The sequence below is a fragment of the Acinetobacter sp. YH12098 genome, assembly GCF_013419235.1.
GTDB classification, from domain to species: domain Bacteria; phylum Pseudomonadota; class Gammaproteobacteria; order Pseudomonadales; family Moraxellaceae; genus Acinetobacter; species Acinetobacter amyesii.
Map to the genome: position 1 here is coordinate 1 of NZ_VPAO01000003.1, position 111,139 is coordinate 111,139.

The 111,139-nt window shown below is 41.6% G+C and carries 100 protein-coding genes, 2 tRNA genes, 4 pseudogenes and 1 riboswitch; of the genes and pseudogenes, 59 read left to right on the forward strand and 47 right to left on the reverse strand.

What is annotated here, in order from left to right:
• Positions 1-114, forward strand: a pseudogene (locus FTU38_RS01220) (transposase); the annotation flags it as partial.
• Positions 115-626: 512 nt separating this feature from the next.
• Positions 627-1,106 carry a spore coat U domain-containing protein gene (locus tag FTU38_RS01225; protein WP_180002662.1) on the forward strand — a complete coding sequence of 160 codons (480 nt, stop codon included), beginning with the start codon at positions 627-629 and terminating at the stop codon, positions 1,104-1,106.
• Between the two features lie 14 nt (positions 1,107-1,120).
• Here the strand turns inward: FTU38_RS01225 and FTU38_RS01230 are convergent, their stop codons facing one another.
• The 9 genes and pseudogenes from FTU38_RS01230 to FTU38_RS01270 all read right to left on the reverse strand — a co-directional run bounded on the left by FTU38_RS01230 (position 1,121) and on the right by FTU38_RS01270 (position 9,618).
• Positions 1,121-2,074 carry a spore coat U domain-containing protein gene (locus FTU38_RS01230; RefSeq protein WP_180002664.1) on the reverse strand — a complete coding sequence of 318 codons (954 nt, stop codon included), beginning with the start codon at positions 2,072-2,074 and terminating at the stop codon, positions 1,121-1,123.
• Between the two features lie 20 nt (positions 2,075-2,094).
• On the reverse strand, positions 2,095-4,440 hold the full coding sequence (locus FTU38_RS01235) for a fimbria/pilus outer membrane usher protein (protein ID WP_180110407.1): 2,346 nt from the start codon (positions 4,438-4,440) through the stop codon (positions 2,095-2,097).
• 28 nt (positions 4,441-4,468) lie between these two features.
• Positions 4,469-5,218, reverse strand: coding sequence for a molecular chaperone (locus FTU38_RS01240; protein ID WP_163143588.1), 750 nt, complete (start codon positions 5,216-5,218; stop codon positions 4,469-4,471).
• Between the two features lie 43 nt (positions 5,219-5,261).
• The gene (locus FTU38_RS01245; protein ID WP_180110408.1) at positions 5,262-5,741 is read right to left on the reverse strand and encodes a spore coat U domain-containing protein; all 480 of its coding nucleotides are present in this window, start codon (positions 5,739-5,741) and stop codon (positions 5,262-5,264) included.
• A 313-nt stretch (positions 5,742-6,054) separates the two neighbouring features.
• The gene (locus FTU38_RS01250; protein ID WP_100358201.1) at positions 6,055-6,345 is read right to left on the reverse strand and encodes an addiction module antidote protein; all 291 of its coding nucleotides are present in this window, start codon (positions 6,343-6,345) and stop codon (positions 6,055-6,057) included.
• Position 6,346: 1 nt separating this feature from the next.
• A complete protein-coding gene (locus FTU38_RS01255) occupies positions 6,347-6,604 on the reverse strand; it encodes a type II toxin-antitoxin system RelE/ParE family toxin (RefSeq protein ID WP_257225658.1) in 258 nt (85 codons plus the stop codon).
• A 368-nt stretch (positions 6,605-6,972) separates the two neighbouring features.
• Positions 6,973-8,296 (reverse strand): annotated as a pseudogene (locus tag FTU38_RS01260) (ISNCY family transposase).
• 102 nt (positions 8,297-8,398) lie between these two features.
• Positions 8,399-8,590: a DUF3565 domain-containing protein gene (locus FTU38_RS01265; protein WP_180002670.1), complete on the reverse strand. Its 192-nt coding sequence runs from the start codon at positions 8,588-8,590 to the stop codon at positions 8,399-8,401.
• A gap of 125 nt (positions 8,591-8,715) precedes the next feature.
• Positions 8,716-9,618 (reverse strand): GGDEF domain-containing protein, encoded by a 903-nt coding sequence (locus FTU38_RS01270; protein WP_180002672.1) that lies wholly within the window; start codon positions 9,616-9,618, stop codon positions 8,716-8,718.
• A 328-nt stretch (positions 9,619-9,946) separates the two neighbouring features.
• On the opposite strand from FTU38_RS01270, the gene gshB reads away from it, so the two are divergent.
• From gshB to lpxC, 8 genes are all read left to right on the forward strand, one after another.
• Positions 9,947-10,891: a glutathione synthase gene (gene gshB, locus FTU38_RS01275; RefSeq protein ID WP_168379397.1), complete on the forward strand. Its 945-nt coding sequence runs from the start codon at positions 9,947-9,949 to the stop codon at positions 10,889-10,891.
• A 304-nt stretch (positions 10,892-11,195) separates the two neighbouring features.
• On the forward strand, positions 11,196-12,293 hold the full coding sequence (gene murG, locus FTU38_RS01280; protein WP_180110409.1) for an undecaprenyldiphospho-muramoylpentapeptide beta-N-acetylglucosaminyltransferase: 1,098 nt from the start codon (positions 11,196-11,198) through the stop codon (positions 12,291-12,293).
• Between the two features lie 14 nt (positions 12,294-12,307).
• Positions 12,308-13,756 carry a UDP-N-acetylmuramate--L-alanine ligase gene (murC, locus tag FTU38_RS01285; protein WP_078190576.1) on the forward strand — a complete coding sequence of 483 codons (1,449 nt, stop codon included), beginning with the start codon at positions 12,308-12,310 and terminating at the stop codon, positions 13,754-13,756.
• A gap of 59 nt (positions 13,757-13,815) precedes the next feature.
• The gene (locus FTU38_RS01290; RefSeq protein WP_180008768.1) at positions 13,816-14,745 is read left to right on the forward strand and encodes a D-alanine--D-alanine ligase; all 930 of its coding nucleotides are present in this window, start codon (positions 13,816-13,818) and stop codon (positions 14,743-14,745) included.
• A gap of 3 nt (positions 14,746-14,748) precedes the next feature.
• Positions 14,749-15,603, forward strand: coding sequence for a cell division protein FtsQ/DivIB (locus tag FTU38_RS01295; protein ID WP_180008770.1), 855 nt, complete (start codon positions 14,749-14,751; stop codon positions 15,601-15,603).
• A gap of 68 nt (positions 15,604-15,671) precedes the next feature.
• Positions 15,672-16,934, forward strand: coding sequence for a cell division protein FtsA (gene ftsA / locus FTU38_RS01300; RefSeq protein ID WP_078190573.1), 1,263 nt, complete (start codon positions 15,672-15,674; stop codon positions 16,932-16,934).
• 159 nt (positions 16,935-17,093) lie between these two features.
• On the forward strand, positions 17,094-18,284 hold the full coding sequence (gene ftsZ / locus FTU38_RS01305) for a cell division protein FtsZ (protein ID WP_180002678.1): 1,191 nt from the start codon (positions 17,094-17,096) through the stop codon (positions 18,282-18,284).
• A gap of 125 nt (positions 18,285-18,409) precedes the next feature.
• On the forward strand, positions 18,410-19,312 hold the full coding sequence (lpxC, locus tag FTU38_RS01310) for a UDP-3-O-acyl-N-acetylglucosamine deacetylase (protein WP_180063028.1): 903 nt from the start codon (positions 18,410-18,412) through the stop codon (positions 19,310-19,312).
• 97 nt (positions 19,313-19,409) lie between these two features.
• Here lpxC and FTU38_RS01315 read toward each other — a convergent pair whose 3' ends face one another.
• Positions 19,410-19,850 carry a DciA family protein gene (locus tag FTU38_RS01315; protein ID WP_111884464.1) on the reverse strand — a complete coding sequence of 147 codons (441 nt, stop codon included), beginning with the start codon at positions 19,848-19,850 and terminating at the stop codon, positions 19,410-19,412.
• A gap of 106 nt (positions 19,851-19,956) precedes the next feature.
• Between FTU38_RS01315 and FTU38_RS01320 the strand changes: the two genes are divergently transcribed.
• The 3 genes from FTU38_RS01320 to FTU38_RS01330 all read left to right on the forward strand — a co-directional run bounded on the left by FTU38_RS01320 (position 19,957) and on the right by FTU38_RS01330 (position 25,621).
• On the forward strand, positions 19,957-20,652 hold the full coding sequence (locus tag FTU38_RS01320; RefSeq protein WP_078193213.1) for a M23 family metallopeptidase: 696 nt from the start codon (positions 19,957-19,959) through the stop codon (positions 20,650-20,652).
• A 281-nt stretch (positions 20,653-20,933) separates the two neighbouring features.
• Positions 20,934-23,636, forward strand: a complete 2,703-nt coding sequence (gene aceE, locus FTU38_RS01325) for a pyruvate dehydrogenase (acetyl-transferring), homodimeric type (protein ID WP_180041745.1) — start codon at positions 20,934-20,936, stop codon at positions 23,634-23,636.
• Positions 23,637-23,638: 2 nt separating this feature from the next.
• Positions 23,639-25,621 (forward strand): 2-oxo acid dehydrogenase subunit E2, encoded by a 1,983-nt coding sequence (locus FTU38_RS01330; protein ID WP_180110410.1) that lies wholly within the window; start codon positions 23,639-23,641, stop codon positions 25,619-25,621.
• 48 nt (positions 25,622-25,669) lie between these two features.
• On the opposite strand, the gene FTU38_RS01335 is transcribed toward FTU38_RS01330, so the two are convergent.
• Positions 25,670-26,380, reverse strand: a complete 711-nt coding sequence (locus FTU38_RS01335; RefSeq protein ID WP_180002687.1) for a methyltransferase type 11 — start codon at positions 26,378-26,380, stop codon at positions 25,670-25,672.
• A 58-nt stretch (positions 26,381-26,438) separates the two neighbouring features.
• Positions 26,439-26,581: riboswitch (yybP-ykoY riboswitch) on the forward strand.
• Positions 26,582-26,655: 74 nt separating this feature from the next.
• Here FTU38_RS01335 and FTU38_RS01340 point away from each other — a divergent pair.
• The 7 genes from FTU38_RS01340 to recJ all read left to right on the forward strand — a co-directional run bounded on the left by FTU38_RS01340 (position 26,656) and on the right by recJ (position 34,207).
• Positions 26,656-27,234: a TMEM165/GDT1 family protein gene (locus tag FTU38_RS01340; protein ID WP_078190565.1), complete on the forward strand. Its 579-nt coding sequence runs from the start codon at positions 26,656-26,658 to the stop codon at positions 27,232-27,234.
• Positions 27,235-27,429: 195 nt separating this feature from the next.
• Positions 27,430-28,227 carry an MBL fold metallo-hydrolase gene (locus tag FTU38_RS01345; protein ID WP_078190564.1) on the forward strand — a complete coding sequence of 266 codons (798 nt, stop codon included), beginning with the start codon at positions 27,430-27,432 and terminating at the stop codon, positions 28,225-28,227.
• Between the two features lie 98 nt (positions 28,228-28,325).
• Entirely contained in the window at positions 28,326-28,691 is a 366-nt protein-coding gene (locus FTU38_RS01350; RefSeq protein ID WP_078193208.1) for a YkgJ family cysteine cluster protein, read from the forward strand.
• A gap of 220 nt (positions 28,692-28,911) precedes the next feature.
• Positions 28,912-30,378: an IMP dehydrogenase gene (gene guaB / locus FTU38_RS01355; RefSeq protein ID WP_078190562.1), complete on the forward strand. Its 1,467-nt coding sequence runs from the start codon at positions 28,912-28,914 to the stop codon at positions 30,376-30,378.
• 118 nt (positions 30,379-30,496) lie between these two features.
• Positions 30,497-31,828, forward strand: a complete 1,332-nt coding sequence (glmM, locus tag FTU38_RS01360; RefSeq protein WP_180002689.1) for a phosphoglucosamine mutase — start codon at positions 30,497-30,499, stop codon at positions 31,826-31,828.
• 18 nt (positions 31,829-31,846) lie between these two features.
• The gene (gene pdxH, locus FTU38_RS01365) at positions 31,847-32,503 is read left to right on the forward strand and encodes a pyridoxamine 5'-phosphate oxidase (RefSeq protein ID WP_180002691.1); all 657 of its coding nucleotides are present in this window, start codon (positions 31,847-31,849) and stop codon (positions 32,501-32,503) included.
• Complete coding sequence (gene recJ, locus FTU38_RS01370) at positions 32,504-34,207, forward strand: single-stranded-DNA-specific exonuclease RecJ (protein WP_180002693.1); 1,704 nt, start codon at positions 32,504-32,506, stop codon at positions 34,205-34,207. It abuts the gene before it with no gap.
• 71 nt (positions 34,208-34,278) lie between these two features.
• Here the strand turns inward: recJ and FTU38_RS01375 are convergent, their stop codons facing one another.
• Both FTU38_RS01375 and FTU38_RS01380 read right to left on the reverse strand, forming a co-directional pair.
• On the reverse strand, positions 34,279-35,064 hold the full coding sequence (locus FTU38_RS01375; RefSeq protein WP_168379409.1) for a putative porin: 786 nt from the start codon (positions 35,062-35,064) through the stop codon (positions 34,279-34,281).
• Between the two features lie 326 nt (positions 35,065-35,390).
• On the reverse strand, positions 35,391-36,242 hold the full coding sequence (locus tag FTU38_RS01380; RefSeq protein ID WP_180002695.1) for a porin: 852 nt from the start codon (positions 36,240-36,242) through the stop codon (positions 35,391-35,393).
• A 181-nt stretch (positions 36,243-36,423) separates the two neighbouring features.
• On the opposite strand from FTU38_RS01380, the gene prfB reads away from it, so the two are divergent.
• The 5 genes from prfB to FTU38_RS01405 all read left to right on the forward strand — a co-directional run bounded on the left by prfB (position 36,424) and on the right by FTU38_RS01405 (position 41,503).
• A protein-coding gene (prfB, locus tag FTU38_RS01385) for a peptide chain release factor 2 (RefSeq protein WP_111884474.1) occupies positions 36,424-37,519 on the forward strand; the annotation gives its coding sequence in 2 pieces (ribosomal slippage) (positions 36,424-36,495 and positions 36,497-37,519; 1,095 coding nt in all).
• 154 nt (positions 37,520-37,673) lie between these two features.
• On the forward strand, positions 37,674-37,973 hold the full coding sequence (locus FTU38_RS01390) for a helix-turn-helix transcriptional regulator (RefSeq protein WP_078190555.1): 300 nt from the start codon (positions 37,674-37,676) through the stop codon (positions 37,971-37,973).
• A 37-nt stretch (positions 37,974-38,010) separates the two neighbouring features.
• Positions 38,011-39,099 (forward strand): alkene reductase, encoded by a 1,089-nt coding sequence (locus FTU38_RS01395; protein WP_180002697.1) that lies wholly within the window; start codon positions 38,011-38,013, stop codon positions 39,097-39,099.
• 87 nt (positions 39,100-39,186) lie between these two features.
• Complete coding sequence (locus FTU38_RS01400) at positions 39,187-40,467, forward strand: 3-deoxy-D-manno-octulosonic acid transferase (protein ID WP_180002699.1); 1,281 nt, start codon at positions 39,187-39,189, stop codon at positions 40,465-40,467.
• Positions 40,468-40,792: 325 nt separating this feature from the next.
• The gene (locus FTU38_RS01405; RefSeq protein ID WP_180002701.1) at positions 40,793-41,503 is read left to right on the forward strand and encodes a 16S rRNA (uracil(1498)-N(3))-methyltransferase; all 711 of its coding nucleotides are present in this window, start codon (positions 40,793-40,795) and stop codon (positions 41,501-41,503) included.
• Here FTU38_RS01405 and FTU38_RS01410 read toward each other — a convergent pair.
• Both FTU38_RS01410 and FTU38_RS01415 read right to left on the reverse strand, forming a co-directional pair.
• Positions 41,489-42,460: a mechanosensitive ion channel family protein gene (locus FTU38_RS01410; RefSeq protein ID WP_078193200.1), complete on the reverse strand. Its 972-nt coding sequence runs from the start codon at positions 42,458-42,460 to the stop codon at positions 41,489-41,491. The two genes, FTU38_RS01405 and FTU38_RS01410, sit on opposite strands and share 15 nt — an antisense overlap.
• A 123-nt stretch (positions 42,461-42,583) precedes the next feature.
• Positions 42,584-43,162: a DUF805 domain-containing protein gene (locus FTU38_RS01415; RefSeq protein WP_180002703.1), complete on the reverse strand. Its 579-nt coding sequence runs from the start codon at positions 43,160-43,162 to the stop codon at positions 42,584-42,586.
• Between the two features lie 284 nt (positions 43,163-43,446).
• On the opposite strand from FTU38_RS01415, the gene acs reads away from it, so the two are divergent.
• Positions 43,447-45,390, forward strand: a complete 1,944-nt coding sequence (acs, locus tag FTU38_RS01420) for an acetate--CoA ligase (RefSeq protein WP_180002705.1) — start codon at positions 43,447-43,449, stop codon at positions 45,388-45,390.
• 305 nt (positions 45,391-45,695) lie between these two features.
• The gene (locus FTU38_RS01425; RefSeq protein WP_180110411.1) at positions 45,696-46,874 is read left to right on the forward strand and encodes an acyl-CoA dehydrogenase family protein; all 1,179 of its coding nucleotides are present in this window, start codon (positions 45,696-45,698) and stop codon (positions 46,872-46,874) included.
• A 71-nt stretch (positions 46,875-46,945) separates the two neighbouring features.
• Here the strand turns inward: FTU38_RS01425 and FTU38_RS01430 are convergent, their stop codons facing one another.
• The 4 genes from FTU38_RS01430 to msuE form a co-directional block, all read right to left on the reverse strand.
• Entirely contained in the window at positions 46,946-47,560 is a 615-nt protein-coding gene (locus FTU38_RS01430; protein ID WP_180110412.1) for a riboflavin synthase subunit alpha, read from the reverse strand.
• Between the two features lie 124 nt (positions 47,561-47,684).
• Entirely contained in the window at positions 47,685-49,103 is a 1,419-nt protein-coding gene (locus tag FTU38_RS01435) for a deoxyribodipyrimidine photo-lyase (protein ID WP_180002711.1), read from the reverse strand.
• Positions 49,104-49,599: 496 nt separating this feature from the next.
• A complete protein-coding gene (gene sfnG, locus FTU38_RS01440) occupies positions 49,600-50,706 on the reverse strand; it encodes a dimethylsulfone monooxygenase SfnG (protein WP_180002713.1) in 1,107 nt (368 codons plus the stop codon).
• Between the two features lie 39 nt (positions 50,707-50,745).
• Positions 50,746-51,477, reverse strand: a complete 732-nt coding sequence (gene msuE / locus FTU38_RS01445) for an FMN reductase (RefSeq protein WP_180110413.1) — start codon at positions 51,475-51,477, stop codon at positions 50,746-50,748.
• A 374-nt stretch (positions 51,478-51,851) separates the two neighbouring features.
• Between msuE and FTU38_RS01450 the strand changes: the two genes are divergently transcribed.
• On the forward strand, positions 51,852-52,502 hold the full coding sequence (locus FTU38_RS01450) for a response regulator transcription factor (protein WP_078190543.1): 651 nt from the start codon (positions 51,852-51,854) through the stop codon (positions 52,500-52,502).
• A 170-nt stretch (positions 52,503-52,672) separates the two neighbouring features.
• On the opposite strand, the gene FTU38_RS01455 is transcribed toward FTU38_RS01450, so the two are convergent.
• Both FTU38_RS01455 and FTU38_RS01460 read right to left on the reverse strand, forming a co-directional pair.
• Positions 52,673-53,422, reverse strand: coding sequence for a hypothetical protein (locus FTU38_RS01455; protein WP_171525947.1), 750 nt, complete (start codon positions 53,420-53,422; stop codon positions 52,673-52,675).
• Positions 53,423-53,869: 447 nt separating this feature from the next.
• Positions 53,870-57,358 carry a PAS domain-containing hybrid sensor histidine kinase/response regulator gene (locus tag FTU38_RS01460; RefSeq protein WP_078190541.1) on the reverse strand — a complete coding sequence of 1,163 codons (3,489 nt, stop codon included), beginning with the start codon at positions 57,356-57,358 and terminating at the stop codon, positions 53,870-53,872.
• A gap of 180 nt (positions 57,359-57,538) precedes the next feature.
• Here FTU38_RS01460 and FTU38_RS01465 point away from each other — a divergent pair, with 180 nt between their 5' ends.
• Both FTU38_RS01465 and FTU38_RS01470 read left to right on the forward strand, forming a co-directional pair.
• Entirely contained in the window at positions 57,539-57,871 is a 333-nt protein-coding gene (locus tag FTU38_RS01465) for a DUF485 domain-containing protein (RefSeq protein WP_078190540.1), read from the forward strand.
• Position 57,872: 1 nt separating this feature from the next.
• Positions 57,873-59,588 carry a cation acetate symporter gene (locus FTU38_RS01470; protein ID WP_180108842.1) on the forward strand — a complete coding sequence of 572 codons (1,716 nt, stop codon included), beginning with the start codon at positions 57,873-57,875 and terminating at the stop codon, positions 59,586-59,588.
• Between the two features lie 88 nt (positions 59,589-59,676).
• On the opposite strand, the gene FTU38_RS01475 is transcribed toward FTU38_RS01470, so the two are convergent.
• On the reverse strand, positions 59,677-60,051 hold the full coding sequence (locus tag FTU38_RS01475; RefSeq protein ID WP_180008801.1) for a hypothetical protein: 375 nt from the start codon (positions 60,049-60,051) through the stop codon (positions 59,677-59,679).
• A 254-nt stretch (positions 60,052-60,305) separates the two neighbouring features.
• Here FTU38_RS01475 and FTU38_RS01480 point away from each other — a divergent pair, with 254 nt between their 5' ends.
• The gene (locus FTU38_RS01480) at positions 60,306-61,001 is read left to right on the forward strand and encodes an ion channel (protein ID WP_180049774.1); all 696 of its coding nucleotides are present in this window, start codon (positions 60,306-60,308) and stop codon (positions 60,999-61,001) included.
• A gap of 58 nt (positions 61,002-61,059) precedes the next feature.
• On the opposite strand, the gene omp33-36 is transcribed toward FTU38_RS01480, so the two are convergent.
• A complete protein-coding gene (omp33-36, locus tag FTU38_RS01485; RefSeq protein ID WP_180110414.1) occupies positions 61,060-61,962 on the reverse strand; it encodes a porin Omp33-36 in 903 nt (300 codons plus the stop codon).
• A 1,098-nt stretch (positions 61,963-63,060) separates the two neighbouring features.
• Between omp33-36 and FTU38_RS01490 the strand changes: the two genes are divergently transcribed.
• Complete coding sequence (locus tag FTU38_RS01490; RefSeq protein ID WP_180110415.1) at positions 63,061-64,767, forward strand: GGDEF domain-containing protein; 1,707 nt, start codon at positions 63,061-63,063, stop codon at positions 64,765-64,767.
• A 41-nt stretch (positions 64,768-64,808) separates the two neighbouring features.
• On the opposite strand, the gene FTU38_RS01495 is transcribed toward FTU38_RS01490, so the two are convergent.
• Positions 64,809-65,618 (reverse strand): toxin-antitoxin system YwqK family antitoxin, encoded by an 810-nt coding sequence (locus FTU38_RS01495; protein WP_180110416.1) that lies wholly within the window; start codon positions 65,616-65,618, stop codon positions 64,809-64,811.
• A 201-nt stretch (positions 65,619-65,819) separates the two neighbouring features.
• Between FTU38_RS01495 and blaOXA the strand changes: the two genes are divergently transcribed.
• Positions 65,820-66,671, forward strand: coding sequence for a class D beta-lactamase (blaOXA, locus tag FTU38_RS01500; protein ID WP_180110417.1), 852 nt, complete (start codon positions 65,820-65,822; stop codon positions 66,669-66,671).
• A gap of 445 nt (positions 66,672-67,116) precedes the next feature.
• Here blaOXA and FTU38_RS01505 read toward each other — a convergent pair whose 3' ends face one another.
• Positions 67,117-67,629, reverse strand: coding sequence for a hypothetical protein (locus FTU38_RS01505; RefSeq protein ID WP_180078616.1), 513 nt, complete (start codon positions 67,627-67,629; stop codon positions 67,117-67,119).
• 59 nt (positions 67,630-67,688) lie between these two features.
• Positions 67,689-70,520 (reverse strand): excinuclease ABC subunit UvrA, encoded by a 2,832-nt coding sequence (gene uvrA / locus FTU38_RS01510; protein ID WP_180110418.1) that lies wholly within the window; start codon positions 70,518-70,520, stop codon positions 67,689-67,691.
• 179 nt (positions 70,521-70,699) lie between these two features.
• Here uvrA and FTU38_RS01515 point away from each other — a divergent pair, with 179 nt between their 5' ends.
• The 3 genes from FTU38_RS01515 (at position 70,700) to FTU38_RS01525 (ending at position 72,468) form a co-directional block, all read left to right on the forward strand.
• A complete protein-coding gene (locus FTU38_RS01515; protein WP_180002741.1) occupies positions 70,700-71,083 on the forward strand; it encodes a hypothetical protein in 384 nt (127 codons plus the stop codon).
• A 134-nt stretch (positions 71,084-71,217) separates the two neighbouring features.
• Positions 71,218-71,556 carry a GlpM family protein gene (locus tag FTU38_RS01520; protein ID WP_180002743.1) on the forward strand — a complete coding sequence of 113 codons (339 nt, stop codon included), beginning with the start codon at positions 71,218-71,220 and terminating at the stop codon, positions 71,554-71,556.
• A gap of 189 nt (positions 71,557-71,745) precedes the next feature.
• Positions 71,746-72,468 carry a hypothetical protein gene (locus FTU38_RS01525; RefSeq protein WP_180002745.1) on the forward strand — a complete coding sequence of 241 codons (723 nt, stop codon included), beginning with the start codon at positions 71,746-71,748 and terminating at the stop codon, positions 72,466-72,468.
• 111 nt (positions 72,469-72,579) lie between these two features.
• On the opposite strand, the gene tenA is transcribed toward FTU38_RS01525, so the two are convergent.
• Positions 72,580-73,245, reverse strand: coding sequence for a thiaminase II (tenA, locus tag FTU38_RS01530; RefSeq protein ID WP_078193179.1), 666 nt, complete (start codon positions 73,243-73,245; stop codon positions 72,580-72,582).
• Between the two features lie 207 nt (positions 73,246-73,452).
• On the opposite strand from tenA, the gene FTU38_RS01535 reads away from it, so the two are divergent.
• From FTU38_RS01535 to ssb, 3 genes are all read left to right on the forward strand, one after another.
• The gene (locus FTU38_RS01535) at positions 73,453-74,538 is read left to right on the forward strand and encodes a DUF475 domain-containing protein (protein ID WP_180110419.1); all 1,086 of its coding nucleotides are present in this window, start codon (positions 73,453-73,455) and stop codon (positions 74,536-74,538) included.
• A gap of 155 nt (positions 74,539-74,693) precedes the next feature.
• Positions 74,694-76,058 carry an MFS transporter gene (locus FTU38_RS01540; RefSeq protein ID WP_180110420.1) on the forward strand — a complete coding sequence of 455 codons (1,365 nt, stop codon included), beginning with the start codon at positions 74,694-74,696 and terminating at the stop codon, positions 76,056-76,058.
• 51 nt (positions 76,059-76,109) lie between these two features.
• Entirely contained in the window at positions 76,110-76,697 is a 588-nt protein-coding gene (gene ssb / locus FTU38_RS01545; RefSeq protein WP_078193176.1) for a single-stranded DNA-binding protein, read from the forward strand.
• Between the two features lie 123 nt (positions 76,698-76,820).
• On the opposite strand, the gene FTU38_RS01550 is transcribed toward ssb, so the two are convergent.
• Positions 76,821-77,285 carry a hotdog fold domain-containing protein gene (locus tag FTU38_RS01550; protein ID WP_180054205.1) on the reverse strand — a complete coding sequence of 155 codons (465 nt, stop codon included), beginning with the start codon at positions 77,283-77,285 and terminating at the stop codon, positions 76,821-76,823.
• A 133-nt stretch (positions 77,286-77,418) separates the two neighbouring features.
• Between FTU38_RS01550 and FTU38_RS01555 the strand changes: the two genes are divergently transcribed.
• On the forward strand, positions 77,419-78,057 hold the full coding sequence (locus FTU38_RS01555) for a TetR/AcrR family transcriptional regulator (protein ID WP_180108837.1): 639 nt from the start codon (positions 77,419-77,421) through the stop codon (positions 78,055-78,057).
• A 162-nt stretch (positions 78,058-78,219) separates the two neighbouring features.
• A complete protein-coding gene (ahpC, locus tag FTU38_RS01560) occupies positions 78,220-78,783 on the forward strand; it encodes an alkyl hydroperoxide reductase subunit C (protein WP_078190520.1) in 564 nt (187 codons plus the stop codon).
• A gap of 69 nt (positions 78,784-78,852) precedes the next feature.
• Here ahpC and FTU38_RS01565 read toward each other — a convergent pair whose 3' ends face one another.
• Both FTU38_RS01565 and ycaC read right to left on the reverse strand, forming a co-directional pair.
• Positions 78,853-79,776, reverse strand: coding sequence for a LysR substrate-binding domain-containing protein (locus tag FTU38_RS01565; protein ID WP_168378962.1), 924 nt, complete (start codon positions 79,774-79,776; stop codon positions 78,853-78,855).
• A gap of 106 nt (positions 79,777-79,882) precedes the next feature.
• Entirely contained in the window at positions 79,883-80,509 is a 627-nt protein-coding gene (gene ycaC / locus FTU38_RS01570) for an isochorismate family cysteine hydrolase YcaC (protein ID WP_180022376.1), read from the reverse strand.
• A gap of 327 nt (positions 80,510-80,836) precedes the next feature.
• On the opposite strand from ycaC, the gene FTU38_RS01575 reads away from it, so the two are divergent.
• From FTU38_RS01575 to FTU38_RS01585, 3 genes are all read left to right on the forward strand, one after another.
• Complete coding sequence (locus tag FTU38_RS01575; RefSeq protein WP_180110421.1) at positions 80,837-81,715, forward strand: pirin family protein; 879 nt, start codon at positions 80,837-80,839, stop codon at positions 81,713-81,715.
• A gap of 430 nt (positions 81,716-82,145) precedes the next feature.
• Positions 82,146-83,444, forward strand: a complete 1,299-nt coding sequence (locus FTU38_RS01580) for an FAD-dependent oxidoreductase (protein ID WP_180010613.1) — start codon at positions 82,146-82,148, stop codon at positions 83,442-83,444.
• 1 nt (position 83,445) lies between these two features.
• Positions 83,446-84,273 (forward strand): cyclopropane-fatty-acyl-phospholipid synthase family protein, encoded by an 828-nt coding sequence (locus FTU38_RS01585; RefSeq protein ID WP_180002761.1) that lies wholly within the window; start codon positions 83,446-83,448, stop codon positions 84,271-84,273.
• Between the two features lie 51 nt (positions 84,274-84,324).
• On the opposite strand, the gene FTU38_RS01590 is transcribed toward FTU38_RS01585, so the two are convergent.
• Both FTU38_RS01590 and FTU38_RS01595 read right to left on the reverse strand, forming a co-directional pair.
• A tRNA-Thr gene (locus FTU38_RS01590) sits at positions 84,325-84,400 on the reverse strand.
• 189 nt (positions 84,401-84,589) lie between these two features.
• The gene (locus FTU38_RS01595; RefSeq protein ID WP_078190515.1) at positions 84,590-84,817 is read right to left on the reverse strand and encodes a hypothetical protein; all 228 of its coding nucleotides are present in this window, start codon (positions 84,815-84,817) and stop codon (positions 84,590-84,592) included.
• A gap of 696 nt (positions 84,818-85,513) precedes the next feature.
• On the opposite strand from FTU38_RS01595, the pseudogene FTU38_RS01600 reads away from it, so the two are divergent.
• From FTU38_RS01600 to FTU38_RS01630, 7 genes and pseudogenes are all read left to right on the forward strand, one after another.
• Positions 85,514-86,302: pseudogene (locus tag FTU38_RS01600) on the forward strand (DUF927 domain-containing protein); the annotation flags it as partial.
• A gap of 743 nt (positions 86,303-87,045) precedes the next feature.
• Positions 87,046-87,234, forward strand: coding sequence for a hypothetical protein (locus FTU38_RS01605; protein WP_180110422.1), 189 nt, complete (start codon positions 87,046-87,048; stop codon positions 87,232-87,234).
• Between the two features lie 145 nt (positions 87,235-87,379).
• Positions 87,380-87,682, forward strand: coding sequence for a hypothetical protein (locus FTU38_RS01610; protein ID WP_180110423.1), 303 nt, complete (start codon positions 87,380-87,382; stop codon positions 87,680-87,682).
• 3 nt (positions 87,683-87,685) lie between these two features.
• Entirely contained in the window at positions 87,686-88,153 is a 468-nt protein-coding gene (locus tag FTU38_RS01615) for a hypothetical protein (RefSeq protein WP_180066430.1), read from the forward strand.
• Between the two features lie 142 nt (positions 88,154-88,295).
• The gene (locus tag FTU38_RS01620) at positions 88,296-90,830 is read left to right on the forward strand and encodes a hypothetical protein (RefSeq protein WP_180110424.1); all 2,535 of its coding nucleotides are present in this window, start codon (positions 88,296-88,298) and stop codon (positions 90,828-90,830) included.
• Between the two features lie 79 nt (positions 90,831-90,909).
• The gene (locus tag FTU38_RS01625; protein WP_180110425.1) at positions 90,910-91,485 is read left to right on the forward strand and encodes a hypothetical protein; all 576 of its coding nucleotides are present in this window, start codon (positions 90,910-90,912) and stop codon (positions 91,483-91,485) included.
• Between the two features lie 80 nt (positions 91,486-91,565).
• The gene (locus tag FTU38_RS01630) at positions 91,566-91,946 is read left to right on the forward strand and encodes a hypothetical protein (protein ID WP_180110439.1); all 381 of its coding nucleotides are present in this window, start codon (positions 91,566-91,568) and stop codon (positions 91,944-91,946) included.
• A gap of 278 nt (positions 91,947-92,224) precedes the next feature.
• Here FTU38_RS01630 and FTU38_RS01635 read toward each other — a convergent pair whose 3' ends face one another.
• The 10 genes from FTU38_RS01635 to FTU38_RS01680 all read right to left on the reverse strand — a co-directional run bounded on the left by FTU38_RS01635 (position 92,225) and on the right by FTU38_RS01680 (position 99,623).
• On the reverse strand, positions 92,225-92,599 hold the full coding sequence (locus FTU38_RS01635; protein WP_180110426.1) for a hypothetical protein: 375 nt from the start codon (positions 92,597-92,599) through the stop codon (positions 92,225-92,227).
• On the reverse strand, positions 92,596-93,972 hold the full coding sequence (gene dnaB, locus FTU38_RS01640) for a replicative DNA helicase (RefSeq protein ID WP_180110427.1): 1,377 nt from the start codon (positions 93,970-93,972) through the stop codon (positions 92,596-92,598). The genes FTU38_RS01635 and dnaB overlap by 4 nt, the downstream gene beginning before the upstream one ends.
• Positions 93,969-94,763 carry a helix-turn-helix domain-containing protein gene (locus FTU38_RS01645; RefSeq protein ID WP_180110428.1) on the reverse strand — a complete coding sequence of 265 codons (795 nt, stop codon included), beginning with the start codon at positions 94,761-94,763 and terminating at the stop codon, positions 93,969-93,971. Before FTU38_RS01645 ends, dnaB begins: the two co-directional genes overlap by 4 nt.
• A 149-nt stretch (positions 94,764-94,912) precedes the next feature.
• Positions 94,913-95,458: a hypothetical protein gene (locus tag FTU38_RS01650; RefSeq protein ID WP_180110429.1), complete on the reverse strand. Its 546-nt coding sequence runs from the start codon at positions 95,456-95,458 to the stop codon at positions 94,913-94,915.
• Positions 95,455-95,763, reverse strand: a complete 309-nt coding sequence (locus FTU38_RS01655) for a hypothetical protein (RefSeq protein WP_180110430.1) — start codon at positions 95,761-95,763, stop codon at positions 95,455-95,457. Before FTU38_RS01655 ends, FTU38_RS01650 begins: the two co-directional genes overlap by 4 nt.
• Positions 95,760-96,314, reverse strand: a complete 555-nt coding sequence (locus tag FTU38_RS01660) for a Rha family transcriptional regulator (protein ID WP_180110431.1) — start codon at positions 96,312-96,314, stop codon at positions 95,760-95,762. The genes FTU38_RS01655 and FTU38_RS01660 overlap by 4 nt, the downstream gene beginning before the upstream one ends.
• Entirely contained in the window at positions 96,311-96,604 is a 294-nt protein-coding gene (locus FTU38_RS01665; protein ID WP_180110432.1) for an AlpA family transcriptional regulator, read from the reverse strand. Before FTU38_RS01665 ends, FTU38_RS01660 begins: the two co-directional genes overlap by 4 nt.
• 185 nt (positions 96,605-96,789) lie before the next feature.
• Complete coding sequence (locus FTU38_RS01670; protein ID WP_180110433.1) at positions 96,790-97,929, reverse strand: hypothetical protein; 1,140 nt, start codon at positions 97,927-97,929, stop codon at positions 96,790-96,792.
• Positions 97,930-98,075: 146 nt separating this feature from the next.
• Complete coding sequence (locus FTU38_RS01675; RefSeq protein ID WP_180110434.1) at positions 98,076-99,272, reverse strand: integrase arm-type DNA-binding domain-containing protein; 1,197 nt, start codon at positions 99,270-99,272, stop codon at positions 98,076-98,078.
• A gap of 260 nt (positions 99,273-99,532) precedes the next feature.
• Positions 99,533-99,623: transfer RNA gene (locus FTU38_RS01680), tRNA-Ser, on the reverse strand.
• 122 nt (positions 99,624-99,745) lie between these two features.
• On the opposite strand from FTU38_RS01680, the gene FTU38_RS01685 reads away from it, so the two are divergent.
• Positions 99,746-101,626: a potassium transporter Kup gene (locus FTU38_RS01685; RefSeq protein ID WP_078193161.1), complete on the forward strand. Its 1,881-nt coding sequence runs from the start codon at positions 99,746-99,748 to the stop codon at positions 101,624-101,626.
• A gap of 201 nt (positions 101,627-101,827) precedes the next feature.
• On the opposite strand, the gene FTU38_RS01690 is transcribed toward FTU38_RS01685, so the two are convergent.
• Complete coding sequence (locus FTU38_RS01690) at positions 101,828-102,544, reverse strand: hypothetical protein (RefSeq protein ID WP_180002776.1); 717 nt, start codon at positions 102,542-102,544, stop codon at positions 101,828-101,830.
• A 264-nt stretch (positions 102,545-102,808) separates the two neighbouring features.
• Here FTU38_RS01690 and FTU38_RS01695 point away from each other — a divergent pair, with 264 nt between their 5' ends.
• Positions 102,809-103,897: a DNA/RNA non-specific endonuclease gene (locus FTU38_RS01695; RefSeq protein ID WP_180110435.1), complete on the forward strand. Its 1,089-nt coding sequence runs from the start codon at positions 102,809-102,811 to the stop codon at positions 103,895-103,897.
• A 117-nt stretch (positions 103,898-104,014) separates the two neighbouring features.
• Positions 104,015-104,263 carry a hypothetical protein gene (locus FTU38_RS01700; RefSeq protein WP_180110436.1) on the forward strand — a complete coding sequence of 83 codons (249 nt, stop codon included), beginning with the start codon at positions 104,015-104,017 and terminating at the stop codon, positions 104,261-104,263.
• A 97-nt stretch (positions 104,264-104,360) separates the two neighbouring features.
• On the opposite strand, the gene aqpZ is transcribed toward FTU38_RS01700, so the two are convergent.
• Both aqpZ and FTU38_RS01710 read right to left on the reverse strand, forming a co-directional pair.
• Complete coding sequence (gene aqpZ / locus FTU38_RS01705; protein WP_180110437.1) at positions 104,361-105,047, reverse strand: aquaporin Z; 687 nt, start codon at positions 105,045-105,047, stop codon at positions 104,361-104,363.
• A gap of 165 nt (positions 105,048-105,212) precedes the next feature.
• Positions 105,213-106,223 (reverse strand): AraC family transcriptional regulator, encoded by a 1,011-nt coding sequence (locus FTU38_RS01710; RefSeq protein WP_180054213.1) that lies wholly within the window; start codon positions 106,221-106,223, stop codon positions 105,213-105,215.
• A 111-nt stretch (positions 106,224-106,334) separates the two neighbouring features.
• Between FTU38_RS01710 and FTU38_RS01715 the strand changes: the two genes are divergently transcribed.
• The gene (locus FTU38_RS01715; RefSeq protein ID WP_180108830.1) at positions 106,335-106,955 is read left to right on the forward strand and encodes a hypothetical protein; all 621 of its coding nucleotides are present in this window, start codon (positions 106,335-106,337) and stop codon (positions 106,953-106,955) included.
• A gap of 374 nt (positions 106,956-107,329) precedes the next feature.
• Here the strand turns inward: FTU38_RS01715 and hisF are convergent, their stop codons facing one another.
• A complete protein-coding gene (gene hisF, locus FTU38_RS01720) occupies positions 107,330-108,091 on the reverse strand; it encodes an imidazole glycerol phosphate synthase subunit HisF (RefSeq protein WP_306674445.1) in 762 nt (253 codons plus the stop codon).
• Between the two features lie 110 nt (positions 108,092-108,201).
• Here hisF and FTU38_RS01725 point away from each other — a divergent pair, with 110 nt between their 5' ends.
• From FTU38_RS01725 to FTU38_RS01735, 3 genes are read left to right on the forward strand one after another with little or no spacing between them, the layout of a single operon-like run.
• Positions 108,202-109,152: a homoserine kinase gene (locus FTU38_RS01725; protein WP_111884520.1), complete on the forward strand. Its 951-nt coding sequence runs from the start codon at positions 108,202-108,204 to the stop codon at positions 109,150-109,152.
• A gap of 27 nt (positions 109,153-109,179) precedes the next feature.
• A complete protein-coding gene (locus FTU38_RS01730; protein ID WP_180065226.1) occupies positions 109,180-109,806 on the forward strand; it encodes a DUF1294 domain-containing protein in 627 nt (208 codons plus the stop codon).
• A 39-nt stretch (positions 109,807-109,845) separates the two neighbouring features.
• On the forward strand, positions 109,846-110,238 hold the full coding sequence (locus FTU38_RS01735; RefSeq protein WP_168378990.1) for a hypothetical protein: 393 nt from the start codon (positions 109,846-109,848) through the stop codon (positions 110,236-110,238).
• A gap of 347 nt (positions 110,239-110,585) precedes the next feature.
• Here FTU38_RS01735 and FTU38_RS01740 read toward each other — a convergent pair whose 3' ends face one another.
• Entirely contained in the window at positions 110,586-110,903 is a 318-nt protein-coding gene (locus FTU38_RS01740; RefSeq protein WP_180110438.1) for a helix-turn-helix domain-containing protein, read from the reverse strand.
• An 82-nt stretch (positions 110,904-110,985) separates the two neighbouring features.
• Here FTU38_RS01740 and FTU38_RS01745 point away from each other — a divergent pair.
• Positions 110,986-111,139, forward strand: a pseudogene (locus FTU38_RS01745) (IS5/IS1182 family transposase); the annotation flags it as partial.

The following is a 111,139-nucleotide window of genomic DNA, read 5'->3' on the forward strand; positions in this document are numbered from 1 at the left end:
AAGCAGATGAAATATTATTGGCGAGATTTTCAAGTCATGACAGCTGATAAAATAGAGCAATGGGTGGAGAAAGTATCAAACCAATTCGGAAAAGAATACATGTTTACTTTTTAATGACAACTTATAAGATTTTAATGGACTATATTGAAAGTAAATAAAATACTTTTCAACTTGAATTTTATTATTAAGTTTTTTTTAAATATAAGTTTATTTAATTGAGATAATAAGAAAGGTAGCTGAAGCTGCTTTCCTTATTGATGAAACAGTTCTGTTGCGATGATAACCAAAATATAGACCATATTTATGGTGAGTTCAGTCAGTTTTCACATGGGAATAAAAAGGCCCGATATTCTGTCGAGCTTTTACATCTGGATGTACGTGATACAGCTAGAGTTTGGCCTATTTCTTGTGCAATTTTATTATCATTTTTTGTAAACATCCAGCGCCCTAATGTATCAGCATAGGGCTAGCGACTTGATTTACCAATCTGAAAATGAGCTAAATCCATGTAAGTTTTGGCTTACATAGATTTAGCTCCTATTTTAGGAATTATTATATTAACTATATGTTATTTCTTAAAAAACTATGTAATATTTAATGGAGTTAATAAGTTGAAATTATGGTAAATGAGTCAAGTGAAAATTTTTAAATATTCTTTTGTAATTTTAGCTGTAGTCTCTGTTTCCGCATATACCATGAGTGATCGTCAATCCACACAGTTTCAAGTCAAAATGCAAGTTGCAGAAATTTGTGAGATTGGAGCAGGAGGCTCTTCGGATATTGATTTTGGGACTGTGACTCGTAATGCACAGAATGTTCAAGCGACAGGGAGCTTAAATGTTCATTGTACTAATGGTACTCCCTATAATATTGCTTTAAATAGTGATGGTCGTTTGAAGCATGCCAATGATATTTCCATACAAATTCCTTATCAGCTTTATCAAGATGTTGCCATGAGCAAAGAATGGGGCAATATTGCAGACAATCGTTTGTCACAACAGGGGACAGGGGAAACACAAAATATTAAGATTTGGGGTAAGGTTCCCAATGCTAATGTTCCTGCTGGGAAATATAGTGACACAGTAACTGCGACGGTTACCTATTAATTTTAAAATAAAAATCAATAAGTTAGAGTTACTGTAATCGTGTCAGAGTATTGCCCAGTACTACTGATGGGTTGAGCTGGAACCGTTGCATATACAGGTATATTATGATTATCTACAGAGTAAAAAGTATTACCTTGCCAAGGTTGATCATCGTGTGCGTTCCTAGAAAGGTTGTATCGGATATAGTTTCCTAAAGCATTTCTCATTCTTCTTTGTGTGCCCTGCGCATTGATGCCATTATTTAAACTGACTTGCATAATAGTGCCAACGGGACAGGCTAACTGTATATTTCCTGAGCTTATTAACGGTGTCTTCAGTTGGTCAACCGCACCAAAGTTAATATCTGTTGCCGACTGAATTAAGCAACTATTTTCATAATATGAGTTAACAATTAAATTATTATTACCAGTATTCGAATTTGCAAGGGCTTCTGTATCCGTTGGTACTTCTGATCCAACCTTGTATGCAGAATAAAGTTTCAATCCAATACTATTCGTTTGATAGTATGCTGCTGGTACGTTCTGTCCAGGCAACACCTGACCATATAGTTTAAGCCGAGTACTGACATTTCCAGTTCCTGCTTCAAACTGGAAAGTTTGGCATTGTGCTTGGTTTTTACGTTCTGAATCAGGAATCTTAAATGTTCTTGCTGCATCAGAATATAATTCATAATTGAGTAATGCTCTTACAGGATTATAAATAATCATACTTCGAGGAGTACTACCTGCGGGATCAAAACTATCAGCCACTAAACATAGCTTATACGTTACAGGCTGGTTTGAATTAAAGTAACAGTCAGCAATAACATCTGTTGAAACAAGTGCTGAGCCTTGAGCATTTGATGTTCCTAAACTTAACGTTGCAGACTGCCCTAACCAACAGCTACTAGCATAAGCAGGTAAACAAAAAAGAATAGATACTAGTAAGAATAAACTTGCATAAATAAAATATTTCGTTGAATCACTCATTTTAAACAAGTCATTGCAGTTTATTGACATACCATTCGCCCCAAATCACTAAAACCTTTTAATGTTGTAAGTTCAGGCAGTATCACTCGGCACTGCTTAAGTTGATTGCCTATGTAAAGTGTATTATTTTTTAGGTTATCGATATACACAACTCCATCGTGAGCCACAATAGTTGTGGGTTGTTGTTGCTGAATCGGTTCTTCTTGCCATACAGAAGTTCCCACGTTCACATTTTGTCCCTGTAAATCTACTACTTGAAGTTGCACAGATTTCACTTGATACATCGGGAATTGTACAAAAACGCCACTCGATTGGCGTGGTACAGCATTTTGTTGCGTTTTTTCAATTTTTAGATTAATTGGCAAATCAAGCGTATCTATAGCGATACTATTATTCTGATAAGGGTTCAAATAATCGAGTAGTAGATAACCTTTTTTATTAGTTTTACCAATTAAACGATTCTCTAGTCGTACAGGCACATCAGGTATTTGATCTGTTGAAACGATAGCAAATGAACCACTGCTTAGGCGTTTAGGTAAGATAGCATCTTTCAATAGTACAACCCCGCCATTCACTGAAGCATAAATACTGGTATTACTTTGGTCTGAGGTCGTATGTTGAACGTTAAGTTGGGCCAAGCCATAACGACTTAAATAATCCAGTTGCCCCTGAAATTGTGAGTATAACTCAGTATGATTGGCCCTTGCTTGCCAACCGAAACCACCTTGGTCTTGATCCACAGAATGTAAGACGTTCAGGCTAAGTTGATTTTGATCATTACTACGTTGAGCTGTGATAGTTGCTGAATTCCGTTTCGCCCATGGAATATTAAAGGACAGGTAGTAACTATTTTCTTTATTTAGTAAGTCCCTGCTATAACTTAAATTCAGATTCATTCGTCGAGGGAAAATATAAGACCAGTTCAATAGAACATATTCGTTGCTGGACTGATCCTTATACTCTTGTTGAATATAGCTCCCTCCTAACTGACCAAACTTCGTATTTAAGCCCATGTAAAATTGATTGGATTGGGTTGCATATGAAGCATCATTTAAACTAGCGATATCACTGAACTGCCCATATTGACGTAATCCACTATAATTTAAGCTAAACAATGCTGAGTTCCAACTATAACCGAATCCAAGCAACTGTCCCGTGTTTTCAGGTGTATAACTATGGGCATAAGAGACATTGAATTGACCAGCTTGTCTCCCTAATTGGTAAACACCACCTAGCCCCACTTGCTGTAACTTTTCAGTCAACTCAGTATGGGTCTCAACAGTCAATGTATTGCTTAATCCATAACGATAACTACCACTTAATGCTAAATCATCAGCATAATCAAATGAAGATATGCCATAATTTAATTTAGGATAACCAAGGTTAAATGACCAATCATTTAGACCCCGTGCCAGTAAGTGATTTGCGCGATAGAGTGAAAAATTTTGGACTTGTTGTTGGCCATTGATGTCAGTAATGACCATTTGTGCATTGCCAGCACCTGTAATACTCGGTGTAGTTTGAATATCAAACTGCCCTGGCACTACATTCTGTGATGATTGCTTGATTCCATTAATGATAAGGTCAATCTGTGAAGGGAGTGCAACCTGCCCTTTAAAACTCATTAATGGGGTTGTAACCGTATAAGGCTGTAATGCGAAATTTTTAGCCAAACTTAGACCACTAATCCGAGTAGAGCGTGTCCACGTTAAAGCATCACTTTGCGCATCGCCCAAACGTAAACGAAGCATTTGCTCTGGGAAGTCTTTCTCCCAATACGTATCTAGAATTTGACGATCAGTAAACTGATTATCTTGATATTGATAATTACCTGAAATACTCAGTACACCATTGAATAGACCAAAATAACGAAGTTCATTCCATCCATTAAATGAAAAATGATCATCAGTTTGTTGTGCAAAAGCCGTATAGTTTAAAAGTAAGCCTTGTCTTTCTTGCTGGGGATTAACCGTTGCTACAGATTTAGCTTGATAACTATATTGGTTTTTTGCACTTAATAATTCAATAGGGACTTGTATGGTGATTTTCTGGTTTAGATTGTCATATTGATAACTTAGCCCGTTAATAGCATCTAAAGAAATATAGTTTGTTTGGTCAACCAAGATTTGAGGAGCACTACTTTGAATTGAGAGTTTGTCTAATGATGTCACATCTATATAAAGCTGTTTATCTTGTTGTAAAAAATGTCCTATTTCTGGTTGTGCTGATTGATTTAGTTCGACATCTAAATATAAATCTTGCTGCATATTTTGAATCAGTTTTGGATCGTTGACTTGTGCAAGTGTATTAGGTGCCACTGCAATGATTGCTCCTGCAAATAGCAAATCACTAATCTGTACACTCACAAAAACCACTCCAAAATTGATGAATACATCAATGTGCTAATTGAAGTATTTGTTCACGTACATCCATGTTCACAACAGCAACAAATTTTCCAGTCGGTTGAATATTCAGTTGTTTAGGGATAGGCCATTGCATACTCTGACCATTTAGAACATAGCCCATCAGTCCCATTTGAATTGGTGTCTTTTTACCTTGAGAATCTACATAAGCAAACTGGCTAAAACGCTTATAACTTGTAGTTTGATTGATGACTAGTAATTGATGATCCGTATATTTAAATGTCATGCCTTTTAAAGAAGTTAAGCCTTGATCTACAGCATTTATATGTGATGTTTTAAAGAAAACTGGGATCGAATATTTCAGCAAAAGCTGCAACCCGCTTTTCTCTTCAGTTTTTGGATTAGGTAATTCATCGACGATGAGTCGATAGGCTTGTTCAGATGAAAGATTGCTATTTGCGCTACGAATCAAGCGAACTAATTGTCTTTGCCCAGCAGGTATAGTCAATACCATGGGGCTTGCTATCAGATCTTTTGTAGGTGTAATAACATCTTGATTATTATTTTGTGTCCAATAATTTACTCGGACTTGGCCTCGAATTTCGTCACTTCCTGTATTGGTTAACCAAAGCTCTTTAACTTTTTCCTGAGGGGAAAACTCTAATAAAATAGGCGCAACCTGCAAGCTTGCAGCATGCGCCTGTATCATAAAAATACTCGTTACTAAACAAACTAAACTGTACTTACGTAGTAGATTAGAGCAACGTATCGTATTTCTCATATTGATATCCTTTAAATGAAGAATATCTTTACGATAACAAATATTAATATGTTACCGTGGCTGTAACTGTATCTTTATAGTTGCCTGCACGAACATTTGTTGAGCCAACAACTTTAGCAATTACAGGGATTGCTTCTACGTTACCTGAACCACTGTTTGAATATTTATTTTCATCGTTATCCCATGGCGTATTGCCATCTTGGAATAACTCATAAGCAATACTTGATGATTCATCTGTTTCATTTTTCATCTTACCACTACCTGAAAGACCTACACGGTAGGGTGTCTGATTTGTACAAGTTACATTTAGGGTTCCTGTTTTATCACTTGCAACACTACCGCTATTTACTTTACCAAAATCAATCTCTGTTGCATTGATAGAACATGTAGAAAGAACTTCAATTTTTACATCAAAAGTTGTTTGTGCCTGCTGTGTGCCTGCTGCTGGTGTTTCAGCACTTGCTTGTCCAGCTAAAAGTAAGTTAGTAGATACTAATAATGCAGTAGTGATAAATTTTTTCATTTAAGAATTCCAAGTATTAAATCCGATAGCCCAAAAGCAATCGTCATAAATAGCATTGCTTTCACCTTTTATTTTTTATAGGTACTAAAATCACGTCTATAAAAATAAGTGTGAAATTTATCACTTTTTATATTTTTTTCAAGTTTTTTTTTTAACCAGCCATTCAGCATTATTAAATGTATTCGTCATTACTCTACTTTTTATAAAATAATGAGGCATATTGAAATTAAGTTTTTTGATTCAATGGAATGGGCGTTATATAATAAAAAATGGGAGCCTTAAAATCCCATTTTTCTATTATATTTTTTAAATTTTAAGCATGTTGAACTGTCAATTTTAAACCTAAAGCATTCACAACACGGTTGATCGTATCAAAACGAGGCGTTGAATCTTGACGAAGTGCTTTGTAAAGGGCTTCTCGTCCAATACCTGCTTCTTTCGCAATTTGGGTCATACCTCTTACTTTAGCAATTACACCAAGTGCGTGCGCTAATTCAGCAGGATCATTTTCTTCAAGAACCATATTGAGGTATATTACAATATCTTCTTCAGTTTTGAGTGACTCAGCCATATCAAAACTTGGTAAATCAGCTACTTTAACCATTTTAATCCTCCAACGTTTTTGATAATTTGACTGCACGATTGATGTCTTGTTGTTGAGTTAATTTATCTCTGCCACCAAGCATTACAATAACTACGTCATCATGTTGGATGTAATACATCCTCCATCCTGAATCGAAGAACTCTCTCATTTCCCAAACACCATCTTGGAGAGGTTTAATGTCTCCCCAGTTCCCACGTTGAACCTTATCTAATCGGCGATTCAAGCGAATGCGGGTCATATTGTCTTTAATGCCATCCAACCATTAATCAAATTCTGGTAGACGTTTAATTTCAATCATGAGGATTCCTTTTCTTCTCACTATATTGTATTCGATCGAATACATAATGCAAGATTTTTATCCCAATAGTTGTCCGCAGAAATTGGGGGATTATTTCTGAACTGTGACCCTTGAGAAATCAGGAAAAAATGCAAAAACGAATGTTTTTTAATCAATTTTATTGGCTAAAAGTTACAGTTTTGCTTAAAAAGAAACCGACTTGTTTCCAAGTCGGTTGAACGAGAACCTTCCAGAGGGTATGAATAACGATAAGATACTGATCTTAAAGTAATATTAAAACTGTTATTCCCAAGTAGAAATGTCCTACCTAATAACCAAATAGAAATGTCCTATATGGACATTTCCAAGTCAAGCACAGGATTGAATTTCGTTGTTCAATCGCTGTTTTCTGTGCTTGTCTACGTGGCATCTTTTGAGAACGATTGCGTTTGTTTTGGTGTTCCAGTTGTTCATGCTGTTGTTGAATATGTGCCAGCACAGAACCCAAACGTTTATTCTCAACGATCTCTCTCTGGTTGAGCTGACTTAATTTATCAAAGATGCTGTAATTGATTTTTCTTCCCTGATATTCAATGGCTACAGTACCATCCGGATATTCCAGGAACTCAAGATACTTGCCGCCCAATCTTTGATTTTCTTCGCTGTTTTCCAAGATATATACGCATTTATCATAAGTAATCGTCAAGCTGTTCGTGACCCTGCGGGGTTCACGCCAGGTAAAAACATCATCTAATTCTTCGGCTGTTTCAGCGATAGGCCGATGTAGATCCTTGGGATTAAAAGCCATCTTGGCGAATTTACGATTAAATTGCTCAATAAAGCACGGCAGCCACTTATTGGCATCTGCAATTGAACTATGCCTTCTAGACGCATCTCCTTAATCAGACGATCCTGAAGTGTTCTATTCGCTCGTTCTACACGACCTTTGGCTTGAGGGGAGTTAGCGAAAATGATATCGATATTGAGAGTGCTCAGAACACGTCCAAACTGGGTAATCTTGGTGTCTTTCTTGCTACTTTGATTCACCCTAAAAACTGAATGTTTGTCACTGTAAAATGCCAATGGCTTACCATGCTGTTCGATATATAAACGTGTCGAAATCATATAGTCAAAGGCTGACTCTGACGCACAGAAGCGTAAATGCTGCAATTTTCCTGTGGCATCATCGATGAATACTAGCAGACAGCATTTAGGTGCTCGACCTTCAAACCAATCATGGTGTGAGCCATCAATTTGGATCAATTCACCATAACAATCTCGGTTATAACGAGGCTGATATGGTCGTTTCAGGCGCTTGCAGCGAGGGATCCATAAATCGGCTGCAATCATCCAGGAACGCAGGGTTTCTACTGAAAGATCGAATCCATGCACGGTGGTGAGCTTTTCATGCGCTAAAGTGGGTCCGAAACCATAAAGTTGATCTGAAACAATATTGAGACACTTAAGTCTGAGTTCTTCAGGAAGTTTAGAATTGCTGATTTGGCCACGACCGGCATGGGCTAATGCAGCGGGACCTTGAGCTTTGTATTTCTGCAGTAAGCGTCTGATGTGACGTTCTGAGATATGAAGTAGCTGAGCAGCCTGGGATTGAGTTATACGTTGATCACAGATTTCTTGCAAGACCGACAATCGTTTAAGTTCTTTATCCGACATAGACACCAACATATCAAACCGTCCGCTAAGGAAATTGCAAAAGCGCATATTCTAAAAGCGGACATTTTTACTTTGGAGAAACCGGACATTTCTATTTTGGGCTTACATCTCTTCATCACACTTCTTACACTCCAGCATCACCCCTAGTTTTTCTTTCCGCCCTTGCTCAGTGATAACCCAAGAACGGTTTTGCCAAGGCGGATCATGCCGGACATGCTGTGTATGGCCACAAGCTAAAATGGCATACCACTGATTTTCATCATCCAAGGCAAAATCAACAATGGCTTGCTGCATATCGGACACCTATCTAAATTGAACTTATGCTGAAAAGGGAATAGAGTTCATCTTGAACAATTACAACGGTTTGAATATCAAATTGCTAAATAAACTGTTAAATTTGGTTTATTTCTGCCGCATGCTTAGGCCGCGACAATTCTATTTTTCCCGCCATGTTTGGCTTTATACAGCGCTAGATCAGCACGCTTAATTGTATCTTCGTAGGTACAATCTTCAGGCATGATGGTTGTCACTCCTATGCTCACGGTGACATGCGCGTTATCTATTGAAAACCGACTTAATTCTTTTCTGGAATGTTCATGAATCCGTTTGGCAAATTGAATGGCTTGTTCACAGCCCGTGTTGGGTAATGCGACCACAAACTCATCTCCACCTAAGCGGCAGGCGCAATCGGTTTTACGCAGCGTTAAACGAAGAATATCTGCGACTGCTCGGATTGCCTCATCACCGACATGATGGCCTTTGCTGTCGTTGATTTTTTTGAGGTTATCAAGATCGAACATCAAGATCGAGGTCTGTATGGAATGCCGTAGGTATGACTCATAATGTAATGCTAAGTCATGCTCTAATTTTCTTCGGTTGAAAAGACCAGTTAACTGATCGGTATGGCTGAGTTCCTTCAGCTTGATTTCCAAGTTGTGACGCGCTGAAATATTACTTGCGACCCAAAGCACAACGTCTTCTTCATCTACTGAAAAACTAAGGGCTTGGATGCGCACTTCAAACCAAATGGGCTCTTCAGGACCATAATCGGGCAGACCTTTTACATCCCTATTGCTCAATTCGTACTCTTCGATGAGTAGATTTCCTGACGCTAGAGCTTGGTCGATCAGTTGCATAAAAAAGTTGGCTTTATCTGGCTTGATCACATCTGAAATATAGGTACCAACAAGACCGGAACCATCGTGGTAATAGCGATTATCGCGCCCACCAAAAACCGCAACGTATTTTCCACTACGCGATATGACAAAAGCAGGGTCTGGCAAAGCATTAAGAATGATAGCCATCTGCTCAATGTTGATCATTAATTAATTCTATTTCTTTATTTACAATAATTAACACAATAGCTAAAAAAAAATAAAAAGCACGTGTTTTTTCACCCAAAATAGTGATGGGCGAGATGTAGATGTGATGAATATCTGTATCGATTGTTTGGCGTCGATTTACACAGGCCTAACGCCATAATGCTTTCACGGCTTATTTCCTTTATTGAGATAAGGCCGATGATAGAAATATATCGAATTATCGCCTGCATCACACGAATCCATACATACACATGCAAAATCAGAATAAACAAAAGAAAAATCTCGGCTATACTCATTCATAAATTGATAATGAACAGAGCACTGAATAATGCGTGTACTTGTTGTGATGGATCCCATCGAAAATGTAAACCTAAAAAAAGATACCTCAATGGCGATGCTATGGGCAGCAGCACGTCGTGGACATGAGCTAGGCTATGCATTACAGCAAGATTTATATATCGATCAAGGCAAAGCCTTTGGTTTGATTTCACCGCTAAAAGTTTTTGAAGACTACAACCACTATTACGAACTCGGCGAAAAACAAAAAGAACCAATTGCTGCTTATGACGTGGTTTTGATGCGTAAAGATCCGCCGTTTGACATGAACTTTGTCTACACCACCTATATTTTGGAACAGGCTGAACGCGAAGGTGCATGGATTATTAACAAGCCACAAAGCCTACGTGACTGCAATGAAAAATTGTTTGCGACACAATTCCCTGAACTTCAAGTACCAACCTTGGTGACTTCGCAGCAAAGTCTGATTCGTGAATTTTTACAAGAACATGGTGATGTGATTGTGAAGCCATTAGACGGCATGGGCGGCATGGGCATTTTCCGTTTATACCAAGATGGCGTTAATATTGGTTCAACCATTGAAATCCTGACCAATAACGGCACACAGCCGATTATGGCGCAGCGATACATCCCTGAAATTGTGGATGGTGACAAACGTATTTTGATGATCAATGGCGAACCCGTACCGTATTGTTTGGCGCGTATTCCGCAAAATGGTGAAGTGCGTGGCAACTTGGCGGCAGGTGGTTTGGGCGAGGCGCGTCCATTGACTGAAAATGATAAAGCCATCGCAGCCAAAGTCGGGCCATTCCTTCGTGAAAAAGGGTTAGTGTTTGTTGGTCTGGATGTGATTGGTAATTACGTGACTGAAATCAATGTCACCAGTCCAACCTGTGTACGTGAAATTGATGCGCAATTTGGTACCTCGATTGCCGATGATTTATTTGATGTCCTTGAGGCAGGTTTAAAAGCTTAATTTTGCACTAGATTTAAAAGAGTCCTTCACGGGCTCTTTTTTTTGTCCTGCGCTAAGGGGAGGGGAGCTTAAAAAGCAAAAAAACTGTAAGTGAATGCAATTAAAGTGAAAAATTGTCTGATTTTTTTTCAATTCTCATAGATTAATAATAAAACTAGTTTAAACTTTTAAAATAGTAGAAAAAAACAATCATACGCCTGTTGAAAAAAAGTAAATTACCTTTCACGGTCATGCGTTTGTGATTACAATTGTTTGCTTAAAATCGAATATCATTAGCCTCTTTTTAGAATTGAAGAATTAGACAGTGACCGAAGTAACGCAAGTAAAGCCGAAACATGTCATGATGATGGCTGCCGGAACCGGTGGTCACGTCTTTCCAGCGCTCGCTGTTGCCAAAGAGTTGCAACAACAAGGCTGTGAAGTTTCTTGGCTCGCAACGCCAACAGGCATGGAAAATCGCCTGCTTAAAAATCATAATATTCCAATTTATCAAATTGATATCCAAGGCGTACGCGGCAATGGAGTCGTGCGTAAGCTGATGGCACCGTTTAAAATTCTCAAAGCTACTTTGAGTGCCATGCGTTATATGAAACAACTCAAAGTCGATGCAGTTGCAGGCTTTGGGGGGTATGTGGCTGGGCCTGGTGGTCTTGCTGCACGCGCACTCGGTATTCCTGTGATTATTCATGAACAAAATGCTGTGGCTGGTTTTACCAATACGCAATTATCGCGTGTGGCGAAAACGGTGTGTCAGGCATTTCCAAATACTTTTCCAGCTCAAGATAAAATCGTGACCACAGGCAATCCTGTACGGAAGGAAATTACAGAAATTTTAAATCCGTCATGGCGTTACCAAGAGCGTGAAAAAGCTGGGTTGCCATTACGGGTTTTAATTGTGGGTGGCTCACTGGGCGCACGTGCCTTAAATGAATGTGTGCCGGCAGCCTTGCAGCAATTAGAACAGCCACTCAGTGTATATCACCAGTGTGGTCAAAATAACGCTGAAAGCACATTGGCTCGTTATGCAAATGCACCTGAACATATGCAAGTTGAAGTTCAGCCGTTTATTGAAGATATGGCAGCAGCCTATTCTGCAGCGGATTTGATTATCTGCCGTGCTGGTGCGCTAACCGTCACTGAAATTGCGACAGCAGGTGTAGCAGCCGTGTTTGTTCCTCTGCCAAGTGCAGTGGATGACCATCAAACTGCAAATGCAGGGTTCTTGGCCAATATCAATGCCGCAAAAATTTGCCCACAAGCGGACATGACCGCAGAAAGTTTAACAGCGTTGTTGAAGCCGCTGATGAATCGCCAACGACTTATGGAAATGGCGGTTAAGGCTCGACAACAGGCACAACCCGATGCGACACAGCACGTGGTTGGTTTAATTCAAGATTTGTAAAATTCGAGTAATCTATGTCTCCATCAACGCCTGCCGATCAAGCGAAAAAGCTCATTAAAGTGCCAGAAATGCGCCGTATTAAACACATCCATTTTATTGGGATTGGTGGTGCGGGCATGTGCGGTATTGCCGAAGTATTGAAAAACCAAGGCTATAAAGTTTCAGGTTCAGATATTAAAGCGTCGAAAACCACGGCTCAGCTTGAAGAAAACGGCATTCAAGTTTTCATCGGTCATGCTGCTGAAAATATTCAAGGCGCCAATGTAATCGTTGTATCAACAGCTATTGATTCTGAAAACCCAGAAGTGAAAGCGGCGATTGAAACCCGTACACCTGTCGTGCGTCGTGCAGAAATGTTGGGTGAATTAATGCGTTACCGTCATGGTATTGCCGTTGCGGGGACGCATGGTAAAACCACGACAACCAGTCTGGTGACCTGCATGTTGGCAGAAGAAAATCTGGACCCAACTTATGTCATTGGTGGTTTATTAAATCGTACTGGTGTGAATGCTGCATTGGGTGCAAGCCGTTATATCGTGGCTGAAGCAGACGAATCAGATGCGTCATTCCTGCATTTACAGCCGATGGCAACGATTGTCACCAATATCGATGCTGACCATATGGATACCTATGGTGGTAGTTTCGATGTATTGAAAGATACCTTCGTACAATTCTTACAGCGCCTTCCATTTTACGGTTTAGCTGTGATGTGTGGTGATGATGCCAACATCCGTGAAATTATGCCGCGTATTGGTCGTCCTGTCGTGACTTATGGTTTCAATGAAGACAATGACATTCGTGCCGTTGATGTGGCTCAAGAAGGCATGCAATCACACTTTACAGTTTTGCGTAAAGACCGTGAGCCGTTACGTTTAACCATTAACTTGCCGGGTCTTCATAATATCTTAAATGCCTTGGCAGCGATTGGTATTGCAACGGATGAAGGCGTTTCTGATGCTGCGATTGCGCGTGCCTTAGAAAGCTTCAGTGGTGTAGGTCGTCGTTTCCAAGTACAAGGCGAATTTGAAGTTGAAGATGGCTTGGTGAAATTGGTCGATGACTATGGTCACCATCCAAAAGAAGTGGAAGCGACCATTAAAGCGGCACGTGCAAGTCATCCAGATCGTCGTTTGGTGATGATGTTCCAACCGCACCGTTTTAGCCGTACGCGTGACTGTTTTGATGACTTCGTCGATGTCTTGTCACAAGTCGATCAACTGTTGTTATTAGAAGTTTATCCTGCAGGTGAAAAACCAATTGTGGGTGCGGATAGTCGTGCGTTGGCTCGAAGCATTCGTCTCCGTGGTGAGGTTGAGCCGATTCTCATCGATCCAGTAGAAGGCAACTTACAAGCAGTAATGAAAAAAGTGTTACAAGCAAATGACTTGTTATTAACACAGGGCGCAGGTAATGTTGGAGCAATCTCAATCGAACTTGCTCAAAACAATCTCTATGTAAAATGATTACCGCTTGGTGATCCAAAGTTTGTTTAGACCGTAGATAAAAGTTTAAGGATATAAACGTGTCAAATGCTTCAAAATTCGGCAAAGTTGCCGTGTTATTAGGTGGGAAATCTGCCGAACGTGAGGTTTCTCTCGATAGTGGTAAAGCTGTACTTGAAGCATTGGTGCGTTCGGGTGTAAATGCCGAAGCATTTGATCCGCAGCAACGCAGTGTGACTGAGTTGGTGGCTTATGACCGTGCATTTATCGTACTTCATGGTCGTGGTGGTGAAGATGGTCAAATTCAGGGTACTTTGGAATGGTTAAACATTCCGTACACTGGAACAGGCGTTCAAGGCTCGGCGATTGGTATGGATAAAGTCAAAACTAAACAAGTTTGGCAAGGTTCAGAACTACCGACAGCACCTTATCGTATTGTCAGCAAAGATTCAGATTTGCAAGAAATTGTAGATTCAATTGGTTTGCCATTTATCATCAAGCCTGTGCATGAAGGTTCAAGCATTGGTATGAGCAAAGTTGAAAAAATTGAAGACTTTGCAACCGCAATTGCAAAAGCGACCCAGCATGATGCAGTCGTGATGGCTGAAAAATGGATTACCGGACGTGAATTTACCATTGTGATTTTAAATGGTCAGGCATTACCGGTGATCCGTTTGGAACCGCCTGCAGATGTGGCTTTTTACGATTACGAAGCGAAATATAACCGTAACGATGTGCAATATGGTATTCCATGTGGCTTGACTGAAGATGAAGAAAAGCGTCTACAAGCTTTATCTTTACGCGCTTTCCAAGCGGTAGGTGCGAGTGGTTGGGGCCGTATTGACGCGATGCAAGATGCAGAAGGAAACTTTTGGTTACTTGAGGTAAATACTGTTCCGGGTATGACCAGTCATTCTCTAGTACCAAAAGCTGCTAATGCTGTAGGTTATAGTTTTGAAGATCTTTGTGTTGCAATTTTGGAACAAACCCTAACAGGTGCGGCACACTAAATTATGGCTCAACTTCCTGCGTCAATGCGCCGTAAACGTGCAGCAACGACATCGATACATGACAAACCACCGACACGTAAGGAAAAGCTTACCAATGTGGGTGGATGGCTGTTGTTGTTTATTGCATGTGTGGTCTTGATTGCTGGGATTTGGGGGCTATATAAAGTCATGACGGATGCACGTGTGGCTGAACTTGATGTGGTGGGTGTGCGGAGCGCCCAAGAAAAACAACAAGTCATGTCATACGTTTCACCGATGATGACTGAAAACTATTTTACCTCTGATTTACGTGTCATTCGTGACCGTACTTTAGAAATCTCTTGGGTCGATCGCGTGGTGGTATCGCGTGCATGGCCGAATGCAATTCGTGTACGGGTGATGCCGCGTCAAGCGATTGCACGTTGGGGAACTGGGCGACTGTTAAGCGACAGTGGTGATGTATTTGCTGAATTAACTCCGACCAATCATCAGAATTTACCGTTATTGCATGGGCCGACGAGTCAGTCCAAAATGATGATGCGTCGCTATAATGAAATTAATCAACTATTTATACCTGTTGGCATTCGTTTAAAAGAATTATATTTAACCGAACGAATGACTTGGTTTATGCAGTTTGATTCAGGCTTACGCGTGATTGTCGATCAAGATCAGACCATGAGTAAGTTGCAGCGTTTAAGTTATCTCGCACACAGTGACTTAAAACCTGTTTGGCCACGAATTTCTGCCATCGATTTGCGCTACCGAAATGGTTTAGCGATTCAATGGAAAAACTCTGTGCCAGCAAAGTCGGTAAATGGTCAGTTTGTTGTAACCAGTGATGACATAGGCATTGCGAATGCAGCGCCTGTAAAGCCATAATGATCGGCTTTATAAGTAGAGGCTTTAAGCCATAAATTAAACAAACATGTGAATGGTAGTAGTAAATAATGAATGAAGCTGTTCCCTCGGTTGTTGCGATTGACATTGGGACACACAAAGTTTCAGTTTTGATTGGTAAGGTACACGCGCCAGACAATATCCAAGTGGTAGGGATGGCGACCGCTCGTAACCGCGGCATGAATAAAGGGAAAATTGTCAGTCTCGATAAAGTTGTTACCGCAATTAAAAATGCAGTGCAGGAAGCGGAAGATATGGCGGAATGTCGTGTACATTCTGCGTGGATTTCCATTCCAAGTGCTGAACTAAAAAGTTTTTATGCCTCTGGTCGCACTCCAATTGAAAATAATGACCATGCGATTACCACCAATGAAGTGGTGCGTGCATTAGAACTGGCCAAAGCCAGTCATTTAACGTCTGACCACTATTTGGTGAGTGCTGTACCTTTAGGTTTTGAACTAGATGATGAACCTGAGTGGGTATTAAACCCGATTCGCATGTCAGCACGGAGTATGACAGGGCATTATCATTTGATGATGTTGCCCATCAGCACCATGCAGAATTTGGATCGTGCATTAAAAGGCGCCAATATTGGTGTTGAACGCATGGTCATTTCATCATTAGCAACAGCTGAAGCCAGTTTGCTTAAAGATGAAAAAGAATATGGTGTGTGCTTGGTCGATATTGGTGCAGGTACGACCAATATCGCGGTGTATTTAGATGGTCGCTTGGCGATGACACATACCTTGCAACGTGGCGGTGAGCATGTAACACGTGATATTGCTGCTGTATTGCAAACCACAACAGAAGAAGCGGAACGCATTAAGCTGTTGTATGGTTGTGTCGACCTGAAAGTGGTTAAACCTGAAAGTATGATTCAGTTCCAAGGGATTGATGGTCCACAAACCATTAGCCGTATTGAACTGACCGAAATCATTATTGCGCGCTATGAAGAAATCTTTAATCAAGTGCGTAATGAATTGGTCGATCATGGTGCAATTCATGGTTTATACCATGGTGTTGTACTCACAGGTGATGCCTGCCAAATTGAAGGAATGGTGACATTTGCACGCCGGATTTTAGGTGTCTCTGCACATTTAGGTAATCCACCTATGCAAGTGTATGCCGATGATCAACAGCAAGCAGCTTTACGTCGTTCACAATACGCGACTGCCGCAGGTCTGTTAATTTTCAGTCAAAGCGAAACACAAGATACGATAGTTGAGCCAGAAGATACGGAAAAACTTTCAGTATTGAATCGGGTAAAACGGGCATGGTCGGGCTTCAATGACACCTTGAAGTCGATCTTTTAAGTTGAAATATTTGGGAATATTGTTGGGAAGTTGTACGGATTATTGCTTGTACTTGACAAGCTGGAACTTGGACAGCATTCTAAAAAACAATTTTTATTAAGATCAAGGCAGTATACGGGCTGAAGTGTCTGCCAATTATGGATTAGGAATTTTTTAGGCATGGCCTCATTTGAATTTTTAGAAGATGATCAAAGCGACAGCAACGGTCAAGCCCGTTTCACAGTATTCGGTGTAGGTGGTGCTGGCGGTAACGCTGTGCAACACATGTTGGAATCAGATATCGAGGGTGTGAAATTTGTTTGTGCCAATACAGACAAACAAGCACTCGATCGCATGAATGCACAATTTAAAATCCAACTGGGTGAGCAAAGTACCCGTGGTTTGGGTGCAGGTGCAAATCCACAAGTGGGTCAAACTGCTGCTGAAGAAAGCCGTGAGTTGATTCGCCAACACCTTGAAGGAACGGACATGGTGTTCGTGACTGCAGGTATGGGTGGTGGTACAGGTACAGGTGCTGCGCCAGTTGTTGCTGAAATTGCCAAAGAAATGGGTATCTTAACTGTAGGTGTGGTGACGACTCCGTTTAACTTTGAAGGTAAACGTCGTCAGCAATCTGCTGAGAAAGGTATCGAAGCACTTGAGCAACATGTTGATTCTTTGATTATTATTCCGAACCAACGCCTGCTTAAAGTGTTCCGCGATATCTCGATGAAAGATGCTTACAAAAAAGCAGACGACGTACTGTTAAATGCTGTACGTAGTATCTTTGATCTTGTGGTGCGTCCTGGTCATATCAACCTTGACTTCGCCGATTTGAAAACTGCGATGAGTACACGTGGTTATGCCATGATGGGTGCAGGTTCTGGTCGTGGTGAAAACCGTGCACGTCAAGCTGCTGAACAAGCGATCCGTAGCCCATTGTTAGATAACGTGACCATCATGAATGCAAAAGGCATTTTGATTAACGTAACAGGTGGCGATGACGTAACCTTCGGTGAAATTGAAGAAATCACAGATGTAGTGAACCAAATTGTGGATCTTGATGAAGGTCAAGTGTTCTACGGTACGGTATTTGATCCAGATGCACGTGATGAAATTAGTGTAACTGTGATCGCAACGGGTTTAACTCGTAATTCTGCCGATTCTGCTGAGCCAGTGAAACGCCCTGTCGCACAAGCAACGCGTACAGTCGCTTCTGCACAAGTACCTGTAGATGAAGATGATGTGCCAGCGATTCAACGTCAGCACAATGAAGCAGAAGCTCCAGCTGCGGCAGCGGCGTCAGCATCCAATTCACGCCCTACGCCAATGAGTATTCAAGACTATTTGAAAAATCAGCAACGTAAATAACATAAATTCAATGACTTAAGTGTCTATTGATTACAAAAGGTAGCTGATCAGCTACCTTTTTGTTTTTTATCAATGGCTAAATATGCTAACGTATAGCGGTTTTGTGAACTGATGATAGAAGACACATGTTGAAACAACGTACCCTGAAACGCATCGTGAAAGCGAGTGGCATCGGACTGCATAGTGGGCAAAAAGTGATGATTAACTTTGTGCCACATCATGCCGATGGGGGCATTGTGTTTCGTCGTATCGACTTAAATCCACCGATTGATATTCCAGCTGATGCTATGCTGATTCAAGAAGCATTCATGTGTTCTAACTTGGTGCAAGAAAACGCCAAGGTGGGCACAATTGAGCACATTATGAGTGCGATTGCTGGTTTAGGGATTGATAACCTGATTGTGGAAGTGTCGGCATCTGAAGTGCCAATTATGGATGGGAGTGCCGGCCCGTTCATTTATTTGCTTATGCAAGGTGAACTACAAGAACAAAATGCACCTAAAAAATTCATAAAAATACGCAAACCTGTCGAAGCACTGATCGATGATAAACGTGCTGCCTTCCAACCCCATGACGGTTTCCAATTAAATTTTACGATTGATTTTGACCATCCTGCATTTAAGAAAGAATTTCAGTCGGCAACAATCGACTTTTCAACCGAAACATTTGTCTATGAAGTTAGTGAAGCGCGGACTTTTGGCTTTATGAAAGATTTGGACTACCTAAAAGCTAATAATTTGGCTTTAGGGGCGAGTCTCGAAAATGCCATTGGTGTAGATGACAATGGTGTGGTCAATGAAGAGGGCTTACGCTTCTCGGATGAGTTTGTTCGTCACAAAATATTAGATGCTGTGGGTGATTTATACTTGCTCGGTCATCAAATTATTGCGAAATATGATGCCTATAAGTCAGGTCATGCATTAAATAATCAGTTATTACGCAATGTCAAAAGTGATCCAGATAGCTATGAAATTGTAACATTTGATGACATTAATGATTGCCCAATTAGTTATGTGAATGTGACATAAGTCATTGTCTTATAATGGTGATGTTATATTGTATCATTTGTAAGTGTTAAGTCCGTCACATTCTGAGCATTCAAATTTGTCTGTTACAACTGGGTGGTTACTTTTTATTGCTTGCCAAACGCAGCATTGCTTGGCTAAGCTTAGGGTCGCTCACAAAGTCAGCAGCATTACGGAGTAAATCCTGAGTTTCTGTACTGAGGGTTCTTGAAATTTTTTCAGGGGAATGGGGCGTTGGAGACGGAGTTCTCAGACGGACTTGAATCTTGTGCAAATCCTTGAATTCGTATATTTGTGATAACTGTGCAATATATTGCTTTTGTAAATAGGCCAACTGACTTATCAGTGCCTGATTTTCTCCAGTTAATATAAGTACACCATTTATATAACAAACAACTTGCCATTGATCCGGTTGGGGCAATAGCGGTTGGACAATTTTCGTAAGCTTCTGCCATGCAGCAACTTGCGTTGAGAGAAACGAAAAGTTTCCTGTTTTTATGTGTTTTCTTGTTGGTTGAAAGACGTTGACAGGTTCTGACATACATATTTCCTACATGTTTATGTCTTAATCTTATGCGCTCCTTTTGGCTGATATCAAGGACGAAATCACACAAGGAACAAAAGAGAACAGTTTATAGAGGTTTTTTATGCATTTACGACGTATTTTATTGGCGTTTTCATTGGCTGCTTCGGCCGCTTCAGTCGCTTTTGCAGATTTAGTTGAATTAAATCAAGCAGATTCATCATCAGATCGTATTGAACAGTTAACTCGCACTTTGTCTCAAGGTGCTTACTCTGAAAGCAATGATATTGATATTCCAGCAGAAACTAAGTTGAATGTTAAAATTCGTGAAAAATCAATTGAGCTCAACAATGCGACAATCGCAAAAAAATACGGTTCAAGCAATTCCTCTAAAAACTATTCAGCAAGTTCAAATAATCCATATTCATGGTTAATTGCCCACCCACTTCCAGACATGAAGCGTGTAAGTTCAAACTATGGTGGTCGTACCATGGGTGGCCGTGCAGAAAATCATTCAGGTTTAGATCTTTCTGCGGCTAGTGGCACACCTATTTATGCAACGGGTCCAGGCATTGTAACAAAGTCAGGTTGGGGCACAGGTTATGGTCAATATGTTGAAATTAACCATGGTAATGGTTACCTGACACGTTATGCACATGCATCACGCTTAATTGCACGTGTAGGCGACCGTGTTGCTGCGGGTGAGCATATTGCTAACGTTGGTTGTACTGGTCGTTGTACTGGCCCACATTTACATTACGAAGTAGTGAAAGATGGTCAACGTAAAAATCCATCAACGTATTTAGCGATGTTACCATAAGCACATATAACATCTATATACGAAGCCATTGTCTGAACCTCTACAGACAATGGCTTTTTTATTTATCGCTAATAACTATAAAATTATCATTTTAAAAAATATTGTCTGTATGAAAAATGGCGAAAATTGACCCAAAAATGTAAATTTGTGTAATTGTTAATCAATGAGTATTTAGTAAATAAATAACAGAGCTATTTCGTATTCATTTGTGGCGATAACTGAGCCTAGCCAAAATATGGTACTAATAGAGCCATATATTTAGCACATAGGATAGGTGAAGTATGGCGTTTTATGGCGATACAGATGCGCAAGAAACCCAAGAATGGCAGGACGCATTTGATTCAGTTTTACAGCACATGGGAACTGACCGCGCTGCATTTTTGCTTGAAAAACTCTATCAACAAGCGATTGCTAAGCACGTTCCCATTCAGCGACTAAATACTCCTTACTTAAATACCATTTCAGTTGAAGAACAGCCACCTATGCCAGGTGATTCGGATATGGAGCGCCGTATTCGTGCGTTGATCCGCTGGAATGCCTTAGCGATGGTACTGCGTGCCAATAAAACAGGTGATGACTTAGGTGGTCACTTGGCAAGTTTTGCATCATCTGCAACTTTATATGACGTGGGCTTTAACCACTTCTTCCGTGCCAATAGCGACAGCTTTGGCGGTGACATGATCTATTATCAAGGTCACTGTGCGCCGGGTATCTATGCACGTTCGTTCTTAGAAGGTCGTTTGACTGAAGAACACTTAAATAATTTCCGTCGTGAAGTCGGCGGTAAAGGTTTGCCGTCATACCCACATCCATATTTGATGCCAGATTATTGGCAGTTCCCAACCGTATCGATGGGTCTAGGTCCAATCATGTCGATCTATCAAGCACACATCCAAAAGTACTTGATGAATCGTGGCCTGATCAAAGAAGAAAACCGTAAAGTTTGGGCTTACCTCGGTGATGGTGAAATGGATGAACCTGAAAGTACAGGTGCCATTTCACTTGCAGGTCGTGAAAAGCTCGACAATCTGATTTGGGTCGTGAACTGTAACTTACAGCGTTTAGATGGCCCAGTTCGTGGTAATGGTAAAATTATTCAAGAACTTGAATCATTGTTCCGTGGTGCAGGCTGGCGCGTAATTAAGGTGGTTTGGGGTCGTCATTGGGATCCGTTACTGGCAAAAGATGATTCAGGTGCCTTAAAAGCGGTGATGGAAGAAGCGGTCGATGGTGATTTCCAGCGTTATCAAGTGAAAGGTGGTGCGTATACGCGTGCACATTTCTTTGGTAAGTATCCTGAAGCTGAAGAGTTGGTGCGCAACTTAAGCGATGAAGATATTGATAACCTGAACCGTGGTGGTCATGACCCATTCAAAGTGTATGCGGCTTATGCCGAAGCGATGAAGGAAACGGGTCAGCCAACAGTTATCTTGGCAAAAACAGTCAAAGGTTATGGTTTGTCGGAAGAGATTGAAGCAGTCAATAAGACGCATCAAATCAAGAAAATGCAGCTTGAGTCGTTGAAATACGTGCGTAACCGATTCAACTTGCCATTTACCGATGAACAGCTTGAAGAAGTGCCATTCTATCGTCCGAGTGAAAACTCGCCTGAATTGAAATACATGAAGGCACGTCGTGAGGCATTGGGTGGTTATTTACCTGCACGTCGTAAAGAAAGTGAGCAGCTGGCGATTCCTGAGTTGTCTGTGTTTGATGCGGTACTGAAAGGCAGTGGCGGTAAAGAACAATCGACGACTATGTTGATGGTGCGTTTGATTTCTTCGTTATTGAAAGAAAAAGCCATTAAAGACCGTGTCGTGCCAATCGTACCAGATGAAGCCCGTACTTTCGGTTTGGAAGGTATGTTCCGTCAGTTGGGGATCTATGCTGCGCATGGTCAAAAATATACCCCTGAAGACCAAGAACAGTTGATGCACTATCGTGAAGCCAAAGATGGTCACATGTTACAAGAAGGGATTAACGAAGCGGGTGCGATGAGTGCTTGGGCTGCGTTAGGGACCAGTTATTCGACCAATAACTTGCCAATGATTCCGATGTATATGTACTACTCGATGTTCGGTTTCCAACGGATTGGTGATATTGCATGGGCTGCAGGTGATGCGCAGGCTCAAGGTTTCTTGTTGGGTGCAACTGCGGGTCGTACAACACTGAATGGTGAAGGTTTACAGCATCAAGATGGTCATTCACATATCTTGGCAAATACGATTCCAAACTGTATCTCTTATGACCCATGTTTTGGTTATGAGTTGGCAGTGATCGTACATGATGGTTTAAAACGCATGTACGTGAACCAAGAGCGCGTGTTCTATTACTTAACAGTAATGAATGAAAACTACGAACATCCAGCTATTCCTGAAGGTGCTGAAGAAGGCATTAAACGTGGTATGTATCTCTTCGAAGAAGATGAGAAAGCAACGGTTCAGTTGATGGGTTCAGGTGTGATTCTGCGTGAAGTGATTAAAGCAGCGAAAATCCTTCGTGATGAATATCAAATTCATTCAAACGTGTGGAGCGTCACTAGCTTTAACGAATTAGCTCGTGATGGTATGGCGTGTGAAGAATACAACCGCTTACATCCGTTGGCTGAAGATACGAAAGAAGCTTGGGTCTCTCAATTACTTCGTGAAAAAGACGGTATTGTGGTATCGGCAACCGATCACATGCGTGCTTATAGCGAACAAATCCGTGCTTATCTTCCAGACAATCGTCCGTTCGTTGCATTAGGTACAGATGGTTATGGTCGTTCAGATACACGTGGCAACTTACGTAGCTACTTTGGTGTCGATGCCGCACATATTGTGGTAGCAACATTGAAAAAACTCGCGGATGAAGGCGAAGTTGATGCGCGTTTAGTCAAAGATGCTATCTCAAGCTTTGAACTAGATACTGACCGTCCAGTGGCATGGGCTCCGCAGGAAACGCCGGAACTGCATGCTGTGGCTGACTACAAAGAGGAGAACTAATCATGCGAATTACGACTCCTGATATTGGTGTAGATAAAGCAACGGTCGCTGAGATTTTAGTGAAAGTCGGCGACACCATTAGCGTTGATGACAGCATTGTGTTGTTAGAGTCTGACAAAGCCTCTGTTGAAGTGCCAAGCACTTCGGCAGGCGTGGTGAAAAGCATTGCAGTTAATCTGGGTGACAGTGTTGCTGAAGGTGCTGTGCTGATCGAGTTGGAAGAAGAAGGTCAAAGTACTGCTACCGTTGAGCCAGTACAAAATGCAACTGAAGACCAAGCAGCAGAACCAACTCCGGTTGTGGAAGCAGAACAAGCTGCAGCAGCACCTGTTGCAGCCAATGCTCCTCAGTCGCAAAGTGTTGATGTGCAAGTCCCTGATATTGGTGTAGAAAAAGCTACGGTAAGTGAAATTTTGGTCTCTGTTGGTGATGAGATTGATGTTGATCAAAGTATTATCGTGGTGGAATCAGATAAAGCGACAGTCGAAGTCCCAAGTACTGTATCAGGCCGTATCGAATCGATCACAATCAGTGCTGGCGATGTAGTGAAAGAAGGTGTAGTGATTTTAACGGTGAAAACGGCGGCTTCATCTGCTGCGGTTGCATCGGCTGCTGTGCAAGAAACTGCACAGCCTGTTGCTGCACCTGTTGTTGCAGAAGCAACACCAGCGCCGTCTACGGCTGCGGCGTCTGGACCTATTGAAATTGCAGTGCCTGACTTAGGTGTTGATAAAGCAGCAGTGGCTGAAATTTTAGTCGCTGTGGGTGATGTGGTTGAAAAAGACCAAAGCATCATCGTGGTGGAATCAGACAAAGCAACGGTAGAAGTGCCAAGCTCTACAGCTGGTAAAATCACCGCGATTCATGTTCAGTTAGGGCAAAGTGTCTCTGAAGGCGTCGCTTTAGTGACGATTGAAGCCGAAGGTCAAGCTGTTGCAGCACCCGCGCCAGTAGCGAAACCTGCACCAGCTGTAGCACAGCCTGCGACAGTTGCTCCAAAAGCTGAAAGCAAAGTTGAAGCAGCACCGCAACCACAAGGCGCAGATAAGCTCACCAAAGAGCAAAATGCTGCCAATGCCAAAGTGTATGCAGGTCCGGCCGTTCGTAAGCTTGCACGTGAATTAGGTGTGGTTTTGGCAGAAGTCAAAGCATCTGGCCCGCATGAGCGTTTAATGAAAGAAGATTTATTCGCTTATGTAAAAACCCGTTTGACCACTCCGCAAGTTGCACCTGCAGCTCAAGCTGTGGCACAGGTTTCAGGCTTACCGAAATTGCCAAGCTTTGATGCTTTTGGTGGTGTCGAAGAGAAAGTTTTGACACGTTTACAACAAGTGTCGATTCCGCAATTGTCTTTAAACAATTTTATCCCGCAAGTGACGCAGTTCGATGCTGCGGATATTACCGATCTTGAAGCTTGGCGTAATGATTTAAAAGCCAACTTTAAGAAAGAAGGTATTGGCTTAACCATTATGGCCTTCATCATCAAAGCAGTGGCTTACTTGTTGAAAGAAGAGCGTGAATTTGCAGGTCATTTGTCTGATGATGGCAAGTCAGTATTGTTACGCAATGAAATCCACATGGGGATTGCCGTGGCAACGCCTGATGGTTTGACCGTGCCTGTACTGCGTAATCCAGATCAAAAATCGATTAAGCAGATTGCAATTGAGCTGGGTGAACTGAGTCAAAAAGCACGTGACAAAAAACTGTCGCCGAAAGATCTACAAGGTGCGAACTTTACCATTACCAGTCTGGGTTCAATTGGTGGTACGGCATTTACACCGCTGGTTAATTGGCCACAGGTGGCGATTTTAGGTATTTCACCTGCAACTATGCAGCCGGTGTGGAATGGTGAAGGCTTTGATCCACGTTTGATGCTGCCGCTGTCATTGTCATACGATCACCGTGTAATTAATGGTGCGGATGCTGCACGTTTTGCCAATAAGCTGACGAAGCTGCTCAAAGATATCCGAACTTTATTGATCTAATCTGACCTGTTTAAGTTTCAAAATGAACCCTGCTTTGGCAGGGTTTTTTTATGGCGTCGTGGTGGTGGACTGACAAAGCCAATCAGGAAGTTCAATGGGTGAAGGGTAGAGCTTTAATGCTGAGTTTGCATTGAGGTTATAAGTGAGTGGAAGTGTACGATGTGGGTGCGCCGTCGACCAAAGCTTTTGTCGTAAATGTTCAAAGCGTTGGAAGTCTTTTAAAAATAAGCCCCAAAACTTTTCATAATGCTCCAGTTCTTGCACATGTTGATGCTGATACGCATGTGTTTGGCCCTGTTGGTGCTGGAAGTCATAGCCCATCAGCCAAATACGCTGCGGTTGAAAGAGATGTGCGAGTGAATAGGCTTGAAGGCCGCAATTATTACCATACACAAAGTACGGTGAATGAAATAACTCCGCTTGCGTATCGATGCGCACGGTTTTGAAGTTAATCACTTCATGTTCAGGATATGGACGGTTGTGACCTAAACCACATCCGCTAATGATGTCACCTTGAAAGGATGCATTAAGCATGGGTTGATAGTGTAACCACCATGCATAGTCTGAATGATGAGCAATCTGAGCCTGAGGAAGTTGAAGAAAACTTTGATTACAGCAAATGATCAGCAGCGTTTTTGAAGGGTGAATGGTGGTTAAGTCGAAATTGAGCTGAGACGGGCCGCCTGCAATGATTAATACATCTTGCACATGCATATAGTGTTGAATAAATTCTTGAAATTTTTGATTATTGTTTTGCATATCAAATTGAGTCATCGAAAATTAAAATTGCGAAAACATGCATTCCTCGCTAGAATAGCATTACTTCATTGGGGAGTAGCCGCTTTTTACGCAAAGTAAAAAGGTGATGGTCAACATATTTGCTCTAAAACGAGCATGGTCATCATAGCAAAGAACTAAATGAGCTCTTCGTAGCTTTCTTTTGTTGGCAAGACCTTTGATTTATCACTCTGCACATTGGCTAGCAGGAGGGATAAGTCATCGGTATATGTTATTGCTAGCCAGAGAAATGCACCATGTTAACCGCTTTCTTCATTTCCCTTGCTGTTGTTGCCCTGTCAGAAATGGGCGATAAAACACAATTACTTGCCTTACTGCTTGCTGCACGTTTTCGTAAACCCGTTCCGATCTTAATTGCAATTTTCCTAGCGACTGTGGTGAACCACGGGGTTTCTGCTGTGTTGGGTCAATGGATTACCACTGTTTTAAGTCCAACCGTTTTATTGTGGATCGTTTCTCTGGGCTTTATTGCCATGGCGGTGTGGATGTTGATCCCCGATCAATTGGATGATGAATCTGAAAGTATCAATAAATGGCAAAAATATGGGGTTTTTGGTGCCACTTTCGTTTTGTTCTTCTTGGCTGAAATTGGAGATAAAACCCAAATTGCCACAGTCGCACTGGCTGCACGCTTTGACAGTATTGGCTGGGTGACTTTGGGGACGACGCTAGGCATCATGTTGGTTAATGCGCCTGCGGTATTTATTGGCAACAAACTAGCAGAAAAACTACCGATTTCACTGATTCATAAAATTGGCGCCTTGGTATTCTTGGTGATTGGTTTGGCTGCCTTGGCACAACACTATTTATTTTAAATGCTAACCTCACCATATTAAAAAATACATGAAATCCTGAGTTAAAAACTCAGGATTATTTGCCAAAAAATGAGACTCAATTCACTGATATTTCAGATAATATTGACTGAATATTTATTGTAAGTTTCCCTAAATAAATATATGTTATTCACCTATAGAATATATATTTTTTGATAAAAAATTTGGGGAATGGGAATGGCTTTCGAACGCACAACATCACAGGTACTTTATGATGATGGAAAGCATAAATGTATTAGCTTTACCAGTTTGGTAAAAGGCGAGGGCGTACAGGCGAACCAGTTCCTGATTTTGGATAATGAGCGCGCAGCAGTGCTTGATCCAGGTGGTGACTTGACCTATGTCCCACTGACTATGGAACTGAATAAATATACCCGTTTGACCAATCTTGACTATGTGATGGCCTCGCATCAGGACCCAGACATTATTACCTCGATGCCACGTTGGTTGGTTTATACCGACGCCAAAGTGGTGGCATCTAAACTGTGGGCGCGTTTCTTACCGCATTTAAACTCTGCATTTATGAGTGACCGCATGAAAGGCAACTGGTTGGATCGTCTGATTGAACTGCCAGATCATGGTCAGGTGATTCCATTAGGCAACAGCCATTTGGTGGCTGTTCCTGCACACTTCCTACATTCTGTTGGTAACTTCCAATTTTATGACCCGATTGCCAAAATTTTATTCTCAGGGGATATGGGCGCATCTATGGTGGACGACGCCTCTAAACCTTTAGAAAATTTTGCCGCTCATATTCCTAAAATGAAAGGCTTCCATCAGCGCTATATGTGTTCGAACAAAGTGATCCGTCTGTGGGTCAACATGGTACGGACGATGGATGTGGAAATGATCGTACCGCAGCACGGGACGCCATTTATTGGTAAAGAACAGATCAACCAATTCTTAGATTGGATCGAAACCTTACAATGTGGTGTCGATTTAATGGATGAGACAGTTTTTACTTGCCCAGTATAATGACTTGAAAATTTCAAAAAATAATTGAGTTTCCAGATAACATTTTTTAATATTTTTCGTCCATAAAATAAGCTTTTAGATGACGAGAATAGGTAAAAATGTTGTCTCAAATACCGACTCAGGATGCATGTTTAACCTGTGGAGCATGTTGTGCTCACTATCGCGTTTCTTTTTATTGGGCAGAAGGGCTAAATATGCCTGAACATTATACGGAACCTGTGACATCGGTGTATTCATGTATGGTGGGTACGAATCAGGCAAATCCACGTTGTATTGCTTTGGGTGGAGAAGTAGGCAAACAGGTGAGTTGTAACATGTATGAGGCACGTAGTTCATCTTGTAAAGAAGTTCAAATCGCCGATGAGCAATGTAATAAAGCACGCATCGCGCATCAAATGATTCCATTGATCAGTATTCCACTGCATGACGCTGAAAATGACGAAGATTTCGATCAAGTCAGTTAAGGCTTTATTTCCAGAATAAATTTATTGAAATCTAAGAGGTAGAATCTTCGGATTCTGCCTGTATTGCACTGGATGCTGACCAACCCCCAGAGTATTCTTGCTGAAAACAGCATATTCGATGGTTAATATTGAAAACTCCGTAAAGAATTGCCGCAATTAAAATGAAAATTGAACGGAAATTTGTATATAATGGCTCACGGAAATTACCAGCGAGACTGTTATGTTGACCATCGTTCAAGAAGCCCTAACCTTTGATGATGTCTTATTACTCCCTGCCTATTCTACTGTTCTCCCAAAAGATGTCTCTCTTAAGACACGTTTCACACGTGGCATCAATTTGAATATTCCACTTGTTTCTGCTGCAATGGATACTGTGACTGAATCACGTATGGCGATTGCAATGGCGCAAAACGGTGGTATCGGTATCCTGCATAAAAACATGGATATTGCTGCACAAGCTGCAGAAGTTCGCCGCGTGAAAAAATTTGAAGCAGGTATGGTGAAAGACCCAATTACCGTTACACCAGAAACGACTGTACGTGAGCTGATTGCTTTAACTCAAGCAAATAACATCAGCGGTGTACCAGTGGTGAAAGACGGTCAAGTGGTGGGTATTGTTACTGGTCGTGACACTCGTTTTGAAACCAATCTTGAGCAACCTGTTAGTAACATCATGACAGGCCATGATCGTTTGGTGACTGTTCGTGAAAACGAATCAAAAGAAAACATCCAAGCATTACTTCAAAAACACCGTATTGAAAAAGTCCTTGTTGTAAATGACAACAACGAACTGAAAGGTTTAATCACGGTTACTGATTTCCGTAAAGCTGAAAACTATCCAAACAGTTGCAAAGATGACTTAGGTCGTTTACGCGTTGGTGCTGCAGTTGGTACAGGTGCAGAAACACCAAGCCGTGTAGAAGCATTGGTGGAAGCGGGTGTTGATGCGATTGTTGTTGATACAGCACATGGTCACTCTGCAGGTGTAATTGAACGTGTACGTTGGGTAAAAGCCAACTATCCACAAGTTCAAGTGATTGGCGGTAACATCGCGACTGGTGATGCAGCACTTGCATTATTAGATGCTGGCGCAGATGCAGTGAAAGTGGGTATTGGCCCAGGTTCAATCTGTACTACACGTATTGTGGCTGGTATTGGTATGCCGCAAATCTCTGCGATTGACAGCGTTGCCAATGCACTAAAAGATCAAATTCCATTGATTGCAGACGGTGGTATCCGTTTCTCTGGTGATATGGCAAAAGCGATTGGTGCAGGCGCGAGTACCATCATGGTAGGTTCATTAATGGCTGGTACAGAAGAAGCACCGGGCGAAGTTGAATTCTTCCAAGGTCGTTACTACAAAGCTTATCGTGGTATGGGTTCATTGGGTGCGATGGCAGGTGCAACAGGTTCTGCTGACCGTTATTTCCAAGACTCAAAAGCCGGCGCTGAAAAACTTGTACCAGAAGGTATTGAAGGTCGCGTACCGTACAAAGGTCCAATGGGTAACATCGTTCATCAAATGATGGGTGGTTTACGTTCATCTATGGGGTATACCGGTTCTGCGGTGATCGATGACTTACGTAAAAATGCACAGTTTGTCAAAATTACTGCGGCAGGTATGTCTGAATCTCACGTACATGATGTGACTATTACTAAAGAAGCACCAAACTACCGTGTTGGTTGATATTTAGTAGCTTTTAGCCGAAAAGGCCGTCATTAATATGACGGCCTTTTTGTTTTTGGTGTAAAGTATTTGCAGTAAAAAGTGATGATTAAGATCACCATTAAGAAGTGAGTACAACATGAGTTATTTTGGTACAGATGGCATTCGTGGCAAATTCGGTGAATTGCCTATTACCCCTGAATTTGCATTAAAACTAGGATTTGCCGCAGGTAAAGTATTAAAACAATACAGTAAAAAAGCAAAGCCCATCGTTGTACTAGGTAAAGATACCCGATTATCGGGCTATATTTTAGAGTCAGCATTACAAGCCGGTTTAAACGCAGCAGGTGTTTATGTTCATTTGTTGGGTCCATTACCTACACCCGCAATTGCCCATTTAACCCGTGCATTACATGCCAGCTTAGGCATCGTGATCTCGGCGTCGCATAATCCGTATTTTGACAATGGCATTAAGTTCTTCTCGAGCGAAGGTAAAAAATTGCCGGATGAAATTCAAGAAGCCATAAACAAAGAACTTGAAAATGACTTGGTGATCGAAGACCCTGCAAACTTAGGTAAAAGTGTGCGTGTAAAAGATGCCAATGGTCGTTATATCGAGTTTTGTAAATCAACCTTCCCGTACCATTTTGACCTGACAGGCTTAAAAATTGTGGTGGACTGTGCCAATGGTGCAGCCTATAGCGTCGGCCCTTCGGTGTATCGCGAACTGGGTGCAAAAGTGATTGCGCTGTTTAACGAACCAGATGGTTTAAACATCAATAAAGACTGTGGTTCGACGCATCCTGAGTTTTTACAAAAAGCAGTGGTTGAACATCAGGCGGATTTAGGGATTGCTTTTGACGGTGATGCCGACCGCGTGATTATGGTGGATAAAAACGGTCAGCAAATTACTGGTGACCATATTCTCTATATTTTAGCCACTCAAGCGAGTCAAAAGCCTGCGGGTATCGTGGGTACTGTGATGAGTAATATGGCACTTGAAATTGCTTTAGATCAAGCCAAAGTGCCGTTGCTTCGTGCCAAAGTTGGTGACCGCTATGTTCTACAAGGCCTAGAAGAAAAGGGCTGGGTAACGGGCGGTGAACCATCAGGTCATATCTTGACTTTGGACAAGAGCACCACAGGTGATGCGATCATTGCTTCACTTCAGGTGTTAACGGTGATGGTTGAGCAAGGTAAAGCTTTGCATGAATTGGTGGACGGTTTTGAGTTATTACCTAACGTCTTGGTGAATGTTCGCTTGGCTGCGATGTTTGATCCCTACGCCGTACCTGCACTGGTGAGCGAGTTTGAAAAAGCTGAAGCTCAGCTTAAAGGACGTGGTCGCATCTTGATTCGTAAATCAGGCACAGAGCCGGTCATTCGAGTCATGGTTGAAGGTAATGACCTTGAAGAAGTCACAGCGTTAGCAAATCATTTGGCTGAGGCTGTTCGTGCCAATGCAGCTTAAATCAAGAGGGGAAATTGCATGAATGATGTGATTAAGGACTTAAGTGAACTGCGTTTAACTTATCAAAAAGGTGAGTTGCATGAAGATCAGGTGAACCGTGATCCACATGAGCAGTTTTTATTATGGTTTAACCATGCCTTAGAAGCACAATTGCATGAACCCTATGCCATGTCATTGGCGACGGCAAATGCCCAAGGTCGTCCGCACGTGCGGACGGTCTTGTTGCGCGGTGCGACCCATGCAGGTTATGACTTCTACACCAACTATGACAGTCAAAAAGGCAATGATCTGCTCGATAATCCTTATGCAGAATTATTGTTTTATTGGCAAGAGCAGGAACGTCAAATTCGGGTCAGTGGTCGTGTGGAAAAGATATCTCTCGAAGAATCGACGGATTATTACCATAAACGACCGCGTGACAGCCAAATCGCAGCACACATTAGCACTCCACAAAGTGGTGTTATCGCCAGTCGTGAAGAATTACAACAGCGTTTCCAAAATTTGCATGATCAAGTGGAAAGCAAAGACGTATTGGCGAAACCTGAGTTTTGGGGTGGCTATCGTTTAGTTCCGGATTATTATGAATTTTGGCAAGGCCGTCCGAATCGTTTACATGACCGCTTGAGTTATAAACTACAGGATGGTCAATGGGTTTTACAGCGACTGATGCCATAAATGTCTAAACTTTTAATTCAACAAAGACCCTATTTGACGCGCCCTGAAGATATTCAGGGCGTTGCCCCGTTTATTGCTGACTTATTGGCACGTCGCGGGGTTTCTTCCGCACAAGAGCTGGAATTGAAGCTTAAGCACTTACATGCGCCAAACTTAAAGGGTTTAGAGCAAGCGATTGAAATAATCGATCAAGCAATTGATACTCAAAAGAAAATCGTCATTGTTGGTGATTATGATGCCGACGGTGCGACCAGTACTGCATTGATGGTCTTGGCACTACGTGATATGGGCGCGGATGTTGAATATCTGGTTCCAGATCGTTTCAAATATGGTTATGGTCTGACACCTGCCATTGCTGATTTGGCCTTCGTGAGCTTTACTCCAGATGTGTTGATTACAGTCGATAATGGAATTTCGAGTCATGCCGGTGTAGCACAGGCGCAGGCGCATGGTATGCAGGTGATCATTACCGACCATCACCTGACCACAAAGGAAACACCACAAGCAGAAGCGGTGGTAAATCCGAATCAGTTCGGATGTGAATTTCCAAGTAAAGCCTTGGCTGGCGTAGGTGTTGCATTTTATGTGTTGGCAAATTTGGCCAGTATGCGTAAAAAAAATGCTAAATCCACAGCCAACCTCAGCCAATATTTGGACTTGGTGGCCTTAGGCACTTATGCCGATGTTGCAAGTCTAGATCTGAATAATCGGATTTTGATCGATGCTGGTTTGAAGCGGATACAGCAAGGATTATGTCGTCCAGGGATCAGTGCATTATTGGATATTGCCGGTCGTGATCCTGCACAGTTAAAAGCACAGGACTTGGGCTTTGTGGTCGGCCCACGACTCAATGCAGCTGGGCGTATGGAGACTATGGATATTGGGATTGAGTGTCTGATTGCGGCAGATTTAAGTACGGCTTATCCGATTGCGCAGCAGTTGAATCAACTCAATATTGAAAGACGCCAAGTCGAAGGGCAGATTAAACAGGAAGCTCTGGCTGAGTTAGAACATATTCAGCTTGATCAGGATAACTTACCTGCAGCCTTGATCATGTTTGAACAGCATTGGCATCAAGGGGTGATTGGGATTGTTGCAGGGCGTTTGAAAGAACAATTTCATAGACCTGCAATTGTCTTTGCCGCAGATGAGGATGGCGTACATATTAAAGGCTCTGCGCGTTCTATCGAAGGTATTCATATTCGAGACAGTATTGAGCGTATTGCTGAATTACATCCGCATTTGGTGAGTCATTTTGGTGGACATGCTGCCGCAGCAGGACTAACCATTCAAAAGCAGCATTTTTCTGAATTTAAAACCGCTTTTGAAGCACTCATCGCTGTGCAAGATGAAAGTTTATTTCAGGCGACTATTTGGACAGATGGTGAATTGCCTGATTCGGCCATTAATGTCGAAACCGTCGATCTGCTGCAAAATTTAAGTCCATGGGGACAAAAATTTCCTGCACCAGTCTATGAAGGTCTATTTAAAGTCTTAGATTATCGTTGGTTGAAAGATGTGCATCTGAAATTAAAACTTGCTTTAGAGAATGGCTTAATGGTGGACGCAATTGCATTTAATGCGGTAGAAAAGTATGAATTTAATCCTATGCAAGATCAAATTCGCTTGGTCTATGAACTCGATAAAAATGAATTTAGAGGAAATGTCAGTGTTCAATTGAGAGTTTTACACTTGGCTCAATAAATTCTATTTTTACAGGCAAATAAAAAACCGCTCAGAAGAGCGGTTTTTTTTATGATTTTGACTTCAATGGATTAGAAGCGGTATTTCGCTGCTACACCAAATGAATTGTAGTCATTGTTGCCAACTTCACCGAAACCAACACGACCTTCAAGGCTCACTTGTTGGTTGAAGAATTTACGTGCATTGATCCCTACTTCGTTACGATCAGTGACATCGTTGTTGTAGTAGTCAGCACCAACACTGAATGTTTTGTCGATGAAGTAATCCGCTGCTAGATTGAATTCATCTAGATCACCGAATGCTGCACCCGCTTCAAGGTTAATGTCTTTACCATTGCTTAAAGTTGTTACGTATTTAGCACGTAAAGTTGGATCTACACCATCATCATCATCGTTATCCCAACCTTTCACACCAACTGCAACTAAGAAGCCTGGTGCAGGAAGATAACCGACTTCAGCACCGTAGTAAGTTGTATCGTTGTCTACTGTGCCAAATGGAGTGTCAACTTCGACATTATTACGGCTTACATCACCAGATACATAGAAATCTGAGTTTGGTACGAAATATTCGATACCAACGCCATAAGTATTGTCGTCAACATTGCCACGGTCAGCGAAAGTTGCATGTGCATTTACGTTACTTGCACGGTTTAAGAATGCAGCTTCTGCAAGAGGAGCGTTACGAGTTTGAACAGGGTTGAAGTAATAAGTACCGTTTACACCAAATTCACTGCCAGAGCTTCCATTATCTGGGTCGATGTAACCAGCTGAAGCGCCCACTTCTGCTTGATAAGCATGAGCTGTACCTGTAATAGCAAGTGCAGAAAGAAGTGCTGAAGCAATTGCGAGTTTTTTCATGGAAACTACCCCTCTAAATTGTTTGGCTAAATTTAATACATTTTTTGTTACAAGTTTTAGTCTAGAGAATTTTTAAAGATGGTCAATCGCTGCAAAGTTGCAGAACTGTGTATTCGGTAATTTTATGTAATTTTAATTATTTAAGATATTGAAAAATATATAATTATTATTAATGTTTTGTTTTATTAAAACTGTGTAGATATTATGAATTTGTAGATTATTTGGTCAACAATTGGACTTTTTTTAAAGTAAATATTACATCGAAAAGAAAAAAGCACCTCAAATTTGAGGTGCTTTTTTAATGCACATTCCTAATTCAAACGAAATTAGAAACGTAAAGTTGCATTGATGTTGAACGCTTGAACGTCATCACCAAAACCAACTTGACCACCGATTGCTAGGTTCGGGTTTAGGAAGTATTTTGAACGAATAGCGAAGTAATCCGTGTCTTCATCACCATCATCAACGATGTTATAAGCTGCACCTACGCTAAAAGCTTGGTCGAAATAGTAGTCTGCACCAATCGTAACAGCATCTACATCACCAAAAGCGCCATCGGCTTCAAGGTTGATGTATTGGCCATTGTTCAAAGGTGCAACATATTTTGCTTTTACAGCAAAACGGTTGTCTTCGTCATCACCATCGCCAGTATAGCCATCAATACCTGCAGCAAGTAATAGGTTAGAAACAGGTAGGTAACCTACTAAAGCTTTATATGTTGTGCGGTCAGCATCATCATCTGCACGAAGTGAAATTCCAGGGGCTTTAAATTCAGATTCGCCTTCCCATTTTTGATATCCGATCGAACCATTTAAGTAAAATTGTTCAACAAAATATTCTACGCCCACATTAAGCGTATGGTATTGGTCTTCGTCTTTTGCAGTGCCTAATATTGTATTATCAAGTAAAGCTGCATATTCATTGCTTTTCACAATATTGTAGCCATAACTAGCATAAACATTGCTATTGTGACCAAGAAAAGCAGCTTCATTTAATGGGCCTTTACCAGTTTGTACTGAATCAAAGTACAAAGTGCCTTTTACATCAAATGCATGATCTGAATCTGTAAAGTCATCATCCCAATCCGTATAAGTATAGCCAGCGTCAATTTGGCCGTCATAAGCAAAAGTTGATGAAGTGATAACAGCTAATCCTAGTGCAAGTAATGTCTTTTTCATAAAACCCTCGAAACATTATTGTTGTAAAAAAAATGTAATAAATAGTAATGCGAGCGTATTGTTCATATTATGTACATTAAAGTCAATGATTTGGATGATCAATCTGGCTGAAACTGTGCAAATGCTCTGTGATATAATAGGCGGCTATTTAAGCCAAATTTTTTGATTGAGAGTAATTCACGTGGAAATTAATCCGTATCTATTACAGCTAAAAGACTTAAACGACCGTGGTCAAACATTACGGGGGTATCTTTGACTACGATCTGAAAAAAGAGCGTTTAGAAGAGGTTCTACGTGAGCTGGAAGACCCAGCAATTTGGAATGATCAAAGCCGTGCACAAGCAATGGCAAAAGAAAAAGGTGAACTCGAAAACGTCATTAACGTGCTCGAAGGGCTTTCAACTCAATTAGAAGATGCCCAAGCGATGTTGGATCTTGCGGTTGAAGCAGAAGAAGAAAGCTTACTTGCAGATGTGCAAGCAGAGTTAACTTCAGCGGAAGCAGAACTTGCGAAATTAGAATTCCGTCGTATGTTCAGTAATCCGATGGACCCGAACCCATGCTATGTCGAAATTCAAGCAGGTTCAGGTGGTACTGAAGCACAGGACTGGGCATCGATGTTACTACGTATGTATCTACGTTGGATTGAACGTCATGGCTTTAAAGCAGAAGTGATGGAAGAGTCTGATGGTGATGTGGCAGGGATCAAGTCTGCAACGATCCGTGTAGAAGGTGAGTATGCATATGGTTGGTTACGTACAGAATCTGGCGTACACCGTTTAGTCCGTAAGTCACCTTTTGACTCGGGTAACCGTCGCCATACTTCATTCTCAGCGGTTTTTGTATCGCCTGAAATTGATGACAATATTGAAATTGAAATCAATCCAGCTGATGTACGTACTGATACCTATCGTGCATCTGGTGCGGGTGGTCAGCACATTAACAAAACAGACTCTGCGGTACGTTTAACTCACGCTCCAACAGGGATTGTGGTGGCATGTCAGAACCAACGTTCACAGCACGCCAACCGTGACCATGCATGGAAACAGTTACGTGCAAAATTGTACGAACTTGAAATGCAAAAACGTAATGATGCGGCACAAGCGTTGGAAGACACCAAGTCAGATATCGGTTGGGGCAGTCAAATTCGTTCATACGTTTTAGATGACTCGCGTATTAAAGACTTACGTACCAGTGTGGAAAGTTCAAACACTGGTGCAGTGCTTGATGGCGATTTAGATAAGTTTATTGAAGCCAGCCTCAAACAAGGTTTGTAATTTAAATTTATATAGAAAACAAAGTTCTATCTGTTTTTGATCATCATATCTAAAAAAATCGATATAAAAATCGAAAAAATACGATATAGTGTATTCAAGATGCTGAATAGAACTTTGTTGTCCAAATTTTTATTTAATTAAACCCGTTTAAATTATGGATATTGATTTAATTTTTAAAGCACTTGCCAATCCGACTCGACGTCAAATCTTGGAATGGTTGAAAACACCAGAACAGTTTTTGTCAGAAGAACAATGTGGCGGCTTTAATCGTGGTGTATGCGCTGGCAATATCGAAAAACTCGGTAATGTTTCGCAGTCTACGATGTCTAATCATTTGTCTGTGTTACAACAGGCGGGCTTAATTCAAGCCGAGAAATATGGTCAATGGTCGTATTTCTCACGCAATGAAGAACTCATTCAGCAATATATCGATTATTTGCAAAACTCACTTTAAATCGTATTTTACATTTGAAGTGTGGGGCGAGACATATATGGCTGAACTCAATACTCCTCTCATTTTGGGTGATTTACACCTCAAAAATCGCGTTGTAATGGCGCCACTAACCCGTAGTCGTGCAACCATTGACCGTGTTCCAACGCCGATGATGGCTGAATATTATGCACAGCGTGCAAGTGCTGGATTAATCATTTCAGAAGCAACAGTCATTTCAGAAGCAGCTAATGGCTATTTGCAGACGCCGGGTTTATTTACCGATGCTCAAGTTCAGGGCTGGAAATTGGTGACCCAAGCCGTACATGAACAGCAAGGTTTAATTGTGGCGCAATTGTGGCATGTCGGACGTGTCTCACATCCCGATCTTTTGGCTGGTGATACACCGGTGTCTGCCAGTGCGGTACAACAGGCAGGTTATGTCAGTCTGCTTCGCCCAAAACGCGAATATGTCGTGCCACGTCCATTAGAGATTGCAGAAATCAAAAGCATTGTTGAGCAATACAAACAGTCTGCAATCAAAGCCAAAGAAGCCGGTTTTGATGGTGTGGAATTGCATGCGGCCAATGGTTATTTGATCGATCAATTCCTACAAAGCAAAACCAATTTACGTGAAGATGAGTATGGTGGTTCTGTCGAAAACCGCGCACGTTTATTGCTTGAAGTGGTGGATGCGCTGATTGAAGTGTGGGGGGCAGGTCGTGTAGGTGTGCATCTTGCGCCGCGTGGTGATGAACACGACATGGGCGATCATGATCCACGTGAAACCTTTGGCTATGCCTTAGAGCAGTTGGGGCAGAGGAAGATTGCATTTTTCTTTACCCGTGAATATCTGGCGGATGACAGTATTAGTAATTATCTGAAACAGCGCTCAAATGGTGTGCCGTACATTGCCAATATGCGTTTAAGCCGTGAAGATGCTGTTGATTTATTGGCCTCAGGTAAAGCCGATGCGGTGTCTTTTGGTAAAGCTTATATTGCCAATCCAGATTTGTTTGAACGTTTGCTAGCGAATGCTGCACTGAATGAATTGCAGTTGGAAAATATGATTGGAACAGATGTTGCCGAAGGCTATATTGATTATCCAAGCATGAAAAATAAATTTGGTTCAGGTCGTTCAACCTATTAATCGACACTTGAATACGCATTATCCATTAACATGTGGATAATGCTCTGATATATTCTGCCGATTCAAACCGTTTTTGAGCGTAATAATTTGACTACTCCTTTTTGGTATAACGCAGCTTTGGCGCTGATTAAGCCGCTATATCAATGGCGCATCAAAAAACGTGCTGAAGATTTCCAACTATATCAGCAAGAGTGTCTTGAGCGCTTTGGGCCATTTCAGCCAGTTAAAAACCGTAATGCAATTTGGTTTCATGTGGTTTCCGTCGGAGAAACTAACGCTGCGCAGCCGCTGATTGAACATTATCTCAAAGCAGGTCATCCGGTCTTAGTTACCAATACCACCAAAACCGGACAAGCGCGTGCGAAACAATTATTTTTAAAAGCACCGTATGAATCGCTATTTCAGGCCGTATATCTGCCAGCAGATCAAAAAAAATTAGTCCGTCGTTTTATCGAAAAATATCAACCAAAAATGTTGGCTCTAGTTGAAACTGAACTCTGGCCAAATTTGATGATTGAAGCCGATCAGGCCAACGTTCCGTGTTTATTAATTAATGCCAGATTATCTGAAAAATCGGCGAAAGGTTATGGCAAAGTCCCGAGTTTGACGCAGCCGATGCTAAAGAGTTTGAAACAATTATTGGCGCAAGATCAGGCAACTTTAGCGCGATTTATTGAATTGGGTGCAAACCCGCATACCAGTCAGGTCGTGGGAAGTATCAAATTTGATATTCATGCGCCCGATAGCTTTGTGCAACAAGCAGCGCAGTTACGAAAAGATTGGGATTTGCAAGGCCGTAAAATCATCACCATTGCCAGTACGCATGCACCCGAAGAACAAAAACTGCTCGCGGCACTGCAGCCGATTTTGCAACAACAGCCTGAGCTGTTATGTATCGTCGTACCACGTCATCCTGAACGCTTTGATGAAGTTTTTGTAGAAGCGCAGAAACTGAATTTACGTACACAGCGCCGCAGTTTAAAGCAAACGATTCAGCCTGAAACGCAAGTGTATTTGGCAGATAGTATGGGTGAGTTATGGCTTTGGCTGGCAATGAGTCAGGCCTGCTTTGTCGGCGGGTCTTTAAATGAACCGGGCGGTGGACATAATATTTTAGAGCCCATCGCGTTACATGTCCCGACAGTATTAGGTCAGCATTATTTTAACTTCCAAACCATTGTGGATGAGTTTGTAGCGGCCCATGCGGTTGTGGTTGTGCAGGATTTTGAGCAGGCGGCCAGTGCATTGGTTGACATCATTCAAAATACTGCGAAAGCGCAGGCTTTAAATGATGCAGCTCAGCTGATTATGCAAAAGAATACCGGGTCGCTGCAAAAGCATATTCAGGTGATTAATCAGTACCTTTGATTTTTCACAATGAATTAAATTGTTGGATATTTTAAATAGATTTATGAATAGACTCGACGGAGTCTTACGTCTAAGTTTTGAAGAAAGGTGTTAGCCTTCGGCTGAAGGTACTCTTACGAAACGTTGTTTCTCATTTGGCAAAATGGGATGCGAAGCTTCGCAAGGAAATCATCTGGTGGTGCAATGCACCTCACCGACAAAACGCGTCGAATTTTTATGTCTAACAAATAATCGCTGAAATTTGAGTGATTCTATTGAGTGTTGCCTTGAACCGTTGTGGATGACGTTTTCGTGTATCCAATTGAGTTGGGTAAGAGAATTTTTTATGAACATCGTCTTGCTTGATCCTCGTCAAACTGAATCTGAACTTTGGAGTATTAGCGCCAAACGTCAAATTGAGCATTTAAAAACCCATGTTGATGTACAGGTGGGCGATACACTCAAAGTCGGGATTCGGGAAGGAAAACGCTATTTAACCCAAATCGTCAGTATCAGTGATGAGCGCATTCAACTTAAACCCTTACAAGAAGAAGAAGTACCCGCAAAGCATCCGGTGACTTTAATTGTGGCAATGCCTCGTCCGAAAGTGTTGCGCCGTCTGATCATGGATGCCGTCACCTTAGGTGTAGAAAAAATCATTTTGCTGCACAGTTATCGCGTGGATAAAAGCTATTGGCAGACACCCTTTTTACAGCAGCTCGATCACTATGTGACGTTGGGTTTGGAGCAGGCAGGTGACACCATTGCGCCCAAAATTGAATTATATAAACGCTTTAAACCCTTTGTGGAGGATGTTTTACCGAGCATGATCTCCTCGGACTCTCCGGCTTATGTGGCGCATCCTTATGTCGAAGATGTGATGCCTACAGGGATTCAACATGGATGTACGATCATCATTGGACCTGAAGGTGGATTTATTCCTTATGAGGTAGATTTACTCATAAAAAACGGTTGCCAAGCAGTCAGCTTAGGCAACCGAATTATCCGGACAGAAACTGTGATTCCATACGTTTTAGGGCGATTATTTAGCTGTTGACGCTTCTGTCTCAGCTTGATCACCACGGTAAACTTTAACTTCCTGTACAGGGTAAGGAATTGAAATACCATTTTGATTGAATGCTTGGATAACGTGTTCTTGCACTTCACTGATTGAGTTCGCAGTGGTGGTTTCAGTGGTATCTACCCACCAACGGACATTCAGATTGACTGAGAAATCAGCCAAAGCATTTACGTTTACGGTAAACGCAGGTTGGCTCAAAATGGTTGGGTCTTTGTCCAAAATAGCCAAAACAATATTTTTAGCTTTCTGAATGTCATCTTCATAACCAATACCAACAACAAATTCACAACGACGACGTTGATAAGCGGTATTCACCGTTACCGCACTGGTGTAAACAGTCGCGTTTGGAATCACGATACGACGACCATCTGGAGAACGTAGGAAGGTTGCACGGATCTGAATATCTTCAACCGTACCTTCCATGCCTGACACAATAATGTCGTCACCGATTTTAAACGGTTCACCGAGGAGAATCAAAATACCCGACAGTAAGTTCTGGAAAATATCTTTAAACGCGAAACCGATTGCGACCGAACCAATCCCCAATGCACTCATGAGCTGACCCGGTGTGAACCCAGGAATCGCAATGACCATTGCAATTAGGAAACCGAAGAACATAATGGCTGAGCTACCCACACGGTTCAGTACTAAAACTAGATTTTGTTTTGAATAAGAACGGTCAGTGAGCGCTTTACGAACAAAGAATCTAAAGAGTTTAGACAGTAGATAGAAGATCGTAAAAACAATTAATGCGATACAAATATATGGCAGGCGTTCCCAAAATCCATCGACAAATTTATCGATCGTTGAGTATGCGTCATTATATTTAGAGGTATGTTCCAGCACGGTTTGTGCGGTTTTTTCTGTTGCCTCTTGCAAAAGTTGAGTCGTGCCTTGAGTGACATCACTCAAGGCATTTTCTTTTTCAGCCACGAGTTTTCCAAATGTTCCGGTTTTTCGCTATTTTGCCTGAAATTAGTGGCGAAAATAACCCTCATTTACAGGCTTGCGAACAGATGTATCAAAATTCAGACAGGCTCAGATTCGGTCAGTGGCTTAGAAATATTCAGTACCTTGTTGAATGATTTCTGTCGGCGATTCAATTTCACCGCTACCCATCATATACGAGGTGATGCTACCTGTAGCCAAGAGCGACAAGACACTGATTAAAATCATCAACCATGCCAGAATTTTTTCCCAAACTGCAGCAGGGCGTGGCGCGCCGTATTGATTTACGGTCGGTGTGCCTGAGGCCAATAATAAATACAGGATAAAGAATAGATTGATCACGGGGATAAATAAAAGCAGTAGCAACCAACCGGCTTTATTGAGGTCATGCAGTCGACGGACGACAAAGACACAATAAAAATAAATGTAAAGAATCATAATCGCCAAATAGGCGAGGCCAGATATCCCAGTGAATATACCAACAAATTGCTCATTTAACGCCATGGTATTGATGTTGAAAATACCCACGGCAAGGCTTAAAGCGATTATGGCAAAAAAGCTGATGATATTGAGAAAGCCATACCAACCAATCATGCTCAGTCGACCAAAACGTCCATCAGGTTTCAGGGGATTGTCCGATGTAGTGTTCGTCTGACGGGAAAAGAAAGAAGAGTCTTGGGTATTCATGCTTGGGTCAACTCAACGTGTATGGAAGAATAAAAATGCGGAATGCTGAGTAAAATTACCTTTGCATTATAGGTTCAAATGAACTGATCAGATACTGAATTGAAACATGTTTTTGTTGAAATTTTGCTCAAAAATATGCTTTAAATGGGAAAGAATAATACGACCAAAGCATGATTGCTGCGATTAAAAATTAATCGTCATACTGCTGTGATGCAGAAATTATAAAAGTAGAAATGTGGCATGGCATCTCGTGATGAGATGAATCAGATCAAGGAAAATACAATATGAAAGAGATCTATCCAGTACCTGAAAGTTTTAAAAAAACCGCGCGCATCAATGAGTCGGAGTACTTTGAGCGTTATCAAAAATCAATTGAACAACCAGATGAGTTTTGGGCGGAGCAAGCGCAAAAGATCGATTGGATCAAACCGTTTACCCAAGTTAAAAATACCAATTTTAAGCAAGATGATTTTAAGATCGAGTGGTTTGCTGACGGTGAACTGAATGTCAGTGCCAACTGCCTCGATCGACATTTAAAAGAACATCCACATAAACCGGCCATTATTTGGGAAGGTGATCATCCTTCACGGCATAAAATCATTTCTTTTGAAGAACTGCATGATGAAACTTGCCGTTTTGCCAATGTGCTGAAAAAACATGGCGTGGGTAAAGGCGACCGTGTGGTGCTGTATATGCCAATGGTACCCGAAGCGGCAATTGCGATGTTGGCCTGTACCCGAATTGGTGCGGTACACTGCGTGGTTTTTGGCGGGTTCTCACCAGACTCATTGGCAAGTCGTATCGATGATAGTCAGGCGAAAGTCGTGATTACTGCGGATTGTGGGATGCGTGGTGGTAAGCCGATTCCACTCAAAGAAAATGTCGATCTTGCACTCGACATCGAAGGGACATCTTCGGTTCAAAATGTCATTGTGGTGCACCGTACAGGTAACCCGATCGAAATGAAAGCGGACCGTGATTTGTGGTATCACATGGAAATCATGTCGGTCAATGATATTTGTCCACCTGAATCCATGAATGCCGAAGATCCCCTATTTATTTTATATACATCAGGTTCAACTGGAAAACCGAAAGGCGTATTGCACACCACGGGTGGCTATTTGACCTATGTGAATTGTACTTTCCGTGAAGTTTTTGACCTTAAACAAGATGATGTGTTTTGGTGTACCGCAGATGTCGGATGGATCACTGGGCATTCATATGTATTGTATGGCCCATTGTCGAATGGTACTACGACCGTGATGTTTGAAGGAGTGCCGCAATATCCAAGTTGGGCACGCACGGGACATATTGTCGATAAACATAACGTCACCATTTTATATACGGCACCGACTGCAATTCGCGCCATGATGCGAGAAGGTGATGCCTTTGTCCGAGAAAGTGACCGTAGTAGTTTGCGTTTACTGGGTTCGGTGGGTGAACCGATTAACCCAGAGGCATGGAATTGGTACTACACCGTGGTAGGTGAAAGCCGCTGTCCAGTGGTGGATACATGGTGGCAAACAGAAACGGGTGGTTTCATGATTACGCCATTGCCGGGAGCAACTGATTTAAAACCGGGTTCGGCGACGCGTCCATTCTTTGGTGTACAACCTTCGATTGTCGATGCTGAAGGCAATGAACTTGAAGGCGCCGTAGAAGGTAATTTGGTGATCAAGGATTCTTGGCCGGGACAAATGCGAACCATTTGGGGTGATCCTGAGCGTTTTATTAAAGCCTATTTCTCCACTTATCCGGGGACGTATTTTACAGGTGATGGCGCACGTCGTGACGAGTCTGGCTACTATTGGATTACGGGCCGTGTGGATGACGTCTTGAACGTTTCAGGGCATCGATTAGGAACGGCTGAAATTGAAAGTGCGCTGGTTGCACATGATGCTGTGGCAGAGTCTGCAGTGGTGGGTATGCCGCATGATATTAAGGGACAGGGGATTTGCGCCTTTGTGACCTTACAAGCCGGGACAGCCGAGACGGATGAGTTGCGTCAGGAACTGGTGGCTTGGGTACGAAAAGTCCTTGGACCAGTGGCAACGCCAGATGCACTGCATTGGGCGCCAGCCTTACCAAAAACCCGTTCTGGTAAAATCATGCGCCGTATTTTAAGAAAAATTGCGGCCAATGAGCTGGACTCTTTAGGCGACACTTCGACCTTGGCAGAACCTCAAGTGGTTGAACATTTGATTGCGACGGTTTATCCGAAGTCATAAGAGCAATTTGAGCATGAGTGATAGCGTTCTGATGAAAGTTCACTATCGCTCATACGACGGGTTATTAAGGCAATATTGAACGTCCTTTCCCTTAGGAAAGTTGATTAGGAAGAAGAGATGTTCATGATGCATTTCATCCACCGAACATACGACGTATAAAAAGGCTTAGCTATAAGTCGCCTGAATTTAGGTGGCTTAGATTTCATGAGATATAGATTTTACAGATATAGACTGCAGGCATTGAGATAAGCTGAATGCCTCTACTTTGTTAAGCTAAAACGGTAACAGAATAATCAGACAGATATATGAACGCTTCAATTCCATTGACTCAAGATCCAATCGATATTGCCCAAAAACTGGCGGCAGAATTTGCCACGACGGCTGCTCAGCGTGATAAGCAGGGGGGAAATCCCAAAGCTGAACGTGATTTGATTCGTCAAAGTGGTTTGCTTGCACTTTCCATTGGAAAACAATACGGTGGACAGGGGGCAGATTGGCTGACGATTTTTAAAACCATTCAAACCATTGCTCAAGTGGATAGCTCATTGGCGCATGTTTATGGTTTCCATCATTTATTGATTGCAACGGTACAGTTGTTCGCGCAGCCAGAGCAATATGGCCCGTGGTTTGAACAGACTGCACGTGAGCATTTATTTTGGGGCAACACCTTAAACCCTTTGGACCGTCGTACGACAGTGACGCAACTGTCTGAACATGAATATGTGTTTCATGGCGATAAAAGTTTTTGTTCGGGTTCCATGGATTCCGACATTTTGCTGTGTTCTGGCTTCAATGAAGATGGAAAATTATTGATCGGGGTGATTCCTACAGCACGTGAAGGCGTCAGTTTTGTCGGCGATTGGGACAATATGGGACAACGTCAAACCGACAGTGGAAGTAGCCATTTTGAACAAGTTAAAATTTCCAAAGATGAATTACTACTGAACCCGGGGCCTTTGAGTACACCGTATTCAAGCTTACGTCCTTTGATTGCACAGTTGATCTTTGTGCATTTGTTTTTAGGGGTGGCAGAAGGGGCTTTTGAAACAGCAAAACAGACGGTTCAAAACCAAAAGGCGTGGTCAAAATCATTGGTTGAAAATGCAGTGAATGACCCATTTATTCAAAAGCATTTTGCTGAGTTTTATGTGCAATTAGAAAGTGTACGTTTATTGGCAGATAAAGCGGTTCAGCGTTTGCAATGGGCTTGGGAGATTGGTGAAGCTTTGACGGCGGAACAACGTGGAGAAGTCTCTATTGCGATTGCAACAGCCAAAATCGCAGCCACCAATAGCTCGCTATACATTACGCAAAATATTTTCCAAGTGATGGGCGCACGTGCCACGACGGCCAAACTAAATTTAGATCGCTTCTGGCGCAATGTGCGTACCCAAACCTTACACGATCCGATTGATTATAAATATCAGGAGGTCGGTGAATGGGTGCTCACAGCGAAAGTGCCAGATCCAAGTTTTTATTCTTAAACATATATTGCACATGAGCCAATAAAAAGCCTCCGAAAGGGAGGCTTTTTTGCAATGTGCTGTCAGTCGATTTAACGCTGATAAATATTTTCTAAGGTATCGACTAAGGTTCGCGTTGTTTGATCAATTTCATAATTCACGGCATCACCGACTTGGACATTTTTCCATGTAGTGAGGCGCAGTGTTTCAGGAATGAGATCGATTGAAATTTCACTATTGGCACGATCAACACGGTTCACAGTCAAACTGCAACCATTGAGTCCAATAAAACCTTTGAGAAAGAAATATTTAATATTGCCTGCCGGAATGTGAATATCGAGATGAAAGGTTTTCCCACGATGTTCTAAGTTTTTGATCGTGGCTGTGCCTTCGATATGACCATACAGATTATGACCACCATTTTCTGCGCCAACTTTGGCTGAGCGTTCGACATTGACCTCATCACCGGCCTTGAGAGCTTTTAGCGTGGTGAGTTGATTGGTCAAATCTGAGACATCAAAATGTACTTGGTTGGCTGCCAAATCAATATGTGTGGCCGTTAAACACACGCCATTAATCGCTACACTTGCCCCGATAAAGACATCATGAAAAAAATTCTGATGATTTGAAATCACCAAGGTTGTGAAGCCATTGCCTTGACGAATGTCTAAGACTTTTTCTAAACCTTGCACGATGCCTGTATACATGTGAGCGTCTCTAAAATGATTTGCGTTTTCTGTATTGTAGGGACAAAACGACCGATCGGCTATGCCTTAGAGTGACCATTTCAGTACAGCGTTTTGATCCCTAGCAGTTCGATCTTGGCAATATCTACAATGCTCGGAATGTTTCAATTGCAGTTAAGCGAGACTGCTTTATATCGACGATCGGTTGAGGGTAATTCAATTCCAGTTGAGGATTTTTGGCAAAGGGTTGGTGAATTTGTTTGGCATCCAAATCTGCCAGTTCAGGTAGCCATTGACGTAAATAATCCCCATTCGGATCAAATTTCTGAGATTGGCTGATCGGGTTAAAAATTCGAAAATAAGGTACAGCATCTGTACCCGTCGAGGCGCACCATTGCCAACCGCCATTATTGGCCGCTAAGTCGCCATCGACAAGGTGCTGCATAAACCATTGCTCCCCCAACCGCCAATCGATCAGTAGATTCTTACTAAGGAACATGGCACAAATCATCCGCACCCGATTATGCATCCAACCCGTAGCCAGTAGTTGACGCATCCCTGCATCGACGATCGGAATGCCCGTCTGGCCGTATTGCCACGCAGCAAAGTCTTGTGGTGCATGGCGCCATTTTATTTTTAAGGTTTTGGTTTGAAACGGCTGGTGCTGAGAAACTTGCGGGTAGTCAAATAAAATGTGCTGGTAAAATTCACGCCAAAGCAGCTCATCGAGCCACGTTTGTTGTCCTCTGTGGTTGATCTGGAAATAGCCGCCTTGTTCACGAAACAGGGCTTGCAGACATTGGCGAATAGACAAGATGCCCAAGTTTAAATACATGCCAATTCGACTGGTTCCATTGAGCGCAGGAAAGTCCCGATCATCAGCATAACGATGCAGATGTTGTTCAATAAATTCATCTAAGCACTGTATTGCGTGATCTTCTCCAATCGGCCAAAGCTCGATTTGAGCAGCTAACAGCGATGTGGGATAAAAAGGACGTAAATCAAATTGATTTTGCCACAGCGGATGCGGTTCGAGAGCCGCTTGGGCTTCAATAGTGGGATAACAAGTAGGCAGACTGATGCTCAATTTTTCGTAGCAATTTTTCTTAAATGCACCGAAAACTTGATAAGGATGTCCAGATTGATTGCGAATACCGCCAACAGGAAACAGGGTGCGGTCATGGTACAGCTCAACAGAGATGTGCTGCTGTTCTAATAACTGTTGTACTTCGCGGTCTCGTTTAAGTTCATTCACACCATGTTCAATATGTGCATGAACAGTGTGTATATTGAGCTGAGTACATAGGGTTAATAGCTCAGTGGCGATGTCTGACCAATGGGGAATATGCTGAATAATCAGTGGAATATTTAGCTCAGCCAATTGCTGTCGCAAAAGTTCCAGTTGGGCAAGATAGCGATGGATTTTAATGGGGGCATCGTCATGCCTTGCCCATTGTTCAGGAGAAAGCGCAATAAAGGCAATCGTTGGACCAGACTGTGTCGCCTGCCACAGTGCGCTATGGTCACGTCGTCTTAAATCTTGTCGAAACCAAACCAGTTGCATATTTATTGCCTCGTGTTTTGTTGGAAATATCATAGGAATTACGGGGTGTCTATTGGTGATAAAACCATTTAAAAAAATATCGATTTTTATAAAAAACCATATAATATCTATGGTTTAAGTTAACCGATTGCGCACAATTTTGTCAGCTTAAGCGTACAAGTAACGAAGTTTTTGACGCTAGGCGTACTTTTAAATTTTACCTAAGATGAACTCATACAGGAACAGGACGTTCCGGAACATAAAACAATAACAAAGTGTTCACCATCAGGACTGTGAAGCAAGACAGGAGTCATGCTTAAGTATCCATATAGAAAAAGCCCGACAGGATGTCGGGCTTTTTCTTTGTTTACAATTCCGCTCGTTTTGTAGAAACAGAGCATGTCTTTAAATTGGACTGGCGATAAAAAATCCCCTAAGCCGAGCCTTAGGGGAGGAAAGTGAAGTGAGCCGGTTGTGATTATTATGCTGATTACATGAGCTGTGACTGCATCAACAATTATGCTGATTTAGCCTGCACAACTTGCTGCTGTTGAGCTTCCAGTTCACGAACCAGTGGCAACACTTTTTCGCCAAAGTATTCCACTTCTTCAATGAAGTGGAGAAAACCTGAGAGAACCAAATCGACGCCTACACTTTTGAGTTCCACAATGCGTTCTGCAATTTGTTGTGGCGTGCCAATCAGATTGGTTTTAAAGCCGTCGTTATATTGAACCAAATCTTCAAAAGTAGATTTTGCCCAGTTTCCTTCGCCTTCTTTGGTGGATGCACCTGCTTCACGAGTTGCATCGCCAAAGGCATTGACCGCTTCGGTATTGGCATTGTCGATAATCGCTTGAAGCACCGCTTGGGCTTCTTCCCCCGTATCTCGGGCAATAATGAAGGCATTCACCCCGATTTTGACCTGATGGTTGTTGGCTTTGGCTTTTTCACGAATATCATCGATTTGCTTTTTCAACTCAGCAGGGCTATTGCCGTTGGTGAAGTACCAATCGGAAACACGGGATGCCATGTCACGTGCTGCACGTGAACTGCCACCTTGAAAGATCTCGATATGCGGTTTTTGCACCGGTTTTGGAGATAGGGTGTAGTCTTTAAATTGATAGTATTTACCATCAAAACTAAAGTTATCCTGCGTCCAAACGCCTTTTAGGCTACGAATGAATTCTTCAGAACGCGCATAGCGTTGATCATGCTCGGGCCATTCTTCTCCAATCGCATCAAACTCACCACGGAACCAACCACTCACGACATTAATCGCAATACGGCCATTGGTGAGATGATCGATGGTCGCCAATTGTTTCGCAGCCAGAGCTGGTTTCCAAGGGCCGGGTAAAATCGCTGCAATGACTTTGAGTTTTTCAGTTTTGGCCAAAATTCCATGGCTGAAACTAACCGATTCGTGTTGATTTTCCGCGTTATAGCCTGCGGTAAAACGAATTTGAGTCAGCGCATAATCAAAGCCACTTTTTTCTGCAGCTTGTGCCAAACGCACGTTATAGTCGTAGCTCCAATCGGTACGCTGTTCAATATTACTGACCACCAAACCACCACTGACGTTTGGTACCCAGTACGCAAATGTAATGTTTTTTTCTTGTACTGACATTTTGCAAACCCTCGGGATCGAATTGTTATGCTGTGGTGTTTAGGCCACTTGCGTTTTTGGCTTTTTACTATGCAGTCGAGCTTCAGCGGCATCCAAACTTGGAACGGCTGCAGAAGGAAGGACTTCTTCTTGCTCGATTTGTTTATTAATGCCCAAGTTTTGGTTGGCTTGTTGAGACTTGGCTTTCACCACTTCAGCACGCTGACCTTTGGCTGGAGCCCATTCCAAAATCGGCAGTGCACGTGCTACTGCAAGGGTAATACGGTCACGTAATAATTCACTGTGAATGGTGTATTTAGGCGTGAAGTCTTTATCAGTTGCATACACACCAATTGGTAATGTTTGCGCTTGGAAGAAGCTGAATAGTGGACGCAGTTGATGTTCAAGCACTAAGGCATGGCGTTCAGAACCACCCGAAGCTGCAAGCAAGACAGGTACATCGACCAATGCAGTTTGTTCGACAAAGTCAAAGAAGTGTTTAAACAGGCCTGTAAATGAAGCACGGTAAACTGGTGTTCCAACAATCAGTGCATCAGCAGCTTCAACAGCAGCAAGGTCATCTTGTACACGTTGTGGCAATTGGTTACGGTAAATCGCGCCACCTAATAAATTGCCAATTTCACTAAACTTAATAAAATGCACATTGATTGGAGTTGCATCACCGAGTTCATCAACAATAGCTTGTACCAAAGCTTCAGTTTTAGATGGATTGTTTAGACCACCTGACACAGCAACAATATTCAGGGGTTTTTGTAGATTAACTTGAGACATTTTTTAAACCTAAAAGTGTGGTTTCTCGGAATGCCTTTTATTAATCCCGATGGGTGGATCACTGTAAAATAACGAAAATCAGAAAAGTTATCTGATTTTTAGATATGTTGGAAAAACCACAAGATTCGTGAAATATCAAATTTTAAACTGTTGATATTTCAACATATAATGCTTAGATATAAGCATTTTTACTGTGTTGATAAAATTTATATGAAAATATGATTAGATTTAAAGATTTATAGAAAATGTGAAAAAAGACGCATTTTAGGTGAAAATCTACATTTTAAATGCAAAAAAATAAGTTCTTGCATATCCTTCACATAGCATGTGTGGTTAGAATAGGGTCATTGTGCACAAGATCTCTCACGTTGCTTATGAATATTTTAATCGTTGATGATCACCCGCTGTTTCGTCATGCTTTAATTCAGGCGGTTCGTTATAGTTTGCCTCAGGCGCAAATTCATGAGACTGCAGCAGTCAATGAATGCTATGAACGTCTTGAAAATGGCCCTGAGCCTGATCTTGTGTTATTGGATTTAAACTTGCCAGGTGCTTCAGGCTTTTCTGCCTTGGTGCATATTCGCGCACAATATCCATCGATTCCAATCATTGTGGTCTCTGCGCATGAAGAAGCGTCGATTATCCAACGTGCGATTGCACATGGCGCGATGGGTTATATTCCAAAATCTGCGCATCCGAGCCACATTGGTGAAGCGATTCGTCAAGTCTTAGAAGGCGAGATTTGGTTGCCACCAAATTTACCTGCCAATATGAACTTTGATCCACGTGCTGCAGATGAAACGGCATTGGCAGAACGTATTCAGTCTTTAACACCGCAACAATTCCGCGTGTTGATGATGGTGGCGGAAGGTTTGTTGAATAAACAAATTGCCTATGAGTTAGATGTATCTGAAGCAACCATCAAAGCACATGTGACGGCGATTTTCCGTAAGTTGGGCGTACAAAACCGAACTCAAGCCGTATTGGCAATTAATGCATTGAATATTGAAGAAAAGAAAATTTAAGGATTTTTTCCATAAAAAAAGACCTCCACGATGGAGGTCTTTTTTTATGCTGTTTAAGCGCTAATGCTGGCGCTCGATCATTTCGGTGTAAATGCTGTTAGGTCTTTATATGCGGTTTAAAAGCAATAGAGCAATGCAACTTAACAATGACTTAAACAAACTACTTCAACTTAAGCAATATAGTCTTGCTTAGGCGTCAGATCGGTACAGTACAAAGGGTTGAGCGCACATTGTAATTCATCAATTTGTTCATCGGACACATAGCCGCGCGCTTTGAGATAATCCGCGACACGGTCATCACGTAAACTCAGGAAAGCCGCATCATAAACACCCAAATCCACAAATAGGGCTGCAGTTTCTAAGCTGTTAAAACGATCCAGATAAACATCATTGTCATACATCAGGAAGATATGGTCTTGCTTGGAGTTGGCATCGACATTCAAACGTTGTGCCAATTCAAATGGCGCTGTTTTAATAAACAGTAAATCAGATAATTCATCAAACTGTGTTTTATCCAGCTGGTTTTTGTCGGTTTTGACTTTACCGAGCCACGCTTTAAACACCAAAACCGCACCACCACGCAGTAGCATGCTCCAAATCTGATGACGGGTGTCCAAACCCAAGCCATTGGATTCTGCTTCTAAATTTTGCAGCAGTAGGTCTTCTTGCTCTGCCAGTCGATCGAATAAGCCAAGGCCTTGAGGTTTGTAGGCATTCGGCGCAAAGACATCAAAATTCAGTTCATCAAACACTTGTAACGCGAGAGGAACGGCACTGCGATAGAGTGTTTCCAACGCTTCGACTTGCACATCACTTAATTTGCTGAACTTAAATAGCTGACGCCAATCGATCTCTGGCAAAATGGCATTGGCACCATACTGACGATGAAACTGTAGATTTTGATCAAAACCATGCGGCATTGTTTCTGAAATATTCACAAGATCACTCCTAATATGCGGGGGAGATCAGCTTCTCAAGTGTTGAGTTATGACGCTTCTTGAATTGGCTTGAAACTGATCAACTTCTTATGAATATTTTTAAAACGAACGGCCGCAGCTAAATATACGACTAAAGTTTTAGTTTTTATTTTTGGTTATAAAAATATGATTTAAATCAAATAGATTTTTAATTGTAACTAAGTGTACAAGTGTTCACTCACGCATTCGATATCTTTTGCCATAGGCAATCTTAATTTGATATTTATGGCTAATAAATAGACGAAATATCGGGGCTATTTTGAATGGTCTTGCCGTTGAGACAAATTTTTTTGCCAGTTAGGTAAGTTTAAGTAAAAGCAAGGTAAACAAAAGCCCATTTCATGTGAATGAAATGGGCTACTTTTCACAGAGCGATGTCCTGTAACAACGCTACTGATTTGAAATTTTTAAACCAGATAACCATGAACGCAGTGAAGCCGGTTTCAATGGTTTTTTCAGTAAGACGATGTTTAACTCTTTTAGACGTTGCGGTAGTTCAGGATCAGAATCTGCGGTAATCAGCGCCACAGGGACATTTTCCTGACGGTTATCTAAAATAAAGTCGAGACCGATCTTGTTGTTATTCAAGTGTTGGTCAACCAACCAAACTTGAATATTTTCTTGTTGAATCAACTCCATGGCCTGTTCAGGTTCAGTGGCTTTAAAGACTTGATAGCCCCATTTGGTCAGTAAGGTCGACATCCCTTCCAAAATGGTTTCATCATTGTCTAAGCACAGAATCTTATAGGCTTTGGTCTTCAGCGGAACCGCTTGAGTCGGTGCAGCGACCACTTTTGGCGCAGCGACCACAGGCACTTCAATCATAAAACACGAACCATGACCAAGTTCTGAGAACACATGCACCGGATAGTCGAGTAGGCTGGTCATGCGTTGCACGATGGCTAAACCTAAGCCCAGACCTTGTTCGCCCCATGGAGAGGTATGTCCACAGCGTTCGAACTCTTGGAACAACTTAATGCGTTGTTCTTCCGCGATCCCAGGACCTGTATCCCAAACGCCAATACGAATATGTCCTGGACGTGCTGAACGTAGCACACCGACAACCACACGACCACGTGCCGTATAGCGTAGGGCGTTGCTGACGAAGTTTTGAATAATACGACGAATCCACTGTGGGTCGGTGTCAATCCAGAACTGAGCATCGTGTACGGTCAGTTTGATATTACGCTGTGCCGCAATCGATTTAAATTGAAGTTCAAGATCACTGAGTAAGTCATGCAGCGGATAAGGCTGACGTTTTGGTTGAATGGTTCCACCTTCGAGTCGTGCAATGTCCAATAGGGCAGAGAGCATACTTTCCGCACCATGCAGCGCACGATCTAGTTGCTGAAGCGTTTTACGATCATCGTCATTTTGTACGCTTTGCTCGAGGGCGGTACTAAACAGACGCGCAGCATGCATCGGTTGCAATAAGTCATGGCTTGCGGCAGCGATAAAGCGGCTTTTCGACATATTGGCTTTATCGGCTTGTTCACGTGCCAATTGTTGTTCGGACAGGGCATCTGCCAACTGTTGGGTACGATCTTGCACACGCCCTTCAAGCAATGCTTCATTTTCACGGAATGCGGTAATATCGGCAAAGGTCGTCACGAAACCGCCGCCTTCGATCGGATTACCACGCATCTGAATTACACGGCCATCTTTACGAATCCGTTCAAATTCGTGTGCGCTGCCGACTTGCATCCAATGCATGCGTTTACGCACATGTTCCTCGACTGAACCGGGACCACATTCGCCGCGTTCAGCGTTATAACGAATCAAGTCTGAAATTGGGCAACCGACATAGACAATGTCTTTTGGATAATCAAACAGTTTGAGGTATTGATTATTCCATGCCACCAAACACATATTTTCATCAACCACGGACACACCTTGAGTCATATGGTCGATCATGGTCATGATCAGGTTTTGGTTAAAGCGCTGCCACTGTGAGGCTTGGTCAAGAATATTTGCGACCTGACCGAGTGCTAAACCATTATTGACCATGGCTGTGGTGAGTAGGGTACGGGCAGATGCCGCACCGATGGTGCCGGCAAGATACTGTTCGGTAAAACGCCACCACATGCCGTTGGCGCTGCTATTTTCATTCAAAACGACATTGTTTTGTGCGCAGAACTGGTTGAAGGCGCGCATAGTTGGACCTTCACCGGTAATGCGTTTTGCCAAAGTAATCAGATCACCTACTTTTAAGCGTGCCACATCATGGTGAATATAGCTGATGTCGTTTGATGTACTTTGAGCCGGGAGGGGCTTGGTTTCATAATAAAAGAAACTTTCGGCCTGAATTTGCTCGGCAACACTTGGACGGAAGACGCGGGAAATCCAAATATAGAGGGTGATATTTAAACCGAGTGCCCAAACTACGCCATGGGTAAGTGGATCGAAAGATTCAAACCCTAACAGTGCTTCAGGACGTAACCAACTCAAGCCTAGCGGACCCTGACTTAAAAGATTTTCGGTAAATGTTTTAAATTGTTCAGGCAGGCTACGCAATACGGTTGGTAATAACAGGGTATAAGCCCACATGCCAAAGCCGACCAACAGACCTGCATATACGCCTTGCTTACTTCCGCCGCGCCAATATAAACCACCAATTAACGCCGGTGCAAACTGTGCCACAGCACTGAAGGCCAATAGGCCAAATACCGATAATTGGTCAATGTCATTGAAGAAATGGAAGAACAAGAAGCCCAATAACATGACCGCTAAAATACATACACGACGTGTGAATTTCAGTACGAGTGGTAGGCGTTTGTCATGACGTGACAATAAGCGTGTACGCCACAGTGCAGGCATGATCAAGTCATTACTGAGCATAATCGACAAGGCCACTGACGACACCAACAGCATACCTGTCGAAGCTGAAAAACCACCGAGAAATGCAAGTAAGGTCAACCAGTCTTGGTTATAACTCAAAGGCAGTGAGAGCACAGCAACATCGGGGATTGCCAAGTAGGCAGGTGCTGCATGCAGCGCCCAACTGGCAATCGGGATGATCGCGATAATAGTTAAAATCAGATAAATGGCAAACCAACGACGAGCACCACGGATATGCTTTTCATCTCGCAGTTCAACCACCGCGACATGGAACTGACGTGGTAGACAAATAATCGCTAATGCAGCCAATAAAGTTTGAATCCAAAAGCTTTCTGGCACACCTTTGAGCTGAACATCTTTAAAGGTGGTGTTGATGTCATGGCTGATTTGAGCCATGTTTTCAGGTGATTCAAAAACAAAGAAAAATGCGACTGCAAGTAGTGCAAACAGCTTGACGAAAGACTCAAATGCCACAGCCAACATTAAGCCGCCGTGCTGTTCAGTATTGGCAATCTGTCGTGTCCCAAACATCATCGCCAAAATCGCCAATACACCAGTCAAAAACAGCACACTATTGGTGGTGCCGGTCAGACCAGCGGTCGGTTCTAAAATGACCGTTGCACTTAGGGCAATTGCACGTAGTTGCAAGGCTAAATAGGGAATAATGGCAATCACGGCAAGGATCGTGACTAATGACGCTAAGGGGCCACTTTTACCATATCGTGCTGCTACAAAGTCGGCAATCGATGAAATGGCATGATGCTGACGGACACGGCCTAAACGTCGCCAAATATCATAGCCGAGCGCAACAAATAGCAGCGGTCCTAGATAGATCGGCAGGAAAATAATGCCCTCACGAACCGCGGCACCTGTTGCGCCATAAAACGTCCAAGATGAACAGTAAACCCCTAAAGTTAGACTAAAGAGAAGCATTCTGCCGCGAGTACTGAGCCTACTGGCATGCTTTTCACCAAAGAATGCACATACAAAGAGTAATGCGATGTAAAGGGCCAATACCCCGACGATAAGCCAACTATTCATAGAGCCTGCAGCATATTAATTCTCGCTTAATGATAACGCATCCATAGGCTTAGGGAGGTTATTGCTAAAATTTAACGACCAAAGTCTAAATTACAAGAGATAAGGAACATTGGTAAGTTTAGCTTCGAAATAATTCGAATTAGAAAATTGCGCGCCAAGGTTCGGCGTAAGGAGAACATTATGGATGAGAGACAGGTAGAACAAATTCTACAGAATCCAAAATTTAAGGAAATGGTTAGCCGTAAAAGTAAGTTGAGCTGGACTTTGACGATCATCATGTTGGTGGTCTATGTCGGCTTCATGCTACTTGTGGGCTATAACAAAGAGTTCTTGATGCAATCCGTGAGTGGTGGTGTAACCACGATTGGTATGCCATTAGGTTTGAGCATTATTGTATTGTCATTCCTGCTCTGTGGTGTGTATTCGTACATTGCAAATAATAAATTAGATGCATTAAACGAAGAAGCAATGCGTGAAGTAGAAGCAATTACTCAAGAAAAAGGACTTCACTAAGATGAAATGGAATTCATTGAAAGCAACAGCACTGGCGGCTCCCGCTCTGCTCATGTCAAGCATGGCAATGGCAGGACCAGATTTAGGTGAAGCACAGCAGCAAGCGACCAACTGGCACGCAATTATCATGTTTGCCATCTTTGTAGGTTTTACGCTGCTAATTACTAAATGGGCTGCAAAACAAACTACCAACACTGCAGATTTCTATACTGCTGGTGGTGGTATTTCAGGTTTCCAAAATGGTCTAGCGATTGCCGGTGACTATATGTCAGCAGCATCGTTCCTCGGTATTTCCGCAATGGTATTCAGTTCAGGCTTTGATGGCTTGCTGTATTCATTGGGCTTTATGGTGGGTTGGCCAATTGTATTGTTCTTAGTAGCAGAGCGTCTGCGTAACTTAGGTAAATTCAACTTATCTGACGTTGTATCGTTCCGTTTGGCTGAAAAACCAGTACGTACATTGGCAGCAATGAGCTCGCTGGTGGTTGTAGCGTTCTACCTAATCGCACAGATGGTGGGTGCAGGCCAGTTAATCAAACTACTATTCGGTTTGAACTACAACATTGCGGTTGTGATCGTTGGTCTACTGATGATGGCGTATGTAATCTTCGGTGGTATGTTGGCAACGACTTGGGTACAGATCATTAAAGCAGTGATGCTACTTTCTGGCGCAACGTTCATGGCATTCATGGTCATGAAGGGCGTGGGCTTCAGCTTCTCTGAAATGTTCTCACAATCTATTCAAGTTTTCTCTAAAGTTCACGAAGTGACTTTGGCAGAAGCGGGCAATATTATGGGGCCTGGTAAATTGGCTGCAAACCCAATTGATGCGATCTCTCTAGGTCTGGCATTAATGTTCGGTACAGCAGGTTTACCACACATCTTAATGCGTTTCTTCACGGTTAAAGATGCCAAAGAAGCGCGTAAATCAGTGGTTGTAGCAACAGGTTTCATTGGTTACTTCTACCTACTGACTTTCATCATTGGTTTTGGTGCGATCCTTTACGTTTCAAACAACCCACAATTCCTTGATGTTGCAAAAATGGCGGTAACTGGCAAGCTAGAGCTTGTTGGTGGTAACAACATGGCTGCGGTGCATTTATCTGATGCATTAGGCGGTGATTTGTTCATGGGCTTCATTTCAGCGGTGGCATTCGCAACGATTCTTGCAGTTGTTGCAGGTCTAACATTGTCTGGTGCTTCAGCTATTTCACATGACTTGTATGCAAACGTATTCAAGAAAGGTCAAACAACGCCAGAATCTGAACTTCGTATGTCTAAAATCGCGACTTTAGGTCTTGCGATCTTCGCGATGATTTTAGGTATCTTGTTCGAGAAACAAAACGTTGCATTCATGGTTGGCTTGGCATTCTCTGTAGCAGCATGTGCAAACTTCCCAGTACTTGTATTGTCTATGTTCTGGAGAGGCTTGACCACTCGCGGCGCAGTGATTGGCGGTTTAGTAGGTCTGCTTACAGCAGTGACCCTAATTATCTTATCTAAAGCAGTTTGGGTAGATACATTTGGTATTTCTGAAACACCAATTAACCCGTTCAATGGTCCTGCAATCTTTGCAATGCCATTAGCATTCATCTGCTGCTGGTTGTTCTCTGTGACTGATAATTCAGCACAAGCACAAGCTGAGCGTAAAGCATTCGATGCACAGTATGTACGTTCACAAACTGGTATTGGTATCTCTGGTGCTTCAGATCACTAATCTGAATCGCCTAAAAAGCCCCTAATAAGGGGCTTTTTTTATATTTAGTGAATGATATGACGCAGAGGTTTGTAGACAAATCTCTGTCCTATTTGCGTGTATAATTTTCTCCATTGATCGACATTTTCCAATGGCCTTGATCATCTTGATAAGGCGAGCGCTGAATGGTGAATTGTTGAGAGAAATTATCCTGACCGATGCTAAAGCTCTGATCACCAAAACTGCTCAAATGGGCTTTTATTCGCGACTGTTCAGCACCACTGAAGGTTTGGTTGGCAATACTTTTTTCAGTATGTTCTTGATGGTAATACGTCACTTCGCCCGACGATTTGATCACTAATTCACTGTGGTTGTTTTGCCAAGTCCCCACATAATTTTCATGGCCTTTGAGGAGCGGACTGTTTTGTGTACAGGCAGAGAGCATGAGCAGACAGAGGGGAGCAAATACGAGATGTTTTTTCATAATTAAATCTACCACGTAGGAGATTTCTTTAAATGTGCGCCTGAATGCTGAAACTTACAATAGGCTTTTTGAGGCTCATAGGTGATAAAAAAACTGAGGCAGAACAGTAGGCATATGTGATGTTTTTCAGGACACGCTCAACAAATCTTTGCAGTAGAAGAAACTTGCTTCATGCTAATTTAAAATCAATCAGTTGATGATGCTTCAGATTGATCATTTCAGCGCATGATAAAAAAATATAGAGATTGAACATAATGCAAGGATTCGTGGATTTTTGGAGAAGCTTTAGACTTTTACCCTCAGCATGGCTGTTACTGGTGCAGTTTCTGATCTTGGTTTTAACCGCGATTACCCGAGAAAGTCTGTCTTTTCGTGCGCTAATTTGGGTACTTGGGGTGTCGGTACTATTGATCATTGCCAAAGTGATTCGCCAAACTCCAATGTTTACGATTCTAGGACTGAGTTTTGTTGGCTGCGCCGTATTGTTTTCTACTTTGATTATGCTCGGTGTAAATCATCCGAATATTCAAATTATTGCGCATGGTTTTGAAGCCTGTGCGTATTTTAGTGCAGCCTATGGCTTATTACGCTATATGTTTGCCGATCGCTATTTAACCAAAGATGAACTTTTTGCAGCAGGGGCAGTATTTACCCTCATCGCATGGGGTTTTGCTTTTCTCTATAGTATTTGTCAGCTGATTTATCCGGATAGTTTTGTAAATCCTGCAGAGCCGGGCATGCAGTCGTGGTTAGATTTATTATTTTTAAGTTTTAGTTTGCAGTCTGCCACGGGCTTGTCGGATCTCATGCCTGTGAGTGCGCCTGCACGGGTCTTGGCTATGCTTCAAATGTTCTGTGGGGTGATGTATTTGGCTCTCATCGTTTCACGCTTAATTGCATTGCAATATATTGCCCATTTACCGGAACGCCATGAGCCCAAAGACAAATAATGGCAGGAAAAAAAAGGACGCAAATGCGTCCTTTTTGGTATTCAGTATCTAATATGAATTAGAAACGGAATTTAGCGTTTACGCCAACAGTTTGAGTGTCGCCGATAAAGCTTGTTTCAGTCGCTTTAGCTGCTTCATAGTTAGCATTTACATAGCTAGCACCAACTGCAACAGCAGGAGTGATGAAGTAGTTTACGTTCGCGCCCCAAGCTGAGTCTGGAGTACCAGCAAAGCTAGATTCAGCGTAAGAAGCACCAACGCTTAATTTAGGAGTTACGAAAAGATCAGTTTTGAATTGGTAAGCAGTGTCATCACCGTAGATGATGCCTGATTCGAAACCAATTGCCATGTTAGTGTCGTCGATTGCGCCAACATATTTAGCACGTGCAGTGATAGCGTCTTGGTCTTGACCAATAGTCGCAGCTTCTGCAGCAGCTTTAGCAACACCGTTGCCCATAACGTTGAACGCGTCAACAGCAGCTTGGTCAGCAACGCTAGTGTAACCAACAGCAACTAAGAAGTTTTGAGTTGGAAGCGCACCAACTTCTAATGCATAACGGTCGCCGTTGTCTTCTAATACTTTAGATGCTTGGTTTTTAGAATCTAAAATAGTGTGGCTGTAAGACGCGCTTGCATATACAGGAACAACTTTAGTTGGAACATAAGCTTCAGCTTTAGCACCAAAGTTATGAGCAACTACGTCAACACCTTGTGAACCAACTTCGCCGTAGTTGTAAGCAACAGCTACGTTAGAAGCTTGGTTTAAGAATGCAGCTTCTGCTAAAGGACCTTTTGTAGAGTCAACATTTTTGAAGTAGTAAGTACCTTGAACACCACCAATGAAATCTTTGTCATTTGTAGTTGTGTCGATGTATTCTGCTTGGCCTTGAACTTCAAATTGGTAAGCTTGAGCACCGGTCATGGCTAATAATAAAGCAGTGGCTAAACCGAGTTTTTTCATGATTTTCTACCAGTTGTTACAAATGGATTAAACATTGAGCATTGTATTGTAACAATATATTAAGTCAATGATCCTAAAGGTTATTATTCAGTCTCTGACTCAGATCTTTATTTCATAATAAGAAATTCAGTTTTTACTCTAACTAATAAGTCACTGAAAAAAAATCATTGAGAACAATTAAGTAAGTTTGATTAAATTCTTAATTAAAAAAATACACTTGAAAAAATACACAACTTTTCAATCTGAAATAACAATTATTATTGTTATTTTAATTCAAAATAACATTTATTGTAGTGGGTAAATTCTAACGCTTTTCACGCATTTGAAGAGATAAATTGCGGCTTTGACTGCCGAATTGTTGGGCAAAAACTGTTTATTTGCATAGTAAATGGACGTTTTTGTTTTAAATCTGAGGTCTACTTCACTTAAATGAATATCTTAGTGATAAATTTAATATCCTTGTGAAATACTTGGCTTTACATCAGGTTTTATTTGATTCATAATTTGCCAATCGAGTCGTCACACAGTTTAAAAGTGTGACTTTGACCCTGATTCTCCATCATTTGTTTTTTATTCGCCCAGCTTTCCCCAAGGTTGGGCTTTTTTTTTGTCTAAAAATGGAACTTTACCGCAAAGATTATAGATAAAACGGAGATGGAATAAAAATAAATGCCCTTTTATGGTGCATATATTATTGAATTTATCATCGAGTTCAGTAGGTCCAGACAAAAAAATCCTGATTTTCATGGAAAATCAGGATTTTTTAGCCAAAATTTTCGGGAAACTAAAATATTCTGCTGAGGAAGAAATTTAGTGTGCCCTAATACGGTGCATTCTGCACCAATTTATTGCAATTGTAAATATTTATTTAAGCAAGTTCATAAAAAAATTTATTCCTTTCAAATATGTTGCTGTTTTTTAGCAAATTATCTCGTTTTAAAATGATAAAAATGTGACAGATTCAACACATTTGTATAGAATTTAGCTGTATAAATGTTCATTTTATAAATTAATAAATTATTGATCATTAATTTAAATATTCCCGCGTTTAGTTGATAAGTGGGTTGGGGTATGCAACAAGTGTGGGGCATAAAATAGATGGAAACATTACGAACAGAGCATATTAGTAAGCGCTTGCAACTTGCGATGCTAGTAATCGTCTTGTCTATCGTATTTATTAGTGTTCCACTGATTGTGAGCAGTTATCAAAACTACCTCAAAAATGCTCAAGCGCTGAAAGAAATTCAGATGCTAAAAATGGTGGCAGATTTAACCAACCAAATTTCTCGTGAACGTGCGCCAGCTAACAGTGCAATGTCGAGTCAAGGTCTTCAGCGTGAGCAAAAAATTATTGAGTTGGCTGAATATCGTCAAGGCGTTGATCGGCAATATCAAGATACACTGAAAGTTTTAAAAGAAACGGGCTTTGCACCGATCGCCCAGCAGTTAGAGTCCAATTTATATCCATATTTGTTGCAGGGTCGCAAAACGGTCGATCAATATATTGCGCTGCCGACACAACAGCGTGACGCTAAAAAATTGGATCATGCCATTTTGGCGATGTTCCAAGCTTGGGATCAAAGCTATATTGCCATGCAGAAATTGGTCAATCATTCACATGGTAAAGATACCCGTGTATCGAATTATTACACGCTGATTTTATTACTGGCAGAATTACGTGATCAGGCGGGACGAGTCGCATCAAATATTATGGCTGCGGTATCATTTCAACAGGAAATTCCAGAGCAAAATTTAGCGCGGAGTTTACAAACCCAGCGTCAAACACGCTATCTATGGGAATTGATCAATGTCGTGCAGTCCGAACATGACAAAACACCCGAGTTTAAACAGTTACATCATGCGGTACGAACGGAATTTTTAGATAAAGGTTTGCCAATTATTGATGGTTTGGCTCAAAAAATTCTTCAACATCAGCGTTATCACATGGATGGCACCCAGCTCACTGATGCAATGGTCAATAAATTTGTCACAGTGGTGGAATTGCAAAGTTATATTTTAGATTACAGTCTCAAAGTAGCTGCGGATGAACAACGTGAAGCGCGAAATAAATTGATTTTCACGCTTTTTGTCTCGCTCGTGTCATTACTGACTGCATTATTAACGATGTTCTATGCCAAGAAATGGGTGTTTGAACCTTTAATTCGTGCTCGTAATCAGTTATTTAAACTGGCTCGGCACCGACAAATGGATCAAGGCGTGATTGAACCTGCCAAAGTAGGTTATCTCAGTTTATTTGATGCCATTCAGCATATTGAAAATATGCTAGAACAACGTGATGCCTTTGAATTTCAGCTTAAACATATTGCCAATACTGACTCACTCACCAATGTCGCCAATCGTTTTGCCTTAGATGAATATATTAAATTTCGCGACAGCCAAAATTCAGGCTTTTTACATACAGCACTGATCGTGATTGATATTGATCACTTTAAACAGGTGAATGATCGCTATGGGCATATTGTCGGCGATTTGGTGATTCAACATGTTGCCAATCAATTACGACAACATATTCGTTCATCCGACTTGGTGGTGCGATATGGTGGAGATGAGTTTTTAGTCCTGATCGAGGGGATTGATATGCTCAAAGCCCAGCACATTGCCGAAACCATACGGCATGATATTCAGCATGTGAATTTCAATTTGGCAGAAGACGAAGCAGATCTCATGGTGACGGTGAGTATTGGTGTTGCAGTGGGTGCCAAAAGCTGGATCGATTTATTAGAGCGCGCAGACCAAGCATTATTTAAAGCCAAAGCTGCGGGGCGTGACCGTGTTTCAGTCTAAACGCAGCTTAGCAGATTCATAAAGTTAGCCAGACAAATGAATTAATCTTCATCTTTATATAATTTATTGCAGGCTTGTTGGTTCATTTGACTACCATCTACATTCCAACACTGGGCTTGGGTAATTTTGCCTAAATCGTACTGAAGCACCGCTTCAGGTTGCCCATCGTCATACCAAATTTTATAACTGTTATGACGAACGCCATTACGATAATAACCTTGGCGTTCTAGTTTGCCGTTTTCAAACCACATTTTCAGCTCGCCAATCAATTTATTGTTTTGAAAATTGGCATAGGTCCACGGTTTACCATTACTGTACCAGCGTTGGCGCAGGCCATTTTCGATCCCATTTTTATAATTTTGAGAAAAAGCCAGTTGCCCATTCGGATGCCAAATTTTGTAATCCCCCTGCGACTCGCCATTGATGATGCTACTTTCTTGCTCTTTTATCCCATTGGCAAACCAAAACTCAAGTTTGCCCTCGTACTCCCCATTTTTATAAGCAATGCGGCTACGGGGTTTGCCGTTGGGGAAGAAACTTTCAAATACGCCTGAGCCTTGAATACCATCTGGAAAGTGAATTAGATGTTCACACTCACCATTTTTAATTTTGCTGTTGCTCAGAAAGATGGTGGTTAGGGCATTGCCATTGGCATAGACATATTGATTTTCATAGATCCCTTTGTGTGAAGTCGGGGTACTGAGGGCTTTACACTGCGGCTTATCTTTCCATGGGCTAAGATCAGGGTCTTCTTGTGAGACAAACAGCACCATGTATTCGTTTAGATAGCCATCGGCAAAGCTATATATTGGACATAATAAGAGGCTGAAACTTAAGATAAATTTATTCATTGTTAGTATGCTTTTATATTTAAAAAATTAAAAATTATTCGTTGTTGAGTCCACGATAGGCGTCATCATAAGGATGTTTTGTTTAAAAATAAATAGTGGATGCGCTAAGTTTGCAACAGATACAAGACTGTTGAAAAGTAAACAATTCAGATTTGAACTTCATCTTATACTATGGGCTTTAAATACCATAAAAATAGTGCAATGAAAAAAATATATCTATCGTTGATGACTGTCCTGAGTTTGTCCGCATGTACAGCAAATGAAGGCATGTTGGATTCATCTCAACACTTAAAACAAACCGCTCAAGCCAATTTAGCAAATTCACGGGTGAGTGAAATTCCGTCTTTATTTAATCAAGCACAGACACAGGCGGTAATTGTCACATTTGATGGTCAGCGCATGAGCCATTATGGCAATGATTTACAGCGCGCCCACACTGAATACATTCCTGCATCTACCTTTAAAATGTTAAATGCTTTAATTGGTTTGCAGCATCAGAAGGCGACAGCCAATGAAGTTTTTAAATGGAAAGGTGAAAAACGTGCTTTCCCGTCATGGGAAAAAGACCTGACTTTGGGTGAAGCCATGCAAGCGTCTGCGGTTCCTGTATATCAGGAACTGGCAAGGCGAATTGGCTTGGCGTTAATGCAACAGGAAGTTAAACGGTTAGGTTTTGGAAATCGTAATATTGGCCAGCAAGTTGATAACTTCTGGTTGGTCGGGCCGCTGAAAATCACGCCCGAGCAAGAAGTCCAATTTGCTTATCAACTTGCCACACAAACCTTGCCTTTTGATGTTGTTGTACAGAAGCAAGTCAAAGACATGCTTTATATTGAAAGCCGTGGGGATGCGAAGTTATATGCCAAAAGTGGTTGGGGTATGGATGTAGAGCTGCAAGTTGGGTGGTATACCGGTTGGGTAGATGATGGTCATGGCAAGATTACAGCGTTTAGTTTGAATATGCAGATGGCTGCAGGGGATGATGTGGCGGAGCGTAAGCAGTTGACGTTGGATGTGTTGGATAAGTTAGGTGTGTTTCATTATTTACGTTAATTTTTTGAGTTTTGAATTTTGAATTTTGAATTTTGAATTTTGAGTTTTGAGTTTTGAGTTTTGAGTTTTGAGTTTGTATGTCCTCGCTTTGCATTGGGTTTGAGTTTCCATTACGTAGGAGATTCCTATTTTTGAAAGCACAGAAGTAAGCAAAATGCTTTTGTTTGACTGAAGGTACGTCCGAACGGTTCGAGTAGAATGTATAAAAGGATGGCGCAAATTTTGTGGATGAATTTAGTTCAGGTTATTTTCAAAAAATATATTTTCTAAACGTCCTTACTTTGCATTGGGTTTGAGTTTCCATTGCGTAGGAGATTCCTACTTTTGAAAGCACAAAAGTAGGCAAAATGCTTTTGTTTGACTAAGGGCACATCCGTGCTGCCCCACTCAAACAGGCGACATCCATGTCGCCGTCATGTGATTGAATGTTGTGAAGAACAAGAATTTATTTAGAAATGGCTTTGTTTAAGCTCGTATAAAGTGATTTTCTAGCTTCTAAAATTTCAAATCTATATTGAGCAGTTGTTTCAACATTGATAGCTCCATTTTTACAAAGTGTATAAGCGTTAAATTTTCCGAGTAATTCGCCATAAATTCTTAGCTTTTCTTGTTGTTCAATATATCCATGTAAAAGAAGTAAACCTTCATTTTTGCTAAGTAAATTAAAGTCATTAAAAAGTGCGTGTCTTAGAGGTTTAAGTCTGTCTGAAATCTCATTAAGAGCTGGTTGAGATTGTTTTGTTTCAAATTCAAAAATTGCCCAAATTTTTAAAACGAGATGATTTATTTCCTCGAGATCTTTGGAAATATTGGTCAATAAATTACGATTATATAGAAGGTTATCTTTTGCTACTGATGCTGAAATATTTGCCTTTTGATTTAAGTAGGTAATTACGCCAGTTATCAGTGCTCCCAAACCAATTTTTACGGCTGTATCAATTATCTCTAATAAAGTCATATAAATATAAAACGGTGAATGAATCACCGTTTTATCATGCACTTAAAGGAAAGTGAATCTTATTTCAACATCGGCTTTAAGAACTTCGCTGTATGCGACACTTTATTCTTAGCCACTTGCTCTGGCGTACCTTCGGCAATAATCATACCGCCGCCAGCACCACCTTCAGGACCTAAATCCACAATCCAATCGGCAGTTTTAATCACATCCAAGTTATGCTCAATCACCACGATGGTATTACCCTTATTACGTAGCTCATGCAGGATGTCGAGCAATTTAGCAATATCATGGAAGTGTAGACCTGTTGTCGGTTCATCAAGCACGTACAAGGTTTTACCTGTATCACGTTTTGCCAACTCACGAGCCAATTTCACACGCTGCGCTTCACCACCTGAAAGTGTGGTTGCAGACTGACCCAAACGGATATAGCCCAAGCCCACTTGGTTCAAGGTTTCCAAACGACGGTGAATCACAGGAATAGCGTCGAAGAAATGCATCGCATCTTCAACCGTCATTTCTAAGACATCTGAAATATTACGACCTTTATAACCAACTTCTAACGTTTCGCGGTTATAGCGCTTACCATGGCAGGCATCACAAGGCACATACATATCAGGTAAGAAATGCATTGCGACTTTAATCATGCCGTCACCTTCGCAGGCTTCACAGCGACCACCTTTCACATTAAATGAGAAACGACCTGCCGCATAACCACGTGCTTTGGCTTCAGGTGTTTGCGCAAACAGTTCACGAATTGGGGTGAACAAACCGGTGTAAGTTGCTGGGTTTGAACGTGGTGTACGACCAATTGGGCTTTGATCAATATCGACGACTTTATCGAGGAACTGTAAGCCATCAATCGAGTCAAATTTTTCCGCAGTCAGTGTGGTTGCACCGTTCAATTGAGTTGCTGCAAGCGGCAATAATGTCCGGTTAATCAGCGTCGATTTGCCTGAACCTGATACACCTGTCACACATGTCATCACACCTAAAGGAATAGTCAAATCGACATTTTTCAGGTTATGACCCGCAGCGCCCATTAACTTAATTTGCTCTTCAGGTTTTGGCGGTTGTGTGCGTGTTTTCGGCACATCAATACTGAGCTTTCTTGATAGATATTGACCAGTTAATGAATCTGGATTTGCCAAAATTTCGTCATACGTCCCTTCGGCAATCACATGACCGCCATGCACACCTGCACCGGGGCCGATATCAATAATATGGTCGGCAGCACGAATGGCATCTTCATCATGCTCTACGACGAGCACGGTATTACCTAAGTCACGCAAACGTACTAGGGTTTCCAATAGGCGGTCATTATCACGCTGATGCAAACCAATAGATGGTTCATCCAGCACGTACATTACGCCCATCAGGCCCGCGCCAATTTGCGAAGCCAAACGAATACGCTGAGCTTCACCACCCGACAGTGTTTCTGCCGAACGCGATAAACTTAAATAGTTCAAACCGACAGAGACTAGGAAGTGCAAACGTTCACGAATCTCTTTGAAAATCTTGTCAGCAATTTCGCCTTTGGCACCGCTTAAGTTGAGGTCTTGATAATAGCTTTCAGCATCGCCGATCGACATCTTGGTGATTTGCGCGATGGTTTTATCTTTAACTCGGACATGGCGTGAAATTTCATTGAGACGTGAGCCACCGCAAGCATCACATGCAGCATTGGATAAATACTGTGCTAAATCTTCACGCACGTAGTTTGATTCGGTTTCACGGTAACGACGCTCTAGGTGCGGTAAAATCCCTTCAAAGGCTTGCACACGTTTGTGCGAGCGACCACGTTCATCAATATAACTGAGGTCAACTTTTTCCTTGCCTGTACCATAAAGGAATTTCTTTTTGGTCTCGGCATCCAGTTCATTCCATGGGGTTTCCAAAGAATAGCCAAAATGATCAGCGACTTTCTGAATCATACTATAGTAATACGGACGTTGACGGTCCCAACCACGGATTGCCCCTTGGCTAATCGAAACTTCATTATTGGGAATCAATTTGTCAGCACTAAAATGGCTGCGTGTGCCTAAACCATCACAAACAGGGCAGGCACCGAATGGATTGTTGAAGGAAAATAGACGCGGTTCGAGTTCACCTACGGCACGCTCACATTCAGGGCAGGAGTGTTTGGCTGAAAATACGCGGTCTTCTTGTTCGCCTTTCATCCACGACAAAATGGCAATGTCGCCGCCCATGCGTAAAGCCGTTTCAAAACTTTCTGCAATCCGGTTACCAAGATCATCACGTACTTTAAAACGGTCAACGACCACTTCAATGGTGTGCTTTTTCTTTTTGTCTAATTCGGGTGGTGTGTCGATATCAATAACTTCACCATCGACACGGGCACGGACAAAACCCTGACCTTGTAATTGTTCAAATAAGTTGGTGTATTCACCCTTACGGTCACGGACCACAGGGGCAAGCAACATAAGCGCCGTGCCTTCTTCTAGACCTTTGACGGTATCGACCATTTCAGACACAGTCTGAGCCACCATCGGGAGGTCATGTTCAGGACAATACGGCGTGCCGACACGGGCATAGAGTAGACGTAAATAGTCGTAAATTTCGGTGATTGTTCCCACTGTTGAGCGTGGGTTGTGGCTCGTTGATTTTTGTTCGATGGCAATCGCAGGACTCAAGCCTTCAATCGAGTCAACTTCGGGCTTTTCCATTTGCGAAAGGAATTGGCGTGCATAGGCAGATAAGGACTCAACATAGCGACGTTGACCTTCAGCATACAAGGTATCAAAAGCCAAAGAGGACTTCCCTGAACCAGAAAGACCCGTAATGACCACAAACTTGTCGCGTGGAATATCGAGTGACACATTTTTTAAGTTATGGGTACGTGCGCCTCGAATACGGATATGGCTTTGGCTCATGCAAGGGGTCCTAAAATATTCATCGAAAAACCTATATATGATAGCGCATGAAAAATGTTCAAGTGTAATTTAAACCTAGATTTATGCGTGACTTTGTGAGAAAAATGGCCGAATCAAAATATAGCTGTCTGTGCCGATGCCCTAAAACATCCGCAAATCAGCAATCTAGGACTTTTAACATGAAATGGCAACTTCATCTCAATCCAACATTAGGTGTGATGGGTTTATTGATGTGTAGTGTGTTTTTGAGTGCATGTACCCCGAACCAAACACCGAAAGCGCAAAATTATGACAGCTTAGAACAAGCAACTTTGGCGCTGAATACCGAAAGTGAAAAAATTGATCTGTATATTGCAAAATTAGGTCAAGCCAAAACAGAAGCTGAAAAAAAGCATCTGGCTTGCGAAAAAATTCCTCAACAGTTTGATTTGGTTTTGGCAATTGTTGAAAACAATCAACATTTGATGAGTGCTGAAGATTTAAAAGTTCAAGCGCAGTTTAAGCAAATGGCTGAGCAACAAAAAGCGCGCTTTACATCTAGCCTATGGTGTAAAGGTGCATAAAGATCACGGCACTATGACTGTTTTAAGTTCATCGTTTAAATCTCCTGTGCTATGCGCATAAAAATGCATTAGAAAATCTCAGGACTATCGCAGAAAAGGCGTAAAATGCAGTTTTATCGAAACCATAGAATGCCATGTTGTCCTTATTTCTCAAAAGCTTAATGGGTGCCTTTGTTGTGGTATTAATTGCTTTGCTGTCTAAAAGTAAGGTGTTTTATATTGCAGGTTTGGTTCCATTGTTTCCGACTTTTGCGTTGATTGCTCATGTAATTGTGGCAAATGATCAGGGTGCAGCCGCATTACAAAAAACTGCGCTGTTTGGACTCTGGTCTCTCATCCCATATTTCATTTATTTATTGATGGTGTACCTGCTCGCAACACGTTTGAGCTTAACGGCATGTTTGAGTGTAGCAACTTTGAGTTGGGTGCTTGCTGCGGCTGTTTTGATTTATGCATGGCAGAGTTTTCAGTAAGCATCAAAAGCCTATATCGATGCTGTTTCAGATTAACTTTTTATCGGTTCTAGATCATTTATAAAACAATAGATTTGTATTAAATTATGATGAATTTCCAATCACTAAATGTGTGATTTAAAATGTAAGTATTTGAATAATTAATTATAATTCTGCCAGAACAGAAAATAATCATGATAAGAGCAAATAATGTTAAAACAATTTTGGGTGATCATCTGCCTCATGTTTTCAAGTCAAATCCTGTGGGCTGAAGACAGTCAAATCCTCGCGTTTGAACAGTTTATTGACCCGGTAGCCGAGCAGCGTTATAGCGTGAGCGTGCCTGCGGTCGGGCAAAATGAACAGCTATGGTCTGTGGTCTATATGGTACTGCAAACCAACCAAGTCCCTGACAATACTGTTCTGGACTTTAAAGTCGTTCCGCAAGGTTTATTGTTGAAAAATAATCCTGCACAAAAAATACAAGAGTATGCTTTTGATGGTGTACAGTTGGCACAGAAAAAAGACTATGTACTGTCCCAATTCTCAGATTTGAGTGAACAACTGGAAGATCAAACTGGCAAGAAAGTGCAGGATGCATCAATCTTTGATATTAGTCGTGCCCATGTATATGCCCGCGTAGAAGATTGGGTGCCTGACTATAATGCACAAGCTACTCAACTGAATATTGAACTGGGAAAACTCAATGAAATGCAAGTCAAAGGGCTTTATTTCATTTTAGGCAAAGGTGAAAAGCCCAAAGATTTATTGGCTATTGCTCAACTAGATCCGATGGTCAAATCACAATTTCATTCAGAAGAGATGCAGGAACGCAAAGCAGCACGCAGTGAGTTGCGTGAAGCACGTTTTGCGATTTTTTTGGTGATTATCGCGATGGGGATTTTTCTCGGATGGTATCGTTTTAAACGCTAATGCCTGAAATGATCGTGCATGGTCATTCTAAAAACCGAATCTAACCATATTAAAAAAGGATCTAAAAGCAATTTTAGATCCTTAATTTTTTATACAGTTTAAATCAAAGGTTTATTCTACAGGCCATGTCCGCTGTTGATACGCGCTGTCCCAGAACATCCATTCTAATTTTGCGCCGTTCGTATAAGCCGCATGCATTTTTTCACGTGTATCTGCATCGCAGCGAGCCGCCACTCGATCAATAGTTTGAATCACGTTTTGCACAGCAGTATTGAAGTCTTCACCTGAGTAGGTATCGATCCATGCTTGGTAAGGGTTATTCGGTACAGATTGGCTGACAATGGCTTTGCCGACTTCCGCATAGATCCAAAAGCAAGGCAGGAGTGAGGCAAGGACCACAGGGTAACTTTCTGACCATGCTGTTGCCGTTAGAAACGAAGTGTAATGATGACAGGCAAGGGTCAGTGGAGTATTTTCAAACTGTTCTTTGCTAATGTTGAAACCTTGCATAAAGTCATTGTGCAGACTACGTTCCACCACGATGGCAATTTTTGCCGCTTCAGAAAACTGAATCACATCGTCGGCATCAAACGCCTTGGCTGCACACACTGCAAGCGCACGACCATAGGCCAATAAATAATGGGCATCCTGAATGACATAGTGGCAAAAGGCATCGCGGCTTAAGCTGCCCTGAGCCAATTCCTGATTAAACGGTAGATGGAGAATCTGCTGATATAACGCGGTATTACGTTGCCAAACTTCTTCAGAAAAACGCATTGAACATTCCTGTCGTTAAAAATGAAAGACGGGTCTACACCATGATGCGATGTAATTGAGAGCCTCCATCTTAGAGTGTTTATTCAAAATGTAACGAATAATTTTTGGTTTCAATCCTGAAAAGCGGCATAATTGCGCCATAAACTTAGCTTCAAACTGGGTATTCCCTCATTTTGAAATCTTATTGAATGAATAGGTCGATCTATCATGATGAAACATTTTGGTTTCTCAATCGTCTTTACGATCGTGTGTCTTGCCATTTCTGCATATTGGGGTCTGAATCATGGCCCAAATGCAGGCGTGCAAGCCATGCTGACAGCACTGACCATTACTGCAATTTTGGCAGTGATGGAAGTATCATTGTCATTTGATAACGCTGTAGTGAATGCATCGGTACTCCGTGGTTGGGATCATTTCTGGAAAATGATTTTCTTAACCGTCGGGATCGTGATTGCTGTATTCGGTATGCGTTTGATTTTCCCAATCGTCATTGTTGCTGTAACGGCTGACATGGGCGCAATGGAAGTGGTTCAAATGGCGTTGAATAATCCAATTGAATACTCTGCAAAATTGATGGCACATCATGCAGAAATTGCGGCCTTTGGTGGTGCTTTCTTATTGTTGGTGTTCCTGAACTTCTTCTTAGATGAAGGGAAAGATACCCATTGGTTCCGTTGGCTAGAGCGCCGTTTGGCCAATCTTGCAAACGTTCCTGCGATGTCCGTGTTTATTGCCCTAATTGCGTTATTGGTAATGGCAGCAAACGTGGCCGAAGTCTCTCGTCTAGCGGTAGTGATGGCGGGTATCTGGGGGATCGTGGTGTATATCGGTGTCCAAGTACTGAGTCATTTATTGGGTGGTGAACCTGAAGTTGATGAAAACGGTAATGCGGTTGGACATGACGCAAATGGCGTACCGACGGGCGTGATCAAAGCAGGTTTTGGTGGTTTCCTTTACCTTGAAGTACTCGATGCCTCATTCAGTTTTGATGGTGTGATTGGTGCATTTGCGATTACCTCTGATGTGGTAATCATTATGCTCGGTCTTGCTATTGGTGCTATGTTCGTGCGTTCGATGACCATATACTTGGTGGATAAAGGCACCTTAGATGCTTATATCTTCCTTGAACATGGTGCGCATTATGCGATTGGTGCTTTGGCCTTCATTATGTTGGCGAGTGGCACAGGTCTGCATGTCCCTGAAGTGGTAACAGGTCTAATTGGTGTGGCATTTATTGTTTGGGCTGTGATTGCCTCAATTCAATATAAAAAGCGTCAAGAAAGTCTAGGCTAATTTAAATTTGCCTAAAATCTCCCAAAAAGCGCAGCGTCAGCTGCGCTTTTTATTTGTCCAATCATCAGGATATTTAAAATCAATAAAAATCTTGCTTCGCTTTAAGCTGAATGTCCTATAATCCCATTCCAAGATTAATGAATTTTTAACCAGCTATGATGAATGCTCTTGAACGACGCTCAACTTTTGCTTTGAGTAGTATTTTCGCCTTACGTATGCTGGGGCTGTTCATGATTATTCCTGTTTTCTCTGTGGCAGGTCAGCAATATGCAGGGGCAACACCAGCACTTATTGGTTTAGCGGTGGGTGTTTATGGTTTAACTCAAGCGATTTTACAGATCCCGTTTAGTTTGATTGCAGACCGTTATAGCCGGAAACCGTTGGTGGTGATCGGGCTGCTGTTGTTCGCTTTAGGCGGTGCAATTGCGGCGATGTCCGATAGTATCTATGGCGTAATTATCGGGCGTGCGATTGCTGGTGGTGGTGCTGTATCTGCGGTGGTGATGGCTTTGTTAGCCGATGTCACACGTGAAGAACAGCGTACTAAAGCCATGGCGATGATGGGGATGAGTATCGGTTTGTCCTTTGTGGTCGCGTTCAGCCTTGGGCCTTGGCTCACAGGTTTAGTCGGCATCTCGGGTTTATTTTGGGTGACCACCATCATGGGACTTGCCGCGATTGCGATGTTGCTATTGGTACCGAAAGTAACGCGTCATCATAAAAATTTTCAACAAGGTTATCTGACGCAGTTAAAGCAAGTACTGAAAATGCCTGATCTAAATCGTTTACATGTTTCAGTCTTTTCATTGCATTTACTGCTCACAGCGATGTTTATTTATGTGCCATCTCAGTTGATTGACTTCGCCAATATTCCCTTGCATTCGCATGGTCTGGTATATTTGCCGCTTTTGGTCGTGAGCCTGTTTTTTGCCTTTCCGAGCATTATTCTGGCGGAAAAATATCGCAAAATGCGCGGCATTTTCTTGACCGCCATTGGTGGCATTATTCTAGGATTGGGCATCTTAATTTTTGGTTTCGAATCTAAATATATTCTGCTTACTGGCTTAGGATTATTCTTTATTGCATTTAATGTGATGGAAGCATTATTACCGTCATGGTTATCGAAAGCGGCTCCAATTCAGTCTAAAGCGACAGCCATGGGCGTGAACGCCAGCAGTCAGTTTCTGGGGGCATTTTTTGGTGGTATAATTGGCGGGCAACTTTTGTTGCTAAATGATACGGCAATGGGATGGGGCATCCTGACAGGTCTAGCTATTTTATGGTTGATCATTAGTTTTGGATTGGCTCAGCCGCGTTATTTATCGTCTATGGTGTTTAGTTTGCCTGAAGATAAAGAAACGGATGAATGGACTTCTCAGCTTTTAGCAATTCGTGGTATTGAAGAAGTTGTGGTGATGTCTGACCAGCAAGTGGCTTATGTAAAAGTGGATAAGCAGCAGATGGATGAATCTGCGCGACAACATTTAACGCACTTGTTAGGGAAAGAGGTAGCCATTTAAGCATAACTCTTATAAAGTAAATAATAGAAACAAATAGGAAGAATACGTCTGATGCGTGGTGTAAATAAGGTCATTTTAGTTGGTACTTTAGGTCGTGACCCTGAAACAAAAACTTTCCCAAATGGTGGTTCTCTCACTCAGTTCTCAATTGCAACGAGTGATTCATGGACAGATAAAAATACAGGTGAACGTAAAGAGCAAACAGAATGGCACCGTATTGTGTTACATAACCGCTTAGGTGAAATTGCACAGCAATATTTGCGCAAAGGTTCTAAAGTTTATATTGAAGGTTCATTACGTACTCGTCAGTGGACAGATCAAGGCGGTCAAGAGCGTTACACGACTGAAATTCGTGGTGAACAAATGCAAATGCTTGACAATAATCGCCAACAAGGCGAACAAGGTCAAGGCGGTGATTTTGGTCAGCCTCGTTTTAATAATCAACAAGGTGGTTATAACAATAACCAAAACCAAGGTGGCTACGGTAATAGCTCAAACCAAGGCGGTTATGGCAATAACCAACCGGCTCAAGGCAATAGCTATGGCAATAACAACCCAGGTGGTTTTGCGCCAAAACAACAGCCTGCACCGACACCGGCTCCTGCAGCAGCAGATTTAGATGATGACTTACCGTTCTAATGAACCTTAAACACAGCGTTTAAAACGGTAGATCATCATCAAAAAAAGCCCTCAATCTTGAGGGTTTTTTTTCGCAGGTCTCATCTTGAAAGATCAGTTTTATTTTACAATTGAGTCGACGACTTATTTTTTTGCAGAAACCCACATGGTAATTACGGCTTTAAAAACGGCTTCATTACGCGTGTTGTTCACCACTACATTCACCAAATAATCACTCCCTGCATTCCACGTAAAATTAGCATCGACAGGCGTGGCAATGGCCGTTAAATCTGTATCGGCTTTTTTCAAATATTCCACAGTCATGCCTTTGGGAATCCAACGATGGCTGCTCGGAACGGTTACATCCGTCATGGTACCGCCAGCCAATTCGGCCATATTACACATGGCAATCGCGTGGACAGTGCCAATATGATTCAGCACGCTGCGCTGTTTTTTTATATGTAGTTCACAGTATTGGGGCTTTAATTCATCAAAAACAGGCGAAATACTGCTGAAATACGGTGCTTTCAAACACAGCAATTTTGAAAAAGTCCATTTCCCTGCGGGTTTGTTTTGGAAGGTCTTCCATAATTTTAATGCTTGGCTCATGCTTAATTATCCTTCATTATTCAGAATATAATTCTAATACAGAATATTGTTCTGTTAATGGCGTAAATGACGTCACAGCTATTAAAAAAAGCCAACATTGTTTTAAAATGCCCCGATCAAAGGGAAGGTATCGATGTCGTCAAATCAAGCATTATTGCAACGAATTTACAGTGGTCGCCGAGCGGAACTTAAACGGCAGATCTTAGGAGAAGCCCTTGCATGTTTTTTAGAGCAAGGGATTGAAACGACGACGATTGAACATGTGAGAGACCGTGCAGAGACCAGTGTTGGTGCGATTTACCATCATTTTAAAAATAAAGATGGTTTAGTGGCGGCATTGTATTTTGCGGCGTTGCAAGATCAATTTGTGAAAAGGGCAGATGCATTGACACAGGCCCAATCGCTGCAGGAAGGCATTCAAGCCATTTTGTGCTCGTATATCGACTGGGTCGAAGCGTATCCAGATTTTGCAGGATTCTTGTATGCGGCAGGGTTTAGTATGCGTAAGGAAACGCTACAAGCCGAGTTAAAAAAACATAATTTGCAACGCAATAGCGCACTACTGGATTGGTTGACCGCACAACCCGATTGGCATTTGATTGAGCATTTACCCAAAGAATTAATGATGTCATTGGTCTTAGGGGCAACGGAAAATTATTGTCGGGCATGGTTATCACATAAAGTCAAAACGCCACCATCACACTATAAACAACAGTTTACACAGGCTGCTTGGCAGACCCTCTTTATGGATATAAAGGCTTGCACCCATTGAACTTGATTGGTTTGCACGATGGAAAGGCAAAGATTGATTTAAATAACAAATCTAAAAATCCGATAGTTTTTATAAAAAAGTTCGGTTTTACCTATGGTTTGATATTTCGTATTCTAGCTTCAACAGATAAGCAATCCCTGAAATGAGTTAGAGGAATATCAAATGAGTTTAATTAATACTGAAGTAAAACCATTTAACGCTACCGCTTACCAAGACGGTCAATTTATTGAAGTTTCAGAAAAAGACTTCTACGGTAAATGGTCTGTGGTGTTCTTCTATCCTGCTGACTTTACTTTTGTATGTCCAACAGAATTAGGCGATCTTGCTGATCACTATGCTGAATTCAAAAAAATGGGTGTAGAAATTTATTCAGTATCTACTGATACACACTTCACGCATAAAGCTTGGCACGATTCTTCTGAAGAAATTAAGAAAATCGAATACCCAATGGTTGGCGATCCAACTTGGACACTTGCGAAAAACTTTGATGTTTTAATTGAAGCGGATGGTCTTGCTGACCGTGGTACTTTCGTGATCGACCCTGAAGGTAAAATCCAAATCGTTGAAATCAACGCAGGTGGTATCGGCCGTGATGCTTCTGAATTGATGCGTAAAGTAAAAGCTGCTCAATATGTACATGCACACCCAGGTGAAGTATGTCCTGCAAAATGGAAAGAAGGTGAAGCGACGCTTGCACCATCGATCGACCTAGTGGGTAAAATCTAATTTAGTGATCCAACCGTAGATTTAAAAAAGCCAGAACTCAGTTCTGGCTTTTTTTTGTGGTCTAGAACATTAAACTAAATAGCCATCATGCTCCGGAGCATAGTCACGAATTCCAGCGACTAAATAGTCAATTAATCTTTCCATGACTAGGCGCTGACCTTTTCGCGAAGCATATACCAATTGTACCGTACCGACATTTGAGCACCATTCGGGGAAGAGGTGAATTAAACGACCTGCCTCAATATCTGCTTGTACCGTTAAATACGGTAAGTCTGCGATGCCTAAACCATCGAGTACCGCATAATAAGCACCGGCTAAGTCATTGCTTTTAATCCGAGGTTGTAAGGCAATTTCAATCTGCTCTTGCTGTCCCGTATGATGCAAATGCCATTGATAGCGGTTTTTCTGTGTACCCAAAACGATACTCGGAAATTCTGTCAATTCGAAAATATGCTTTAACTCGCGTCCTTGTAAAAGTTCAGGACTAATCACTAAGCAATGCACGGTTTTAATCACGTCACGTACAATAATGCTCGAGTCTTCATTTTTACTAAAATTGGTACGAATCGCTAAATCAATGTCGTCATGCAAGACATCTACACGGCGGCTAGACAGCTCAAGTTCGACCTGAACTTTGGGATGATCTTTTAAAAATTGATTTAACAAGGGGCGAATTTGATGTTCCATCATGACCGGTGGACAACTAATTTTAACCAAGCCTTCAAGTTCACTTTTTTGCTTCAGGAGCACCTGATGCGCACATTCAACTTGTTCGATTACTTTTATGCATTCTTCATACAATTCTTGGCCTAATGTCGTGACCTTAAAGTGTCGGGTAGAACGCTGAATAAGGGTGACATTATATTTGGCTTCAAGATCTAAAATGCGTCGGCTTAATTTTGATTTTGTAATATTCGATGCTTCACTTGCAGCGCTAAAACCGCCATGTTTCACCACCAAGTAAAAGTAGTAATAATCATCAAATGAATGCATGGATCACCTTATGCAGTGAAAATTATTTCAATTCAAATCATCATACGTCAATTTATACATCAGGTATAAAAAAAGCGGCTCGAAGCCGCTTTTTACTACTGAAGGATTATTTCTTTTCAGTATTTTGCGTATAGCTGTTGATTAGGTTGCGGTAGTCCGGTATATGGTTGCCGAAAAGCGCACCTAAACCTTCAATATCATTACGCCAGTCGCGGTGTAATTCACACGCGGTACCAAACCACGTCATAAGCTGCGCACCCGCTTGCGTCATACGTTGCCAAGCTGAGTCACGGGTTAAATGGTTGAATGTACCTGAAGCATCGGTCACCACAAAGACGTCAAAGTCTTCTTCTAAAGCAGACAAGGTTGGAAATGCAACACAAACCTCAGTCACTACACCGGCAATAATCAATTGCTTTTTGCCTGTTGCTTTGACGGCTTTCACAAAGTCTTCATTGTCCCAAGCATTAATTTGACCTGGGCGTGCAATATAAGGTGCGTCAGGGAACATCTCTTTTAGTTCTGGAACCAATGGACCGTTTGGACCTTGTTCAAAACTGGTGGTGAGAATCGTTGGAAGATTAAAATATTTTGCGGCTGCAGCCAGTGCGAGCACATTATTTTTAAATTTATCTGGATCAATGTCGCGAACCAATGAAAGTAGACCTGTTTGATGGTCAACTAAAAGTACCGCGGCATTATCTTTGTCTAAACGAACGTAAGGTTTGCCCATTTTATTGTCCTCTTTCCTGTTTGCAAGTACGCAGGATCAGATGAAATCTGCGTGTTAACTAGATTTAGAATAGTTGTAAAAATGAGACAATGAAATGGGTTTAAATGAGAAGCTCAATCATAAAATTGGGATAATTCATCGTTATATATGACTTAAAGCTTAGAATTTCTGAATTAATGCTTGGTTTTGAGTGAGGTGCAGATTGTATGTCTGAGTATTGTTCTAAATTTGAGATATAGAATGCTATCTGGATGATGGCCATCAAGTATTTCAAAGCTTAAAATAAGCGCTATGTTCATCCTATCGTATGAATATAGGAGCTAAGAAATGAAAAAAGTAATTGGTGTTTATCGTAATCAGCAAATGCACTGGGTGGGCGATGGTTTTCCAGTCAAAAGCTTATTTTCCTATGATCGTCTAGGTCAGGCGATTAGCCCATTTTTGCTTTTGGATTATGCGGTACCTTATCAGTTCGATCCCACCACTGCACGGCATGGTGTAGGTTCACATCCACATCGTGGTTTTGAAACGGTGACTATCGCCTACAGCGGTGAAGTGACTCATAAGGACTCAAGTGGTGGTGGCGGCACAATTCAAACAGGCGATGTGCAATGGATGACCGCAGGGTCGGGTCTGGTGCATGAAGAATTTCATTCGCCTGAATTTGCTCAAGCAGGTGGTCTTTTTGAGATGGTTCAATTGTGGGTGAATTTACCGGCAAAAGACAAAATGACCCAGCCTCGTTATCAAGCGATCACACGCCAAGATATTCCTCGCATAGACATGGATGAAGGTGCAGGGCATATTCGGGTGATTGCTGGTGAAATGGGTGGTCACCTTGGGCCTGCACAAACCTTTAGTCCAGTGAATGTCTGGGATGGTGAATTGAAAGCTCAATATGAAACCACCTTACATGTACCTGAAGGACATAACACCATTTTGGTGGTCTTGAAGGGTGAGGTTGTGGTGAATGAAAGCCATAAAGTGCAAGACAGTTCGATGGTCATGTTTGCCAAAGATGATATCGCCATTCAGCTACAAGCGTTGCAGGACACACAATTTCTGTTACTTAGCGGTGAGCCACTAAATGAGCCGATTCAAGGTTATGGCCCATTTGTGATGAATAGCAAAGCTGAAATTATTCAAGCCTTTGATGATTTCAATAACGGAAAATTTGGTGAAATTGCGCTAGCGCATGAGGCTTAAGTGAAATTCATGCCGTTGAAATAGCCGAAAAAAAAGCCTCTGAACAGTCAGAGGCTTTTTTATTGAGCGCTGTAGTATTTATAGTTGTCATGATTTAAATATCATTTTACTTTTGATAAATTGTGATGAATTTATCACTTTCTTATGTGGCGCATCTTAGCGGGACTTGGCTTTAAAGTAAACCGAAAGTTATAAAAATGGTTAATTTAATTGTTTGGTTTTATAGGGTAATTAAAATTTTAAAGAAAAATATGTTTAAAAAACAAAGCTTAAATTGTGTGCTTTTTGACTGTAAATATTTGTAAATTTAACTTAAAAACGGCTGTACTGAAATCCATACAAAAAGTGCGAATCTGGTATTTTTTAATAGCTATTTTTAACTTCTGATCAGTCATACTTTTAAACTGTGTTTTATAGATGGAAAAGAAAATTGGAAATTGCAGTCATCGGTAGTGGCATGGCTGGGCTGGCTACCGCAAGAATTCTTAAAGACGCAGGGCATAACATTACAATTTTCGAAGCTCTGCCTGGTCGTGGTATGGATAGCCACAGCACTGAGTTTGAAGGCGGCTTGATCGATGCCCCTTTGCGTGTGATGAATCCACACCTCTGGAAAAATACCTTAAGTTTGGCGACCCATTTAGGGATTAAAACCTTCCCAGTCCGTACCTATATGGCATGCAGTTGGCTATTTGAAGATCGTACAGAAACGTGGTTGACCACCAGTCGTAGCCGTATTGGTAATTTCCCAATTATTAATAATCGTAAAGGCTTACAACAATATGGCTGGCGTTTAGTCAAAGGAATGTTGCAACTCAAAGCCGCGATCACTCGATTTTTTAAATCAAAAAATCAGGACATTACGCTTGCTGAATTCATTAATAAAAATGAAATTGAAGAAGTATTTTGGCATGGTGCGGTCATGCCTGTGTTGTATACCATTTGCACTTGTAACCCGAAAACGATTGGCGAATGGCCTGCGAAACCGCTGTTGATTTTCTTGCGTCAATTGACCAATGGTGATGCCTTGTTGCGTATCCAAGGTGGTACACCTGCGTTGGTTGATAAACTGATTGAAGGTTTAAATATTCAAAGTGGTACGGCAATTACCAAAGTGCACGAGCAAGACAATAAAGTCTTGGTGGAAACTGAGGCCGGTGCACATCATCTATTCGATCGCGTGGTTGTTGCGACACCAACCACCAAAACGGAAGAATTTTTAGATTCTACTCAGTTTGCTGACGATATTGAGCTCTTAAAGAAATTTAAATTTGAGCAAGGTCAGTTGGTGATCCACACTGATCAAACGGTGATGCCGCCGAAGCGTAAAGATTGGTCTGTACTAAGTTATATGATGGATCGTAAATTTACTCGTCAGCAATTTACCGTGTGGCTTAACTCAATCGAGCCGAGCTTGGTGGGTAAAACTCCAGTGTTCCAAACTTGGCAGCCAGTGACACCGATTGATCCTAAAAAAGTGATCTCTTCGGTCAGTTTGACACGCGCAGTGGTGGATTCACATACGGTGGCGCTGAATAAAGAGTTACAGCAACGACATTTATCCCCTGAGCGTAAAGTCTTCTTTTGTGGCTCATGGTCTTGCGATGGTCTGCCGATTTTAGAGTCTGCGGTAACGTCTGCTATGCATATTGCAGAAATTTTTGGTGCGCCATTGCCGTTTGTGGGTTTAAAACCTAAAGTGGAGGTTGCCCCTCAACTCGGTTACTAACATGAAATGGCTTCAAGCAATTCGTCAGTACGTCCCTAGCCATAAATATGCGATTAACAGTCGACTACTCGGAGATGATGCGGAGCTTGCTTGGAGCAATTTGGGCTATTGGAATGATGCAAAATCATCCTATCCTGCAGCCTGTCAAAAACTCGCTTTCCATCTTGCCGAATCCATTCAATTAAAATCTACAGATCGTGTTTTAGACCTTGGTTGTGGGCAGGGCGCGAGCTTGGTTTTTTGGATGGAACATTTTCAAATTCAAAACTTATCCGCAGTCGAATTGCAAACCGAATGTGTGGAAAAAATCCAAAAAAATTTAAATTCAAAAATCAAAATACAACAAGATTCATTTTTGAATTTAAAAAATATTTATCCACAAAACTGTATGGATGCCGTACTGTGTATTGATGCTGCGTATCATAGTGATTTGAATTTATTGCTTTTATCAGTTGTTAATGTTTTGAATTCAAAGGGACGCTTTGCTTTTCACTATTTGATGTTGTCCGATGCGTTTTTGAATTTAAATTCAGTGCAACGATTGAAATATCAAAGTCTGTTGAAAGCAGCAGATGTGAATTTGAAAAATTTAAATTCAAAGCAAAATTTACAACACCAAGTGCAACAGGCAGGTTTCGAAAATATCCAGATTGAAGATATCAGCGAATTCGTATTTCAGGGTTTTGCCGATTATATTCAAGAACAAAAAAGTCAGATGAGCCTGAGTCATGTGGATCAATTCAAAATCAAGATGACGGCAAAATTGTGTGAGAAGTTGTATCGAGACGGGCTGATTCGTTATGTGCAGATTAGCGCGAGGAAGCCATAAAAGAGCGGCTCTAAAAACATCAAAGCCTCACTAAAAAGCGAGGCTAAGAAATGGTGCCGGCACACGGATTCGAACTGTGGACCTACTGATTACAAGTCAGTTGCTCTACCAACTGAGCTATGCCGGCGTTGTGGAATGCATTCTACAGATTTTTTGAAGTGGTGCAAGTTAAAAAAACAGCAAATCGAATGTAATTTATACGTTTGATTTATTCAGCATTCAACCGATGTTTGGCTCTAAAACCAGAGAAATAAAATTAGGCAATGTTTCGCCCACAAGATGTGGGCGAAAAAATAGGATGGATGAACGTTGAGTGCTATTTCATTCTTAAAATTTGGTCTAGATCCTGTGCGCATTCTTCAAGTGTATATGCCATCTCCAGTTGCATTTGGGGGCGGAGTTCATTGGCGAGCTTTCGCCATTCGTCAATCAGACGCTGTGCTTTTTGAATTTTATGTTTATTGATGTCTTTGGCAAGGGTTGGGGTATAGCCACCACGTTTGGCGTTCTTGATCTGCTTAACATAATTCTGGCTGTTATTCATGTTCTCTCCCGAATAGCAGTGATATATGAAAGGTGTTTTTTAAGTTTTTCGTTGATCAAGTTAAAAGTACCGCAATCGCGTTTCAGTTCTATGATGTTTAAATTAATGAATAATTTTTTGAATAGCACCTATATTGAGAGGATGATTTATTTTTAGCATAGGCTTAAGTAATTGTCTTTAGAATATAAAATTTGTATTTGTAAATAAACGTGTCTTTCTTACTGCCAATAAAAAATCCATAAGTCGTGCATTAGGAAAAAAACGTGTGATTTAAATCCATCAATCAGGACTTAAATACTGTGAAGTTATTGAGCTAAACAAATAGAAGATCAATTAGGGGGGATATTTAATATTGAGAACAATAAAATTAAAAAAGGCCTAAATTTTATCAATTTAGACCTTCATTCTGCTTGGCATTGCAGTTTGTTCTGGCGGTTTGAAAGAGGGAGTCATATTTTTAATTTAAGTTGTTGTTATATATTGATTATTTTTGTTTTAATTTCCACATATACCCCCATTTATACCCCCAACACGCAAAAGTACCCTCTATTTTCCTGTTTTAGGTCTGATTTGGCGGTTCAGATTCGATGTGCTAAATGAGTATATCTAAAGGATGGCATTTGAAATGTGACCCTGCTCCCTCAATTGAGGGACAAGGTGCGCCGTGGGGGATGCTCACATATTCCAGTCTGATAGATGGATGACAATTCATTTTTGCATATCATGGACAGTGGCCTATATCTAATCAAAGAAAAAAGAGATGAGGACGGCGAACTCAAGCAGACACGCACTTTTATCTGCCATTCAGCCATTATATTAGGCGAAGCTCGCAGTTTGAATAATGACAACTGGAAGCGTGTCATTCAGTTTCATGACAAGGATAATACACTACACCGGTTATTAATCCCTTATGAACACTTCATGGGTGAAGCGCAGGAAGCCTTAAAGATTATTGCCAACCATGGCCTGATGCCACCACGCCAGGCCTACAAGAAAAATGTATTCATTAACTACATTCAAGACTACCCGATAGAACAGCGCTTTCGTTGCGTAGATCGTGCTGGATGGCATGGCCATTGTTTTGCTACACCAAATAAAACTTATGGCAACAGTGAAGATGAAGAACTACTTTTTCACAGTGACAGTAAAAGCCCATATACCGTATCTGGGACCTTTGATGAATGGCAGGATCTTAGCAGGCTGATTGAACCTCATGCTTTAGCAGTACTGGCATTTTCATGTGCCTTTTCAGGGCAATTGGTTTTGCCCCTAGGTGCTGAAAGTGGTGGCTTTCACATCTATGGCTCATCGACCGATGGCAAAAGCACAATTACTAAAGCAGCCTGTAGTGTATGGGGTAATCCAAAGCATATATCCAAATCATGGCGGACCACGGATAACGCTTTAGAGAATGAAGCAGAACTCAGAAATGATAGTTTTTTAAATTTGGATGAACTTCGCCAGGCCAATGCTGCAGCTATAGCATCCCATAATGCATTCATGGATAAAATAGAAAAGTTTATTGAAAAATAGCTGATTGGAATTAACGTTCTGTGAACGTCCATTGAAATCCTATTTATACCTCACCCAATACAATTTTATAGGCTAACCTTAGTATCTTTATAGAGGTCTTCCATTAGCATACAATCACAATATTCAATAGTTTTTATGGATAACTTTATATAACCAACTCATATCGATCTTGTCCGCACTTTTGATTATTTTATATACACGGACTATGTTACTACATCAAAAAAATGCTGTTACCACATCAAAACCTGCATATGTCTTTTCCCGTTACCACATCAAAATTTGTATTTCGGTTATAGGTCGTTTGTCTTAATGAAAAACATAAGAATGACAGTGATTTAATCACAATATCTGTCCACGTTATTTGCTCAATTTAAAATGCTTTTTTAACTGCTGAAACATGGCATAGGTCAAGATAATTTGAAGTGGATAATTCGAGTTATTTTGTAGATGATCTTGGCCTGGCTATTCAGCATGGGTAATGTACCCAATAATGGGATGATTCCGAAAACGGTAATATTCCCAAAATTGGGGTTTTGAATGTACCCGTTTTTGGGATTTTGAATGTACCCGTTTTTGGGATGCAGAACCTATCAATGAATCAACCATAGAATCTATCACTCTCTGAGAGCTATCTGGATCTATTTCTTGCCGGCGAATTATCTTGATGATAGGTACAGTTAAAACACAATTTATGAATGGATTTGATTTCTAGCCTAAAGATTGATTATGGATATAGTCAAATTTCTTACTGGTTTAAGCACAGTGAGCTTTTCTTTAGAAAAACAACTAAAGGTACATTAAAAATTATTTCACGCTTAGAACGCAAATCTGAGCGATATGTGGAAGCTCAAAATTATGCAAATGATATACAAGCTGCCAGCTAAAAAAAGATTCAGTTTTAGTGAAATTAGTGGAGTAAAAGAGGTGTTTTGCACTCTCCCTCGCGCGCGCGCGCGTTTTGTTGGAAATACACCCATTTTTTAAGTGCTCAAATTGCTTATTAATGGGATCAAACGCATAGGGGGGAATATGGGTATTTTTGTTGAACTTAATAATTTTGAAGCATCAAAAAGATTAATTTTTCTAAAAACAGAAATCCGGTACGGCGCACCAAATTATTTGGAGATGATCAGGGAGTTGAAAGAGCATTATGAAATGACGAATGAAAAAATTGCTTATTTGCTCCCAATCACAGGACCATCAACGGTAAATGATTGGGAGTTCGGCAGTAGGCCAAATTATGAAGCAGGTGAAGCATTTGTTGATTTGTGGAAAGCCTTTACTGAAAAAACCGATCAGGACATCCCTCGAATTAATCACTGGAGAATATGATTGATGACTAAGCAGCCAGCGTATAGACCTTTAGATTGTGATGATATGGAGCGATCGATTCAGCTCTGCAATGGAATTGAATATTTAATTGACGAATTCCAAAGAGCAATTAATGGTAAAGAGCCCAACCAGTTATATGAATCTAGCTATCAAATGCAATTACTGAAGATTGCTGATAATTTGGAGGAGTTGATTTATCGGCTAACATATTTGGCGGATAAAAATAATAAGGAATTCTATTTTCAACATTTGTTTTCAATCCTTAAAAGTTTAACTACTGCACCAAATGTATTAATTATCACGGCGTATTACTTAGATCCTAAGAATGAGTATAAGCGCATAGTCAATCGGAATACCTTCAACTTTGAAATAGAGCAAATTGTTAAAAAAATTCAGTTTATAAAACCTGTGCTGCAATCACTTTCTGTTGGGCGAAAGTCTGGCATTAAATACATTGCACGCTATGTTTAGCAATCTTTGATCGCACGGGAAAGGAGTAATTTGTGCTCCTTTTTTCATTCTAAATATACCCATTTTTTGAGGACTAACGCCGTTTTAATTTACAGGTATGAAATAGCATTCGATACAGTGCTTGATTACTTAGGAATTAAAAATGAAAGAACAATGTAAGCAGGCCGTAGCCAAGGCTTTAGGAAAAGCATCATTAAATGCTCAAGAAGTTCAGAATATTGAGGCTAGAATCAATCAGGCTATGGTTAATCTAGCGCGTAAGGATATCCAAAAATGGAGAGGGCTCACAGATTTAGAGAAGCTATCTGCAGCCAGCAAGCAAGTAGCGGAAGACATACAAGCTGACTTTGCTCGTAAGAAGCGAATAGCCGTACAAGACATTCTTATCCAAAATAAAAACCTAGCCATTCTTCAAGATCCAGCACTCAAGATAAGCGCATCAGAGCGTATAGACCGGATGGTTGCAGCGTATGGCGATATGTCAGGCATTCAGTCTGCAGACTCTAAGACCAGAGTGATAGCAGACCTTTACCGGGGGCAATTGGTAGACACCTATCTAAATATCAAAGGTGGCCTGGGCATATTCACCGATAAGGTTATGGTCCAAAACATCATCAAGGAACTACATGGGGAAAGCACTGGGGACGCTACGGCGCTTAAAGCAGCTCAAGGCATTAGCAAGACCTTTGATGACATCCTAGAGCGTTTCAATCGTGCAGGTGGCGACATTAAAAAACGCCGTGATTATGCATTACCACAACATCACAGCCCACAAAAGGTAGCTGAGGCAGGCCATGAACAGTGGACTAATGACATTATCAACCTGATCAAACGTGAGGACTTTGTAGACGCTCAAGGCAATCTAATGCCTGATGATGAATTAAGAGGTGTATTAGGGAATATCTACACGTCTATTGTGACGGACGGTGCCAATAAAATCGAAGTAGGTAAGGGCTATGTCGGCGGCGGTGCAAAGGTCACTAGCAAGCACCAGGAGAGCCGTGTACTTAACTTCAAGAATGCAGACGCATGGATGGACTATCAATCCCAATATGGTGGTATGCAGTTTGTAGACATCCTAGAAAGTCACATTACAAGCATGTCGAAAGATATTGCCTTAGTGGAAACCTTCGGAAGTAATCCACGCCCAGCCATGCAGATTCTTATGCAGAGTGCTAGGCATATCGACACTGTACAGAATGGTATTAAGCCGGACAAAGTAAACAAGTCCCTTGTACGTGCTGAGACTATGTTTGATGAGTTCACCGGGCAGAATCCACCAGAGAGTAAGGTGCTTGCCAATGCTGGAGTTACATATCGCTCCATGAATGTGGCCTCAATGCTAGGCGGTACTGTCCTGTCCTCTGCCACTGACCAAGCTATGATGCTGAAAACAGCCCATGTGAATGGCATTGCATACCGGAAAGTATTTGGTGAGATGCTTCGGATGTTGAATCCAGCAAATGCAGAAGATAGACGTTTCGCTCATAGTCTAGGGCTTGCCACTGAGGAGATGCTAGGCTCTCTTAATCGCTGGTCGGACGATGGCCTAACGTCTGTGCATGGCCGTGCTGAGAAGATTGCTAAGGCTTCAAGTTCTCTAGCTACTCAGGTGCTACGTGTATCAGGCTTAAATGCCCTTACTGCAGCATCTAAGATGGGCTACTCCACTATGATGATGAACAAGTTTGCAGACTTAACACGCTCTAAAAACTGGAACGATCTTAGCGCCATAGACCGTGAGTTAATCCAAGGGGGTGGCCTCTCAGAAATGGATTGGAAGGTGATGCAATTAGCTGAGCCAATAATAGATCCAAAGGGCAACCCATTAATGCATGCCCAAGCTATCCAACGTATTCCAGATGAGAAGCTCGCTGAGTTTGGCGACCCAAAACGAATTAAGGATGAAGTATCGACCAGACTGCATACTCATATTCTTGATGAGCAAGGTATGGCAATTATTGAGGCAGGCATTCGAGAGCGTACCAAGTTCCAAGTAGGCAGAGCCGGTACAGAAATGGGGGAGTTTTGGCGCTGTGTAACTCAGTTTAAATCGTTCCCTCTAGCCTTCCTTATGCGGCATGGCAGCCGTACTCTATCTAAAAACGGTTGGGCTAGTAGGGCTTGGTATGCTGGTTCATTACTTGGCATGACTACATTACTTGGTGGACTAGTTGTTCAACTTAAAGAGCTTGCATTAGGTAATGATCCGGCTGCTATGTTTGATGATGACGACAACCTAGAGACAGAAGCAAAGTTTTTCACTCGTGCTTTTGTTGCTGGCGGCGGTATGCCAATCGTAGGTGACATTATGGTGGCAGGTATGGACCCAAGTGGGCGTGATACTACTGACTTTTTAGTTGGTCCAGTAGGTAGTGATGCAAAAGCTATCCTATCTCTAACCTTTGGTAACCTGAATCAATGGTATGAGGGCAAGGATACTAATGCTGGGAATGAAGCTTACCGATTGCTTAAAAGCAAAATCCCTGCTCAAAATCTTTGGTATACTAAGGCTGCTACTAACAAACTAATCTTTGATGGCCTTCAAGATGCCATTGCACCAGGTTATCGCGAAAAGCTTATTAGAAAGGCTGAGCGTGAGCAGGACCGGACACAGTGGTGGGGAGAATGGGATGAGATCGAATCCCCGGATTTTGGCAAAGCAATAGGACAATAACAAAAAAAGGGGCTTCGGCTCCTTTTATCATTTTAAATATATGATAAAAGATTAAAAATATAAAGTTGAAGCACTCATTATGAAAAGAATAGTCGCCCTATCATTAGTTCTTTTTGCTGCCAGTATCCATGCTGAAATGGTTGTTCCAGCAAAATACTTGGACCCTGCCAATGGATATGATATCAAGCAGATAGCCCAACGCTTATCACAAGAAAATCCCTTTATTGTAGAGATGGCATACAATCCGGGTGGCAACGAAAAGAGCGAAAACTGGCATACAAAATGCGGTTACGAGACTAGCCATACTACTGGCTTTGATGAAATTATCTGTGATACCAGACAAAACAATCTAATGATCCTGACGCATGGAGATTTCAAAAAGTCAGTTGTATTTATGGACGTATTCCAAGGTGCTGACCGATTTAAAACCAAAGTTAATCTTAAGATAGACGGCGGCAATGTCATTAGGGATATACCTGCGGATCTATTAGCAAATAAGCAGGCAGATATAATTTTAGAGAAGCTCAAGGGTGGTAGAGAATTAATCTACACTTGGAAGACAACTAAGGGGCAATTCGAGAAGGTTAAGATTGATCTGTATGGTCTTAAAGAATCTCTAGAGTTCGTAGATGCTTTGAAGATAGAAAATAAATGATTATTAAAAATAGATATAGGAATTAAAAATTGAAAAAATTACTTTTAATTTTAGCCACCCATTTATTCAGTTCAGCAGTAATGGCCACCCCAATCACCTTGCAGCATTCCAGAACAAGCTATGTAAATTCTGGAATATGTTCCGCCGTAGTGGATGTGACAATCCATGATTTTCTTGGAACCTATGACAAACTGTATTTAGACCTGGTAGCAAAGGACAGAGTTGGTAGAGTGCAGGGGGCTTCTGAGAATGAGATTACTTACAATGATGTAGAAAATACTTCTGGCCAATCGTTTGGACGGGTATTTATTGAATCCGAATCTATGTGTGAAGCAGATCGCACATGGATAGTTCAGGTTAAGCGCGCTGTATTGGTCGTGGATGGTAAAAAAGAAGATCTACTTAAAGCTAAAAAAGTTCATATTGATGATTTTCAGCCTATGAAGATTAAAGCTCAGTAATGATAAATAAAATAGCATCTGAATTTGTAGGTTGTTTTTTATTCATATCTACCGTTACTGAGCAAAAAACCGTACGTTTCTGCAAAAAAAGCCAAAATTTGGTATGTGTTACTGAGAAAAAAACTGTGCGTTAATGAGCAAATAACAGTATGTTACTGAGCAAAATTAGCATGTGTTACTGAGCAAAATTAGCATGTGTTACTGAGCAAAATTAGCATGTGTTACTGAGCAAAATTAGCATGTGTTACTGAGCAATTATAAAATTCACTCTATGAGTATCAAAGTAATTTAAGTTGACCAATTTCATATTTATAAGTTTGCCATTCGCCCTCGCGTGGAAAGCGCTCAATACCGGTTTCACTTTTCCAAAGTTCAATGAATGCTTCGCCATGTTCAAAATTTGGAATACCACCACGCGCCCACTCAGACACGGTAGAGGCGCCAGATACAGGTAAGACGAATGCAATCTTTTCATGTGTCCATTTTAAGCGGCCTAAGTCTAAGATCATTCGATTGAAGTCTGGACGTTTATAACCGCGGCGTTTAACCAAAAAATCTTTAACCTTTTTCTTTGTTTTTAAGTTAATAAAACGAGCATCTTTTGGTTTTTTAAATACGGTAGAGTCCACGTGATTGCCATCTGTAAACATCATAATTTTACTTCCTGAATTTGATTAAGTGCATCATTGTCTAGATTAGTAAATTGACAGTATTTTAACTGAGCATGCATATAAGCGGTGCCGGCTTCGCCGTGTCGGTTCTTTCCGATAATGGCCTCGGCAATACCCCTGTATTGAGACTCCTTGTTATAAATTTCATCTCGGTACAAGAAAACAATTTGGTCAGCATCTTGCTCAATTGCACCTGATTCACGTAGATCCGACATCATTGGTCTTTTGTTTGGCCGTTTCTCTAATTCACGATTGAGCTGAGATAAAAGAACAATGACGCACTCAAACTCTTTGGCCATAGCCTTAAGTTCACCTGTGAAATAGGCAATCTTTAAGTCTTCCCGGGCGAACTGCTTTGTTGTTTTCATGATCTGAAGGTAATCGACAAGTACGACACCAATAGAACCATATTGATGTTTTACTTTACGGATAGATTCCCTGATATTTGCAATAGATGGTCGGGAAGTATCATTGATCTGCATTGGCACTTCTTTCAGCATCACCACAGCATCTGTATACGCCGTAAATTCATTTTTAGGTAACAGATGAGGGGAATTGCGTACTACCCCAATATCTGCCGGTGCAATCGCGCAACAGAGACGCATGGCGATCTGCTCTTTAGGCATTTCGCCAGACATGATCAGGGCAGGCTTTTTCTGTATGACTGCTACATTGTTTGCAATGAGCTGGAGCATCGTAGTTTTACCCATCGCGGGCCGTGCAGCCACTACCATTAGACATCCAGGTTCGACATCACCTAACTTTTTGTCTAAGTCATATATACCGGTCTGGATTCCTTTAATCATCGAATTGCCAGCAAGTGCGGCTTCAATCTTGCGGTGCATCTCAAGAAATGTATTGGATGCAGCATCATGAATATGAACCAGTGACTCACCCCCTGACTCTGTGTTTAGATCTGCGAAAGCAGCTTGAGCATTTTGGACTAGCTCACCACGGCTAATTGTTAAATGTTTGGCCTGGTGAATTACCTTCATAGCTTCATCTATGACTTGTCGGCAAGTTGTTAAATCCTTCAATTTTTCTGCATACGATTGCAGATTGTAAAAACTGGAAGGGGCGTCACTCATTAACTGCATAAGATATTTTTCACCGCCCGAAGCCTCGCCATGATTATGCGTTTCAAGCCATTGTTTGACGAGTACTGCGTCATACGGTGAGTTCTTTGCATCAAGGTCTACAATTGCGTTAAAAATCAGTTTATGGCGTGTTGCGTGAAAATCTTGTTCAGTCAGTAGGTTTTCAATTTGAGCATAAGAGCCAGAAACCGTCATCAAAGCTGCAAGGACAGCTTGTTCAATTTGTAGGTTATGAATTGGGGTAGTATTGGTATTCACTGCATGCTCCCTAGTAAACTTTTAGGCTTACTATCGGCCAAATTAATAGCTGGTTGCTCAGCTGCTTCAGTAAAGAGTTCAGCTTGATTCACATAATGTGGATTCACTTTTTTATAACGTTCAAATTTATCTATGATCCATGCTGTGAATTTATGCAATTTCTTGGCATCAGACATGACCTGTCCATCGAAATGAGAATTGAATGCACTCAGTTCAAATTCAAAGCTTGGTAACCCCAAAATCAAAGCAGTATTTTTTTCGTGACCTGCAATTTTGAGTTTAATTTCCAGTGATTGTAGATCAGGCATCCAATCGTGCTCGCAAGAGAGATTTATTGATAGATTCCCTGATAGATTCTGTACCCCGTTTTTGGGATCGTTCAACATCCCGTTTTTGGGGTTATTCAAAGCACCATTTTCGGGATCATTCACATTTTTGGAATCATTCCGTTTTTGGGATTGTTTAATGTTCCCGTTTTTGGGTGTATTGGCATCATCTAAATTTTGGGTATGGTCCTCGCGACCCTTCACGCCGTTGAGCTTAAGAACGCGAACACGTCTGGTAGGTCCCGTGCGTTCGCCTGTATCTTCAACTAGACCCAAGTTGATTAACTCTAAAATAACTTTTTGAACTGTTTTTTTGTCCAGCACGGTATCTTTGGCCAGGCGATCTATGCTTGGCCATGCCGTATGATCTTCGCCGGCTCGGTCTGCTAATGAAAGCAGAACGAGGCGCTGTGAGGAGTTATTTACTGAAACTGCCCAGGCCCACCGAGTTGCATCAATACTCACTTGAGCCCCCTTGCCGGTAATTTTTTTTCACGGCTTTAAAGAGGCGTTCAGATGTCATTCGAACTGACTCAGCATATGCTGATGACAAAGAGGGAGGATTAGGCTCTTTATTGAGTTGAATTGTACTTTTCTCAGTAGCAATAGGAGGCTTATGCATTTTTAGTAGCCTCCCATTCAGCTTCATATTTTTCAAATTCAATTTTGAAAGTGTTTCTATGACTGTCAGATAAATAATCTGCAATATTAATAAGGCTTTCTAGGCTTGCAAAAACTGCATCACAGAGGTCTGTGGATGATTTTTTTATAGCTTTTAGCTCATCTTTCATCTGGTAAATTAAGGTTGAAAACCATGTAAATACTTCGTACGCGAGCCCATATGGCTCTAGCAAATCTCCAGCATCACATTCAGTTTCAGTAACTGAGTTTTTGTATTCTTCGAGTCCAATATCAAATGAATTACTGAAATCGTCAGAAAGGTGACGTGCAATTGAGAGAAGACTTTCTAATTCTGTAAATGCACTCGCGTGGAGTTCATTTACATGTGCAGATTTTAGAAAAACTATACTTTTACCGATTCGGTCGATAAGTGTTTGAACTTGAGATGTTGTTTCAAGAGCTATAACGTAAGCATCTAAGAGTTTTTTAGAGCTATAAAATGGGACTAATTGTTCTGAAATTTTAACTTTAGCGTTCATGATGAATGCGCTCCTTTTACAAGTTTAGGAGCTTCACGAATCTCTGCTAAAAGATTGGTGTGAAGCTCGAAAGGGTTAGCAGACCGGTGTAAAAGGTACCCGGCACACCCGAAGGTGTCCCTCCCGAGCTCCACATAACGATGCGGATGCATAGAGATTTTACGCATAAAAAAAGCCCGAAGCGGACTGTATGCGCCTTTTACTTTGTAGCCTGCTAAAGCTAATTCAATGATTTTGCATTGAACAAAATCAATATAGCCGAATCGTTGCAGTTTGAGAAGAGCTATTAAAAAAATAATTTTCATTGGTCTTCCTCCTCAAATAATAGAGGCTGAAGTTGTCGTTCAAGCTCTGCAACTTTTTCAGCAGCATGTGGCTTAATCTTGCGACCGAATAAAACCAGATTGCGACCTGCCTCACTGGCAGCATCTGAAGCACGTTCATATTGCAGAACAGCTTTGTTGAATTCAGAAATAAGAGTTAAATTCTGAGATTTGATGAAGTCAGACATCTCATCAAAAGCTGCGATATAGCTTTCTTTAAAAAGAGCTGCTTGCTTACCAGTGAAGCCCATGACTAGAAAAACAAAACCATTTTTTGTCATTTCATACATTGGCCGAGGTTTGCCCTGATTATCAATGTACTTCGTGAGCGCAAAATTGCGCACGCTAAACTCATCTGAACACTCTAACTCTCTAAGCGCACGAAGAACATCACGATGATTACGTTGGAAGTGTTTCGCCACCTTTAATGATGTTGTAGTTGCTTCCCCACGATTATCACTATCATGAAAGCGATTACTGATTTCAATTAATTGGTTTTGGGCTTCAGTTGAAAAGTTGAGAGGCTTATTCATTGAATCACCTCCATTCCCTTTTTTCCCATCCATGCTTGAACATCAGATAGGCGCCACACTGTAACGCTTGGACTTAACTTCACTGGTGCAGGAAATTCACCACGCTTTACCCAGGACCAAATAGTTTTATCAGATACGCCAATTAAGCCTTTCGATGCCGGTCGAGCATTTAAGTTCTTAACTTGACCTTTGTTTATGCCGCTTTTATAAATATGTTGAGTAGCGGCTTTAGCTGGATAATTGGCAAGATCTTTGATACGTAAAAAACGCTCTTGGTTAAGAGATGTCATAACACTCATCCTATTCAGTTGAGATAGCTGCTACCGCTATCTCCTTGCAATTCATTGCAATAGTTTGCGGTAGCTTGATGAGTGCATAAGAGCAAATTGATAATGGGGTGGTGAAGAAGGAAAGGGGTAGTAGTAACGCGGAAAAACTGCTATTACCCCAAAATAAGAATATGATTTTTATTGTTTTATTGGGGTGATGCCTTTGGTGGTATTTTGTTGTTTATTACTTTGATATTTCCACCTCTTTTGGCTTTGGGGTGACGGCAAATTTTATCAATGTATTTACAGATGTCCTCAGCTTGAACTGCAGGAAAATGTTCTTTTATCCAATTAGTCACAGTACTCTGTTTTGGTGGTGGTTGATTGCTTTCAGGATCATAGTTAGACCAGTATTCTTTAATGACGCCATATACAGCTTCCAGAGCTGGTGTTGTATAAACCTTTTCGTTGATGTTTATAAATTCACACCCCCCATTTTTCTGAAGATGGATAAGCTCATCAACAGTGATGCTCTGCCTATCCTCAAGTTTTTTGACTATTGCAGATAGTAGGCCATTATTGACACTAGCTTTTATGATGTCGTCATTCTTAATTTCTACTTCAAGCTCAAGTCGTTCAATTTTTTTCAAGTATTCCAGCTTTTCTTTTTCCAGTTTTTGTAGCTGTTGATTCATTATCTCTAATTGATCTGAGAGACTGGTTGGGTTCGATTCCTTGAAGAAGATCTCAGGATCATTCTCTTGGGCAGAGATAGGGATTTCATTCGTGTGAGATAAAATGGGATTATCTAAATTTACTGCGACTGTATTATTTTTTACTGAAAATAAATCATTTATCTCAGAACTTGGAAATATGATTTCGCTCGAGTGGAACTCATTTCCTTTAAAGTCTGTTGCTTCAACTAGCCATCTAATTTTTTTGATATCGTCATCAATCATTCTTGGAAAAGCTTTTAGATATTGTCCATTTGAAGGAGGAATTAAAGGAGCATATGTAGTTGGTTGAGTTATGAACTCAATGATTTTATCTACATTGAAAAAAATACCTGAATCTGAAGAATATTTGGGATCGAGATGATCTATTAATTTTGAGAAATGAATATAGCCTTTAAAAATCATTGACCATTTTACTTCTTCTATATGAACTACTGGAGCATTTGAATAGATATCATCTTGATGTCTTTCTTCACCAATACATACCAAGTTGCCTTCAAAATAAATACAAGGATGTAATTGTCCTATTCGACAGTAGTGTTTTATATCATTAACAGAAAGGGTATTTTTTGAAGCCGCAATGACTTCTTCGAGCGAATAAAATGATTTCATATGCCTCCCACAGCATCCCCAAAATGTAGCTAAGCCAATCGGATTGGGTATCCGACTTTCACCCCGTCGGGCTAGACTTAGCAAACTGAATATAGCAAATAACTAAGTTATTACCAGTATTAAATCGCTTAACTCATTGCTTAGATTTAGGCACGTTTCCCTTTAGGAAATGGAACAACATTATTTCTAAGGCTATCTATAAAATTTGCCCATTCTTGCATCATCTTAGTTCTGTACTGTAAGTGTTGGGCATGGTTATAAGCCTGTGATACGGCATTACCTGTTTTATGTGCAAGTTGCACTTCGATAGCATCATGCATATAACCTCGCTCGTGTAAGGTCGTAGATGCCAGGCCCCTAAATCCATGACCTGTCATTTTCCCCATATAACCCATTGTTCTAATCGCACTGAGTAAAGCATTATTACTAATCGTTTTCGCCGTACTATGGTTATAAAAAACGTACTGTTTATGACCTGTTAAAGGTTCGAGTTCCTTTAATAGTGCAATGGCCTGGGTTGATAAAGGCACAATATGAGGCAATGCCATTTTCATTTTATGGGCAGGGATACGCCATTCTTTTGCATCAAAATCTATTTCACTCCATTCCATGTTGATCAACTCGCCTGTCCTTACAAAAGTTAAGGTCATAAACTGCAAAGCGGTTTTAACTAAAAAACTGCCGTGATATTTATCCATACGGAGCAAGAAAGGTGGAAACTCGGAAATATCAAGCCTTGCCATATTTTTGACTTTTCTTGGTTTTAAGGCTTCGCCCAAGTGTGGAGTAGGGTCATTCTCAATAAGTCCCTTACGAATAGCAAAACGGAATACACGACCAACCAAAGGGATTGAGCGCTTAGCCATTTCCTGTGCGCCTCGATCTTCAATTCGTTTAGCGCAATCTAGGACATCCTTACCTTTGATTTGATCAATAGGCAGTTTCCCCAAGAAAGGAAAAATATCTTTTTCAAAAACGGTAAGGTCACGTTGATAAGTTCCTTCTTTGATCATGTCCTTGCGGTTTTCCATCCATTCAAGGGCAAGTGTTTTAAAAAGGTTATCTTGGTCTATTTCTTGTTGTTGCCTTTTCTTGGCTTCATTTGGGTTAATGCCTTGCTGAATAAGTAGCTTGGCCTTATCCCTTTCAATTCGGGCATTCGCAAGTGAAATATCGGGATAAATACCAATACTGAATACACTCTCTTTGCCATTAATCCTAAATTTTAAACGCCAGTACATGCCACCAGTAGGCAGAACCTCAAGATACATACCTTTTTCATCGGCATATTTAGCCCTTTTTTCTAATGGCTTTATCTTTCTAACCTTAGCATCTGTAAGCATGTCTGCACCTCTTGGGGGTATAAATAGGGCAAAAATCAATTTATACCCCCAAATAATCCCCAAACTAGGTATTAATGAGAGATTTCCTCATTAATTTGGGGGTATAAATATTTAAGAGATAAATTTATACCCCCATTTATACCCCCAGCTATAGCAAGATTGCAACAGATTGCCTGTAATTGCGTAGGCAATAAAAAAGGCTTAAACCATTGTAGATTCAAGCCTTTCATCTCTGCTTTGGATTGCAATTCTTTCCAATTTGGCGGTGAAAGAGGGATTCGAACCCTCGAAACGCTATAAACGTTTACACACTTTCCAGGCGTGCTCCTTCAGCCACTCGGACACTTCACCTTTTGCGCGGTGGATAATAGCGAAAAAAATATATTCTGCCAAGAGAAACAATTGAATTAGACAAAAACATCTTGAGCGGTGCTATGATTCGCAAAAATCCTGTCTAAATTGAAGACAATTATATGCAAAGTACTGCACAAAAAGCCGCATTGCCTGCCATCACCTTGGCAGCTTTGGGCGTAGTATTCGGAGACATTGGGACGAGCCCGTTATATGCGCTGCGCCAATGTTTCCTCACAGCACACTTGGCGATTAGCGAAGCGTCTGTGCTGGGTATTCTGTCCCTGATTTTCTGGTGCATCATGCTGACGATTAGTTTTAAATACGTCAGCATCATCATGCGTGCAGATAACAATGGCGAGGGCGGTATTATGTCGCTGTTGGCCTTGAATCTACGAACCACACGAATTGCCGAAAACAAAAAAATCTACCTGATCGCCCTTGGCTTTATTGGTGCATCTTTGTTCTTTGGTGATGGGATCATTACCCCCGCAATCTCCGTGTTATCTGCGATTGAAGGTTTAAGTATTGCGACGCCGATGTTTAACCAATGGCTGCAACCCTTATCGATTGGTATTTTGGCGGGGCTATTTTTAGTGCAACGCCATGGCACAGGCACGATGGGTAAATTCTTTGGTCCATTGACGCTCATGTGGTTTTTATCCATTGGCGGATTTGGGTTATGGAGTATTTCGCAAACGCCATTTGTGTTGACTATGATCAGTCCGCATTGGGCTTTCAATTTTGTGGTACAGCAGCCCTATGTTGCGTTTTTGACCATGGGTGCGGTCATCTTGACGATGACAGGTGGTGAGGCAATCTATGCCGATATGGGGCATTTTGGCCGACTCCCAATCCGCTTGGCATGGTTTATTGTGGTGATGCCGTGCTTGTTGTTGAACTATGCGGGCCAAGGTGCTTTGCTACTGCGTAATCCAGAAGCTCTAGCCAATCCATTCTATATGCTGATCCCAGAATGGGCACTGTATCCAATGATTGCTTTGGCGACAGCGGCCGCGGTGATTGCCTCTCAAGCGGTGATCACAGGGGTGTTTTCTATGGTCAATCAGGCGATTCAATTGCGTTATTTGCCGCGTTTGACAGTGAAACATACCTCTGAAGTTGAACGTGGTCAGATTTATTTACCATTTATTAACTGGGCATTGTTTATCTCGGTGCTGATCTTGATCTTGCTGTTTGAAAACAGTGCGAACTTGGCCAGTGCGTACGGCGTAGCTGTGACCATGACCATGCTCTGCGGTACGATTTTGATCTCAGTTTTGGCTTATGGTTTATGGCGTTGGCCGGTTTGGAAAGTGGCAATATTTGCAGTGCCATTTTTATTGATTGATTTGATCTTTGTTGCATCGACATCATTAAAAATTGCAGCGGGCGGTTGGGTTCCAATCCTGATTGGTGCGGTATTGTTTACGATTTTAATGACGTGGAAAGATGGACGGGCATTGGTGCTCAATCGGCTCGGTAAAGATGCTTTGCCTATTGACCTGTTTATTCGCAGTGTCAGCATGGGTAGTGAAACCAAGTTTGTTCCAGGTGATGCCGTATTCTTGACAGGAACGCCTGAGATCGTGCCTCATGCCATGTTGCATAATATTAAGCACAACAAAGTTCTGCATGAACGCAATATTATGGTTACGGTCAACACCCGAGATGTGCCATTTGTACCCGAAAATGAGCGGGTGATCACGGAAAAACTAGATGATCGATTCTATCGAATCACGATGTTTTATGGGTTTAAAGATCAGCCGAATATTCCTGCCGCTTTGGAGCATGCGTATCGTGAATTGGGCTTTGAATTTGATCTAATGCAAATCAGTTTCTTTATTTCCAGAGACCGTATTATTCATACATTGGGTGAAGGAATGGCACCTTGGCGAGAAAAGCTGTTTATCTCTATGCAGCGAAATACCAGTCCAGTCAGCGATTTTTATCAAATTCCAACCAACCGTGTGGTTGAGTTGGGCAGCCAGATTGAAATTTAAGACGTAGATTTAACTTTTAGGCATAGATTTAAAAGTTAAACACGAAAAAGCCAGATCAATTCTGGCTTTTTTATTTGGGATAATTGAACTTATTTAGTCCAAAGACATAGAGATCATTCTGTTGCTTTTTCCTGGGAGGAGTATGCGAGCAAAACAACAGAATGAACATGTTGCGTTATTTCATCCTTGAAAATACGCTGATTAGTTGATTGTCGCGTCTACATCTGCAGAGGCTTCAGGCGCAGCTTGGATGGCTTCGTCAGCAACAGGTGCTTCTGGGTTGGCTTGAATTGATGCATCTGCAGGATTTGCACTTTGAGTTTCAGGTGCTGCCATAAAAGCATCCTGTTGTGCTTGAGGGGCTTCAGGTAATGCAGCCGATGCGCTATCGGCATTCACTGGCGCTTCTGCAGAAGAGGCAATGACGGGTGCAGCGTTGTTATCCGCTGATACGGCTTCAGGTACTTGCTGTGCTGTTTCCACAGGTGCTTCAGTTACCGCGGCTTCAGGTGTATTGGCCACTGCCGTTTGTTCAGTTGGCACAGACTGCTCTGTAGGTGCAGCAGCTACACTTTGCTGTTCATTTGCGAGTGCATTTTCCGCTTCAGTCGCTGCTTGTTCAGCATTTGCAGGGACTGCAGGGGCATTCGGATCGATTTGGTTTGCCTGAGCCTGTTCAGGGTTTAAGGGCTGTTCTGTTGCAGCGGGATTGACTTGTCCGGCAGGAGCTTCAACCAATTGAACTTGGCCACTTGAAACTAAGTCCTGAATGGAACCAGGTTGACCATTCACGGTGGTCACAATTTTGACTTTAGATAAGCTTTCTAATGTATCACCGGGTTGAATCGGCGGCTCTGCAAATGCTGCTGCGCTCATTAAACCTGAAATTAAACCTAAACCTAAAATTTTAGAATGCATAATCACTCCGTATATTTTTATCGCAATTTTTCGTATTTTTACCTTGTCATAATTCTTGAGGCGAATTCAATGAAACATACGCAACTGCTTCATGACCTCCTATAAAGAACTGCACAACTGCGACATAAAGTTACATCAACTGCTGCTTTGTTAAACAATATTTGTGTGATTGTTAAGCAAATTAAAAAAGAAAAGTGTACTAAAATTTTCACCCTTGCTAAGCTGCGGAAAAATAGTCCTTTTTAGAAGTCATTGTTGTAAGTCATGGTCAAAAAGAAACGCAATTCAGCAAATCCGCTTTCACAGTTATTTGGGCAAAATGGCATAAAAGTGCTGTTAGGTCTGGTGGCAACAGGGAGCTTTGCAATTGCTTTCGGGCAAGAAAAAATTCAACAACTTGTTTCCATGAGTAGCAGTTCAAATAGCGCCTGTTTGGACCAGTTTTACCGTGAAGTACCGCCTTATTTGGTTCGTGAAAGCCTACACAAAAATAGTTTCCCCCTGTGTTTTAATGGCTTTAATGTCATGTATTCAGGAATATCCAAGACACCGCTTTGGGTTGCAGAAGCCTTAACCCCCGCACGGCTGAGTCAAAAAATTCCGCGTGAAGATAACTTTCATGAAGAGACTCGCGTGCCGTCTGAATATCGGGCATTGCTGTCAGACTATAAATCTTCAGGCTATGACCGTGGACACATGGCGCCCAATGCCGATATGCCCAATAAAGCTGCACAGTTAGACAGTTTTTCTTTGGCCAATATGGTGCCGCAAGCCCCAAAAAATAATCAGCAAGTGTGGCGCGAGTTAGAAGAAGCCACACGGGCGATAGTGACCAAACAAAAGCAAGATGTCTATGTGGTGACGGGGCCGGTTTACAGTGCGAAAAAATTAAAAACCATTGGGCAAGGGGTCATTGTGCCGACCGCCACTTATAAGGCGATCTATTTGCCGAAAAAAGGCGTTGCAGGCGTGTACTATGCAGACAATACCTTGCGTGATACCGCACCGACAGTCAAAGTGATGAGTATTTGTGCGCTAGAAGAACTGACTGGAATTAATTTTTTTCCAGAATTAACCGAAGACCAAAAGCGCAATACCTACCGTTTGCCACTCAAAGCCACCCAAGTCAAAGCAAATCAAGACATCGCTTATTTGCATTGGGATGCTGAAAGCCAGTGTGCTGCAGATGTCGCAGAAGACAAGATTTTAAGTTTGCAAAAAGACTTTAAATCGAGTGGTGGTTCTGTGGGTGAGACAACTACGGCAAGCAGTGGAAATGACAACAATCAAGATGCCTTGGTCAAACAATTGATTGAAGAAATTCTGCAATATCTGCTACAGATTTTGAAATAATCGAGCAGATAATAGCGCTGAACTGTGAGTGATGAAGAAGATCATTGCTTGCAGTTGAAATCTTTTTCACGTATTTCTATTGCTGCATCACTACAACAAAAAAGAAGGATATCTATCATGTTCAAAGCATTTGAAAATGACACAGCGTCGCATGCAATTCATGACTTAACACTAGAAAATGGCCAAGATCGAATTAATATTTATGGCAACTTACAGGTGACGAAAGACCAAGCTGGTTTAGCTGCAGCGAAAGCTTTACAGGCATTTTTCAATGATGTGGTGACAACGCTTGAGGCGGATACCAACTTAGCTGAAAAAATAGTGCAGGGCGGTGAAGAAAACGAAGTGGAAAATCCATTTCTTTAATGTTGTTTCACCGGCTGTCGAAGGAAGCAAAACTCAATTCGGGATGAATGAAAAAAAGCTCACAGATTGTGAGCTTTTTTATGGTGTCTTCTTCTATTTATTCGTCTTTTGCCATCAGTTTATAGATGACAGCACCAATCACCGCGCCAATGATAGGGGCTACCCAAAATAGCCAAACTTGTGAAAGCGCAGCAGTTTCAACAAAGAATGCGACACCCATACTACGCGCTGGGTTGACCGAAGTATTGGTGACGGGAATGCTGATGAGATGGATCAATGTAAGCGCAAGACCGATCGCAATTGGGGCAAATCCAGCAGGGGCACGTTTATCCGTTGCTCCCATGATCACAATCAGAAAGCCAGCCGTCAGCACAATTTCAATAACTAACGCTGAGAGCATAGAGTATTTGCCCGGAGATAATTCACCATAGCCATTGGTGGCAAAACCGCCGACTCCTGTAAATCCGGCCTGACCTTGTACAATGATGAATAGAATAAATGCGGCGAGGGTTGCACCCAGCAATTGAGAAATAATATAGGGTGCTAGTTCTTTCGCTTCAAAACGACCACCGGCCCACAAGCCGATACTCACGGCAGGGTTAAAATGTCCCCCTGAGATATGACCCAGCGCATAAGCAGCCGTTAACACCGTTAAACCGAAGGCCAGTGCCAAGCCTGCGAAGCCAATGCCAAGTTCAGGAAAGGCCGCAGCCAAGACCGCACTACCACAACCACCAAAGACCAGCCAAAACGTACCGATCAGTTCTGCTAAATATTTATTCATTTAAAATTCCATTTGTTTTTGTCATTTGGAATAGATTTTCAATCTTTCACTCAGCATGAGTGCAATATAGTTGTGAAGTGTTGTTTTATTCATTTATTGAATATGCATAGCTTTAATGGATTTTGCTGAAAATCACAATATATAAAATGATAACTGCGTCACATTTTAACTTGCTGCTTCAATTTGCGATAAGCGCCATTGCTGTGGGGTTAAATTTCGCCATTGTTTAAAAGCACGTTGAAATGCACTCTGTTCTGAATAACCCAGCAGTAGCGCAATTTTTTGCAAACTTAAATGTGGGTCTCTTAAAAATTCTTCAGCCATCATACAGCGGACCTCCTGCATGCGTTGCTGATAGGTGCTGCCTTGTTGTTGTAAATGGCGTTGTAATTGTCGGACGGACAGATTCAGTTGAGTAGCGACATGTTCAATTTGGAACTGATTTTTTTGTAAACCCATTAAGATGGCTTGCTGTAAGCGTTGGTCGATTTGCGTGGTATTCGGCAGCTTTTCCAATAAAGACTGTGCCTGTTGCATTAACAGTTTTTGTAAGGTCTGATCGCCTTGGGAAAAGGGGCGAGACAGTTCTTGAATGGGAATAATAACCTTCGACTTTTCTTGGGAAAATCGAACTTTACAGCGAAAATATTGTTCATACTGAGCGACATTTTTCGGTGCAGGATTATGAAAATGCACTTCGTGTAAATTGATATCTTCAAAACGCATGAATAATTTTAGAAACTGCAGCATTAAGGCAATCGCAATTTCATCGGTCAATTGATTGGCCATATTCATGGGTAAATCATTCCAACCGATCGAGAAAAAATCATTTTGAATATCAATCAGCAATGGACTACCATCGAAGATTAAGCGATGAAAATCATGGTAGCGGAGCAGCGCTTCGCCTAAGTTTTCACAGGACAGGGCAATATACGCAATAATGCCAATATGTTTGGGTTGCACATGTTCTGCAATTTCTAAACCCAGCGCTGGCTTTTGGATCTTTTGATCTAAATCCATCAATAAATCACGCCAAACGGCATAATCAAAACGCTCTAAGTTTTGAACTTTATTCAGTTTTTCAGGAATAGCAATGCCTTGAGCTTGGTGATAAGCATAGAGCAAATGGCCCAGTCCTCCATAGACTGATCCTGTATAGTCCTTGAGTTGTTGCATATTTTTTTAATTCTAAATTTTGTCGTGTTTTGTCAATGATATTAAAAAAAACGGTCAATATCTAGCCCTTTTCATTACCTATAGTGGAGCTAAGAAAAGGAGATATTGGTCATGTTAAAAGGTTTTATTGCAGGGTTGGTCGTCGCCAATGCCTTTGAATGGTTCGCACATAAATATGTTTTGCATGGGACGCATCGGTCAGGCAAGCCACGTTTTAGTCCAGTACCGAAAAGCATGAAATCACATTGGGAACATCATCGTGAAGTTCGAAAAACAGATTTTCATGATCATGGTTATGTTGAAGGTGTACAGAACTGGCGCACGAAAAATGAAATATTGTCACTGGTGGCAGTTTCAGCCGTATTTGTCCCGCTTTTTTATCCCATTTCCAAAGGAATGAGTTTGTCTGTGCTGTACTGTGCAGGGAATTATTATTATATCCATCGTCGCGCACATCTTGAGCCAGAGTGGGCGATGAAAAAGATTCCATGGCACTATGACCACCATATGAACTCAAATCAGGATGCCAATTGGTGTGTGACCAAGCCGTGGTTTGATTATATTTTAGGGACTCGGGTGATTTCCTCGGCGAAATTACAGGAACAAAACCCATTGGGTGTGCTACTGCCGACAGCGATTGCCAAGCCGTTGTCGCACTGGGTCAATCGGGTATTTCCTGCAAAGTGGGTGGCTGAGCGCGAAAAGCCAGTTGCACTTCTTGAAACGGTCTAATATGAATGCACTGTGCGTTTTGACAACAAGCTTTGCTACCCAATTGAGCTGTCGCAATTTGTCAATAAATTATGAATCTACTGTCAATCAAATACGGTGTAAATGCCCTATATTTAAATCATCAAAAGGCTTGTACACGACGAGTTGATTGATGAAGTTGCTATGTATATTTTTTCATTTGTTTTAAGTATCAGACCAAGTGCTGTAGTTTTTCTTGGTTTATAGGAGCCGACAAGGCTCCTTTTTTTATGTCTATAGTGGATGAATTAAATCGACGATTCGCTGCTACAACTCCATGGCGTTGCATCAAAAACACCAAAGCAAAAAAAGAGCGAATCATCGCTCTTTTTCAATCCTCATTGAAAACGAATCAATTAAAGACGCATTTCAATGCCTTGTTCTGCAAGATATTTTTTCGCTTCAGGAATGGTGTGTTGACCAAAGTGGAAAATAGAGGCTGCAAGCACCGCATCTGCGCCACCTTTTAAAATGCCATCGGCCAAATGTTGGAGATTACCGACACCACCAGAAGCAATGGTTGGAATGGTCACACGGTCATTGATGTTACGCATCAGTTCAAGGTCATAACCGGCTTTGGTTCCGTCAGCATCCATCGAGGTGATGAGTAATTCACCTGCACCGAAGTCCGCCATTTTTACTGCCCATTCGATGGCATCGATACCGGTTTCTTTACGACCACCGTGGGTGAAAATTTCCCATTTATTGTCGCCAGTTTTTTTTGCATCAATCGCAACCACAATACACTGTGCGCCAAAACGCTGAGAGGCTTCTTGTACAAATTCAGGGTTATAAATAGCCGCAGAGTTAATCGAAACTTTGTCCGCACCCGCATTTAATAACAGGCGGATATCTTCTACTTTACGCACGCCACCACCGACTGTTAATGGCACAAATACAGACTCAGCCATACGCTCTACCGTACGGTAAGTGGTATCACGACCATTTGAGGTTGCGGTAATGTCTAAGAAGGTAATTTCGTCCGCACCTTGTTCGTTATAACGGCGTGCAACTTCAACTGGATCGCCTGCATCACGAATATCAAGAAATTGAACACCTTTCACTACACGACCGTTGTCCACGTCGAGGCAAGGAATAATACGTTTAGCAAGCATAATTTTTTCCAAAAATAACAGCCGATTATGAAACTTCGCGACTTAGATGCTACACCTTAGTAGTCGGAGCGGTTATTCTATCAAAAATATGTAAGTTTTTTCGCAGGTTTTCTATGTCGGTTTATACCACTTTGACTTTAAAGGAAGTTCAGGATTTTGCAGCACCTTATGGACTGGAGGTGATTGACCTGATTCCGATTCAAGGCGGTATTCAAAATACCAACTATTTTATTGTTTGCGAAAATGGCACGCAGTATGTATTAACTGTTTTTGAAGAGATGGACGAGCAAGGTGCAGGGGAACTGGTCCCTGTACTTGAACATTTGGGGCAGGCTGGTCTAGCTGTGCCTGTACCGCTGAATCATTCGGGTAAAGCGATTCATAGCTTAAAGGATAAACCTGCACAGATTGCGCCACGCATGCAAGGTCAACATCCCATGCCTGCGAGCTTAGCGCAAGCAGAAGCGATTGCTGTAGCCCAAGCGAAAATGCATGTGGCTTTACAAGATTTCCCTTTGGAACGTGCAGAATATCGTGATCATGCTTATTGGTTACAAGTTTCACGTGATATTCGTCCAACATTAAATGAAGCAGATACCACGTTACTTAACAATCTGTTGGGCTTATATGACATCTTAACGGCGATGTATCCAGACCGTCCTACCGGTTTTATTCATTCTGATCTGTTCCGTGACAATACTCTATTTGAAGGCGATCAACTCAACGGCATTTTAGACTTTTATGAGTTAAATAAAGACGAACTCTTGTTTGATATTGCTATTACTTTAAATGACTTCTGTACTGAATATCCGGATGTGCATTTGAATGAAGACAAAGCCATTGCCTTTTTAAATGCATATGAAAGCGTGCGCCCATTAACCGCAGATGAAAAATCATGTCTAGAGTTATATTTGGCAATGGCGGCGGGTCGCTTCTGGATGATGCGTTTACAGGTGGCACAGAAAAATGCTGCAGAAGGCCGTACAGGGGATGATATTTTGCAGAAAAACCCTGCTGAAATGCGTAATATGCTGATTGAACGATTAAAATTCGTCACAGCATAAATTTTAAAAACAACGAGAGGGAAAAGCATGCGTGATCAAGGACGCTTAGTAGAATGGTTTGATGATAAGGGCTACGGCTTCATTCAACCGAACGATAGCACTAAAGATCGCGTATTTTTGCACATTAAAGACTTTTCCCGTCCCGGCCCACGACCAATCGTGGGCTGCGCGTTGGATTATGCTGTGATCTTAGACGAACGCGGACGCTTTCGTGCGCAGCAAGTGCATTATTTAAAAGCCTCACAAACTAAGGCTGCGCAAAGCCCCAATAAAAAAAATGTGGTGCAGATGCCGCGTCAGGCAGAGCCGATGCAAATCTTGTGCATCATTTATATTCTCGCCTTGGCGGGCTTATCTGTGGCGGGTTTGCTCAGTGGAATGGTGCTGCTTTTTGTAAGTATTATCAATGTCCTGACCTATTGGTTCTATGCGCAGGATAAAGAAGCTGCGCAAATGGGGAACCGACGCGTGCCAGAAAATACACTGCATCTTTTGTCTTTTTTAGGTGGGTGGCCGGCGGCATGGCTGGCTCAGCAACGTTTGCGGCATAAAACACAAAAACAACCGTTTCGAAAAATATATTTCTGTACCATAGCCTTTAACATATTACTGATTTTATGGTTAATTTCACCATTTAATATCCTGCATATCTAGGGTGGAACGATCCGCAAAATCATCATGACGGAGAGCGAAATGAATTATTCCATTGATAAAGATCCAAACCGCCTGCTCACGATTATTTTGTATATTCTTTATATTGTGGCGATTTTTTCTGCCGGCTTGCTTGCGGTTCTCGCGTTGATTATCAATTACGTCAAACGCAGTGATGTTCGCGGCACGATTTTTGAAAGCCATTTTACTTGGCAGATCCGTACGTTTTGGTGGTATCTCATTTGGAACATCATTGCTTTCGTGCCTTTTATTTTTCTGTTCTTTACCGGCAATAATGCCAATGCCTTTGCGGGTGTGGCACTGGGAGCGAGTACCTTCTGTGTCACGGTGATCGGACTGTCTTGGTTATGGATTGTGTACCGCGCGATTAAAGGTTTAATTCGTGTCAATGACAACAGACCGATGTATGAGTAAATACAGCAGTATAATGACAAGCGACCCATGGGTCGCTTTTATTTTTTTCGTTTGACCATTCGATAGGCGGCATCAAAAAATGCTCTTTTATAAAGCAATTGCACATAAAAGTGCTTAACTTTGGTTATTTAAGCAAAATTGACTATACATTTTTAAGAATTATAACTTACATTTTTAATAAAATAACTTTGCTTATTTAATTTTATTAATTTACATATTTATTTTTATTATTTTACATTCTTAATAATATAAATTTACGTTTTTACTAAAATAAATTTACATTAATGTATAGTTGTTTATTTAAATTATTTTCTGGATTTTTATTTAAAATTACACCAGTTTAGGTATTAGCTATAGAATCGACCACGGCGACGGCGCATACCTAAAACGTGTATTGCGCGTACCAATACCGCATACGAAACAGGATAGCTAAATCGCTGTTCAAATAATGGAACTAGATCACTAATATTTTTAAATTTTGTATTTTTTACAAATACTTGAAATTCATTCCAGTCGCGAATGTGGCTCGGTGCACCACGGTTTTTTGCGGCTTTTGGGAGCAAACTTCCGGTCTCTTCCTCCAGGCGAATCCAAGCATCCAAGGTGACTCGAGAGATGTTAAACTCTTTGCATACAGCCACTTTGTAGTCAGTTTTTTTATACATCTGAATGGCTGATTTTCTGGTTTCTAAAGGCTTTGTTGCACAAACCTATCTGTAAAGGCTTTTTCAGCGATATAATTTTCAAATGAAGAAGCCTACACACAAAATCTACCGCACAACCAATTGGCCCGCATATAACCGAGCACTCATGAGTCGCGGAAATATTGCCATTTGGTTTGATCCTGCTACGCAATGGTATGCTCCATCAAAAGGCAAACAAGGGCGAAATCAAACCTACT

Excerpts from the sequence above, each read along its gene's own strand:
- FTU38_RS01650 (WP_180110429.1), bottom strand. The coding sequence starts at position 95,458 with ATGAACGCTAAAGTTAAAATTTCAGAACAATTAGTCCCATTTTATAGC.
- glmM (WP_180002689.1), top strand. The coding sequence starts at position 30,497 with ATGAGTTATTTTGGTACAGATGGCATTCGTGGCAAATTCGGTGAATTG.
- FTU38_RS01505 (WP_180078616.1), bottom strand. The coding sequence starts at position 67,629 with ATGACTTTATTAGAGATAATTGATACAGCCGTAAAAATTGGTTTGGGA.
- ftsZ (WP_180002678.1), top strand. The coding sequence starts at position 17,094 with ATGGCCTCATTTGAATTTTTAGAAGATGATCAAAGCGACAGCAACGGT.
- FTU38_RS01475 (WP_180008801.1), bottom strand. The coding sequence starts at position 60,051 with ATGAAAAAACATCTCGTATTTGCTCCCCTCTGTCTGCTCATGCTCTCT.
- FTU38_RS01225 (WP_180002662.1), top strand. The coding sequence starts at position 627 with ATGAGTCAAGTGAAAATTTTTAAATATTCTTTTGTAATTTTAGCTGTA.
- FTU38_RS01405 (WP_180002701.1), top strand. The coding sequence starts at position 40,793 with ATGAACATCGTCTTGCTTGATCCTCGTCAAACTGAATCTGAACTTTGG.
- msuE (WP_180110413.1), bottom strand. The coding sequence starts at position 51,477 with ATGTCTCAAGTTAATCTACAAAAACCCCTGAATATTGTTGCTGTGTCA.
- FTU38_RS01575 (WP_180110421.1), top strand. The coding sequence starts at position 80,837 with ATGAAAAAAGTAATTGGTGTTTATCGTAATCAGCAAATGCACTGGGTG.
- blaOXA (WP_180110417.1), top strand. The coding sequence starts at position 65,820 with ATGAAAAAAATATATCTATCGTTGATGACTGTCCTGAGTTTGTCCGCA.
- aceE (WP_180041745.1), top strand. The coding sequence starts at position 20,934 with ATGGCGTTTTATGGCGATACAGATGCGCAAGAAACCCAAGAATGGCAG.
- FTU38_RS01615 (WP_180066430.1), top strand. The coding sequence starts at position 87,686 with ATGACTAAGCAGCCAGCGTATAGACCTTTAGATTGTGATGATATGGAG.
- FTU38_RS01415 (WP_180002703.1), bottom strand. The coding sequence starts at position 43,162 with ATGAATACCCAAGACTCTTCTTTCTTTTCCCGTCAGACGAACACTACA.
- pdxH (WP_180002691.1), top strand. The coding sequence starts at position 31,847 with ATGAATGATGTGATTAAGGACTTAAGTGAACTGCGTTTAACTTATCAA.
- FTU38_RS01625 (WP_180110425.1), top strand. The coding sequence starts at position 90,910 with ATGAAAAGAATAGTCGCCCTATCATTAGTTCTTTTTGCTGCCAGTATC.
- FTU38_RS01740 (WP_180110438.1), bottom strand. The coding sequence starts at position 110,903 with ATGTATAAAAAAACTGACTACAAAGTGGCTGTATGCAAAGAGTTTAAC.
- FTU38_RS01230 (WP_180002664.1), bottom strand. The coding sequence starts at position 2,074 with ATGAGTGATTCAACGAAATATTTTATTTATGCAAGTTTATTCTTACTA.
- FTU38_RS01635 (WP_180110426.1), bottom strand. The coding sequence starts at position 92,599 with ATGATGTTTACAGATGGCAATCACGTGGACTCTACCGTATTTAAAAAA.
- FTU38_RS01520 (WP_180002743.1), top strand. The coding sequence starts at position 71,218 with ATGTTGTCCTTATTTCTCAAAAGCTTAATGGGTGCCTTTGTTGTGGTA.
- FTU38_RS01435 (WP_180002711.1), bottom strand. The coding sequence starts at position 49,103 with ATGCAACTGGTTTGGTTTCGACAAGATTTAAGACGACGTGACCATAGC.
- FTU38_RS01675 (WP_180110434.1), bottom strand. The coding sequence starts at position 99,272 with ATGCTTACAGATGCTAAGGTTAGAAAGATAAAGCCATTAGAAAAAAGG.
- FTU38_RS01295 (WP_180008770.1), top strand. The coding sequence starts at position 14,749 with ATGGCTCAACTTCCTGCGTCAATGCGCCGTAAACGTGCAGCAACGACA.
- ahpC (WP_078190520.1), top strand. The coding sequence starts at position 78,220 with ATGAGTTTAATTAATACTGAAGTAAAACCATTTAACGCTACCGCTTAC.
- FTU38_RS01665 (WP_180110432.1), bottom strand. The coding sequence starts at position 96,604 with ATGACATCTCTTAACCAAGAGCGTTTTTTACGTATCAAAGATCTTGCC.
- FTU38_RS01715 (WP_180108830.1), top strand. The coding sequence starts at position 106,335 with ATGTTAAAAGGTTTTATTGCAGGGTTGGTCGTCGCCAATGCCTTTGAA.
- FTU38_RS01340 (WP_078190565.1), top strand. The coding sequence starts at position 26,656 with ATGTTAACCGCTTTCTTCATTTCCCTTGCTGTTGTTGCCCTGTCAGAA.
- FTU38_RS01470 (WP_180108842.1), top strand. The coding sequence starts at position 57,873 with ATGAAATGGAATTCATTGAAAGCAACAGCACTGGCGGCTCCCGCTCTG.
- FTU38_RS01250 (WP_100358201.1), bottom strand. The coding sequence starts at position 6,345 with ATGGTTAAAGTAGCTGATTTACCAAGTTTTGATATGGCTGAGTCACTC.
- ftsA (WP_078190573.1), top strand. The coding sequence starts at position 15,672 with ATGAATGAAGCTGTTCCCTCGGTTGTTGCGATTGACATTGGGACACAC.
- FTU38_RS01725 (WP_111884520.1), top strand. The coding sequence starts at position 108,202 with ATGTCGGTTTATACCACTTTGACTTTAAAGGAAGTTCAGGATTTTGCA.
- FTU38_RS01345 (WP_078190564.1), top strand. The coding sequence starts at position 27,430 with ATGGCTTTCGAACGCACAACATCACAGGTACTTTATGATGATGGAAAG.
- recJ (WP_180002693.1), top strand. The coding sequence starts at position 32,504 with ATGTCTAAACTTTTAATTCAACAAAGACCCTATTTGACGCGCCCTGAA.
- guaB (WP_078190562.1), top strand. The coding sequence starts at position 28,912 with ATGTTGACCATCGTTCAAGAAGCCCTAACCTTTGATGATGTCTTATTA.
- uvrA (WP_180110418.1), bottom strand. The coding sequence starts at position 70,520 with ATGAGCCAAAGCCATATCCGTATTCGAGGCGCACGTACCCATAACTTA.
- FTU38_RS01655 (WP_180110430.1), bottom strand. The coding sequence starts at position 95,763 with ATGAAAATTATTTTTTTAATAGCTCTTCTCAAACTGCAACGATTCGGC.
- FTU38_RS01430 (WP_180110412.1), bottom strand. The coding sequence starts at position 47,560 with ATGTATACAGGCATCGTGCAAGGTTTAGAAAAAGTCTTAGACATTCGT.
- murC (WP_078190576.1), top strand. The coding sequence starts at position 12,308 with ATGTCTCCATCAACGCCTGCCGATCAAGCGAAAAAGCTCATTAAAGTG.
- acs (WP_180002705.1), top strand. The coding sequence starts at position 43,447 with ATGAAAGAGATCTATCCAGTACCTGAAAGTTTTAAAAAAACCGCGCGC.
- omp33-36 (WP_180110414.1), bottom strand. The coding sequence starts at position 61,962 with ATGAAAAAACTCGGTTTAGCCACTGCTTTATTATTAGCCATGACCGGT.
- FTU38_RS01620 (WP_180110424.1), top strand. The coding sequence starts at position 88,296 with ATGAAAGAACAATGTAAGCAGGCCGTAGCCAAGGCTTTAGGAAAAGCA.
- lpxC (WP_180063028.1), top strand. The coding sequence starts at position 18,410 with ATGTTGAAACAACGTACCCTGAAACGCATCGTGAAAGCGAGTGGCATC.
- FTU38_RS01525 (WP_180002745.1), top strand. The coding sequence starts at position 71,746 with ATGTTAAAACAATTTTGGGTGATCATCTGCCTCATGTTTTCAAGTCAA.
- FTU38_RS01330 (WP_180110410.1), top strand. The coding sequence starts at position 23,639 with ATGCGAATTACGACTCCTGATATTGGTGTAGATAAAGCAACGGTCGCT.
- FTU38_RS01515 (WP_180002741.1), top strand. The coding sequence starts at position 70,700 with ATGAAATGGCAACTTCATCTCAATCCAACATTAGGTGTGATGGGTTTA.
- FTU38_RS01585 (WP_180002761.1), top strand. The coding sequence starts at position 83,446 with ATGAAATGGCTTCAAGCAATTCGTCAGTACGTCCCTAGCCATAAATAT.
- FTU38_RS01350 (WP_078193208.1), top strand. The coding sequence starts at position 28,326 with ATGTTGTCTCAAATACCGACTCAGGATGCATGTTTAACCTGTGGAGCA.
- FTU38_RS01390 (WP_078190555.1), top strand. The coding sequence starts at position 37,674 with ATGGATATTGATTTAATTTTTAAAGCACTTGCCAATCCGACTCGACGT.
- FTU38_RS01265 (WP_180002670.1), bottom strand. The coding sequence starts at position 8,590 with ATGCAGCAAGCCATTGTTGATTTTGCCTTGGATGATGAAAATCAGTGG.
- FTU38_RS01550 (WP_180054205.1), bottom strand. The coding sequence starts at position 77,285 with ATGAGCCAAGCATTAAAATTATGGAAGACCTTCCAAAACAAACCCGCA.
- FTU38_RS01380 (WP_180002695.1), bottom strand. The coding sequence starts at position 36,242 with ATGAAAAAGACATTACTTGCACTAGGATTAGCTGTTATCACTTCATCA.
- FTU38_RS01610 (WP_180110423.1), top strand. The coding sequence starts at position 87,380 with ATGGGTATTTTTGTTGAACTTAATAATTTTGAAGCATCAAAAAGATTA.
- FTU38_RS01540 (WP_180110420.1), top strand. The coding sequence starts at position 74,694 with ATGATGAATGCTCTTGAACGACGCTCAACTTTTGCTTTGAGTAGTATT.
- FTU38_RS01605 (WP_180110422.1), top strand. The coding sequence starts at position 87,046 with ATGGATTTGATTTCTAGCCTAAAGATTGATTATGGATATAGTCAAATT.
- FTU38_RS01730 (WP_180065226.1), top strand. The coding sequence starts at position 109,180 with ATGCGTGATCAAGGACGCTTAGTAGAATGGTTTGATGATAAGGGCTAC.
- FTU38_RS01660 (WP_180110431.1), bottom strand. The coding sequence starts at position 96,314 with ATGAATAAGCCTCTCAACTTTTCAACTGAAGCCCAAAACCAATTAATT.
- ssb (WP_078193176.1), top strand. The coding sequence starts at position 76,110 with ATGCGTGGTGTAAATAAGGTCATTTTAGTTGGTACTTTAGGTCGTGAC.
- FTU38_RS01270 (WP_180002672.1), bottom strand. The coding sequence starts at position 9,618 with ATGATCAACATTGAGCAGATGGCTATCATTCTTAATGCTTTGCCAGAC.
- ycaC (WP_180022376.1), bottom strand. The coding sequence starts at position 80,509 with ATGGGCAAACCTTACGTTCGTTTAGACAAAGATAATGCCGCGGTACTT.
- FTU38_RS01630 (WP_180110439.1), top strand. The coding sequence starts at position 91,566 with ATGGCCACCCCAATCACCTTGCAGCATTCCAGAACAAGCTATGTAAAT.
- FTU38_RS01535 (WP_180110419.1), top strand. The coding sequence starts at position 73,453 with ATGATGAAACATTTTGGTTTCTCAATCGTCTTTACGATCGTGTGTCTT.
- FTU38_RS01395 (WP_180002697.1), top strand. The coding sequence starts at position 38,011 with ATGGCTGAACTCAATACTCCTCTCATTTTGGGTGATTTACACCTCAAA.
- tenA (WP_078193179.1), bottom strand. The coding sequence starts at position 73,245 with ATGCGTTTTTCTGAAGAAGTTTGGCAACGTAATACCGCGTTATATCAG.
- FTU38_RS01460 (WP_078190541.1), bottom strand. The coding sequence starts at position 57,358 with ATGAATAGTTGGCTTATCGTCGGGGTATTGGCCCTTTACATCGCATTA.
- FTU38_RS01495 (WP_180110416.1), bottom strand. The coding sequence starts at position 65,618 with ATGAATAAATTTATCTTAAGTTTCAGCCTCTTATTATGTCCAATATAT.
- gshB (WP_168379397.1), top strand. The coding sequence starts at position 9,947 with ATGCGTGTACTTGTTGTGATGGATCCCATCGAAAATGTAAACCTAAAA.
- FTU38_RS01695 (WP_180110435.1), top strand. The coding sequence starts at position 102,809 with ATGGTCAAAAAGAAACGCAATTCAGCAAATCCGCTTTCACAGTTATTT.
- FTU38_RS01450 (WP_078190543.1), top strand. The coding sequence starts at position 51,852 with ATGAATATTTTAATCGTTGATGATCACCCGCTGTTTCGTCATGCTTTA.
- FTU38_RS01465 (WP_078190540.1), top strand. The coding sequence starts at position 57,539 with ATGGATGAGAGACAGGTAGAACAAATTCTACAGAATCCAAAATTTAAG.
- FTU38_RS01335 (WP_180002687.1), bottom strand. The coding sequence starts at position 26,380 with ATGCAAAACAATAATCAAAAATTTCAAGAATTTATTCAACACTATATG.
- FTU38_RS01490 (WP_180110415.1), top strand. The coding sequence starts at position 63,061 with ATGGAAACATTACGAACAGAGCATATTAGTAAGCGCTTGCAACTTGCG.
- sfnG (WP_180002713.1), bottom strand. The coding sequence starts at position 50,706 with ATGTCAGTACAAGAAAAAAACATTACATTTGCGTACTGGGTACCAAAC.
- FTU38_RS01240 (WP_163143588.1), bottom strand. The coding sequence starts at position 5,218 with ATGAGAAATACGATACGTTGCTCTAATCTACTACGTAAGTACAGTTTA.
- FTU38_RS01735 (WP_168378990.1), top strand. The coding sequence starts at position 109,846 with ATGAATTATTCCATTGATAAAGATCCAAACCGCCTGCTCACGATTATT.
- FTU38_RS01595 (WP_078190515.1), bottom strand. The coding sequence starts at position 84,817 with ATGAATAACAGCCAGAATTATGTTAAGCAGATCAAGAACGCCAAACGT.
- FTU38_RS01375 (WP_168379409.1), bottom strand. The coding sequence starts at position 35,064 with ATGAAAAAACTCGCAATTGCTTCAGCACTTCTTTCTGCACTTGCTATT.
- FTU38_RS01425 (WP_180110411.1), top strand. The coding sequence starts at position 45,696 with ATGAACGCTTCAATTCCATTGACTCAAGATCCAATCGATATTGCCCAA.
- FTU38_RS01320 (WP_078193213.1), top strand. The coding sequence starts at position 19,957 with ATGCATTTACGACGTATTTTATTGGCGTTTTCATTGGCTGCTTCGGCC.
- FTU38_RS01710 (WP_180054213.1), bottom strand. The coding sequence starts at position 106,223 with ATGCAACAACTCAAGGACTATACAGGATCAGTCTATGGAGGACTGGGC.
- FTU38_RS01480 (WP_180049774.1), top strand. The coding sequence starts at position 60,306 with ATGCAAGGATTCGTGGATTTTTGGAGAAGCTTTAGACTTTTACCCTCA.
- FTU38_RS01455 (WP_171525947.1), bottom strand. The coding sequence starts at position 53,422 with ATGCCGCATGGTTTTGATCAAAATCTACAGTTTCATCGTCAGTATGGT.
- FTU38_RS01315 (WP_111884464.1), bottom strand. The coding sequence starts at position 19,850 with ATGTCAGAACCTGTCAACGTCTTTCAACCAACAAGAAAACACATAAAA.
- FTU38_RS01685 (WP_078193161.1), top strand. The coding sequence starts at position 99,746 with ATGCAAAGTACTGCACAAAAAGCCGCATTGCCTGCCATCACCTTGGCA.
- FTU38_RS01565 (WP_168378962.1), bottom strand. The coding sequence starts at position 79,776 with ATGCATTCATTTGATGATTATTACTACTTTTACTTGGTGGTGAAACAT.
- FTU38_RS01700 (WP_180110436.1), top strand. The coding sequence starts at position 104,015 with ATGTTCAAAGCATTTGAAAATGACACAGCGTCGCATGCAATTCATGAC.
- FTU38_RS01670 (WP_180110433.1), bottom strand. The coding sequence starts at position 97,929 with ATGAAATCATTTTATTCGCTCGAAGAAGTCATTGCGGCTTCAAAAAAT.
- FTU38_RS01555 (WP_180108837.1), top strand. The coding sequence starts at position 77,419 with ATGTCGTCAAATCAAGCATTATTGCAACGAATTTACAGTGGTCGCCGA.
- FTU38_RS01245 (WP_180110408.1), bottom strand. The coding sequence starts at position 5,741 with ATGAAAAAATTTATCACTACTGCATTATTAGTATCTACTAACTTACTT.
- aqpZ (WP_180110437.1), bottom strand. The coding sequence starts at position 105,047 with ATGAATAAATATTTAGCAGAACTGATCGGTACGTTTTGGCTGGTCTTT.
- FTU38_RS01690 (WP_180002776.1), bottom strand. The coding sequence starts at position 102,544 with ATGCATTCTAAAATTTTAGGTTTAGGTTTAATTTCAGGTTTAATGAGC.